Origin of the sequence: Amycolatopsis halotolerans, assembly GCF_042647905.1 — a bacterium.
Taxonomy (GTDB): Bacteria; Actinomycetota; Actinomycetes; order Mycobacteriales; family Pseudonocardiaceae; genus Amycolatopsis; species Amycolatopsis halotolerans.
Window position 1 is genome coordinate 112,307 of the sequence record NZ_JBHRWI010000020.1, and the last position, 112,817, is coordinate 225,123.

General features: G+C 68.6%; 106 protein-coding genes, 2 tRNA genes, 1 other RNA gene, 1 pseudogene and 1 riboswitch (2 of these 111 running past the window's edge). Of the genes and pseudogenes, 54 read left to right on the top strand and 56 right to left on the bottom strand.

All coding sequences use genetic code 11. The annotated features are described in order from the left end of the window. Nucleotides 1–340: the 5' portion of a type VII secretion system-associated protein gene (locus ACFORO_RS15540; RefSeq protein WP_354745999.1), read on the bottom strand. Its footprint begins 314 nt before the window's first position; only the first 340 of its 654 coding nucleotides appear in the window; its start codon is at nt 338–340; its stop codon lies off the left edge, out of view. 59 nt (nt 341–399) lie between these two features. Between ACFORO_RS15540 and ACFORO_RS15545 the strand changes: the two genes are divergently transcribed. From ACFORO_RS15545 to arfB, 7 genes are all read left to right on the top strand, one after another. After that, a complete protein-coding gene (locus ACFORO_RS15545) occupies nt 400–780 on the top strand; it encodes a sterol carrier family protein (protein ID WP_354745998.1) in 381 nt (126 codons plus the stop codon). Between the two features lie 155 nt (nt 781–935). Next, nucleotides 936–1,814 carry a helix-turn-helix domain-containing protein gene (locus ACFORO_RS15550; RefSeq protein WP_354745996.1) on the top strand — a complete coding sequence of 293 codons (879 nt, stop codon included), beginning with the start codon at nt 936–938 and terminating at the stop codon, nt 1,812–1,814. Between the two features lie 485 nt (nt 1,815–2,299). Then, nucleotides 2,300–2,539 carry a DUF397 domain-containing protein gene (locus tag ACFORO_RS15555; protein WP_020664000.1) on the top strand — a complete coding sequence of 80 codons (240 nt, stop codon included), beginning with the start codon at nt 2,300–2,302 and terminating at the stop codon, nt 2,537–2,539. After that, the gene (locus ACFORO_RS15560) at nt 2,526–2,918 is read left to right on the top strand and encodes a hypothetical protein (protein ID WP_377868008.1); all 393 of its coding nucleotides are present in this window, start codon (nt 2,526–2,528) and stop codon (nt 2,916–2,918) included. Before ACFORO_RS15555 ends, ACFORO_RS15560 begins: the two co-directional genes overlap by 14 nt. Nucleotides 2,919–3,784: 866 nt before the next feature. Continuing rightward, complete coding sequence (gene purF, locus ACFORO_RS15565) at nt 3,785–5,329, top strand: amidophosphoribosyltransferase (RefSeq protein WP_344266235.1); 1,545 nt, start codon at nt 3,785–3,787, stop codon at nt 5,327–5,329. Between the two features lie 31 nt (nt 5,330–5,360). After that, entirely contained in the window at nt 5,361–6,431 is a 1,071-nt protein-coding gene (gene purM, locus ACFORO_RS15570; RefSeq protein ID WP_354745992.1) for a phosphoribosylformylglycinamidine cyclo-ligase, read from the top strand. A gap of 33 nt (nt 6,432–6,464) precedes the next feature. Then, a complete protein-coding gene (gene arfB, locus ACFORO_RS15575; RefSeq protein ID WP_354745990.1) occupies nt 6,465–6,893 on the top strand; it encodes an alternative ribosome rescue aminoacyl-tRNA hydrolase ArfB in 429 nt (142 codons plus the stop codon). Here arfB and ACFORO_RS15580 read toward each other — a convergent pair. Both ACFORO_RS15580 and ACFORO_RS15585 read right to left on the bottom strand, forming a co-directional pair. Then, nucleotides 6,890–7,621, bottom strand: coding sequence for a GNAT family N-acetyltransferase (locus ACFORO_RS15580; protein ID WP_377868007.1), 732 nt, complete (start codon nt 7,619–7,621; stop codon nt 6,890–6,892). The two genes, arfB and ACFORO_RS15580, sit on opposite strands and share 4 nt — an antisense overlap. A 193-nt stretch (nt 7,622–7,814) precedes the next feature. Next, nucleotides 7,815–8,708, bottom strand: coding sequence for a Gfo/Idh/MocA family protein (locus tag ACFORO_RS15585; protein WP_377868006.1), 894 nt, complete (start codon nt 8,706–8,708; stop codon nt 7,815–7,817). Nucleotides 8,709–8,791: 83 nt separating this feature from the next. After that, nucleotides 8,792–8,849, top strand: a riboswitch (cobalamin riboswitch). Nucleotides 8,850–8,898: 49 nt separating this feature from the next. Here ACFORO_RS15585 and ACFORO_RS15590 point away from each other — a divergent pair. Genes ACFORO_RS15590 through ACFORO_RS15605 form a run of 4 tightly spaced genes read left to right on the top strand, consistent with a single transcriptional unit; the run spans nt 8,899 to nt 13,085 of the window. Beyond that, the gene (locus tag ACFORO_RS15590) at nt 8,899–9,582 is read left to right on the top strand and encodes a hypothetical protein (protein ID WP_354745984.1); all 684 of its coding nucleotides are present in this window, start codon (nt 8,899–8,901) and stop codon (nt 9,580–9,582) included. Then, nucleotides 9,569–10,648, top strand: a complete 1,080-nt coding sequence (locus ACFORO_RS15595; protein WP_377868005.1) for a CbiQ family ECF transporter T component — start codon at nt 9,569–9,571, stop codon at nt 10,646–10,648. Before ACFORO_RS15590 ends, ACFORO_RS15595 begins: the two co-directional genes overlap by 14 nt. Beyond that, nucleotides 10,645–12,303, top strand: a complete 1,659-nt coding sequence (locus tag ACFORO_RS15600) for an ABC transporter ATP-binding protein (RefSeq protein ID WP_377868004.1) — start codon at nt 10,645–10,647, stop codon at nt 12,301–12,303. The genes ACFORO_RS15595 and ACFORO_RS15600 overlap by 4 nt, the downstream gene beginning before the upstream one ends. Next, the gene (locus ACFORO_RS15605) at nt 12,300–13,085 is read left to right on the top strand and encodes an ECF transporter S component (protein WP_377868003.1); all 786 of its coding nucleotides are present in this window, start codon (nt 12,300–12,302) and stop codon (nt 13,083–13,085) included. Before ACFORO_RS15600 ends, ACFORO_RS15605 begins: the two co-directional genes overlap by 4 nt. Here ACFORO_RS15605 and ACFORO_RS15610 read toward each other — a convergent pair. The 3 genes from ACFORO_RS15610 to ACFORO_RS15620 all read right to left on the bottom strand — a co-directional run bounded on the left by ACFORO_RS15610 (nt 13,078) and on the right by ACFORO_RS15620 (nt 15,134). Continuing rightward, nucleotides 13,078–13,911 carry an alpha/beta fold hydrolase gene (locus ACFORO_RS15610; protein WP_377868002.1) on the bottom strand — a complete coding sequence of 278 codons (834 nt, stop codon included), beginning with the start codon at nt 13,909–13,911 and terminating at the stop codon, nt 13,078–13,080. The two genes, ACFORO_RS15605 and ACFORO_RS15610, sit on opposite strands and share 8 nt — an antisense overlap. 68 nt (nt 13,912–13,979) lie before the next feature. Beyond that, a complete protein-coding gene (locus ACFORO_RS15615) occupies nt 13,980–14,840 on the bottom strand; it encodes a 3-hydroxybutyryl-CoA dehydrogenase (protein WP_354745974.1) in 861 nt (286 codons plus the stop codon). 111 nt (nt 14,841–14,951) lie between these two features. Beyond that, on the bottom strand, nt 14,952–15,134 hold the full coding sequence (locus ACFORO_RS15620) for a DUF3073 domain-containing protein (RefSeq protein ID WP_037716129.1): 183 nt from the start codon (nt 15,132–15,134) through the stop codon (nt 14,952–14,954). A 207-nt stretch (nt 15,135–15,341) separates the two neighbouring features. Between ACFORO_RS15620 and ACFORO_RS15625 the strand changes: the two genes are divergently transcribed. After that, on the top strand, nt 15,342–16,238 hold the full coding sequence (locus ACFORO_RS15625) for a hypothetical protein (protein WP_377868001.1): 897 nt from the start codon (nt 15,342–15,344) through the stop codon (nt 16,236–16,238). On the opposite strand, the gene ACFORO_RS15630 is transcribed toward ACFORO_RS15625, so the two are convergent. Genes ACFORO_RS15630 through ygfZ form a run of 3 tightly spaced genes read right to left on the bottom strand, consistent with a single transcriptional unit; the run spans nt 16,219 to nt 18,897 of the window. Next, nucleotides 16,219–17,163, bottom strand: coding sequence for an asparaginase (locus ACFORO_RS15630; protein WP_377868000.1), 945 nt, complete (start codon nt 17,161–17,163; stop codon nt 16,219–16,221). The two genes, ACFORO_RS15625 and ACFORO_RS15630, sit on opposite strands and share 20 nt — an antisense overlap. Continuing rightward, complete coding sequence (locus ACFORO_RS15635) at nt 17,160–17,726, bottom strand: RsiG family protein (protein ID WP_354745968.1); 567 nt, start codon at nt 17,724–17,726, stop codon at nt 17,160–17,162. The genes ACFORO_RS15630 and ACFORO_RS15635 overlap by 4 nt, the downstream gene beginning before the upstream one ends. Nucleotides 17,727–17,775: 49 nt before the next feature. Then, a complete protein-coding gene (gene ygfZ / locus ACFORO_RS15640; protein WP_377867999.1) occupies nt 17,776–18,897 on the bottom strand; it encodes a CAF17-like 4Fe-4S cluster assembly/insertion protein YgfZ in 1,122 nt (373 codons plus the stop codon). A gap of 31 nt (nt 18,898–18,928) precedes the next feature. On the opposite strand from ygfZ, the gene ACFORO_RS15645 reads away from it, so the two are divergent. Continuing rightward, nucleotides 18,929–19,774, top strand: coding sequence for an aminodeoxychorismate lyase (locus ACFORO_RS15645; RefSeq protein WP_377867998.1), 846 nt, complete (start codon nt 18,929–18,931; stop codon nt 19,772–19,774). 45 nt (nt 19,775–19,819) lie between these two features. Here ACFORO_RS15645 and ACFORO_RS15650 read toward each other — a convergent pair whose 3' ends face one another. The 10 genes from ACFORO_RS15650 to ACFORO_RS15695 all read right to left on the bottom strand — a co-directional run bounded on the left by ACFORO_RS15650 (nt 19,820) and on the right by ACFORO_RS15695 (nt 27,264). Continuing rightward, nucleotides 19,820–20,221 carry a hypothetical protein gene (locus tag ACFORO_RS15650; RefSeq protein WP_377867997.1) on the bottom strand — a complete coding sequence of 134 codons (402 nt, stop codon included), beginning with the start codon at nt 20,219–20,221 and terminating at the stop codon, nt 19,820–19,822. Between the two features lie 2 nt (nt 20,222–20,223). Then, nucleotides 20,224–21,084: a 5-oxoprolinase subunit C family protein gene (locus ACFORO_RS15655; protein WP_377867996.1), complete on the bottom strand. Its 861-nt coding sequence runs from the start codon at nt 21,082–21,084 to the stop codon at nt 20,224–20,226. Continuing rightward, nucleotides 21,084–21,686 (bottom strand): 5-oxoprolinase subunit B family protein, encoded by a 603-nt coding sequence (locus ACFORO_RS15660; protein WP_377867995.1) that lies wholly within the window; start codon nt 21,684–21,686, stop codon nt 21,084–21,086. The genes ACFORO_RS15655 and ACFORO_RS15660 overlap by 1 nt, the downstream gene beginning before the upstream one ends. 16 nt (nt 21,687–21,702) lie before the next feature. Next, nucleotides 21,703–22,314, bottom strand: coding sequence for an FABP family protein (locus ACFORO_RS15665; RefSeq protein ID WP_377867994.1), 612 nt, complete (start codon nt 22,312–22,314; stop codon nt 21,703–21,705). Between the two features lie 129 nt (nt 22,315–22,443). Beyond that, nucleotides 22,444–23,778 carry an MFS transporter gene (locus tag ACFORO_RS15670; protein WP_377867993.1) on the bottom strand — a complete coding sequence of 445 codons (1,335 nt, stop codon included), beginning with the start codon at nt 23,776–23,778 and terminating at the stop codon, nt 22,444–22,446. 118 nt (nt 23,779–23,896) lie between these two features. Beyond that, nucleotides 23,897–24,202 (bottom strand): DUF1416 domain-containing protein, encoded by a 306-nt coding sequence (locus ACFORO_RS15675; protein WP_377867992.1) that lies wholly within the window; start codon nt 24,200–24,202, stop codon nt 23,897–23,899. After that, the gene (locus ACFORO_RS15680) at nt 24,202–25,038 is read right to left on the bottom strand and encodes a sulfurtransferase (protein ID WP_354745952.1); all 837 of its coding nucleotides are present in this window, start codon (nt 25,036–25,038) and stop codon (nt 24,202–24,204) included. The genes ACFORO_RS15675 and ACFORO_RS15680 overlap by 1 nt, the downstream gene beginning before the upstream one ends. 28 nt (nt 25,039–25,066) lie before the next feature. Next, a complete protein-coding gene (locus tag ACFORO_RS15685) occupies nt 25,067–25,501 on the bottom strand; it encodes a DUF4395 domain-containing protein (protein ID WP_377867991.1) in 435 nt (144 codons plus the stop codon). Between the two features lie 420 nt (nt 25,502–25,921). Next, nucleotides 25,922–26,356, bottom strand: a complete 435-nt coding sequence (locus tag ACFORO_RS15690) for a TlpA family protein disulfide reductase (protein ID WP_377867990.1) — start codon at nt 26,354–26,356, stop codon at nt 25,922–25,924. A 5-nt stretch (nt 26,357–26,361) separates the two neighbouring features. Beyond that, on the bottom strand, nt 26,362–27,264 hold the full coding sequence (locus ACFORO_RS15695; protein ID WP_377867989.1) for an LmeA family phospholipid-binding protein: 903 nt from the start codon (nt 27,262–27,264) through the stop codon (nt 26,362–26,364). A gap of 174 nt (nt 27,265–27,438) precedes the next feature. On the opposite strand from ACFORO_RS15695, the gene ACFORO_RS15700 reads away from it, so the two are divergent. From ACFORO_RS15700 to pstB, 6 genes are all read left to right on the top strand, one after another. Next, entirely contained in the window at nt 27,439–28,170 is a 732-nt protein-coding gene (locus ACFORO_RS15700) for a winged helix-turn-helix transcriptional regulator (RefSeq protein WP_354745946.1), read from the top strand. Nucleotides 28,171–28,198: 28 nt separating this feature from the next. Then, entirely contained in the window at nt 28,199–29,092 is an 894-nt protein-coding gene (gene mshD / locus ACFORO_RS15705) for a mycothiol synthase (RefSeq protein ID WP_446681577.1), read from the top strand. 239 nt (nt 29,093–29,331) lie between these two features. Further along, a complete protein-coding gene (gene pstS / locus ACFORO_RS15710) occupies nt 29,332–30,462 on the top strand; it encodes a phosphate ABC transporter substrate-binding protein PstS (protein WP_377867987.1) in 1,131 nt (376 codons plus the stop codon). 184 nt (nt 30,463–30,646) lie between these two features. Continuing rightward, nucleotides 30,647–31,567: a phosphate ABC transporter permease subunit PstC gene (gene pstC / locus ACFORO_RS15715; protein ID WP_354746068.1), complete on the top strand. Its 921-nt coding sequence runs from the start codon at nt 30,647–30,649 to the stop codon at nt 31,565–31,567. 2 nt (nt 31,568–31,569) lie between these two features. After that, nucleotides 31,570–32,484 (top strand): phosphate ABC transporter permease PstA, encoded by a 915-nt coding sequence (gene pstA, locus ACFORO_RS15720; protein WP_354745940.1) that lies wholly within the window; start codon nt 31,570–31,572, stop codon nt 32,482–32,484. 3 nt (nt 32,485–32,487) lie between these two features. Beyond that, nucleotides 32,488–33,264 (top strand): phosphate ABC transporter ATP-binding protein PstB, encoded by a 777-nt coding sequence (gene pstB / locus ACFORO_RS15725; RefSeq protein ID WP_116204524.1) that lies wholly within the window; start codon nt 32,488–32,490, stop codon nt 33,262–33,264. 114 nt (nt 33,265–33,378) lie between these two features. Here pstB and phoU read toward each other — a convergent pair whose 3' ends face one another. The 6 genes from phoU to ACFORO_RS15755 all read right to left on the bottom strand — a co-directional run bounded on the left by phoU (nt 33,379) and on the right by ACFORO_RS15755 (nt 41,059). Continuing rightward, nucleotides 33,379–34,053 (bottom strand): phosphate signaling complex protein PhoU, encoded by a 675-nt coding sequence (phoU, locus tag ACFORO_RS15730; RefSeq protein ID WP_354745938.1) that lies wholly within the window; start codon nt 34,051–34,053, stop codon nt 33,379–33,381. Between the two features lie 83 nt (nt 34,054–34,136). Continuing rightward, complete coding sequence (locus tag ACFORO_RS15735; RefSeq protein WP_377868089.1) at nt 34,137–35,525, bottom strand: LCP family protein; 1,389 nt, start codon at nt 35,523–35,525, stop codon at nt 34,137–34,139. A 1,436-nt stretch (nt 35,526–36,961) separates the two neighbouring features. After that, nucleotides 36,962–37,273, bottom strand: a complete 312-nt coding sequence (locus ACFORO_RS15740; RefSeq protein WP_377867986.1) for a hypothetical protein — start codon at nt 37,271–37,273, stop codon at nt 36,962–36,964. Between the two features lie 1,465 nt (nt 37,274–38,738). Then, entirely contained in the window at nt 38,739–39,398 is a 660-nt protein-coding gene (locus ACFORO_RS15745; protein ID WP_377867985.1) for a GGDEF domain-containing protein, read from the bottom strand. A gap of 115 nt (nt 39,399–39,513) precedes the next feature. Next, nucleotides 39,514–40,077 (bottom strand): isopentenyl-diphosphate Delta-isomerase, encoded by a 564-nt coding sequence (gene idi / locus ACFORO_RS15750; RefSeq protein ID WP_377867984.1) that lies wholly within the window; start codon nt 40,075–40,077, stop codon nt 39,514–39,516. Nucleotides 40,078–40,225: 148 nt separating this feature from the next. Next, nucleotides 40,226–41,059 carry an alpha/beta fold hydrolase gene (locus tag ACFORO_RS15755; protein ID WP_377867983.1) on the bottom strand — a complete coding sequence of 278 codons (834 nt, stop codon included), beginning with the start codon at nt 41,057–41,059 and terminating at the stop codon, nt 40,226–40,228. Nucleotides 41,060–41,223: 164 nt separating this feature from the next. Here ACFORO_RS15755 and ACFORO_RS15760 point away from each other — a divergent pair, with 164 nt between their 5' ends. Next, nucleotides 41,224–41,643: an Hsp20/alpha crystallin family protein gene (locus ACFORO_RS15760; protein WP_377867982.1), complete on the top strand. Its 420-nt coding sequence runs from the start codon at nt 41,224–41,226 to the stop codon at nt 41,641–41,643. Nucleotides 41,644–41,720: 77 nt separating this feature from the next. Here ACFORO_RS15760 and ACFORO_RS15765 read toward each other — a convergent pair whose 3' ends face one another. The 3 genes from ACFORO_RS15765 to dusB all read right to left on the bottom strand — a co-directional run bounded on the left by ACFORO_RS15765 (nt 41,721) and on the right by dusB (nt 43,883). Next, nucleotides 41,721–42,155 (bottom strand): DUF2306 domain-containing protein, encoded by a 435-nt coding sequence (locus ACFORO_RS15765; RefSeq protein WP_377868088.1) that lies wholly within the window; start codon nt 42,153–42,155, stop codon nt 41,721–41,723. A 6-nt stretch (nt 42,156–42,161) separates the two neighbouring features. Next, a complete protein-coding gene (locus ACFORO_RS15770) occupies nt 42,162–42,407 on the bottom strand; it encodes a hypothetical protein (RefSeq protein ID WP_377867981.1) in 246 nt (81 codons plus the stop codon). A 303-nt stretch (nt 42,408–42,710) separates the two neighbouring features. Next, entirely contained in the window at nt 42,711–43,883 is a 1,173-nt protein-coding gene (dusB, locus tag ACFORO_RS15775; protein WP_354745924.1) for a tRNA dihydrouridine synthase DusB, read from the bottom strand. Between the two features lie 96 nt (nt 43,884–43,979). Between dusB and ACFORO_RS15780 the strand changes: the two genes are divergently transcribed. Together ACFORO_RS15780 and ACFORO_RS15785 are read left to right on the top strand one after the other, a co-directional pair. Beyond that, entirely contained in the window at nt 43,980–46,364 is a 2,385-nt protein-coding gene (locus ACFORO_RS15780) for a DUF2339 domain-containing protein (RefSeq protein WP_377867980.1), read from the top strand. 194 nt (nt 46,365–46,558) lie between these two features. Beyond that, complete coding sequence (locus ACFORO_RS15785) at nt 46,559–46,960, top strand: TIGR03667 family PPOX class F420-dependent oxidoreductase (protein WP_377867979.1); 402 nt, start codon at nt 46,559–46,561, stop codon at nt 46,958–46,960. A gap of 13 nt (nt 46,961–46,973) precedes the next feature. Here ACFORO_RS15785 and ACFORO_RS15790 read toward each other — a convergent pair whose 3' ends face one another. After that, a complete protein-coding gene (locus ACFORO_RS15790; protein WP_377867978.1) occupies nt 46,974–47,561 on the bottom strand; it encodes a superoxide dismutase in 588 nt (195 codons plus the stop codon). A 995-nt stretch (nt 47,562–48,556) separates the two neighbouring features. On the opposite strand from ACFORO_RS15790, the pseudogene ACFORO_RS15795 reads away from it, so the two are divergent. Both ACFORO_RS15795 and ACFORO_RS15800 read left to right on the top strand, forming a co-directional pair. Further along, nucleotides 48,557–49,030, top strand: a pseudogene (locus ACFORO_RS15795) (DUF6328 family protein); the annotation flags it as partial. Between the two features lie 112 nt (nt 49,031–49,142). Beyond that, nucleotides 49,143–50,975, top strand: coding sequence for a LamG-like jellyroll fold domain-containing protein (locus tag ACFORO_RS15800; protein WP_377867977.1), 1,833 nt, complete (start codon nt 49,143–49,145; stop codon nt 50,973–50,975). 2,094 nt (nt 50,976–53,069) lie between these two features. On the opposite strand, the gene ACFORO_RS15805 is transcribed toward ACFORO_RS15800, so the two are convergent. Then, nucleotides 53,070–53,567, bottom strand: a complete 498-nt coding sequence (locus ACFORO_RS15805) for an Lrp/AsnC family transcriptional regulator (RefSeq protein WP_116202834.1) — start codon at nt 53,565–53,567, stop codon at nt 53,070–53,072. Nucleotides 53,568–53,747: 180 nt separating this feature from the next. Here ACFORO_RS15805 and ACFORO_RS15810 point away from each other — a divergent pair, with 180 nt between their 5' ends. Beyond that, nucleotides 53,748–55,274 carry an APC family permease gene (locus tag ACFORO_RS15810; RefSeq protein WP_377867976.1) on the top strand — a complete coding sequence of 509 codons (1,527 nt, stop codon included), beginning with the start codon at nt 53,748–53,750 and terminating at the stop codon, nt 55,272–55,274. On the opposite strand, the gene lysA is transcribed toward ACFORO_RS15810, so the two are convergent. Further along, nucleotides 55,271–56,605 (bottom strand): diaminopimelate decarboxylase, encoded by a 1,335-nt coding sequence (lysA, locus tag ACFORO_RS15815; RefSeq protein WP_377867975.1) that lies wholly within the window; start codon nt 56,603–56,605, stop codon nt 55,271–55,273. The two genes, ACFORO_RS15810 and lysA, sit on opposite strands and share 4 nt — an antisense overlap. 391 nt (nt 56,606–56,996) lie before the next feature. Continuing rightward, nucleotides 56,997–57,899, bottom strand: a complete 903-nt coding sequence (locus ACFORO_RS15820) for a dihydrodipicolinate synthase family protein (protein WP_377867974.1) — start codon at nt 57,897–57,899, stop codon at nt 56,997–56,999. A 171-nt stretch (nt 57,900–58,070) separates the two neighbouring features. Between ACFORO_RS15820 and ACFORO_RS15825 the strand changes: the two genes are divergently transcribed. Next, entirely contained in the window at nt 58,071–58,784 is a 714-nt protein-coding gene (locus ACFORO_RS15825; RefSeq protein ID WP_377867973.1) for a class I SAM-dependent DNA methyltransferase, read from the top strand. A gap of 33 nt (nt 58,785–58,817) precedes the next feature. Here ACFORO_RS15825 and ACFORO_RS15830 read toward each other — a convergent pair whose 3' ends face one another. Then, nucleotides 58,818–60,047, bottom strand: a complete 1,230-nt coding sequence (locus tag ACFORO_RS15830; RefSeq protein WP_377867972.1) for a M20 metallopeptidase family protein — start codon at nt 60,045–60,047, stop codon at nt 58,818–58,820. Nucleotides 60,048–60,123: 76 nt separating this feature from the next. Between ACFORO_RS15830 and ACFORO_RS15835 the strand changes: the two genes are divergently transcribed. From ACFORO_RS15835 to ACFORO_RS15855, 5 genes are all read left to right on the top strand, one after another. Continuing rightward, nucleotides 60,124–60,606: a tRNA adenosine deaminase-associated protein gene (locus ACFORO_RS15835; RefSeq protein WP_116202841.1), complete on the top strand. Its 483-nt coding sequence runs from the start codon at nt 60,124–60,126 to the stop codon at nt 60,604–60,606. Nucleotides 60,607–60,629: 23 nt separating this feature from the next. Next, nucleotides 60,630–61,070: a nucleoside deaminase gene (locus ACFORO_RS15840; protein WP_354748751.1), complete on the top strand. Its 441-nt coding sequence runs from the start codon at nt 60,630–60,632 to the stop codon at nt 61,068–61,070. Between the two features lie 43 nt (nt 61,071–61,113). Then, nucleotides 61,114–61,200 (top strand) — tRNA-Ser (locus tag ACFORO_RS15845). Between the two features lie 90 nt (nt 61,201–61,290). Then, nucleotides 61,291–61,614 carry a hypothetical protein gene (locus tag ACFORO_RS15850; RefSeq protein WP_377867971.1) on the top strand — a complete coding sequence of 108 codons (324 nt, stop codon included), beginning with the start codon at nt 61,291–61,293 and terminating at the stop codon, nt 61,612–61,614. Between the two features lie 21 nt (nt 61,615–61,635). Beyond that, nucleotides 61,636–62,430, top strand: a complete 795-nt coding sequence (locus tag ACFORO_RS15855) for an SAM-dependent methyltransferase (protein ID WP_377867970.1) — start codon at nt 61,636–61,638, stop codon at nt 62,428–62,430. Here the strand turns inward: ACFORO_RS15855 and ACFORO_RS15860 are convergent. Further along, the gene (locus ACFORO_RS15860) at nt 62,427–62,996 is read right to left on the bottom strand and encodes a hypothetical protein (RefSeq protein ID WP_354748745.1); all 570 of its coding nucleotides are present in this window, start codon (nt 62,994–62,996) and stop codon (nt 62,427–62,429) included. The two genes, ACFORO_RS15855 and ACFORO_RS15860, sit on opposite strands and share 4 nt — an antisense overlap. Continuing rightward, nucleotides 62,996–63,289: a hypothetical protein gene (locus ACFORO_RS15865; protein ID WP_354748743.1), complete on the bottom strand. Its 294-nt coding sequence runs from the start codon at nt 63,287–63,289 to the stop codon at nt 62,996–62,998. Before ACFORO_RS15865 ends, ACFORO_RS15860 begins: the two co-directional genes overlap by 1 nt. A gap of 325 nt (nt 63,290–63,614) precedes the next feature. Between ACFORO_RS15865 and ACFORO_RS15870 the strand changes: the two genes are divergently transcribed. Next, on the top strand, nt 63,615–64,535 hold the full coding sequence (locus ACFORO_RS15870) for a TauD/TfdA dioxygenase family protein (protein ID WP_377867969.1): 921 nt from the start codon (nt 63,615–63,617) through the stop codon (nt 64,533–64,535). Here the strand turns inward: ACFORO_RS15870 and ACFORO_RS15875 are convergent, their stop codons facing one another. Next, the gene (locus ACFORO_RS15875) at nt 64,536–65,102 is read right to left on the bottom strand and encodes a TetR/AcrR family transcriptional regulator (RefSeq protein ID WP_377867968.1); all 567 of its coding nucleotides are present in this window, start codon (nt 65,100–65,102) and stop codon (nt 64,536–64,538) included. It abuts the gene before it with no gap. Between the two features lie 93 nt (nt 65,103–65,195). Between ACFORO_RS15875 and ACFORO_RS15880 the strand changes: the two genes are divergently transcribed. Continuing rightward, nucleotides 65,196–65,897 carry an alpha/beta fold hydrolase gene (locus tag ACFORO_RS15880; RefSeq protein WP_377867967.1) on the top strand — a complete coding sequence of 234 codons (702 nt, stop codon included), beginning with the start codon at nt 65,196–65,198 and terminating at the stop codon, nt 65,895–65,897. A gap of 367 nt (nt 65,898–66,264) precedes the next feature. Here the strand turns inward: ACFORO_RS15880 and ACFORO_RS15885 are convergent, their stop codons facing one another. Beyond that, entirely contained in the window at nt 66,265–67,281 is a 1,017-nt protein-coding gene (locus ACFORO_RS15885) for a CapA family protein (RefSeq protein WP_354748736.1), read from the bottom strand. 125 nt (nt 67,282–67,406) lie between these two features. Between ACFORO_RS15885 and ACFORO_RS15890 the strand changes: the two genes are divergently transcribed. Next, on the top strand, nt 67,407–69,908 hold the full coding sequence (locus ACFORO_RS15890; protein WP_377867966.1) for an endonuclease/exonuclease/phosphatase family protein: 2,502 nt from the start codon (nt 67,407–67,409) through the stop codon (nt 69,906–69,908). Nucleotides 69,909–69,968: 60 nt separating this feature from the next. Here the strand turns inward: ACFORO_RS15890 and ACFORO_RS15895 are convergent, their stop codons facing one another. From ACFORO_RS15895 to ACFORO_RS15935, 9 genes are all read right to left on the bottom strand, one after another. Then, nucleotides 69,969–70,340: a hypothetical protein gene (locus ACFORO_RS15895; RefSeq protein WP_344266039.1), complete on the bottom strand. Its 372-nt coding sequence runs from the start codon at nt 70,338–70,340 to the stop codon at nt 69,969–69,971. Beyond that, a complete protein-coding gene (locus ACFORO_RS15900; RefSeq protein ID WP_377896574.1) occupies nt 70,337–73,087 on the bottom strand; it encodes an FtsK/SpoIIIE domain-containing protein in 2,751 nt (916 codons plus the stop codon). Before ACFORO_RS15900 ends, ACFORO_RS15895 begins: the two co-directional genes overlap by 4 nt. Before the next feature lie 7 nt (nt 73,088–73,094). Continuing rightward, a complete protein-coding gene (locus tag ACFORO_RS15905; RefSeq protein WP_354748730.1) occupies nt 73,095–73,343 on the bottom strand; it encodes a hypothetical protein in 249 nt (82 codons plus the stop codon). Nucleotides 73,344–73,348: 5 nt separating this feature from the next. Continuing rightward, nucleotides 73,349–73,609 carry a hypothetical protein gene (locus ACFORO_RS15910; protein WP_009084635.1) on the bottom strand — a complete coding sequence of 87 codons (261 nt, stop codon included), beginning with the start codon at nt 73,607–73,609 and terminating at the stop codon, nt 73,349–73,351. 371 nt (nt 73,610–73,980) lie between these two features. Continuing rightward, a complete protein-coding gene (locus ACFORO_RS15915) occupies nt 73,981–74,358 on the bottom strand; it encodes a YybH family protein (protein ID WP_377867964.1) in 378 nt (125 codons plus the stop codon). A gap of 47 nt (nt 74,359–74,405) precedes the next feature. Continuing rightward, nucleotides 74,406–74,975 carry an RloB family protein gene (locus ACFORO_RS15920; RefSeq protein ID WP_377867963.1) on the bottom strand — a complete coding sequence of 190 codons (570 nt, stop codon included), beginning with the start codon at nt 74,973–74,975 and terminating at the stop codon, nt 74,406–74,408. After that, nucleotides 74,972–76,222, bottom strand: coding sequence for an AAA family ATPase (locus ACFORO_RS15925; RefSeq protein WP_377867962.1), 1,251 nt, complete (start codon nt 76,220–76,222; stop codon nt 74,972–74,974). Before ACFORO_RS15925 ends, ACFORO_RS15920 begins: the two co-directional genes overlap by 4 nt. 428 nt (nt 76,223–76,650) lie before the next feature. Continuing rightward, nucleotides 76,651–76,735 (bottom strand) — tRNA-Ser (locus ACFORO_RS15930). 63 nt (nt 76,736–76,798) lie between these two features. Continuing rightward, nucleotides 76,799–77,548, bottom strand: coding sequence for a PP2C family protein-serine/threonine phosphatase (locus ACFORO_RS15935; RefSeq protein WP_354748726.1), 750 nt, complete (start codon nt 77,546–77,548; stop codon nt 76,799–76,801). Nucleotides 77,549–77,625: 77 nt separating this feature from the next. On the opposite strand from ACFORO_RS15935, the gene ACFORO_RS15940 reads away from it, so the two are divergent. Then, nucleotides 77,626–79,368, top strand: a complete 1,743-nt coding sequence (locus ACFORO_RS15940) for an HsdM family class I SAM-dependent methyltransferase (RefSeq protein ID WP_377867961.1) — start codon at nt 77,626–77,628, stop codon at nt 79,366–79,368. A 17-nt stretch (nt 79,369–79,385) separates the two neighbouring features. Then, nucleotides 79,386–80,279, top strand: coding sequence for a serine/threonine-protein kinase (locus ACFORO_RS15945; protein WP_377867960.1), 894 nt, complete (start codon nt 79,386–79,388; stop codon nt 80,277–80,279). Here the strand turns inward: ACFORO_RS15945 and ACFORO_RS15950 are convergent. After that, complete coding sequence (locus ACFORO_RS15950) at nt 80,263–80,781, bottom strand: hypothetical protein (protein WP_377867959.1); 519 nt, start codon at nt 80,779–80,781, stop codon at nt 80,263–80,265. The genes ACFORO_RS15945 and ACFORO_RS15950 overlap by 17 nt on opposite strands. A 262-nt stretch (nt 80,782–81,043) precedes the next feature. Here ACFORO_RS15950 and ACFORO_RS15955 point away from each other — a divergent pair, with 262 nt between their 5' ends. Together ACFORO_RS15955 and ACFORO_RS15960 are read left to right on the top strand one after the other, a co-directional pair. Next, complete coding sequence (locus ACFORO_RS15955; protein ID WP_377867958.1) at nt 81,044–81,676, top strand: L,D-transpeptidase; 633 nt, start codon at nt 81,044–81,046, stop codon at nt 81,674–81,676. Between the two features lie 94 nt (nt 81,677–81,770). Further along, nucleotides 81,771–84,740 (top strand): PQQ-dependent sugar dehydrogenase, encoded by a 2,970-nt coding sequence (locus tag ACFORO_RS15960; RefSeq protein ID WP_377896575.1) that lies wholly within the window; start codon nt 81,771–81,773, stop codon nt 84,738–84,740. A gap of 456 nt (nt 84,741–85,196) precedes the next feature. Here the strand turns inward: ACFORO_RS15960 and ACFORO_RS15965 are convergent, their stop codons facing one another. Together ACFORO_RS15965 and ACFORO_RS15970 are read right to left on the bottom strand one after the other, a co-directional pair. Beyond that, complete coding sequence (locus ACFORO_RS15965) at nt 85,197–86,714, bottom strand: 3-hydroxyacyl-CoA dehydrogenase (protein ID WP_377867956.1); 1,518 nt, start codon at nt 86,712–86,714, stop codon at nt 85,197–85,199. A 46-nt stretch (nt 86,715–86,760) separates the two neighbouring features. Beyond that, complete coding sequence (locus ACFORO_RS15970; RefSeq protein ID WP_377867955.1) at nt 86,761–87,441, bottom strand: TetR/AcrR family transcriptional regulator; 681 nt, start codon at nt 87,439–87,441, stop codon at nt 86,761–86,763. A 126-nt stretch (nt 87,442–87,567) separates the two neighbouring features. Here ACFORO_RS15970 and ACFORO_RS15975 point away from each other — a divergent pair, with 126 nt between their 5' ends. Beyond that, on the top strand, nt 87,568–88,014 hold the full coding sequence (locus tag ACFORO_RS15975; protein ID WP_377867954.1) for a nitroreductase family deazaflavin-dependent oxidoreductase: 447 nt from the start codon (nt 87,568–87,570) through the stop codon (nt 88,012–88,014). Nucleotide 88,015: 1 nt separating this feature from the next. Here ACFORO_RS15975 and ACFORO_RS15980 read toward each other — a convergent pair whose 3' ends face one another. Beyond that, entirely contained in the window at nt 88,016–88,210 is a 195-nt protein-coding gene (locus ACFORO_RS15980) for a hypothetical protein (RefSeq protein WP_377867953.1), read from the bottom strand. Nucleotides 88,211–88,270: 60 nt separating this feature from the next. Then, complete coding sequence (locus ACFORO_RS15985) at nt 88,271–88,846, bottom strand: hypothetical protein (protein ID WP_354748706.1); 576 nt, start codon at nt 88,844–88,846, stop codon at nt 88,271–88,273. A 170-nt stretch (nt 88,847–89,016) separates the two neighbouring features. On the opposite strand from ACFORO_RS15985, the gene ACFORO_RS15990 reads away from it, so the two are divergent. Genes ACFORO_RS15990 through ACFORO_RS16000 form a run of 3 tightly spaced genes read left to right on the top strand, consistent with a single transcriptional unit; the run spans nt 89,017 to nt 93,094 of the window. Beyond that, nucleotides 89,017–89,769 (top strand): response regulator transcription factor, encoded by a 753-nt coding sequence (locus ACFORO_RS15990; RefSeq protein WP_043834561.1) that lies wholly within the window; start codon nt 89,017–89,019, stop codon nt 89,767–89,769. Further along, nucleotides 89,744–91,231: a sensor histidine kinase gene (locus tag ACFORO_RS15995; RefSeq protein WP_377867952.1), complete on the top strand. Its 1,488-nt coding sequence runs from the start codon at nt 89,744–89,746 to the stop codon at nt 91,229–91,231. The genes ACFORO_RS15990 and ACFORO_RS15995 overlap by 26 nt, the downstream gene beginning before the upstream one ends. 45 nt (nt 91,232–91,276) lie before the next feature. After that, entirely contained in the window at nt 91,277–93,094 is a 1,818-nt protein-coding gene (locus ACFORO_RS16000; RefSeq protein ID WP_377867951.1) for a glycosyltransferase family 39 protein, read from the top strand. Here ACFORO_RS16000 and ACFORO_RS16005 read toward each other — a convergent pair. Continuing rightward, nucleotides 93,081–93,986, bottom strand: coding sequence for a serine/threonine dehydratase (locus tag ACFORO_RS16005; protein ID WP_377867950.1), 906 nt, complete (start codon nt 93,984–93,986; stop codon nt 93,081–93,083). The genes ACFORO_RS16000 and ACFORO_RS16005 overlap by 14 nt on opposite strands. Nucleotides 93,987–94,247: 261 nt before the next feature. Here ACFORO_RS16005 and ACFORO_RS16010 point away from each other — a divergent pair, with 261 nt between their 5' ends. From ACFORO_RS16010 to ffs, 4 genes are all read left to right on the top strand, one after another. Continuing rightward, nucleotides 94,248–96,602 (top strand): sensor histidine kinase, encoded by a 2,355-nt coding sequence (locus tag ACFORO_RS16010; RefSeq protein WP_377867949.1) that lies wholly within the window; start codon nt 94,248–94,250, stop codon nt 96,600–96,602. After that, entirely contained in the window at nt 96,599–97,018 is a 420-nt protein-coding gene (locus ACFORO_RS16015; protein WP_009084595.1) for a roadblock/LC7 domain-containing protein, read from the top strand. The genes ACFORO_RS16010 and ACFORO_RS16015 overlap by 4 nt, the downstream gene beginning before the upstream one ends. 3 nt (nt 97,019–97,021) lie before the next feature. Then, a complete protein-coding gene (locus tag ACFORO_RS16020) occupies nt 97,022–97,516 on the top strand; it encodes a GTP-binding protein (RefSeq protein WP_377867948.1) in 495 nt (164 codons plus the stop codon). 5 nt (nt 97,517–97,521) lie between these two features. Further along, nucleotides 97,522–97,621: signal recognition particle sRNA small type (gene ffs / locus ACFORO_RS16025), an RNA gene on the top strand. 6 nt (nt 97,622–97,627) lie between these two features. Here the strand turns inward: ffs and ACFORO_RS16030 are convergent. Then, complete coding sequence (locus ACFORO_RS16030; protein WP_446681574.1) at nt 97,628–98,500, bottom strand: spermidine synthase; 873 nt, start codon at nt 98,498–98,500, stop codon at nt 97,628–97,630. Nucleotides 98,501–98,524: 24 nt separating this feature from the next. Between ACFORO_RS16030 and ACFORO_RS16035 the strand changes: the two genes are divergently transcribed. Continuing rightward, nucleotides 98,525–100,615, top strand: a complete 2,091-nt coding sequence (locus ACFORO_RS16035) for a DNA polymerase III subunit gamma and tau (RefSeq protein WP_377867947.1) — start codon at nt 98,525–98,527, stop codon at nt 100,613–100,615. A gap of 267 nt (nt 100,616–100,882) precedes the next feature. Here ACFORO_RS16035 and ACFORO_RS16040 read toward each other — a convergent pair whose 3' ends face one another. Beyond that, entirely contained in the window at nt 100,883–103,981 is a 3,099-nt protein-coding gene (locus tag ACFORO_RS16040; protein ID WP_377867946.1) for a TIM-barrel domain-containing protein, read from the bottom strand. 105 nt (nt 103,982–104,086) lie between these two features. Beyond that, complete coding sequence (locus ACFORO_RS16045) at nt 104,087–104,908, bottom strand: N-acetylmuramoyl-L-alanine amidase (protein WP_377868086.1); 822 nt, start codon at nt 104,906–104,908, stop codon at nt 104,087–104,089. A gap of 139 nt (nt 104,909–105,047) precedes the next feature. Between ACFORO_RS16045 and ACFORO_RS16050 the strand changes: the two genes are divergently transcribed. Both ACFORO_RS16050 and recR read left to right on the top strand, forming a co-directional pair. Then, complete coding sequence (locus ACFORO_RS16050; protein WP_344265967.1) at nt 105,048–105,404, top strand: YbaB/EbfC family nucleoid-associated protein; 357 nt, start codon at nt 105,048–105,050, stop codon at nt 105,402–105,404. 3 nt (nt 105,405–105,407) lie between these two features. Then, nucleotides 105,408–106,004, top strand: a complete 597-nt coding sequence (gene recR, locus ACFORO_RS16055) for a recombination mediator RecR (protein ID WP_354747568.1) — start codon at nt 105,408–105,410, stop codon at nt 106,002–106,004. A 334-nt stretch (nt 106,005–106,338) separates the two neighbouring features. Here recR and ACFORO_RS16060 read toward each other — a convergent pair whose 3' ends face one another. Beyond that, complete coding sequence (locus ACFORO_RS16060; RefSeq protein WP_377867945.1) at nt 106,339–107,436, bottom strand: UDP-N-acetylglucosamine 2-epimerase; 1,098 nt, start codon at nt 107,434–107,436, stop codon at nt 106,339–106,341. A 112-nt stretch (nt 107,437–107,548) separates the two neighbouring features. Here ACFORO_RS16060 and ACFORO_RS16065 point away from each other — a divergent pair, with 112 nt between their 5' ends. From ACFORO_RS16065 to ACFORO_RS16085, 5 genes are all read left to right on the top strand, one after another. Beyond that, nucleotides 107,549–108,568 carry a glycosyltransferase family 2 protein gene (locus tag ACFORO_RS16065; RefSeq protein ID WP_377896576.1) on the top strand — a complete coding sequence of 340 codons (1,020 nt, stop codon included), beginning with the start codon at nt 107,549–107,551 and terminating at the stop codon, nt 108,566–108,568. Further along, entirely contained in the window at nt 108,565–109,869 is a 1,305-nt protein-coding gene (locus tag ACFORO_RS16070; RefSeq protein ID WP_354747562.1) for a hypothetical protein, read from the top strand. Before ACFORO_RS16065 ends, ACFORO_RS16070 begins: the two co-directional genes overlap by 4 nt. Nucleotides 109,870–109,952: 83 nt before the next feature. Continuing rightward, nucleotides 109,953–111,899, top strand: a complete 1,947-nt coding sequence (locus ACFORO_RS16075; RefSeq protein WP_377867943.1) for a DUF6541 family protein — start codon at nt 109,953–109,955, stop codon at nt 111,897–111,899. Nucleotides 111,900–111,905: 6 nt separating this feature from the next. Continuing rightward, nucleotides 111,906–112,664, top strand: a complete 759-nt coding sequence (locus ACFORO_RS16080) for a glycosyltransferase family 2 protein (RefSeq protein WP_354747558.1) — start codon at nt 111,906–111,908, stop codon at nt 112,662–112,664. 9 nt (nt 112,665–112,673) lie between these two features. Then, on the top strand, nt 112,674–112,817 hold the 5' end (the start) of the coding sequence (locus ACFORO_RS16085) for a DUF2304 domain-containing protein (RefSeq protein ID WP_377867942.1). It continues 294 nt past the right edge of the window; the window shows 144 of its 438 coding nt (coding positions 1–144); the start codon lies at nt 112,674–112,676; its stop codon lies off the right edge, out of view.

The following is a 112,817-nucleotide window of genomic DNA, read 5'->3' on the forward strand; positions in this document are numbered from 1 at the left end:
TCTGCAGCAGCCGCTCGAGGTCGTTGCGCGGCTCGGGAAAACCGAGCGCCTTCGGCGAGGGCCGGTACCGGTCGTTGGGGTGGAAGTCCTCGACGACCTCTCCGGTTCCGTTCACCGGGTACGCGCCGACGACCGCCCACGACGGCACCGGACCGCGAGCGTCGAAGGCCTCGTCGATGACATACAGCCAGCTGTTCGGATTCGTCCGCGCGTTGGCCCGCATCTCGGGAGTGATCTCGGGTTTTCCTTGCGGCCCGCGGCGCGGATACGCGTTCCGGCGTGCGCGTTTGCCCGCCGGGGTCCGGGAAACCATCCGATCTGCCTCGTCCCGCTGCGCCATCGCCGTCCCTCGGTGCCGGGTGCCTGAAACTCCGTTCGCGGCCACTCTACTGTTGTCGCATGGCCTCTTCGCGTTCGGTCGATCCCGCTCAGTTACGAGCGGCGGTGCTGGCCGTTTCGGACTGGTTGCGCGGCGACGGACCGGATCCGGCGCGCCCCGAACTGGCCGCCGCGGTGCGCGCGACCCTGCGGACCCTCGCTCAGGACGCACCCGGCCACACCGTCGAGGTCCGGGTCCCGCCGTACGCCGCGGTGCAGTGCGTCGAAGGCCCGCGCCACACCCGCGGCACGCCGCCGAACGTCATCGAGACCGACCCGCGGACGTGGCTCGAACTGGCCACCGGCCTCCTGGACTGGGACGACGCGCTCGGCGCCGCACGGGTGTCCGCCTCGGGCAGCCGCGCGGACCTTTCGCACTGGCTTCCGGTCGTGCGGATCTGATTTTCCGCCGGAATTGTTCCCACGGGTGTGTCTTCTGAGGCACACACTCCGTAGAATCCCCTGAACGCGGGCCTGTGCCACGCTGTCCGGGCAGTGCCATGCGTGTACTTTGGGTAGTCGGATTTCGTACGAGCGGCGATGGAAGGGCCCTGGTCATGAACGCGGTAGGCGTGTCCGCCGGCGAGCAGAGCCTCGGCCCGACAGCGCGCCGGATGATCCTCGGTTCGCAGCTTCGCCGGTTGCGCGAGGAAGCCGGGATCACGCGCCAGCAGGCCGGTTACAACATCCGCGGTTCGGAATCCAAGATCTCCCGGCTGGAACTCGGCCGCGTCGGCTTCAAGGAACGCGACGTCGCCGACCTGCTCACCATGTACGGCGTCTCCGACGACGAGGAGCGCAAAGCGTTCCTCGACATGGTCAAGCAGTCGAACGAAGCGGGCTGGTGGCGCAAGTTCGGCGAGACGGTGCCCGGATGGTTCACCGACCTCGTCGGTCTTGAGGAGGCGGCGTCCCGGATCCAGATCTGGGAGCCGCTGTTCGTGTCCGGCCTGCTGCAGATCGAGCCGTACGCGCGAGCGATCTTCAGCCACGGCCGCCCGGAAATGGCCGACGAACGCGTGGACCAGCTGGTAGCCCTGCGCATGCGGCGGCAGAAGATGCTGGCCCGCCCCGACGCGCCGCGGATCTGGGCGGTGCTCGACGAATCGGTGCTGTACCGGCCGATCGGCGGCCCCAAGGTGTTCCGGCAGCAGCTGGAATACCTGCTCGAGGTCACCACGCTGCCGCACGTGTCGGTGCAGATCCTGCCGTACTGCCGAAGCGGTCTGTCGGCCGAGCACGCGTTCTCGCTGCTGCGCTTCGCCGAGGCGGAACTGCCGAACATCGTCTACGTCGAGTACCTGACCGGCGCGCACTATCTGGACAAACGCGACGAGATCGAGAAGTACGGCCGAGCGCTGGACCTGCTGGCCGTGGACGCGGAGACCCCCGAACGCAGCCGGGCCCGCATCGCCAAGCGCAAGGCCGAGATCTAAGCGCGGTCTCTCTTCACCGCACCGGCACCACCTCCAGTGAAATTCTCCTGACGAAGAATCCCGCCCCACCATCCGGGCGAGCGGTAACCGAATAGCGAACGCCGACCCGCATTCTCATCACCGAGCGTGCATAAGTCCGGAAGTCTCTTTCCACTGACCCGGTTCCACGCCTTCCTGCTGCCGCGTCAGTCATCACGGTCAGTGTTGTTCATTCACCCGCTGCACCCAGCGGTAGCGAGTCACGAACGCGTTGCGTTATCAGACCGCCAATACCGTGACTCAAGGTAATAATTAGCCCGTTCAGGTAGTGCTCGAATCACCTGTCTGGGAACTTCTACTGAACCGTGTCGTCACACAGTGAGAAATTTGCAGAAAATTCTGCACGTGCATTTACCGCTGCATGCGCGCGTGCTAGCGTCGAAGTCGCGGGCAGATGCACATGCAGATTCCTGAGCTTTTCATCGTCCTTCCCGGAAGGTGGCATCATGGCTGAGCGGTTCGAGAACGGTATTCCGGCCGACCGTCTGACCGGCGCCCAGTGGCGCAAGGCGAGCTACAGCGGCGCGGTAGGCAACTGTGTTGAAGTGGCCCCGCTGACCTCGGGCGAGATCGCGATGCGGAACTCGCGCTTCCCGGAGGGCCCCGCGCTGGTCTACACGCGCGCGGAAATGGCAGCCTTCCTCGCCGGCGCGAAGGACGGCGAATTCGACGATGTCCTCGGCTGAGACCACCGTCGCCGGACCCGTCTTCGACGTCGAGCAGGGCCTGCAAAAGCTCATCGACCGCGGCTACCAGTTCGTCCACCCGACGGACGGAAGCGGCGAAGTGCAGGCCGTGGTCGGAGTGCGAGTCCACGACAACGTGGTGGACGTCGTCCGGCTCAATGCTGAGGACGACGTCGAGGCCACGCGCCTGCCTGGCGGCGAGCAGAACATCTTCGCCCCCGCGACCACGCTGTGGCGCTCGCGAGGCGAAGCAAGCCAGGTACTGGGCGAAGTGCTGGCCCTCCCCGAGCGCCCACCGGCCACCCTCACCGCAGCCTCCACAACCGGCTGCTGGGTCCCAGGCCGAGGCGGCCGCTCGAAGTGGCTAGCCGCTCGCTGATTCGCCCCTCTCTCCCCGCGCTTGTCCCCACCGGTGCCTCCCAGATTTCAGGCCCCGTACGAAGTGGCCCAATCCACTTCGTGCGGGGCCTGGTTCATTTCTGCCCCCGCCGCCGCGCGTGCCTGGGCCGCTGCCGTGAGGGCCACCCTCACGGCAGCCGCGGCAATGCCAGAGCCTTAGGGCTGGCGCTGCAGGTGCGGTTTGCCCAGGTCGGTCTGGGCGGGGCTAGGCGTCCGTGAGGGGAACCCTGAGGGACTCAGAGTCCCTCAGGGTTCCCCTCACGACCCGCGCAACGCAGTGAGGGACCCCTGCACGGATTCCCTCAAGGGGCCCTTCACGGCCCGCCCGCTCACCGCCGCCGCGATGCGCCCCAATGCCACATTGGGTGCGTCAGACGCACCGAACGCCACATTGGGTGCGTCGCACGCACCCAATGCCACATTGGTGCACGAGCCCCGCCCGCGACCCCAACGCGCCCACACACCCCAGCCGCGCCGCCCTAAACCGCAATCCCGCACCCCCAACTCAGTCATGCAGCCACTCCCGCCCCGCACCCCGATACGAAGCCAAAATGCGGTCTGAGGGTGCTTGTCAAGGCATCTTTCCCGCCTTGACAAGCACCCTCAGACCGTCATCACAATCGGCTTCGGGGTGCCTGCCCAGGAGAAGAAACGGCAATGTCGCCGCCAGGCGACGAGCCGAGTGCCACAACGAGCACAAACGAAAGACCCCCGCTCCAAAACCAGATCACCGCTCCGCAACTCCCTCCCCCGTAGTGGTCAGAACCACGCCGCAACCCCCTTCCCCGCCCGATCCACCCCTTACACTTGGACGTGGCCCGCCCGCGTCTTCCTGGGAGCTCCTCGGTGGTTTCCGACCCCTCCGCCAGTCCTGCTCGACCCGAAGATCAAGATCAACCCGATCCGGAACCCCGTGAGGAGTGCGGCGTCTTCGGCGTCTGGGCTCCCGGGGAAGAAGTCGCCAAGCTCACCTACTACGGCCTCTACGCCCTGCAGCACCGCGGGCAGGAGGCAGCGGGCATCTCCGTCTCGGACGGCTCGCAGATCGTCGTCTTCAAGGACCTCGGGCTCGTCAGCCAGGTCTTCGACGAGCAGGTCCTGCAGTCCTTGCAGGGGCATATCGCCGTCGGGCACTGCCGGTACTCCACGACCGGAGCCACGATCTGGGAGAACGCCCAGCCGATCTTCCGCACCACGGACACCGGCAGCGGCCTGTCCTTCGCGCACAACGGCAACCTGGTCAACACCGCCGAGCTGCGCGATCGCACCGTCGCCGCGGGGCTGAAGCCGCACGCCGGGCTCACCGGGTCCTCCAGCGACTCCGACCTCGTCTGCGGCCTGCTCGCCGCGAACGCCGCCGACAAGGGCATCGAGGCCGCCGCGCTCGAGCTGCTGCCGACCCTCAAGGGCGCGTTCTGCCTGGTCTTCGCCGACGAGAACACCCTGTACGCGGCCCGCGACCCGCACGGCGTGCACCCGCTGGTGCTCGGTCGGCTGGAGCGCGGCTGGGTCGTGGCGAGCGAGACCGCCGCGCTCGACATCTGCGGCGCGTCGTTCGTGCGCGAGGTCGAGCCGGGCGAGCTGATCGCCATCGACGCCGAGGGGCTGCGTTCCTCGCGGTTCGCGAACCCGGAGCCCAAGGGCTGCGTCTTCGAGTACGTCTACCTCGCGCGCCCGGACACGTCGATCGCCGGCCGCAGCGTGCACGCCACGCGTGTCGAGATCGGCCGGAAGCTGGCCGTCGAGCACCCGGTCGACGCCGACCTCGTGATGCCCGTGCCGGAGTCCGGCACCCCGGCCGCTATCGGGTACGCGCAGGGCTCGGGCCTTCCGTACGGCACCGGTCTGGTCAAGAACGCCTACGTCGGGCGCACGTTCATCCAGCCGTCGCAGACCATTCGGCAGCTCGGCATCCGGCTGAAGCTGAACCCGCTGCGCGACGTCATCCGCGGCAAGCGCCTGGTCGTGGTGGACGACTCGATCGTCCGCGGCAACACCCAGCGCGCGCTCGTGCGGATGCTGCGCGAGGCCGGTGCGCTCGAGGTGCACGTGCGGATCGCGTCGCCGCCGGTGCGGTGGCCGTGCTTCTACGGCATCGACTTCGCCTCGCGGGCCGAACTCGTCGCCAACGGCGTCGACCTCGACGGCATCCGCCGGTCGATCGGGGCCGATTCGCTCGGCTACATTTCGCTGGACGGCCTGGTCGCGGCGTCGGAGCAGCCGAAGTCGCGGCTGTGCACGGCCTGCTTCTCCGGCGAGTACCCGATCGCGCTGCCCGAAGACGCGCTCATCGGCAAGCACCTGCTCGAAAGCATGGACGCCGCAGGTGGCGCGGCCGCTCCCGTCAGTGCGGCCGGGTACGGTGCCGAAGACGCCGTCCGGCGTCCGTGAACCAAGCAAGTCCAGTAGGGAGTCCGCTTCCGTGAGCGAGTCCACGAGCGCCACGTACGCAGCCGCCGGGGTCAGCATCGACGCCGGCGACCAGGCCGTCGAGCTGCTCAAGCCACACGCCGAGCGGGCCACGAGGCCCGAGGTGCGCGGCGGGGTCGGCGGCTTCGCCGGGCTCTTCTCCCTCAAGCTCGACAAGTGGAAAGAGCCGATCCTCGCCTCCTCCACGGACGGCGTCGGCACCAAGATCGCGGTCGCGCAGGCGCTCGACAAGCACGACACGGTCGGCATCGACCTGGTCGCGATGGTGGTCGACGACCTCGTCGTCACCGGGGCCGAGCCGCTGTTCCTGCAGGACTACATCGCGGTCGGCAAGGTCGTGCCGGAGAAGATCGCGGCGCTGGTCGGCGGCATCGCCGAGGGCTGTGTCCAGGCCGGCTGCGCGCTGCTCGGCGGCGAGACCGCCGAGCACCCGGGCCTGATGGGCGAGCACGACTACGACCTGTCGGCCACCGGCGTCGGCGCGGTCGAGGCGTCCGCGCTGCTGTCGCCGGAGAAGGTCCGCCCCGGTGACGTCGTGATCGCGATGGGCTCGTCCGGGCTGCACTCCAACGGCTACTCGCTGGCCCGGCACGTGCTGCTGGACATCGCGCGGATGCCGCTGGACGGGCACGTCGAGGAGTTCGGCCGCACCCTCGGCGAGGAACTGCTCGAGCCCACCAAGATCTACGCGAAGGACTGCCTCGCGCTGGTCGCCGAGACCGAGGTGCGCACGTTCGCGCACATCACCGGCGGCGGCCTCGAGGCCAACCTCGCGCGCGTGATGCCGCGCGGTCTCGTCGCCAAGCTCGAACGCGGCACGTGGACGCCGGCCTCGGTGTTCGCGCTGATCGGGCAGCGCGGCAAGGTCGAGCGCGCGGAGCTGGAGAAGACGTTCAACATGGGCGTCGGCATGGTCGCGATCGTGTCGGCCGAGGACGTCGACCGGGCGCTGGCGGTGCTCACCGCGCGGCACGTGCCCGCGTGGATCCTCGGCGACGTCCAGCCCGCCGAAGACCCGGACGGCCCGCGCGCGGTGCTGTCCGGCGACCACCCGCGGTTCTGAAAGCCGCTTGCCACGTCTTGAGACACTGAAGACATGGCGGAGGACGTACGCGTCGGCGCCCGGTTCGTGATCCCGGGCGCCGAACTGCGAGAGCGGTTCTCCCGGTCCTCGGGGCCGGGCGGACAGGGCGTGAACACGACGGACTCGCGCGTCGAGCTGTCGTTCGACGTCGCGAGCTCCGCCGTGATCCCGCCCGCGCTGAAGGAACGCATCACGACCCGCTTGGGCACGCGTCTGGTCGACGGCGTGCTGACCATCGCGGCCAGCGAATACCGCTCCCAGCTGATGAACCGCGACGCGGCTCGGGAGCGGCTGGCTGACGTGTTGACGAAGGCTTCCGCGCCGCCGCCTGCCAAACGACGTCCTACGAAGCCTTCGCGGGGTTCGAAGGAGCGCCGTTTGGCGGCGAAGAAGCGCCGCAGCGATGTGAAGCGCGGTCGCGGCGGTCGGTACGACGATTAGCTCAGCGACAGGTGCACGCACTCACCGGCGACTTGATACCCGGCGCGTTGGTACACCGTCCCGATGCCGATATCGCCCGGCGTAAGGAAAGCCGTCCGTGCGCCGCGTTCGTGAGCGAGGCGCGTCAGGCGCGCGGTGATGGCCGCCGCGATGCCTTGTTTACGGTACTCAGCCGCTACGGCGATGCCGACGATTTCCGTCGCGCCGGACACGATGTCCAGCGCGATTCCGCCGCCCACAATGGTTTCGCCGTGTTCGGCCAGGACGGTCAGGTAGTTGCGGTTGCGTTCGACATCAGCATCCGACACCTCCGGCGACTCTCCGAAGGCGACGTTCTGCACGGACCTCAGGCGGCGGAAGTCGTTGTCAGTCAACGGTTCCCGCAGCTGAATGTGGTCCGGTGAAGCACAGTCGACGCGGTCCTTGGCGGTGCAGATCATCACGGGGACGCGTCGTTCCAGCGTGAAGCCTGAGGCGACGAGGGGCGCCTCGACGTCGGGAGCCGCGTCGGTGAAGAACTCCAGTCGTGGCAGGAGGTTTCGTTGCTGGTAGGCGGAAATCAAGAGAGCGATCTCGGCGGACGAGGGCTTCGCGCCGTCGTCGGGGATGGCGTAGTTCTCCATCGGATGTGAGCTGTCCCGGGCGAAAGTCGCCAGGAACGGGCCGATTCGCTCGGTGTCGCGGCCGATCGGTGCGGTCGCGCGAACGTATGCCTGAAGGGCGGACATCTCTGGTGGAAGCCTTTCGGGAAAGAGGGAATGCAGCACAAGAACCGGGCAGGGCGAACCCCACGACCGGCGCGCAGGCCGAACAGCTCAGGCCACGCGGCCGGACTGGGCCGTGGCGGAGCACATAGGCATTCCTTCGTCCGAAACGAACTTCCCGTTCATCGTCTCAGGCCGGGCAAGCGAATTAACGGGCTCAGCGAAGGGCGACGCGCGCCTGGTCCACGATCCGAGCCAGATGCACGCCCCGACGGACATCGCAGGGGTGCGTGGTCGTTCCGCACGACACCATCGCGGCGAAATCGTCCAGCAGCGCGGTGTACGCGTCGTTCGCCGTGCCGGTACGGCCGAGCGTGCGGAAGCCGTGCTCGCCGAAGACCGAGTACTCGACCACTGTCGGCTGCACCGGCAGGCGCAGGCTGAGCGTCGCGGTACTCGTGATGCCGCTTTCATGTTCGAGCAGCAGTTGCCACAGGTCCTCGGGACCGCGGTGCGCGGCGAGGACGTTGGTGATCGGGCCGAGAGCGGCGTCGAGCAGGTCGAACGCGTGCGGGCCGATATCGGCGAGCGCGCCGGCAGCTGGATCCTGCCGCCAGGCCGAGGTCGCGTACTTCCCGGCGAGCAGTGCGCCGGACAGCCACCGCACGCTGCCGCCTCGCCAACCGCCAGCAGCGGTGACGCCGTCCAGCCAATCGCGCGTCTGCTGGGCGAACCGCAGCGTCAGCATCACCAGCGACGCGACGCCAGCGGAGGCCACCGCATCGGCGAGACGCTGCGCCGAGGCGAGGTCGGGGGCGATTGGTTTCTCGAGGATCAGGTGCTTGCCCGCCTCCGCGGCCCGGGTGGCCAGTTCGGCCTGCACCGTCGGCGGCACGGCGAACGCGAGCGCGTCGACCTGCTCGAACAGCTCGTCCAGATCGCTGGTCGGCACGGCGTCGTAGGCCTGCGCGAGCGCGGCGGCGGCTTCCGGCCGCCGGCTCCACACGGCACTGAGCACGGTCCCTGGATGATCCGCGAGCCCGGGGGCGTGCACCGTGGTGGCCCACGGTCCGGTTCCTACGAGGCCGACGCGCAACTGGTCCTGTCCCACGCCCGGAAGTGTAGGTGTGGCCGCGGTCGCTTCCAGCGGGGCCTGCGGTGCGTTAACGTCGACAAGTTCTTCGCCACGAACGGGGGAAGCCGGTGAGAATCCGGCGCTGGCCCGCAACCGTGAGCGGCCCCGCGAGGGACCGCGAGCCGGATCGCCCGTCGTGGTCCGATCGATGCGAGGTACATCTGACATGCGGTTCGTGCACGCGCGGCACTGGGGGCGAGTCCTCGCCGGCTGCGCTCTTCTCGTCGCTACCGGTTTAGGCGGTGCGTCCTCCGCCTCCGCGACCACGCCCGGCAAGGGCACCGACGGCTATTGCCAGGACGACAACGGCGTCACGGTCATCGTCGATTTCCAGGGGCTTGGCGGGGAAACCCTCATCCGGTGCGCGCCCGGCAAGCAGGAAAACGGCGTTACCGCCCTGCAAAACGCGGGCTTCGAGCTCAGCGGCGCGGGCAAATACGGCCTGGCCGTGATGTGCAAGATCGAGGGCAAACCCGCCGACCAGACCTGCACCGGGATGCCGCCGGAGAAGGCGTCGTGGAGCTTCTGGACCGCCACCAACGGTGGCAAGTGGGCCTCGGCGCAGGTCGGCGCGCAGAGCTGGAAGCCGCCCGCCGGGGCGTTCGAGGGCTGGTCGTTCGCGATCGGCAAGTCCTACACCGAGTATCCGCCGCCGCGCACCGAGCCGGTGCGCAAGGCCGCCGCGCCCGCCCAGGCTCCGGCGTCCACTTCGGACAGCAGCTTCCCGTGGGGCCTCGTGATCGGGCTCGGGATCGTGGTGGTGATCGGGCTGGTCGGGGCGTTCGTCATGACGCGCCGCGACCTTGACGAGAAGTCGCCCTTCCTTCGCCGCAAACGTGGCGGGAAGTAGTTCGCGAGCGCTCCATCCCGGCGCGTGGTGGGTGTGGGCGCTCGCGCTCGCCGTCGCCGCGAGCCGGACCACGAACCCGGTTCTGCTCGCCTTGGTGATCGCGGTGGCCGGGTTCGTCGTGGTGCTCCGCCGCGGCGACGCGCCCTGGGCGCTGGCGTTCCGGATGTACGCCTGGATCGCCGGGGTGATCCTGGCGTCGCGTGTGCTGTTCCGGATCCTGATCGGCGGCGAGGACGGCGGCCACATCCTGTTCACGCTGCCGACTATCCCGCTGCCGAGCGTCGCCGCCGGTATTCAGCTCCTCGGCCCCACTTCGGCCGAGGAGCTGCTCGGCGGGCTCTACGACGGGCTCCGGCTGGCCACGATCGTGCTTTGCATCGGAGCCGCGAACGCGCTGGCGAACCCGAAACGCCTGCTCAAGGCCGTACCCGGCGCGCTGTATGAGGTGGGTACGGCGGTCACGGTCGCGTTGTCCGTGGCGCCGCAGCTGGTCGAAAGCGTGCAGCGAGTGCGCCGCGCGCGTCGGCTGCGTTCTGGAAAGACGCGCGGCCTGCGGTTCGTGAAGGGGATTTTCGTGCCGGTGCTCGCCGACGCCATGGATCGATCGCTGCAACTCGCGGCGGCCATGGATTCCCGCGGCTACGGACGGCGCGCGTATCTCTCGCCGCGCGTCCGGATGCTGATCGCGACCTGCGTGCTGGCCGGGCTGGTCGGCGTCGCGGTGGGGGTTTACGGCGTGCTCGACGGGTCCGCGTCGTGGCTCGGCGTGCCGATGCTCGTCGCCGGTCTGGTGCTGGCCGCCGCCGGATTCGTGCTGGGCGGACGGCAGATTCGGCGCACGACCTATCGGCCCGATCCGTGGCGGCTGCCGGAGACGCTGGTCGCGCTGTGCGGCGTCGCGACCGCGGTGCTCGTGCTGATCGCCGACCCGGTTTCGCTCACCACCCCGGCCAGCCCGCTGACCTGGCCGGAGCTGCCGCTGCTGCCGACTGTCGCGGTGCTGATCAGCGTGTTGCCCGCTTGGTTCGCGCCGCGTCCGGCGCTGGTGTCGGAGGTCGCCCGATGATCGAGTTTTCGCACGTCAGCGTCACGTACGACGGGGCGGACCGGCCGGTGCTGCGGGACGTCGACCTCACGATCGAGGAGGGCGAACTCTGCCTCGTCGCCGGCCGCACTGGTGTCGGTAAGTCGACATTGCTCGGCGCGATCAACGGTCTCGTCCCGCATTTCACCGGCGGCACGCTGAGCGGACGCGTCGAGGTCGCCGGGCTCGACACCGCGACGCATCCGCCGCGCGAGCTGGCGTCAGTGGTCGGCGTGGTCGGGCAGGATCCGCTGGCCGGATTCGTCACCGACACCGTCGAGGAAGAACTGGCTTACGCGATGGAGCAGCTCGCCGTCGCACCGGACGTGATGCGCAAACGCGTCGAGGAAACCCTGGACCTGCTGGGCATCGCCGAACTCCGCGACCGTCCACTTCGGACGCTCTCCGGCGGGCAGCAGCAACGCGTCGCGATCGGCGCGGTGCTCACGGCGCACCCGAGCGTGCTGGTGCTGGACGAACCGACATCGGCGCTCGACCCGACCGCGGCCGAGGAGGTACTGGCCGCGATCACCCGGCTGGTGCACGACTTGGGCACGACAGTCGTCGTCGCCGAGCACCGGATGGAACGCGTCGCGCAGTACGCCGACCGCCTGCTCTACCTGCCCGGCGACGGCACCGTGGTCTCCGGCCCACCGGCGGAGGTGTTCGCCGAGACCGACGTCGCGCCGCCGATCGTCGAACTGGGCCGACTCGCGGGTTGGTCGCCGCTGCCGCTTTCGGTCCGCGACGCCCGACGGCTCGCCCGTCCGCTGCGGGAACGCCTGGCCGAGCGTCGCCCCAATGTGGCATTGGGTGCATGCGACGCACCCAATGTGGCGTTCGGTGCATCTGACGCACCCAATGCCACATTGGGGCGTTCTGGGGAGGCGGTGCTCAAGGCGAGGGGCGTGCGGGTCCGGTACGGCGGCGTGAACGCGGTTCGCGGCGTTGACCTGCGGCTGAACCAAGGCGAGGTCGTCGCGCTGATGGGCCGGAACGGCTCGGGCAAGTCCTCGCTGCTGTGGGCGTTGCAGGGCAGCGGACCCCGCTCCGACGGCACCGTCGACGTCCTCGGCGCAGACCCGAAGACACTCCGGTCGCGCGCTGCCCGCACGCGGGTCGGGTTGGTCCCGCAGACCCCGTCTGACCTGCTGTATCTCGACTCAGTCGGCGCGGAATGCCGACAGGCCGACGTCGAATCGGACGTCCCGCCAGGCACCGCGCGGAAGCTGCTCGACCGCCTTGTGCCCGGCATCCAAGACGACACCAACCCGCGCGACCTGTCCGAAGGCCAGCGACTCGCCTTGGTCCTCGCCGTGCAACTCGCCGCCGCACCGCCTGTCGTGCTGCTGGACGAGCCGACCCGCGGCCTCGACTACCCGGCGAAACGACACTTCGCGACCATCCTCGCCGACCTGGCCGCTGAGGGGCACGCGGTGCTGCTGGCCACCCACGACGTCGAGTTCGTCGCCTCCGCCGCACACCGCGTAGTGGTCCTGGCCGAGGGCGAAGTGGTCGCCGACGGCCCGACCGCGGACGTTGTCGTAGCCTCGCCCGCCTTCGCGCCGCAGGTGGCGAAGATCCTCGCGCCGGAGCCGTGGCTGACCGTGGACGCGGTGGCGAAGGCGCTGGCGTGACCGATTTCTTAGGCCCAGCCGTCCGCATCCGGCGCCGCACGGCGCTGGTGCTGACGGCCGCCGTCGTGGTCGGGCTGGCGATGTTCTGCTGGCCGCTGCTCGCCCGCAGCACCGTCGGCACCTCCGCGCACGTGACCGACGCGCCGTTCGTTTTCCTCGTGACGCTGCCGGTGCTGATCCTGATCGTGCTGGCCGAGCTGTCCAGCGGCGGACTCGACGCGAAGGCGCTCGCGCTGCTCGGCGTGCTGTCCGCGGTGAACGCCGCGCTGCGTCCGCTCGGCGCGGGCACCGGCGGGATCGAGCTGGTGTTCTTCCTGCTCGTGCTGGCCGGGTGGGTCTTCGGACCGGGCTTCGGGTTCGTCCTCGGCTCGACGTCGCTGTTCGCGTCCGCCCTGCTCACCGGCGGTGTCGGGCCGTGGTTGCCCTTCCAGATGCTGGCGTCTGCACTGGTCGGCCTCGGCGCCGGGCTGCTGCCGCGCCGGGCGAAGGGCCGGTGGGAGATCGCGATGCTGGCGGCCTACGGCGTGGTCGCCGCCTACTTCTACGGGCTCGCGATGAGCCTGTTCACCTGGCCGTTCCTGGCGAACCACACCGCGCTGGATTTCGTCCCGGGCGGCCCGCTCGGCGAAAACCTGCACCGGTTCCTGGTCTTCACCGTGCTGACGTCCACGTTGGGCTGGGACACCGGCCGCGCGCTCACGAACCTCGTCGCGATCGTCGTGCTGGGCCCGGCGATCCTGACGGTACTGCGCCGGGCCGCGCGACGAGCGGCGTTCAGCTGACCGACTGGCCGACCTTGTCCAGCACCTCGACGAACTGGGCCATCCCGGCCGCGTTCGGGAAGTGCGAGGTGTCGATGTCGTGCACCTCGAACCGCGTGCCGGGCGTGCGCGCGTCGGCCTCGGCGATCATCCGGTCCTGCAAGGCGAGCGGCACCAGACGGTCTTGGAGATGCCGGACGTAGCATCTACGGACGCGCCCCCACCGCTCCGGCGTGCCGCGCGAGTCGGTGGCGCCGCGGCCGATGATGTCGTCCGGAGCCATCGCGTTGAGCAGGGCGTAGAACTCGCCGTCGGTGGCGTCCGCGCAGAGCGCCGCCTTCGCCGCCGTCAACGCCTCCGCGGAGGAAGAACGCCAGTTGAAACGCATCGCGCCGATCACCGCCGGGTCGGCCGCGATGAACCCGAGCATCGCCCCGACCTGCGACGACGCAGCTTCAGGCGTCGTCAGGTACTCCTCCGGCGTCGGCAGTTCGACACAGCAGAACGCGGCGTCGTAGACCAGCGCCGACACCAGCTCCGGGACCTCTTCGGCGACGAGCGTGACCAGCGCGCCGCCGATGCTCGACCCGACCAGCACGACCGGACCCAGCGCCGCCGCCCGGCGGACGACGTCCACAGTGGACGCGACCTGGTCGGCAACGGTCACGCCGGCCAGCGCCGACGGTTCCGTGGCGAACGCGCCAAGATCCTGCGGAGCCTGATACGACAGCCGAAACTGCTGCTCCGGCTGTGGCACCCCCACCCCGCGATACCCGCGCAGCACGAGTTCCGGCGGGGCGGCGGACACGCCGTTGGCACCGGCGGCGAAGACGAACGTCGAAGTCATGCCGCACAGTCAAGCGACCCGCCCGGCCCCGCACAGCGGGGAAAGGTGGATCAGGCCCGCAACTAAAGTCAGGAGTAGGAGTAGAACCCGCGGCCGGTCTTCTTGCCGAGCAGCCCGGCGTCGACCATGCGCAGCAGCAACGGCGGCGACGAGTACAGCGGCTCCTTGAACTCGGCGTACATCGAGTCCGCGATCGCCTTGATGGTGTCGAGGCCGATCAGGTCGGACAGCCGCAGCGGACCCATCGGGTGCGCCGTGCCCAGCTCCATGCCTCGGTCGATGTCCTCGGCCGAGGCGAAGCCCGATTCGATCATCCGGATCGCCGACAGCAGGTACGGCACGAGCAGCGAGTTCACGATGAACCCGGCCCGGTCCTGCGACCGGATCACCGTCTTGCCCAGCGCGCCGGTGGCGTGCTCCTCGGCGCGGCGGGCGGTGTCCTCGCTGGTCAGCAGCGACGGGACCAGCTCGACCAGCGGCAGCACCGGCACCGGGTTGAAGAAGTGGATGCCGACGACCTGCTGCGGACGGCCGGTGGCCATGCCGAGCTTCATGATCGGGATCGACGACGTGTTGGACGCGAACACCGCGTCCTCGCTCTCGACGATCTTGTCCAGTGCCCGGAACACGTCGACCTTGGCCTGTTCCTGTTCCAGGATGGCCTCGACGACGAGATCGCGGTCGGCGAACTCGGCGATGTCCGTGGTGAAGCGCAGCCGCCCGAGCGCCGCCTCGGCGTCCTCGGCGGCCAGCTTGCCGTTGCGGACGCCGCGTTGCAGCGACTTCTCGATGCGCGCCTTGCCCGCGTCCAGAGCGGGCTGGTTCACCTCGGTGACCAGCACGTCCAACCCGGACCTGGCGTGCACCTCGGCGATGCCGGAGCCCATCAGCCCTGCTCCGACCACACCTACTCGTGCGATGTCGCTCACCCGTCCAACTCCTTCGTCACCTCGCCGACAGCAAGTAAACGGGCAGCACACAACGCACGAGGGCGTCTCGGACCTCAGTCCGATTCCGCCCTCGCGTGTCGTGTGCCTGCGTCAACGGCGGTACTCGTCGTACCCGTCGTCGTACGGGTCCTCGTACCGCTTGTCGTCCTCGTGGTTGTCCGAGGAACTACTCGACAGCTCGCGCTGCAAAGCATCGAAGTCGGTTTCGTGGGAGCTGTATTTGAGCTCGCGCGCCACCTTCGTCTGCTTGGCCTTAGCCCGGCCGCGCCCCATGGCTCGACCCCCTCGCACAGGGGCGGGGCGGCCGGGGGAATCGGCGGCCCCGCATCGTCTCGACAGTTCTTTCCTGCTGACACCGTACCGTGTCCCGGGGGTTGGATGCGACGTGGCACGGTGTGCTCGTCGCGACAGTGTCCGCCGGACGCCGGTTACCGGCACGTCGATGCCGATCGGCCCTGGTCGGCGTGCCACGATGCTCGGGTGCTCCGACCCTTCGTGGCCTATCTGCGGGTGTACGAACCTCTGCGCGCGCTGGGCGATCCTCCCGCGCAACAGCTGGTCCAGGCCGTTTCCGCGGGCGGGCTCAGCCGGGTCGGAATCGGCGAACGCGAACAGTGGATGTGGCTCAAGTCACAAGCGGCCGCGCCGGTGCGGTTGCTGCCCGCGCAGCTGCGCGACGGGCGGCCCTCGCCGAGCCTCGTCAACGACGTGCTCGTGCTCGACCCGGCCGACGTCCCCGCCGGTCACTCGGCCGAGGGCCCGTTCGCGTGCCCGCTCGAACTGCGCGCCCGCTCGGCCGCCGCGCTGAGCACCTTCCTCGCCGACGCCGAGCCGGCGTTGCGGATCGCGGTCCTCGACTCCGGCGGCGTCACCGCGGAGCGCGCCCGCGCCCAGACCAAGGCCGCGATGACCGACCTCACCGCGACCGCCGCGCACACCCTCACCACCACCTGGACCGTCCCGCTGCCCTGGTTCTCGCTGATCGACCCGGACGAGCGCAAGCTCGTGCTCGGCAGCGGCCCGGCCGACCCGACGCGGGAAGCGTCTTGGCGCACCCCGATGTCCGAGGCGCTGCGGCGGGCGTCCGACGCGGGCGAGCTGATCGAGACGACCTTCGGCGACTCCGGCCCCGGCCGGGTGCTCTCGCAGACCCGCCAGTGGCTGGAGAGCTTCGACCCGGACTCGGTCGTCGAACTGGACTACGGCGGCCTCGTGCAGCTGTTCGCCGACTCGCTGCTGGACGCCGACTCCACCGCGGAGGAGGTCCACGACATCCTCGACGCGCTGCGCACCGGGAACGTCGAGGAGCTGGCCGAGCTGTTTTCGCAGCTGCGCGAGTTCTGGGGCGACCTCGCGGCTAAGGAGCACTCCAACTGACCCGCAGCTCGCCCTGGCGTTCGCTGCCGCCGAGCACCGGCGGGTGAGCCAGGTCGGCCAGCTCTTCCGGTGCCTCGATGCCCAGGCGAGCGAGGACGGCCATGGCCAGCGGCGCCAAGGCCCGCTTGTTTCCGTCCGAGATCTTGATCGCACACGCGGTGCCGTCGCCCAGCGTGAACGCCAGGACGCCCTCCGCGCCGCTCTTCGACAGCAGCCCCGGCACGGCCTGCATCAGCAGGGTGTCTTCCCGGCCGGTGCCCGCGACCAGCCACGGGTGCGCCCGCATCGCGTCGGCCACCCGGCGTTCGTCGGTGCCTGGGTCGGCCTGCGCCAGCCGTCCGAATGACCGCGCGAGGCCGGTCGGCGAGAACGCGAACAGCGGCGCGCTGCAGCCGTCGACGCCGACCGCGGCGATGGATTCGCCGGTCAGCTCCTCGACTGTCTTCGCGAGCTGGACCTGCAGCGGATGGTCCGGCAGCTGGTAGCCGTCGGTGGGCCAGCCGTTCGCGACGCAGGTGGCGAGCATCGCGGCGTGCTTGCCGGAGCAGTTCATCGTGATCTTCCGCGGCTCGTCGGCCGCGCGCCGGGCGTCCTCGCCGATCGGCAGCTCGGCCGGGCAGGCCAGCGCCGAGGGATCGAGCCCGGCTCCGGACAGCATCGCCGAGACGCGCTCGAGATGTCCGGTTTCGCCGGAATGCGAGGCGCAGCCCAGCGCCAGGTCCGCGCCGTCGTAGCCGAGCCCGGCGCGGAGCATGCCGACGCCCTGCAGCGGCTTGTTCGCCGACCGGGGGAAGAACGGGCTGGTCACGTCGCCCGCGGAGAACTGGACGGAGCCGTCCGGCGCGGTCACGACGAGACATCCGTGGTGGACGCTCTCGACGAACCCGTTCCGGACGACCTCGACGAGGATCGGCTGGTCGGTCATTCCTCGACGCGCCCCAGTTCGCTGTCCAGCAGCTGGTCCACAGTGGCCGCTCCGCTGCTGTAGCGCCCGGCGATCTCGGCGTTGAGCGTGTCCATCACGCCTTGGACCTGGCGGCGAAAGGAAGACACGGACGCTTCCTCGGCCGCGTACGTGTCCAGCGCGGCGGCGAGCTTGTCGTCGGTGAGCGAGCCGACGTCGGTGAGCCCGGTGTCGCCGATCAATGCCTCAGCGTGCCTTCGGTGCTCGCCCGCGCGGGACGGTTCGAGCTGCTGATGGCGGCCGGAACCGGCGGCCGGGCCGAGGGCGTTGTCGGCGAGGATCGACGCGAGCCGGTCGACGATGCTGGCTTCCCCGCCGGACGAGCGGCGCTCCTGTTCGGCGCGCACGATGTCGATGCGGGCGTGCAGGAGCCGGCGCAGGTAGGACAGGTCTGTCTCTTCCTGCGCGGCCTCGTCGCGCCGCTCGCGCAGCACCGGGAGCGGCAAGTCGCCTAATCCGGTGAGGTATCCCGGGCCGAGGACGCGGTCGATCCGTCGTCGCCCTCCGGGACGCACTTCGATCACGGGCACATCCTGCTCCACATTCCGCGACGACGCTACCGTCGAGTTCACTTCAGCCCCGCAGTCTCTGCGCTGCTTCCCGTCCGGGCGCCGCGTGTTCGCCCGGCACCGAGTCCGGATCGACAGTGGCCTGGACCACTCGATCCTCGTCGCCTGCCAGCAGTTCCGCCCCGCCCGGCACCGAGCGCTTGACCAGCGCCAGCGCGATCGGCCCGAGTTCGTGGTGCTGCGCGACCGTGCCGATCCGGCCGACCACGCGCTCGCCGAGCTTCACCGGGTCGCCGGTCTCCGGGGTGATCTCCGGCGAACCGTCGAGGTGCAGCAGCGCGAGATACCGCGGCGGGCGGCCGACGTTGTGCACCTTCGAGACGGTCTCCTGGCCGCGGTAACAGCCCTTCGCGACGTGCGCGGCCGAGCCGATCCAGCCGACCTCGTGCGGGATCGTCCGCTCGTCGGTGTCGACGCCGAGCCGCGGATGCCGCGATTCCACGCGCAGCGCGTCGAAAGTCCACGAGCCGGCCGGACGCGCGCCGGCGTCGGTGAGCCGTTGCCACCATTGAGCGAGCTGCGCGCGCGGGACCACGAGATCCGCGCCCGCCCGCGTCGGCCACGGCATCCGCCGGGCGAAACCGCCCTCGGGCAGCGCGGTCACCGAGTACGGCTCCGCGCCGAGTTCCACGCCGAGCACGCTGTCGGTCTCCGGGCCGAGCACCGAAAGAACGGCCAGTTCTTCCGTCGCGTCGCGAATCTCGACCTTGGACCAGAATTTCATCGCTTCGAGGTACTCGCGCAGGGTTTGCTTGCCGCCCTTGGGCAACGCGCTCGTGGCGACCGGATCGGGATCGCTGTCGAGGTACACCGTGTCGCCGGTGTGCGCGAGCACGAAATGGGTGTCGACGTGGCCTTGGCTGTCGAGCACGAGTGCCTCGGTGCCGGTGCCCTCGGCGAGTTCGGTGACATGTTGCGAGATGACCAAATGCAACCAGGACAAGCGTTCTGGTCCGGTGACGGCGAGGATTTCGCGGTGGGAGCGGTCGATCACGACCACTCCTCGGGCGGCGGTGCGCTGCTCGGCGAACGGATCGCCCCAGTGCCACGGAACTCCGGCTTCCGGGTGGCCCTCGGGCGCGGCGACCGCGCGGGGGATTTCGAGCAGCGGCGAGCTGTACGGCATAACGCTAAGGGTAAGTGAGTACCTTGTGGGGATGCGCGTTCTCGCCTTCCTAGACGGTTCACTGGCCGACCCCAAAGCCGCCCACCTCCGGGTCGACGACCTCGGCCTGCTGCGCGGGGACGGGGTGTTCGAAACGATCCTCGTGGCGGTGAAAAAGCCGCGGGAAATGCGTCCACACCTCGACCGGCTCGCCCGTTCCGCGGCGATGCTGGACCTGCCCGCGCCGGACCTCGACGGCTTCGCACGGGCCGCACAGGCGGTCGTCGACGCGTGGGAGGGCGGTCCGGAAATCGCGCTGAAACTCGTGTACACGCGGGGTGTCGACGGTGATCCGGAAGGCAAGCCGACGGCGTTCGCGATGGGCCTGGAGGTCGAGGAGAAGGTGCTGCGGGCGCGCACCGAAGGCGTCTCGGTGGTGACTCTGGAGCGCGGTTTCGGCCCCGAACTCGCCGAGCGCGCCCCGTGGCTTTTGCTCGGCGCGAAAACGGTTTCCTACGCGATGAACATGGCCGCCCTGCGCGAGGCGGCCCGTCGCGGAGCCCAAGATGTGATCTTCACCGCTACCGACGATTCGGTCCTCGAAGGACCGACGTCGACGGTCGTCCTGGCGAAGGAGCGGACGCTCTACACCCCGCCGTCCACTGTTGGCATCCTGCCAGGAACGACGCAGTACGCGTTGTTCCGCGGCGCGGAGAAGGCCGGTTGGTCGGTGAAGGTGGAGCCGCTTTCGGTGGACGACTTGCTGCGGGGGGACGGCGTTTTCCTCACGTCGTCGGTGCGGAAGGTGACCCGGGTGCACACGCTGAACGGGACGGAGCTGCCGGAGTCGTCGGCGCTGCACGGGGAGCTGGTGGCGGCTTACGAGGGCGAGTACTGAGCGGCGTTCGCTAGTGGTTATGCCGGTTCTCGCCGGCATAACCACTCACGACCCGCTGATCAGCACCACCGACGGCGTGACCCCCTCCGCCCGGTACGCGCTGATCTTGTGGTGCCCGTCCACCAGCAGCGGCCGCGTACCGGACAAAACCACCGCCACCGGACGGTGTCCGGAGCGAATCGCCGTGCGGTAATACGCGACGCGGGCATCGTCGTCGTCCGGCCAGTCGCTCGCCGGGACCAGGTCGGGACCCTCGATGCGCTGCGGGCCGCTGACCCGGTACTGGCCGTCGACGAGCAGCGTCAGCAGTTCGCGCAGGGTTTCCGCCAGCGGCAGGCGCAGCTGACCGGTCGCGAGCGCGATGCGCAGCGACTGCGGCAGCTCCGCCCGTCCTCCGGTGTTCAGCTCCAGGAAACCCGCGCCGCCGGTGATCGTTACCCGTTCCACGCTCACAAGGACGCGTGGAACCGCACCAAGGTTCCGGGGCGTGCTTGAGCGAGTGCGCCGAGTGACTCCCGTCTCACGACCGCGACCACCGGATAACCGCCCGTGGTCGGGTGATCGGCCAGGAACACCAGCGGCAATCCGTTCGGCGGGACCTGGATCGCGCCGGTCAGCACGCCTTCGCTGGGCAATTCCGAATTGGACACTGTGGACACTCGACGTAACGGCGGCCCGTCAAGGCGGACCCCCACTCGGTTGGATTCCGCGGTGACTGTCCACTGTGTGTTGAGCGCGCTCGCGGGGTCGGCGAACCAATCGTCGCGGGGGCCGAGCAGGACGGGCACTGTCAGCTGCGACGGCACGGGCGCGGCGGCGATCACGTCGGCACCAGAAGGAATACCAGTGACTGGACCGAGGGGGACTCTCGTGCCAGCTTCCAATGGCGAGGGGCCGAGTCCGGATAGGACATCAGTCGACCGGCTTCCCAGCACTGGTGGCACGGCGATGCCGCCGGACACCGTCAGGTAGCAGCGCAGTCCGGAGGAAGGCCGGCCGATCGTCAGTTTTTGGCCTGGTCGCAAGGGAATCGGCGTGTGCGAGCCGGTTTCCCGTCCGTCCACGGACACCGCGACCGGCGGTCCGGTCACCGCGGCGGTGAACGAAACCGCGGCCCGGACAGTCAGTCCGCCCAGCACGGTTTCGATCCCGGCGGCGTGCTCGGCATTGCCGACCAGCCGGTTGCCGAGCCGGAGCGCGGCGATGTCAAGAGCACCCGACGGTGGGACGCCCAGATGTGCGTAACCGGGCCGTCCGAGGTCTTGCACCAGAGCCAGCGATCCGGTCGAGACGATCTCTAGCGCGCGCATCAGACGCTCCGGAATCGCACGCGGAGACCAGGCGTGAACAACGCCGGTTGCGCGGCGGAAGGATCGAAGAGCGTGGCCTCGGTGTGTCCGATCAAGCGCCAGCCGCCAGGGGATTCTCGCGGGTAGACGCCGGTGTACTCGTCCGCGATGGCTACCGCGCCAGCAGGGACCCGGGTCCGCGGAGAGGCCAGCCTTGACTGCTGCAACTGAGCGGGAATCCCGGCGAGATAACCGAAACCGGGAGCGAAACCAGTGAACGCGACCGTGTAGACCGCGCCAGTGTGGAGCGTGACGACCTCGTCCACGCTGAGCCCAGCGTCCTCAGCGACCAGCGAGAGATCTTCGCCGGAGTAGCGCACATCCAAAACAACTTCGCGGGCATCCCCGGCAGGCGAATGGTCCAGATCGGCCGAAGCCAGCAAGGAACGCGCAGCTTCCAGGGCACCCGCGGACGCGACCACCAGCAGAGTGCGGGCCCCGGGAACGATCTCCTCGACGCCGTCGAGCGCGGCTTCGGTGAGCGTCGCCCGGGCCGCGCTCATTTCCGCGAGCGAGGCGCAGTCGAGCAGGGCGGCGTGTTCGCCGTACCGCCGCCAGCGCACGGCGTCTCCCGGAGCCTCAGCCCACCACGCGGCGCAGCAGCGCGGAAACGTGCGGCTGCATTTCCTGGCCGACCATCGCGCGTTCCTCGACGTACCCGAGGTCGCCGTTCACCAGGCCGTACAGCCGCTGCGCGCCGGTGACCTCCTTGGCCGTCGCGGTGCGGATGACGGCGTCGGTGCCGAGTTCCCAGGACGTCTGGCTGCGCGGTTTCCCGTAGTACAGCTCGACGATGCCGGAGCTGTGCGTGAGCAGCAGTTCCAGGGTGTCGTCCTCCTGCGGCCGCCAGAACCCGGTTTCGCGGGCGGCGGGCCGCAGCACGCTGCCGTCCTCGTTCAGCAGCCACGAGCGCGCCTCGTGGTACAGGAACGGGCGGCCGTCGTGGGCGACGGTCAGCTGCTGGGCGAACTTGATCGGCCCGTCGATCGTCGGGTAGTCGATCTCGCCCTCGCCGCGCCAGACGCCGACAAGCGGCAGCAGTGCGAGGCACGCGTCGTTCAGGTTCGGGCCCTCGCGCAGGTTCGCCGTGTCGTTCGGGATCGGCAGGTCGTCCCACAACGGGAGGTTGCGGTCGCGCGTGCCGACGGCCCGCTCCTCGGCTGCTGCGATGGCCTCGTCGCCACTCGTCATGCTGGTCAGCGCTGGTCGGCGTACAGCCGGTAGACGACAAAGACCGCGAACAGCACGGTGGCGATGCCCGCGATGATCAACAGGGTCGTAAACAAGGTCTCCACAGCGAGGACAATAGTCCGCCCCGGCTCATCCGGCCCTGCGCAGGGTCGTCGCGGTGAGGACGGTCACCGCGAGCAGCGCCGCTCCAGCCACCGACATCGCGGTCTGCAGGCCGGTCGTGAGCGTGCTGCCGTGGTCGAGAAGGGCGCCGAGCGCGGCGACGCCGAGTGCCATCCCGACCTGCCGCGCGGCGTTCACCGTGCCGGCCGCGGTGCCGGTGCGCTGCACCGGAAGCCCGGCGAGCCCGACGACGTTGGTCGGGGTGATGCTCAGGCCGAGACCGATGCCGGACAGCGCCAGCGGGACGCTGAGCAGCCAATACGGGCTCGTGGTGTCGACCAGCAGGAAGGCGAAACTGCCCGCCGCGGTGATGACCAGGCCGATCGGGAGCACCCGTTCCGCGGTGAAGCGGGCGGCGAGCCTTCCGGAGAAGAACGCGAGAAGGGCATTGGCGACCACGTACGGCAGCATCTGCACGCCGGTCGTCGAGGCGGTGCTGCCCCAAGCCTGCTGCAGGTACACGGCGATCAGGATGGGCAGCGGGTAGCAGGCGAAGCCGATCACGAACGACGTGAAGATCGAGGTGGCGAAGCGCGGCTTGCCGAACAGCCTGATCGGCAGCATCGGATGCGGAGCGCGCAGTTCCACCACGATGAACGCGGCCAGCCCGAGCGCGCCGAGCACCGCGACCACAGCGTTGGACGCGATCACGGCGTAGGTGAACGCGCCGATCCACAACGCGCCGAGCACCTGTCCGGGCAGGTCCAGCGCACCGTGCGCCGGATCGGACGACTCGCCGAGACCCCGGCGGCCGGCGAAGACCGCGAAGACGCCGATCGGCAGGTTGACCAGGAAGATCGCGGGCCAGCCGAACGCGTCGGTGATCGGTCCGCCGATGAGCGGCCCGATGACCAGCGCACATCCGGCCACCGCGCCCCACGCCCCCAGCATCCGCGCCCGTTCGCGCGGCTCCGGATACGCGTGCGCGAGGAGCGCGATGCCGCCCGGGATGACTGCGGCCGCCGCGACGCCTTGCGCGACGCGCGCGGCGATGAGCAGTTCGAGCGTCGGGGCGAGGCCGCACACCAGCGAGGCGAGCGTGAACACGGCGAGCCCGCCGAGATAGATCCGCTTGCGGCCGTAGCGGTCGCCGAGAGTGCCGCCGGTGAGGATCACCGCGGAGAGCGCGACGGTGTATCCGTCGACAATCCATTGCAGGTCAGTGAATTCGGCATGCAGTTCGCGCTGGATGGTCGGCAGCGCGACGCTCACCACGCTCGCGTCGAGCAACGCCATGAAGCTGCCGACAAACACGGCGATGGCCAGAAGTGGGCTCCGCGCAACGATTTTCGTTTGGGACACTCCGCAACCCTGTGTCCTCAAGCCGACTTGAGGTCAAGCGTCCGGAAAGCCGTGAAGGGCCCCTTGAAGGAATCAGATTCCTTCAAGGGGCCCTTCACGGACCGTTGATCAGGTGTTGTCAGGCAACCGAAATGGCCAGCTGGTGCAGGCCTGGGCCTTCCGCGGTGACGTTGGCTTCGCCGTTGCCGGTGCGGTGCAGCGCGCGCACCGTCCAGGAACCCTCGGCCGCGTAGAAACGGAAGTCGCCCTCAGCCGAGGAAACGACCTCGCCCGCGAAGTCGCCGCCGCCGTCGAGCAGCCGGACGAACGCGCCGCCGACCGGACCCTCGGTGCCGGTGACCTTGCCCGCCAGCACGACCTGGCCGTTGGTGTCGAAGTCCGCCGGGGTCGCTTCCTGCACAGGTGCGCTGCAGCCGTCTGCCATTACTTAGCTCCCAACTCGACCGGAACGCCGACCAGCGAACCGTATTCCGTCCACGAACCGTCGTAGTTCTTCACGTCCGCCTGGCCGAGCAGCTCGTGCAGGGCGAACCAGGCGATCGAGGAACGCTCGCCGATGCGGCAGTACGCGATGGTCGCCTTGCCCTCGTCGTAGCCGGCCTCGGCGTAGAGGTCCTTGATCTCCTGCTCGGACTTGAAGGTGCCGTCCTCGTTGGCGACCTTCGCCCACGGCACGTTCAGCGCGCCCGGGATGTGACCCGGAACCTGCGACTGCTCCTGCGGCAGGTGCGCCGGGGCGAGCAGCTTGCCGGAGAACTCGTCCGGCGAGCGCACGTCGATGTAGTTCTTCGCGCCGATCTCCTTGACGACCTCGTCGCGGAAGGCGCGCAGCGAAAGGTCCTGGTCCTTGGCCTTGTAGGTGGTGGCCTCGCGCTTGACCTCGTCGGAGTTCAGCTCGCGGCCGTCGAGCTCCCACTTCTTGCGGCCGCCGTCGAGCAACTGCACGTTCTCGTGGCCGTAGAGCTTGAAGTACCAGTACGCGTAGGCGGCGAACCAGTTGTTGTTGCCGCCGTAGAGGACCACGCGGTCGTCGTTCGAGATGCCCTTCTCCGACAGGAGCTTCTCGAAGCCCTCCTTGTTGACGAAGTCGCGGCGGACGCCGTCCTGGAGGTCGTTGCGCCAGTCGAGCTTCACCGCGCCGCGGATGTGCCCGTTGTCGTAGGCGGTCGTGTCCTCGTCGACCTCGGCGAACACCACGCCCGGGGTGTCCAGGTTTTCCTCGGCCCACTGGGTGGTGACCAGGACGTCTTCTCGGCTCATGGAAGCTGGCTCTCTTTCTTGGTTGGGTTTACGAGGACGCCCGCGCGGGGCTGAAACGCTTGATCAGCAGGTACACCTGGCACCCGAGGCAAAAGTTGAACGCCGCGTTGAGGAACGCGGCGAAGAGCGCGAACGCGGTCGCGACGACGCCGAGCGGCGGCACGCCGGTCGCGAAGCCGATCGTGCCGACGAGCGCGAACACGAACCCGACCGCCTGCGCGAACCGCAGCGGAGCGGCGTCCTCGCGCTCGGTCGGCGGCCCGAGCCGCGGCGCGACGACGAGCCGGTACAGCACCGAGTACGGCGCGGGCTTGAGCCCGACGAACGCACCGATCGCGAAGACCACGGTCTGCAGTGCGAGCAACGGCCACCACTGCGTGACGAGCACGACGGCGAGCACCACCGTGGTCACGATCGCGGCGAACCTGGGACCTCGCGGGTCTACGGCCGGTCCGGCGGACATGGGTTCCTCCTGCTCAGTGCGAGGGGAAGGGCGTGCGGGCAGCACGCGGCGAAGACGGGTACAGCGGAACGGCGCGAGACGTGCTTCAGCGCCGGCCGGACGAAGGCAGACACAAGCTGCTGCGCACGCGGCAGAAATCGACCGCGCGGCGCTGCGTCAGAAGGGTGATGGGCAGCTCGTCCACAGGGGGGAGGGTACCCAGGCTCGCTCGCTCCCGGAACCATGTTCATTCCTTGGGACGAGGTCCGGATCCTGAGAATCAACCGCCGCGGACGCCCGGCTGGGCACTGCCCCAATGTGGCATTGGGTGCGTGGGACGCACCGAACGCCACATTGGGTGCGTGGGACGCACCCAATGCCACATTGGGGAGCTTTAACGGGGCCGGGCGTGAGGGGGCAGCTGGAGCCGGGCGGCGAGAGTCAGCGCGGTGCCGTGGCGAGGTGCGGGCGGAGCGCCTCGAGCAGCTCCGGGCCCTTGGGCACGCCGCCCACGCGCAGCAGTTCCCGGCCTTCCGGGTCCAGCGCGAGCGTGGTCGGCGTGCTGAGCACCGACAGCGCCTGCGCGACCTCGGGACGTTCGGTGACGTCCAGGTCGACGTGGTGCAGGCCGTCGGTCTTCTCCGCGAGCGACGACAGAATCGCCCGCGTGTGCCGGCACGGGGTGCAGAACGTGGTGGAGATCTGCACCAGGGTGACGGCGGATCGCGGATCAAGGGCCTCGGCGACCGGAGCGGGGAGGGTGCGGGTCGCGGCGGCCGGTTTGGCCGCGCGGATCCGGCCGTTGCGGGCGCGCAGGACGAGGCCCGCGGCCGTCGCCACGACCAGCGTCGCCAGCAGCACCCACACTCCGGTCACCGGGATCAGCCTCCGTGGTTGGTGGACAGGTCGGAGAAGTTCACGTCGTGCGCTTCGCCCTTGAGCGTCACCGAACCGCTGTCCACGCGGACCGCGGTCGGCGTGACCGACATCGGCAGCCGGGCGGTGTTGATAGTCGCCCGGAAGTTCGGCAACAGAGCTTTCTGCACAGCTTCCGGAACGATCGTGGTGCTCTGGTCATTCCCGAACTGCAACCGGTAAGGCACGATCGAGATCGACTTCGCCTTGAGCTGGATCAGCGCGAAGCAGAAGATCTCGACCTTCTGCCCGGCCACCTGGACGTCGCCGGAGATCCGCAGTCCGGCGCTGGTGCCGTCGGCCGGTTCGCCGTCGGCGTTGGTCGGCGTCGGGTCCGGCTGCTTGCCCTGGTCGGTGTCGCCGTACTTCACATACGCCTGGGTCGACTGCTCGATCTTCAGGTTCTGGATCTTGTTCAGCGGCGAGACGCGCGCGAGGTCGGCCGCCTTGATCGTCACCGCGCCGGTGAGCTTGCCGATCTTCACCGCCTTGGTGTTGCCGGACGTGAGGTCCGACAGCGGCGCGATGACGTCCTCGAGTTCGGCGCTCACGCGCAGGTCGCGAAGTTCGCTGCCGACCGGGACGCCGTCCGCGGAAACCGTGATGTGACTGTAGTCACCGGAGAGCGCCTGCACGGTGAACGGGAAGCCGTGGATGGTGACCGACGGATCGTCGCTCAGCCCGAGCTGTGCGCGGGCTTTTTGCGAGATCGTGTGCTCGGCGAAGGCCGCCGCTCCGAAATCCGCACCGACCAGCAGGAGCACCAGCACTCCCAGCACGATGAGCCACCGCCGCACGCGCCTGCCGCGGCGGCCGCCGCCGGGGTTCGGGGCCGGTCGGTCGTCCCGGGTCACGGGCCTGCTCGCCATCGCCTCGGTTCTCCTGTTCGGGTGGATTTCGTCGTGGTGCGGGTCACGCCCGGCGCGTTAGACCAGGTGTGATCGATCCAGCACGAGCTAGGTGCCAGGGTGTTCACCCGCTATTCTCACTTAGCACCGACCGACGCCACGTTCGAGGCGACGAATCTGAAGGCGGTGCGGATCATGAGCTTGGACCTGCTGGTGCTGACGGGGGAACTCGACGCTACCTCCGTACTACCCGCGCTGGACCTGCTGCCGCACACCGTACGCGTACGCGAGCCGGAAGTGACGGCCCTGCTCGACGCGGGCCACCGGGACGTCATCCTGCTCGACGCGCGCAGCGACCTCGCGTCCGCGAAAAGCCTGTGCCGCCTGCTCAAAGGCGCGGAGGACGAATCGGGCACGCCGGTCATCGCGGTCGTCGGCGAAGGCGGTCTGGTCGCGGTCAACGCCGAATGGCGGACTGACGACATTCTTCTGCCCACCGCGGGTCCCGCCGAAGTGGACGCGCGGCTGCGGCTCGCCACCACGCGCGACGGCATCGGCCTGCAGGCAGACGCCGAGCTGCGGGTAGGCGACCTTGTCATTGACGAAGCGACGTACACGGCGAAGCTGCGCCGTCGCACGCTTGAGTTGACGTACAAGGAATTCGAGCTCCTCAAGTACCTCGCCCAGCACGCCGGCCGGGTGTTCACCCGCGCGCAGCTGCTGCAGGAAGTGTGGGGTTACGACTTCTTCGGCGGCACGCGCACGGTCGACGTCCACGTACGGCGGCTTCGCGCGAAGCTTGGTCCCGAGCACGAGCAGATGATCGGCACTGTGCGAAACGTCGGCTACAAGTTCGAGCGGCCGGCGAAGGGCGCGAAGCCGGTGGTCGCCGTTCCGTCCGACGCTTCGGAGCTGACCTCCCGCTGACTTTCGCCGGTAGGGTCGGTTTGTGGCTATCGACCTTGGCGACTGGACGACCGAACCCGACGACGCGGTGCGCGAAGTGCTGCTCGCGGCCAAAGCGACTGACGGACGTCCGGAGGTCGACGCGACGGGGCCGTTGCCGCGCGACTTCGAGGGCGGGCTGCATCTCCTCGCCCGCCTCGACGGCGCGCCCGCCGGGTACGTCCACCTTGATACCGAAGGCGATTCCCACGGCCATCAGGTCGCGGAGCTTTTCGTGCACCCGGATTTCCGGCGTCGCGGCGTCGGTACCGCGCTCGCGCAGGCGTTGGTCGAACGCGCCGACACGGGATTTCGGGCGTGGGCACACGGCGATCACCCCGGTGCGGCAGCGATCGCGGCGAAACTCGGCCTTGGCCGTCAGCGCGAAATGCTGGTCCTGCACGTCGATGTCGCCGGCGCGGACTGGCCGGAACCGGTGCTGCACAACGGTTTCCGGTTGCGCACCTTCGCGCCCGGACAGGACGAGGACGCGATGGTCGCGGTCAACGCGCGCGCGTTCGACTGGCATCCGGAACAGGGCGCGCTGACCGCCGCCGAGGTGCGCGCCGAAGAACGGCAGGCCTGGTTCGACCCCGCGGGATTCTTCCTCGCGGAGAATGAGAGCGGCGAGGTCGTCGGCTTCCACTGGACGAAGGTGCACGACCCGGTGCCCGGCCGGTTCGACGGAGACCCGGTCGGGGAGGTCTACGTGGTCGGGGTCGATCCTGCTACTCAGGGTAGTGGCCTCGGCAAGGCGCTGACCTTGGCCGGACTCCGCTACCTGCGCTCCCGCGGGCTACCGAGGGTGATCCTCTACGTCGAGGGCGACAACGCCGCGGCCTTGGCTGTGTACAACAAGCTGGGGTTCCAACGTTTCGAGACCGACGTCCAGTACGGTGAGTGATCACGGTCGACGCGTCCGGTGACTCGTGTTACTTTCTGCGTACTGGCAGGTCACGACCAGGCCACGGCACCCATTCGGGGTAGTAGTCCTGCTCACAAACGGTGACTTGTTCACCTTCCGTTCATGCAACCAAGGAAGACCGTCCACCGAGGCTGCCTAGTGTCCGGTTCCGGTGCGGCTCAGATGCCGCCAATCCCGACCGGATTCAAAAAGGCACATCTCCGAGTGGAGGAAATGCAGTGAAGATCATGCGGCCCCTGGGTGCCGTCGGCATCGTGGCGAGCGCCGCGCTCGTCCTCGCCGCTTGTGGCTCCGACCCTTCGGCGTCGAACAGCGGCTCGGGCTCGAACTCCGCCGCTCCCGCCGCCACCGGAACCGCCCAGGTCGACTGCGGGGGCAAGAGCCCGCTTTCCGCTGAGGGCTCGACGGCCCAGAAGAACGCCATCGAGGTGTTCAACCAGGCCTACAACAAGAAGTGCTCCGGCCAGAAGGTGAACTACAACGGCACCGGTTCCGGCGCCGGCGTCAAGCAGTTCAACGCCAACCAGGTCGACTTCGGCGGTTCGGACTCGCCGATCAAGGACGCCGACCTCGAGGCCGCCACCAAGCGCTGCGCCTCGCCCGCGCTGAACATCCCGCTGGTCGTCGGCCCGATCGCGGTCGGCTACCACCTGTCCGGGGTGGACAGTCTGACGCTGACCCCGCAGGTCATCGCCAAGATCTTCAACGGCGGCATCAAGAACTGGAACGACCCGGCCATCAAGGCGGTCAAGGGCAACGAGAGCCTGAACCTGCCGGACAAGCCGATCCAGGTCGTCTCCCGCTCCGAGGAGTCGGGCACCACCGACAACTTCCAGAAGTACCTCGGCGCGGCCGCGAAGGATGTCTGGACCCAGGGCGCGGGCAAGAAGTTCGCCGGCGGCGTTGGCAACGGCGCGCAGGGCTCGAACGGTGTCGCGAGCACCGTCAAGGGCGCCGACGGCTCGATCACCTACGTGGAGAGCGCGTTCGCCAAGGACGGCGTCACCCCGGCCAAGATCGACAGCGGCTCCGGCGGCGTCGAGCTGAGCGCGGAGAACGTGGCCAAGTCGCTGGACGCCGCCAAGTTCGCCCACCCGGGCACCAACGACCTGGCGATGGACCTCAACGGCATCTACTCCAGCAACGTGCCGGGCGCCTACCCGCTGCTGCTGACCACGTACGAGATCGTGTGCTCGAAGTACTCGAACCCGGACGTCGCGAAGGCCGTCAAGGCGTTCCTGACGGTGGCCGCCACCGAAGGCCAGCAGCCGCTGTCGGCCAAGGGCTACGTGCCGATCCCGCAGAGCCTGCAGGACAAGGTGCTGAAGGCCGTCAAGGAAATTTCCTGAACCGCCTAACTGGTACGAAGGCTGACAGAGACTGTCGATGAGCGACCAATCCTCGACGCGAACGCCCACCGGCGACCCCGGTGGGCGTTCGTCGTCCGCCCGAGCGTTCCCGGAGGATCCGATTTCGGACAAGCCACCCGCGCCGGCGCCGGAAGCGCCGCCCGCGCGGAAGAAGCCGACGAAGGTGCGAGCCGGTGACCGCATCTTCCAGAACTTGACCACCGGGGCCGGGATCTTCGTCGTCGCCCTGATCGCCTTGATCGGGATTTTCCTGGTCGTGCAGGCGATTCCGGCGTTGAAGGCGGACAAGGTCAACTTCCTGTTCAACCACGGGTGGTCGACCAACGACCCGACGAACATGGCGTTCGGGATCGCCGACCTCGCCGAGGTCACCGTGGCGACCTCGCTGGTGGCGCTGATCATCGCGATGCCGATCTCGCTGGGCATCGCGCTTTTCCTCACCCAGTACGCGCCCGCGAAACTGGCCCGGCCGTTCGCCTACGTCGTGGATCTGCTCGCCGCGGTGCCGTCGATCATTTTCGGCCTGTGGGGCATTCTCGTGTTCGCGCCCGCGATCGAGCCGTTTTCGGAATGGGTCAACAGCACCTTCTCGTGGATTCCGATTTTCGCGCCGGGCAACATCGCGCCGAACGTGCGCGGCACCATTTTCACCGCCGGGATCGTGCTCGCGGTGATGATCCTGCCGATCATCACGTCGCTTACTCGCGAGGTTTTCGAGCGCACGCCGACCGCGCAGGTCGAGGGCGCGCTCGCGCTCGGAGCCACGCGCTGGGAGGTCATCCGCACCACGGTGCTGCCGTTCGGCAAGGCGGGTTTCGTCGGCGCGTCGATGCTCGGCCTCGGCCGCGCACTCGGTGAAACCATTGCGCTGGCAGTGATTCTGCTGATCCCGCAGGGCCGCAACTTCGACTGGAGCCTCTTCGACGGCGGCGCGACGTTCGCCTCGAAGATCGCCCAGAACTACAGCGAGTTCAACAACCCGACCTCGGCCGGCGCCTACATCGCGGCCGGCCTGGTGCTGTTCGTGCTGACGTTCCTGGTCAACTTCGCCGCCCGCTCGATCGTCGGCAAGAAGGGGGAGTGACCATGTCGACCACCCTCGAACGGCCCGCGACGACACCGGCTTTCCAGCAGGTGAGCGCGGCCCGCAAGGTCAAAAACGGCCTCGCCACGGTGCTCGTGTGGCTGTCCTTCCTGATCGCCGTGGTCCCGCTGGTGTGGGTGCTGTACACGGTGATCGCCAACGGGGTCAAGCGGATCCCGTACAGCAACTGGTGGGGCCAGGACTTCGGTTCGGTGCTCGGCGACGAGGTCGGCGGCGGCGTGCTGCACGCGATCATCGGCACCCTGTTGCAGGGCCTGGTGTGCGCGGTCATCTCGGTGCCGATCGGCCTGCTGGTCGCGATTTACCTGGTCGAGTACGGCCGCGGCAAGCTGGCCAAGGCCACCACGTTCATGGTGGACATCCTGTCCGGTGTTCCGTCCATTGTGGCCGCACTGTTCATCTACGCGCTGTGGGTCACCACGCTCGGCCTGCCGCGCAGCGGGTTCGCGGTGTCGCTCGCCTTGGTGCTGCTGATGATTCCGGTGGTTGTCCGGTCCGCGGAGGAAATGCTGCGGATCGTGCCGGACGACCTGCGCGAAGCGTCGTACGCGCTGGGCGTGCCGAAGTGGAAGACGATCATGAAGATCGTGCTTCCGACGGCGTTGTCGGGCATCCTCGGCGGCATCATGATGGCGCTCGCCCGCGTGATGGGCGAAACCGCGCCGCTGCTGGTGCTCGTGGGCTACACGTCGTACGTCAACTGGAACATCTTCAGCGGGGAGCAGGCGTCGCTGCCGTTGGTGATGAACAACGAACGCGCCACCAACTCGATGGACCCCGGCAGCGTCGGCTTCGACCGGATCTGGGGAGCCGCGCTCACCCTGGTGCTCATCATCGCCGTGATCAACCTGCTCGCCACGGTCCTTTCCCGCATCGTCGCCCCGAAGAAGAAGTGAGTCATGGCCAAGCGAATCGACGTCAAAGACCTGGACATCTACTACGGCAAGTTCCACGCCGTGGACAGCGTCACGCTGAACGTCCCGCCGCGGAACGTGACCGCGTTCATCGGGCCGTCGGGTTGTGGCAAGTCGACGGTGCTGCGCACGCTGAACCGCATGCACGAGGTCATTCCCGGCGCGCGGGTCGACGGCCAGGTGCTGCTCGACGGCGAGGACATCTACGCCTCGGCGGTGGACCCGGTGCAGGTGCGCCGCACCATCGGCATGGTGTTCCAGCGGCCGAACCCGTTCCCCACGATGTCCATTAAGGACAACGTGGTGGCCGGGCTTCGCTTGGGCGGCACCAAGAACCGCAAGCAGCTCGACGAGATCGCCGAGCGGGCGCTGCGCGGCGCGAACCTGTGGAACGAGGTCAAGGACCGGCTGAACAAGCCGGGCGGCGGCCTCTCCGGCGGGCAGCAGCAGCGGCTCTGCATCGCGCGGGCGATCGCGGTGCAGCCGGACGTGCTGCTGATGGACGAGCCGTGTTCGGCGCTGGACCCGATCTCGACGCTCGCGATCGAGGACCTGATCGGCGAGCTGAAGAAGGAATACACGATCGTCATCGTGACGCACAACATGCAGCAAGCGGCGCGGGTTTCGGACCAGACCGCGTTCTTCAACCTGGCGGGCGTCGGTCAGCCCGGTCGCTTGATCGAGCTGAACGACACGGAGAAGATCTTCTCCAACCCGGACGAGAAGGCCACCGAGGACTACATCTCGGGCCGCTTCGGCTGATTCCACTGTGGACGGCCGCCCCGGTTTTCCTTGCCAGGGCGGCCGTTTTCGTTTCCGGGCACTAAAAAACCGCCACCCGCGCTTGGCCCGGACGGCGGTTTTCGTTGTGGTGTCTCAGATGGTCAGGTCTTCGTCGTCGGTGCCGTAGCCCGGCATCCGGCCGGTGACCACGAAAATCATCCGCTTGGCGACGGACACCGCGTGGTCGGCGTAGCGCTCGTAGAAGCGGCCGAGCAGCGTGACGTCGACGGCGGAAGCGACGCCGTGCGGCCATTCGCGGTCCATCAGCACGGTGAACAGGTGCCGGTGCAGGTCGTCGACCTGGTCGTCCTCGGCCTCGAGGTCCTTGGCGGCGGACACGTCCTTGGTCCGGATGACCGCCTCGACCTGGCGGGCGAGCCCGACGGCGGCGCGGCCCATCTCGGAGAAGTACGGCTTGACCGCTTCCGGCAGCACCGGGTCCGGGTGGCGGCGGCGGGCGGCCTTGGCGACGTGTAGGGCGAGATCTCCCATCCGCTCCAGGCTTTCCGCCGCGTGGATGGCGGCGAGCACGGTGCGCAGATCCGTCGCGACCGGCGCCTGCAGCGCGAGCAGCGCGTACGCCTGCTCCTCGCATTCGGCGCGAGCGTCGTCGACCTTCGCGTCGTCGCTGATCACCTGCTCGGCGAGGCCGAGGTCGACCTCCAGCAGTGCTTTGGTGGCCCGCTCCATGGCGTCGGCTACCTGGACCGACATCGCGGCCAGGTTTTCGGCGAGCTGATCGAGTTCCACATGGTAGGCCTCACGCATGAGCACACCCTACGACGTGGACTGTCCGAATACCGCATCGCTGGGTGAACCGCATGTGAACCCCGCCTAACGAATCCGAATGATCAACCCGTGTTGGTGCTCTTGCGCGAATCGGCGTTGGCGGGTGGCGCGCTGGCCGCGGTTCCGGCGGGCTGGTTGCCCGGAAGCGGCGTGTTGTCGCGCAACGCGTCGAAGAGGCTCTTGGTTTTTTCCTGGACGAGTACTTCGTTGCCGCGCTTGTTCGGCAGGCCGACGGTGGGCACGGTGAGGAAGTTGATGTTGGCCGGGTTCAGCCCGCGCATCGACTGCGCGAGCGTCATCATCTGCTGCACACCGAGGTTGTCGCCGAACGTGGCGTGCGCGAACGCGGTGATGAAGCCGGACAGTTTTCCCGGATCCAGCACGACATCCGAGGACATGACCTTCTTGAGCAGTGCCCCGATGAACGCCTGCTGGCGCTTGATCCGGCCGTAGTCGGAGGTGGGGTCGCCGATGACGTGCCGGGCGCGCACGTAGCTCAGCGCCTGGTCGCCGGAAATGGTCACGTCGCCGGTTTCCGCGAGCACCTTGCCGAGCGTGGTGTCGTCGATCGGTTTCTCGTTGTGCACGGTCACGCCGTGCACCGCGTCGACCATTTCCTTGAACCCGTTGAAGTCGATGCCGATGAAGTGGTTGATCCGCAGGCCGGTGATCTTCTGGATCACTTTCGTCATGCACTGCGGCCCGCCGACCGCGTAGGCCGTGTTGAGCTTCGCGATCTTCTGCTCGCGCACGATCTCGTCGGTATTCTGCGATTTGGCCGGATCCCACCGGTTGCAGTCCGGGCGGTCGATTTCGAGGTCCCGGGGGAACGAAACGACGACGACCCGCTTCCGGTCCGCGGGAACGTGCGCCACCATCACCGTGTCCGACCGCGCGCCGGGGATATTCGCCGCGTCCCCGACATTTTCCTCGGACGACGCCCCGTCCCGGGAATCGGAGCCGACCATGAGGAAGTTCTCGTCGTTGGCCTGCGCGTCGGCGTTCTGGATGTCGGAAGAGTTCTCGTCCAGCGCGGAAACCTCGGTGAACTTGGCGTCGAACCAAGTGACCGCGCCCCAAGCGACCCCCGTGCCGATGAAAATAAGCACGGCGATCACGATCAACGCAATCCGCCCGATCCGGATATTGCGCGCGATGTGCCGCTGCTTTTTCTCCTGCAGCCGGGTCCGCTCAGATTGTTCGGCCGGTTTCTCTTCTTCTTCGTCCTCTTTGTCCAGCAGAACGACCCGCTGCAACGCGGTCCGGGTCTGCTCGAACAACGCCATCGACCGGGTAGTGAGCCGCTCCCGCCGTTCCCGGCGCTTCGCCTCTTCAGCCGCCGCGTCGTCATGCGCGGCCGAGAACCGGGCGAGACTGTGATCGATCTTGCGGCGGTATTGCGTCGCCTCGTCGATCGCCTCCATCTCGTCGGTCATGGTGAGCGGATCCATCTCAGCCCGCGCCGCCGCGGCCGACTTCACCGGCGTACGCCGCGGCCGCTTGCCGTTCGGCCCCTCGACCGCCGGACTCAGCTGCGTGCGCTCAGGATCGGCTTTGACGGCCGGGCTGAGCTGAGTCCGCTCCGGATCAACGTCGGTTTTGACCGCCGGGCTGAGCTGAGTCCGCTCGGAGTGTTCCGGCTCTTGGCTGAGATTGAGCCCCTTGACCGGCGTGAACTGCGTCCGGTCGGCTGCCTTCCCGTCGAGCGCTGGGCCGAGCTGGGTACGTTCAGGATCCTGCGCCGCGCCCGGCCCGCGCCTCGGCCGTTGCGGACTGGCGCTGTCCGTCTCGGAACCACCGTCGAGCACCGGACTGAGGTCAAGCCCCGGAACTCGCCCCGGCCCCCGGCTGGAACCACCACGCGGCCCCGGAGCCTGCCCATTCCGCTCCCGCTTGCCCCGCCCCTGATCCGGCTCGAGCGCCGGACTGAGCTGAGTCCGCTCAAGTTCGTCCCCCGCTTCCGCTGGGACTCCGTCGCCGCCGCCCGGCCCAGTGGGCCGCCGCCCAGGACCGCCTGCCCGCCGACCTGGCGCGTTGGGCCCGGGCACCCGGTGCCCGCCGGAGTCCAGTCCAGCCGCGCGTTGCCCGTCGGGCATGGGCATCGCTGCCGACTCGGGACCACCCGTCGGCAGCCCAGCAGACTCGGGCCCTGCCGCTCGTCGCCTTGGCGGGCCGGGCGTCCGCTGCCCGTCGAGGTCGGGCGCGCCGGGCGTCGCTGCGGATTCGGGACTGCCCGTCGGTTGCCCAGCGGAGTCGGAACCGGGCGCTCGTCGCCTCGGGGGTGTTCGAGGTCCGTCGGGATCGGGCGCGCCTGGCATCGCTGCGGATTCGGGGCCACCCACCGAATGCCCAGCGGAGTCGGAACCGGGCGCTCGTCGCCTCGGGGGCATTCGCTGCCCGCCGGCTTCCGGACCAGGCACCCGGTGCCCGCCAGAGTCTTGACCAGGAGCCCGTTGTCCCACGGAGTCGGGGCTGGCCATCCGATGCTCGTCGGGCAGCGCCGCCGAGTCAGCTGTCCGTTGCTCGGCAGGTCCGCCAGGCATCCGTGGCGCGCCCGAGCCGGAACCGGCCATCGGCTGCCCACCGACCCCCGGTCCCGCCGCCCGCGGCCCGTCGAATTCCGGACCCGGGAGCCGATGCCCGCCAGAGTCCGGACCGGGCATCCGCTGCCCAGAAGTGTTCTCCGCACCGTGCGGCCGCCGAGGCCCCGGCGGATCCGGCGAAGCCGGAACCCCGCCACCCTGTCGAGGCCGAGGCGGAAGCCCATCCGCTCGCCGACGCTGCGGTTCCCCCGGCCGCCCACCGGCTCGCCCGGCTACCTCGCCAGGCCCAGCCTCGTCGGGACGTTCCCCGACACCTGCTTCGCCAGGCCCCGCGGGCTGCTGGTTCACATCCCTGCGACGACCACCAGGCCCGCCTGCTTCACCAGGCTCAGCCCGATAAGTTCCCGTCTCCCGACGTCGAGCACCCCCACCAGGCCGAACATCTCCACCGACACCGTCCCCAGGCGTCTCGGCAGCATCCGGAACACCGTGGCGATTGCCGTCAGGCACCGGACCGCCGAGAAGCGCCCGTCCGCCCACTCGCGGAGCATTCCCGCCGTCGACGTCCGAAACGCCACCGCGACGCTCCCCGTTTGCCCGACGGCCACCGGAAAGCCCATCGTCATCGCCCGAAGCCCCGCCGCGCCGATTGCCACCCCCGTTGACCTGTCCGTTCGCAGGGCTCCCCAGCGCGGGGACGTCTTCTAATGGCCCGCCGGTTCCGTTCCCGAACTCGGAACCGTCAGCAACCTCTCGACTGTGCCGATTGCCGACGCCATTGGCCCACCCGTTCGCCCCGCCAGCGCTCGAGGCCGCGTCGTCTTCCGCAGCCCCGCCGTGCCGGTTGCCACGCCCGCTTGCTCGCGCGCCGGTTGAGTCGTCGATTCCGGCTGCTTCGCCGTGTCGCCCGCCGACCCCGTTCGCTGGTGGGATGTCGTCTACCGCAGGCTCGCCATGCCGACTGCCGAACCCGTTTGCCCGTTTGCCGGTGTCTCCTCCGGCCGGTTCACCGTGTCGGCTGCCGATTCCGTTGACGTGCCCGTTCGCCGGTCCACCCGCTAGTGAGGCGTCGTGTGCCGCAGGCCCGCCGTGCCGACTGCCGGTTCCGTTAACGCGCCCATTCGCCGGTCCAGCAGCTAGCGCGGCATCGGTTGCCGAAGGCCCGCTGTGCCGACTGTCGACTCCATTGACGTGGCCGTTCTGCCGCCCGCCCGCAGCGTCGTCTGCCGTGGGCTCGCCGTGTCGGCCAACCCCGTTGACGTGCCCGTTCGCCGGTCCGCCACTTGAGGCGAGGTCGTCTTCCACGGGTTCGCTGTGGCGACGACCGCGCCCGTTAGCCCGTCTGCCCGACGTGTCGGTGCTGCCTCCGGCCAGCTCGTCGCCAGCTCCGTTGACGCGCGCGCCCCGTGGTGCGGCGTCGTCTTCTGCCGACCCGCCGTGCCGACCGCCGACCCCGTTGACCTGCCCATTGGCCCGATCGCCGCCCAGACCTGAGGCGTCGCCCGGCTCAGCGTGCCGACTTCCAACCCCATTTGCCCGCCGTCGGCCCGGTTCGGCGGGCACCCCGGCGAAACCGTTCGCCCCCGAATAACCAGCGTCCGGCTCTGCCCGCCGTCGCCCCGGCTCGGGTCGCTCGGCATCCGCCCGGCGACGGCCTGGCTCGGCGCGGCGGGCACCAGGTTCCGCGAGCCGGCTCACCGGCTCCGAGAGCTGCGTGCCGGGATCGTCGGCGAAGGCGGGTCGTTCCCCGGTGTGCCGTGCGACCACGTCGGACACGCTGATGCCGCCGTGAGTGTCCATCGAACGGCGGCGTCCGCCGCGCGGGCGCGCCGTGGTGTCGGAATGGCGACCGGTGCCGGGGGTGTTGCGCTCGTCGGGCACTCGGTCTCCTCTCGCACGTCAGGCACCAGGCTGGGGCGGCTTACCTTTGAACACCCGGCGGCTTCGCCGGGTCTCCCAGGACTCGTCGTACCGGGGGAGCTTTTCGTTATCGTACGGATACCCGCCGTTCGTGACGACACCCTCCCGCGAATTTCTTCACCATGAGTCGCCCTAAGGCGCACTGAAGCGGACGAACAGGTGAAGTTCGGGTTCCGTGAATGGGGTAATCGCAGACGCGCGTTACTCAGAGTGCGTAATTACCTGCGCGGTCTCGCGGTCATGGAAAGCGACCTTGTTGCGGCCGGCGCGCTTCGCGGCGTATAGGAGATTGTCGGCCCGATGGAGCTGACGCGGCCCGGACCCGGTGCCGTGCGCGAGGCCGACGCTGATCGTAACCCGCAGGCCTGGCTGCAGTTCTGACCAGGGGTGACGGGCGACCCGCAGGCGCGCGGCGTCGGCGACCCGGACGGCTCCCCGGTGATCGATTCCCGGCAGGACGAGAGCGAATTCCTCGCCGCCGTACCGTGCGCAGAACGCATCGGCCGGCAGCCCCTCCTGCAGGAGATCGGCGACCCGGCAGAGGACGCGGTCGCCGAGAAGGTGACCGTACGTGTCGTTCACCGACTTGAACCGGTCCAGGTCGACCAGGGCTACGGCCACCGCGGCCGGCAGTTCGGGCAGCCGCTGGTCGAGGTAACGACGGTTGTAGCTCGAGGTGAGCGGGTCGCGCAGGCTGCCCGCTCGCGCGATGTCAAGTGCCGAGCGCAGGTGCCGGTAGGCCCGCCGCCAGTCGCCGCGCGTCGCGAACAGGTCCGCGATGGACTCGTGCAACGTGAGCAAGTCTGGTGCGGTATCCCCCGTTCCGAACTCGTCGTCCGTCGCCACTCTGACCTCCGCCACTCCATCGTTTTCGTCGTAAAGGAGCGGTGGCTTGAGTGATCGGTACGCACGAAGGTGAATTTCGCTCAAGTGGACGACGGAGTTCCGCTGTTGTCACGCAGCGGAGTTCTTCGCCTCAGAGCGCGGAGAAGGGCTTTTTGTCCTTGAGCTGCGCGAATTGATCACGGGCCCAGTAACTCGCGTCAGTCATCGGATCTGTGATCCACTGTGTGTAATCGGCCCAGGAAATCCATCGCCAGCCGCCCACTTCTTCGGGATTCGGCCGCGGGTCGACGTCCGTCCACGCGGCGAATACCGGACAGAACTCGTTCTCCACGATCCCCTGGAAGGGCGGCGTGCGGTAGCGGTACGTGGGCAGCACGGACTCGAGGTCCTCGAGCTCGGGCAGGCCGAGCTCGTACGCAGCCCGCCGGCGCACGGCGGTCTCCAACGCTTCGGCGGGCGCGGGATGACCGCACACGCTGTTGGTCCACACCCCCGGCCACACCTTCTTGTGCGGCGCGCGCTGGGTGATCAGCAGGGCGTTGTCCGAACGGCGCAGGACGTAGCAGGAGAACGCGAGGTGCAGCCGTGTCTCGGCGTGATGGCTGGCGAGCTTCGGCCCGGTCTCCCCGGTGGGCACGCCGTCCTCGGTCACGAAGACGACGCGTTCGGTTTCGGCTTCAGTGCTGGTGTCCACTCCGGATACTGAACACCACGCACCTACCGGCCGATACCGCGAGCCGGGTGGCCGTTTCGCCCGATTCGAGTGTCGGGCCTTCACGCAACGCTCGAATCTCCAGCCCGCCGGACACCCGACCGAACGACGGCGCGGGCGAGACCAGGTCTCACCGGCTGCCGAGATGCTCGACGATCAACGAGGTCAAGGCCTCCGGCGCTTCCTCCGCTACCCAGTGCGACACCTCCTCCAGCATCTCGAACCGGTACGGCCCGGTGCACCAATTCGCCGTGTCGAGCGCGGCGGCGGAACCGAAGGCGACGTCCTCTGTGGACCACACGTACATCGCGGGCACCGAAATCTTGCCGATCTTCCCGCCTGGACGACCGGCTCGGTACCAGTTCAGCGCGGCGGTGAGCGCGCCTGGTTCGGACAGCCGCTGCACGTACTCGTCGATCTTGCTCGGCGGGATACGCCGGTCGAAGATGTCGCGCAGCGCCTGGGCGTTGTCGGCCAGCATGCGCCGTTCGGTCGCGGGCGTCTGCCGCCACTCCGTCATATAGGCCGACCGCAGGTGCTGGTCCTCGTCCGTCCGCAGCGCTTCGGCGAGCGCTCCGGGATGCGGCGTGGACACCACGGTGAGGCTGCGCAGCCGGTCGGGATGCTCGTCGGCCGTCCACCACGCGACCGCGCCGCCCCAGTCGTGGCCGACCAGGTCGAACTTGCTCCAGCCGAGCGTGTCCGCCATCGCCACGACGTCGGACACCAGCGTCGCGATGCCGTATTCGGCGGGGCGCTCTGGCCGCACGTCCGGCGAATAACCGCGCTGGTCCGGCGCGATCGCGCGGTATCCGAGCACGCCGAGCGTCGCCACCTGGTGCTCCCACTCCACGGCGGCCTGGGGAAAGCCGTGCAGGAGCAGCACCGGGCGGCCGTCTTCGGGGCCGGCGGCGATTGCGTCGAAGGATCCCGCGTCGGTCGGGATCGTCAGCTGGTCGATCACGAGACGCACTCTACGGACAGGCACCGACAGTTTCGGGCGGTCTCTCACCGTCACTGTGATCTGAGCTACAGGGGAACAAATAAGTTGAGTCGTCCGTTGGCAACTTTGCAAGGCTTGGTCAGCACCCCAGCAGCTGGCCGCAGTTGTCCGAAAGGGGATTCGACATGCTGATCCGCACCGACCCGTTCGCCCAGTTCGACCGCCTGACCCAGCAGTTCTTCGGCGCTCAGGGCACCGCGGCGCGCTCCGTCCCGATGGACGCCTACCGCGCCGGCGACGAGTACGTCATCCAGTTCGACCTCCCGGGGATCGCCCGCGATTCCATCGACGTGAGCGTCGAGCGCAACGTGCTCACCGTCCGCGCCGAGCGCACCCCGGCCGCGGTCGAGGACGCGCAGGTGCAGGTGTCCGAGCGGCCGCGCGGCAAGTTCTCGCGCCAGCTGTTCCTCGGCGACACGCTCGACACCACGCGCATCGCCGCGGACTACGTCGACGGCGTGCTGACGCTGCGCATTCCGGTCTCCGAGAAGGCCCAGCCCCGCAAGATCACCGTCGGCGGCGCGTCGCAGGAGATCGACGCCTGAGGCCGTGAACCCAAGTTGTCCCCAGGTTGTCCACAGTGGGTTGTGGATAACCTGGGGACAATTGCTGTCTGTGCAGGTCAGTTGGGGATATCGGCCCGCTCGGCCGGGTGCCGCTTGCGCACCAGTGGCGCGATCGTGCGATTGAGGACGAAGTACTCCGCGACGATCACGCAGATCGCGATCGAACCCCACGCGCTCGTCGTGTAGATGTCGGCGAAGCTCAGCGTCGGGAAGAGGCCCTTCATCGCCGCGCCGATGCCGAGGAATCCGCGGAGCACGACCGCCGCGAAGCTCAGCGCGTAGTTGCGGATCATCCAGATGCGGTGGAGCTGGATCTGGCCCTGCCGGATGAACGTGTAGCCGCGGTAAAGCGTGTAGAGCCACGCGACGGACAGCAGGTAGAAGGCGATTTGCGACGAGATGCCGTCGACTGAGAACGTCGCCGCCACGACTGCGGCGACCGCGGCGAAGATCATGCTCACGACGTAGATCCGCCCGAGCACGCGATGCAGTTTCGGTCACCGGACGCGCAGTTTCGCGGCGAACTGGAATGGCCCGATCAGCAGCACCAGGCTCGCGGGCAGGGCGTGCAGCACGATCGTCAAGTAGTGCGAGGCGATCGCCGGGTTGAGCGGGATCCGGCTCAGCGTCGGGTCGCCGGTCAAGTAGGTCGCGGCGGAGAACAGCGCGACGCCGACGGCGGACACCGCGACCGCGGCCCAGGCGATCCGTCGACGGCTGCGGCGGGAAACGGCGAAAGTCATCACGAAACTCCTGCTCGGACTGGGTCTGTGCAGTGAGCGTCTCGTGGTGGCCGGGATGGCCGCGTCGGTGAGAATTGCGTAGGTCGGGCGGTGCGCAACGAGTTCGCGGTCGCTGCCGGTTCGGCGAGATGCCGAGTTCGCGGTCGCTGTTGCGCTCCGACTTTTGCGGGGTTCGGCGTCGTCGGTGGACCGTGTCGCTAGCTCTGCCGCGTACCTACCGGCAGAGCTGGTATTCCCGCTGCTGCGAGCCGCCCTGTTCGCGCTGGTTCCGCGCGATCAGGTCTGATTGCGGAGCTGTGCTGGTCAGCCGCCGGAGTGCATGTCTTCGGCCTCGGGGACGCAGTCGTCGTCCGGGTCGTCCAGCCAGCCGTGCGGGAGCGTCACCTTGCCCGGCGAGCCCTGGCGTCCGCGGGGGCCGGTGGCGGCTTCGGGGAAGGGGGCGTCGTGGTCGAGCTGGGCGATCAGGTCGTCGAGCTGGTCCATCGACGAGAGCATCGCGAAGCCGCGCCGCAGCTCGGACCCGACTGGGAAGCCCATCAGGTACCAGGCCATGTGCTTGCGGATGTCACGCATCGCCTTGTCGTGGCCGTCGTGCTCTATGAGCAGTTCGGTGTGGCGGCGCAGGACACGCGCGACTTCGCCGAGGTTCGGGCCCGCCGGAATCTCACGCCCCTGGAAGGCGGCTTCCAGTTCGCCGAACAGCCACGGCCGACCGAGGCAGCCGCGCCCGACGACGACGCCGTCGCAGCCGGTCTCGGCGACCATGCGGAGCGCGTCGTCCGCGCTGAAGATGTCGCCGTTGCCCAGCACCGGGATGCTGGTGACGGCCTCCTTGAGAGCAGCGATCTTCGACCAGTCGGCCTGACCCGAGTAGCGCTGCGCGGCCGTGCGCGCGTGCAGACTGACGGCAGCCGCGCCCTCGGCTTCGGCGATGCGTCCGGCGTCGAGGAATGTCTGATGGTCGTCGTCGATGCCGACCCGGAACTTCACGGTGAACGGAACACCGCCCTCAGCCGCCGCCTTCGCCGACTCGCGCACGATGTCCGCGAACAGCCGCCGCTTGAACGGCAGCGCCGCGCCGCCGCCCTTCCGCGTAACTTTCGCGACAGGGCACCCGAAGTTCGAGTCGACGTGGTCCGCGAGCCCCTCGCCGACGATGATGCGCACTGCCTCGGCCATCGTCTTCGGGTCCACCCCGTAGAGCTGCATGGACCTGGGCTTTTCGTTCTCGCCGAAGGTCATCATGTGCATCGTGCCGGGGTGCCGCTCGACGACCGCGCGGGCGGTGATCATCTCGCACACATAGATGCCCGCGCCGTACTCCTGGCAGAGCTGCCGGAACGCCACGTTGGTGATGCCCGCCATCGGAGCGAGCACGACGGGAGGATCGACCTGGTAGGGGCCGATCTTCAACGTGGGCGCGCTCAACGTGGCAGTCACGCTTCCATTGTCGCCGGTGACGTAAGGCACACGCATCCGGGCGGCTCCGGTGGTGACGAGACCATCTCGTGTCCAGCCTTTGAGTAGTGCTACGGATCCGATCATCGCGCCGTTTCGACCACGCTGTCCGGTATGACCACGGAAGCTGCAACGCTCCACCGCCTGGCCGGCGAACTGGACGACCTCGGCCGCCGCCTGTCCCACGTAGGCGCCGAACTCCGCGCAGTGCACGTCCAGCCCGAGTCGGCCACCGACCAGCCCGCCGAAGCACCCGCTCCGGGCGCCGCAGCGGCCTCCTGGCCGACGCTAGGCCAGCCAGGCGGCCACGCCGAACCAGCAGCGTCGACTGGGGAGGCAGCGCAGTCGGCCTCCCCGCCCGACGTCACTCAGCCGGTCAGCTCCGACTCGGCCGCGGAGGGCTCTGCCGACGTGGCAGGCGCTTCCGCTGCGCCGGAGCAGGCTGCCGCGCCGGGCGAGCCGTTCGAGTCAGACCGCCTTGCCGAGCAGGGCCGCCCCGCGGGACAGGGCCAGGCTGTCGCGCCGGATCAGGCTGCCGCGCCGGGCGAGCCGTCCCAGCCAGGCCGCCCCGCCGAACAGGGCCGGGCTGCCGAACAAGGCCAAGCTGCCGAGCCAGGCCGCTCCGCTGGGCCAGCCCAGCCTCCTGCGCCTGGTCACCCTGCCGCGCAGGGCTACCCGGCTGTTCCAGGCCACTCGCCCGCCCCGGGCTACCCAGCTGCGCAGGGCGGTCCGTACCTGTACCCGGCCTACTCGGCCGCGCACGGTGTGCCGTACCACCCCCACCCGGGCTACTACTCACACAACCCTTACGCAGCTTCGTATTCCGCCCAGCCCACGGCCGGCACGCCCCACCTGTCAACACCGCAACCCGGCACCGAACAGCAGGCCCCGAACGATCTCGCAGCCGGACAGTCAGCCCAAGAACACCCGCAGGCAACCGCCCAGCAGGCGCCGTATGGCCAGACGCTCTTCGCTGAGCCGCCTTTCGGCTATCACCGCTACACCCCATCTCCGACGCTCCGTGAGCGACTCGGCCGCGAAGGTGCCGGTTCGCGACTGCTGGCATGGATCGGCGGTGCGGTGACACTGCTTGGTGTCGTGCTGCTGTTGATCCTGGCCATCCAGCGCGGCTGGCTCGCCCCGCTGCCGCGGGTGGCGGTTGGCGCTGCGTTCGGCGGGATCCTTGTCGGCGCGGGTGCTTGGCTGCACCGCAAACCGGCTGCGCGCACCGGTGCGTTCGCCCTTGTCGCCACTGGGATCGCGACGCTCTACCTCGACACTGTCGCTGCCACCTCCTTGTACGATTTCCTGCCGGTTCCCGCCGGTCTCGCGGTCGGCTTGGCGATCGCGGTGGGCGGGCTTTTGCTTGCGGTCAAATGGGATTCCTCTCTCCTGGCAATCGCCGTGGTGGGAGGATGCGGAGTGTGTGCGCCCCTGATCACCTGGGGCTTCACCTACGAACTCGTGACGTTCCTTCTCATGATCCAGATCGCGACCGTCCCTGTCCAGCTTCGACGGTCATGGTCGCCCCTTTCGTTTACTGCGGCCATTCCGCCCTTGACAACGGCGCTGATCGGTATCGGACTGCGCACCTTGCCGGCGTGGGTAGTGATTGCCGCCGGTGTCGTCAGTGCGGCGGCGGCGCTGATCACGTTGCGACGTAACGACAATGAGCCCTACTCGCTGTCGGTGCTCGCTGTTGCTCCGCTGCCTGTCCTCGTCGCCGCGCTGTTGCTGCACAGGCCGGAATCCGTGCTTCTGGCGGGCGGGACGGCGGTCGTGCTCCTCGCGACCTGGCCCATCGTGCGAGGGAATTCCGGTACTGTCGCGGGAATCGCTGGTCTGGTAGCCGCGATGCAAGCGACTGTCACGCAGTTCGATGGCGGAGCGGTCCTGCTTGGCGAAGCGATCGTGCTCGCGTTCGCGGCGAAGTTCACTCGAAACCGGTTCGCGCTAGGCGGTTCTCTCGTCTTCGCGGTGATCGGCGGGCTGTCTGTGCTCGGCACGGAGCTGACGCCGGCGCTGCTGATTTTCCCGCACTGGCATCCGCGGGACCTTCTTTTCGCCGCGTTGGTCTCGGCGGTGCTTCTCCTCGGCGCCGCGATCGCGTTGCCGTGGGCGGCAATTCGGCTCAACGTCGTGAAATCGGCCAGTCTTGCGCCTTTGCTGCCCGCGGGATGGTTCGCGCTCTACGGCGCTGCCGGGCTGGTGCTCGCCGCGTCCATGCTCGTGGCTCCCGGGCGCGTCGGATTCCTGGTCGGGCACACGCTCGTCACGGTTTCCTGGACGGTTGTGGCGTTCGTCCTGCTCCTGCGCGGGATCGAGGTGGTCGCGCTGCGGATCGCCGGGCTGGTGCTGGTGGCCGCCGCGGTGGCGAAGCTCGTATTGTTCGACCTTGCCACGCTGGACGGGTTGGCGCGCGTGGGCGCGTTCCTCGGCGCTGGGGTGATCCTGCTCGTGGCGGGGGCGCGGTACGCGCGGGTCGTCGCGTCGCGCTGAACTTGCGAGAAGTCCCCCGATCCGGGGAATCAAGAATGATCTCGGATCGGGGGATTTCCCTGTTGCAGCAAGAAAAATTGGCTTCTTGGGCAGTAGCTGAAGTCGGGGTCGGGACGTCCTTGGTGCGGGCTGATGGCACGGAACTGTCGGTGGCTCGTGGTTACCTGGGAAACCTACCGAGGAGGTATCCGACCATGACCTACACCCACGACCCGAAACTCATTGAACGCGCGGGCGAATCCGTCGCATGGCTCACCACCGTGACTCCGAGCGGCCGCCCCGCGCCAAGGCCGGTCTGGTTTGTCCTGGACGGCGAAGACATTGTGGTCTTCAGCCGGCCTGGTACGGCCAAACTCCGGCATCTCGCCGCGAATCCGGAGGTGAGTTTCCACCTCAACAGCGACGACCACGGCGGGAGCATCATCGTCGTCAACGGGCGTGCGCACACCGACGAGGCCAAACCCTCTGAAGCGCCCGGCTACCTGGCGAAGTACCAGCGGCATTACTCGGGTATCGGGTTCGCCGATCCGGCTGCCTTCGACGCCGACTACTCGGTTCGGATCCGGATCGTGCCGGAGAAGTCCTGGGGATTCTGAGGCCGTGCCGGATTCAGAAGCCGACGTCCAGGCAGGCCAGCCGCCCACCCGCGGTTCCTGCGTGCCCGGGGTTGGTGTGGGTGTGCGTTTCGTGGATCACCACGGACTTCGCCCGCCGTCCGTCGAATGTCCAGTCCACAATGGAGGTTGCATGACCGATGCCTGAGCGGTCGGTGGTGAAGTCGAGCCAGATCTCGTTGCGCGGGTTGGCGTAGGCCGGATCCACCGAAGGCTTCACCGGGTCTGGCACGTGCTGGAAGTGTCCGCCCGCGGCGTCACCGGTGGCGCCGCAGGAGTTCACATGCGCGTGTGCACCGTATTCGTGCTGCGGCAGGAGGCCGCTGATCACCAGCACGGTGGTGGTGCCGACGCGACTGGCGGACAGGGCGGAGACGTGCGCCCTGGCTCCGACGGGCACGAGATCCGGTCGGTAGGTGACAGCTTGGCCGCCGGGTGCGTATGCCGCGAAGGTGCCGTGGGCGGCGGTGAAGTGCAGTGCTGAGGTCGCAGCCGGAGTCGCTGCGGCGGAAGTGGCCGAGAGGCTCGTGACGGAGAGACCGGCGGCGAGGGCCGCGGGAAGGAGCTTAGGGAGGAAACGCATGAAACTTCTCTAACCAGTCGGCGCGTGCCGTGCCATGTTCTCCACTCGAACGTGTGGAGGTCTCCCGGGTGTCGGGACGGCTTTCCGTGCGGGCGGGGGCTGGGGTATCGGACGGTGACGGCGTCGGGAACCGCCAGGTTCAAACGTGGGCCATGCCGTGCCGGTAGGCAGGTCAGGCGGGGCCAGGCTCGGGTGCGAGCGTGGGTCCTGTCCGGACACAGGGTGTGGGGCCACGCCTGCTGGTAATGGCACTGGTGCTGGTCGTGGAGTGGCGACGGAGCCCGGGTGCGTTCCGGAGCGTGCTCTGCGTACGGGAGCGGGTGACGGGCCGGAAACGGCTCGGGCGACTGCGGCGGAGGTGAAGGTCGCGCGACTGGCCTGGGCGAGTTTTCGGGCGTTGACGCGTTGGGTACTTGGCAGCGTGGCAGCGTCGGACTTGCCCGGCGATGCTTCGGCCAGCACCGGTGGAGCCTGACATGCCTGACGACCCGAACAGCGCCATGGGGTTTGACGGCCGTCGTGAGGACGCCCACGGGCCGGCAGGTGCCAGCGGACCGCTTGAGGACGGTGGGCCGCCGGAGGGTGGTGAATCGGCGGATACCGGCGGACGGGCCAGCAGCGGTGGATTGACCGCAGGTGGGCTGGCGGACTCGACCGGTCCGGCGCAATCAACTGGGTCGGCGCAGGCCAGCGGAACGGCTGAATCTGGCGGGTCGCCGCGCGGCACCTTGCCGGTGCAGGCAAGCGGACTGGCGGACACCAGCGGGTCGTCGCAGGTTCGCGGACCGGCGCAATCCACCGGGAGCGGAGCGGCTCAATCCGGCGGGTCGTCGCAGGTACCCGTGCCGGCGCAATCCGCCGTACCAGCGGCAGCCGTAGGGACGGCGCGAAGCAGCGGGTCGGCGCAGCGCGCTGGATCGTCGGAGGGCAGCGGGTTCGCTGAGGTCGGCGGGTCGGAGCAGGGCGCTGGATCGGCGGAGGTTGGCGACGACGTCGAGCACACTGGCGAGACGCGGAACCAGATGCTGCAGCGGAACGTCGGCGAGCTGTTGCAGGAGCTGCGAGTCGCGCAGGCGGGCGTGCAGATCCTGTTCGGGTTCCTGCTGTCGGTGGTCTTCACGGGGCGGTTCCACGACGCCAGCGGGTTCGAGAAGACGCTGCATCTGCTCGCGGTGCTGCTCACCGTCGCGGCGACTGCGTTGCTGATCGCGCCTGCGGCTTGGCACCGCATGCTGTTCCGGACTGGGCGGCGGGAGGAGATCCTGCGGGTCGGCAACCGGGTCGTGCTTGTTGGCTTCGGGTGTCTTGCCGCGGCGATCACGGTCACCGTCGCGTTGATCGCGAAGGTCTCCTTCGGACCGGTTGCGATGGGGCTCGTCGGAGGGATGGCGGTGTTGCTGTTCGGGCTGCTGTGGTTTGCGGTGCCGGGCATGCTTGTCGGCGACCAAAGGCGACGCGACGGTCACTGAGCGGCGTCGGTGCGCGGCGGTTTTGTCCCGCACGGGACAGAAACGGAGCTGTTCATCGAGCCGTCGGCAATTGTTGCCGTAGCGGTTGGGGCTGGCCCGTAGCTTCCTGCTCGTGACTGACTCTTCACGGCGGAACTTCCTGCGCGGTGCCGGAATCCTCGGTGCCGGCGCGGCGGTGTCCGCGCTTCCTGGTCTGAACGGGATCGCCGCGGCTGATCCCAGCGTCGCTCGTCGGCCGGACGGTGACAGTCCGCGGTTCACGATCGCGGTCATGCCGGACACCCAGTACCTGTTCGACGAGGACCGGGGCGACTCGACGCCGGTGGACGCGTCGTTGTCGTACGTGCTGCGCCACGCGCACGACGACAACGTTGTCTTCCTCGCGCACCTCGGCGACTTGACGCAGAACGGGCAGGCGCGGGAGTTCGCTGGCATCAGCCGGTCGTTCCAGGTGCTCGACCGGTTCCGCTTCCCGTACAGCACGCTCGCGGGCAACCACGACATCAATGGCTCCACCGACGACCAGCGCGGCCGCACGCCGTACCTCGAGGCGTTCGGGCCGCAGCGGCAGCGCAACTCGCCGACGTTCCGCGGCTCCTCGAAGGACGGCTACAACACCTACCACGTGTTCCGGGCCGCCGGTCGGGAATGGCTCGTGCTCGCGATGGATTGGCGTCCGTCGGCGGGCGGCTTCGCGTGGGCGAAGCAGGTTCTCGCGCAGCACCCGCGGATGCCGGCCATCCTCACGATCCACGAGCTGGTCAACTCCGACGAGCAGGGCAAGGCGTTCCTGTCGGACTTCGGCCAGCAGGTCTGGGACGAGTTCGTCAACGAAAGCGACCAGATCTTCCTGACCCTCAACGGCCACTACTGGCCGCCGAGCCGTCTGGTGAAGCGCAACGCCGCCGGCCACGACGTGCACCTGCACCTCACGAACTACCAGGATCGCTACTACGGCGGCAGCGGCATGATCCGGCTGTACCAGTTCGACGTCGCCCGCGGCGTGATCGACGTCCGCACCTTCTCGCCGTGGCTCGACGGCCGACGCGATCTCACGGAGCTTGAACGCATCGAGGCCGAGCGCAGCACCGACGTCGACTACTTCAGCATCGACATCGACTTCGACAAGCGGTTCGCCGGTTTCGCGCCCGTTCCGGTGCCGCCGGCCCGCCCGGTGAAGCCGCAGCTCGTGCCGGGCACCGTCGCGTACTGGCGCTTCGAGGGCGGTCGCGCGGGTGTACCGGTGCCGGACAATGCTGTGATCAAGGACCTCACCGGCCGCGGTAACGACCTGCGCCGCATGACCGTGCCGGGCAGTGGGCCGACGGCGTTGACTTACTCGGCGGATTTCGCGCCTCGGCAACCGTCGCGGGCGAGCCTTCGCTTCGACGGTGCGCGCAATCCCGGTCGTGGCGCGTACCTCCAGACCGTCGACAGCGCGCCGATGAACAGCCTCACCTTCCAGCGCGGTTACACCGTCGAAGCGTTTGTCCGCCTGCCCGAAGACTTCCGCGACGGCACCCACGGCTGGTGCGGCATCTTCGCGCGCCTCGGCAACGGCGGCGCGGCCGGGAAATCCGGCGACGACCCGAACGAATCGGCAGCGACGTTCAGTGTCTCGGACGGAGCGGAGCTGCAGTGGGCGGTGTTTCCGTTGAACCAGAACGGGATCTCGACCAACTGGGGGCACGAGCTGCCGCTGGCGAAATGGTGGCACGTCGCGGTCGTCAACGACGGGTGGCGCAGCACGCTGTACGTCGACGGCTGCCCGCTGCTGCGCAACCCCAAGACACCGGCGATCGGCCTGGCCAATCCGGGCGGCGGCTGGCTGGTCGGCGCGTCGTCGTACCGGGGCAAGGTGGAGCGCAGCTTCTACGGCGAGATCGGCGAGGCCCGGGTGGTCGACCGGGCGCTGGCTCCGCGGGAATTTCTGCTGGGCGGATAGGCCGCACCGATTGGCTGCTCGGCAATTGCGGCTGGCGACCGCGGTTCGCGGCCGCGGTGACTGAGGGATTGCTGGAGGCGGCCGCGCTGGCAAGGGACTGCGGAAGACAGGCACGGTGGCTCTCAGGGATTGCTGGAGGTGGCCGCAGTGGATGGGGACTGCGGAAGACGAGCACAGTGGCTCAGGGATTGCGGGAGGCGGCCGCAGTGGCTGGGGACTGGGGAAGGCGGCTGCGGTGGTTGGGGACTGTGGACGGCGAGCGCGGTCGCTGAGGGATTGCGGGAGGCGGCCACGGTGGTCGGGTCCTGTGGAAGGCGGTCGCGGTGGCTGAGGGATTGCCGGAGGCGGACGTCTGGCTGGGGCTGCGGGAGGCGGCCGCGGCGACTCAGGGATTGCGGAAGACGGGCATGGCGACTGGGGATTGTGGAACCGACTTGTTGGCCGAAGGTCGATACGGAATCCGGGGCGCTATTCCGATTGCGCAGTAGGCAAATTCGAGTCGTGCGGCCGTTCGGGGGCATTAGCGAAACTGATGGCTTCGGCCAGTCGGTCTAATCGGGGAAGGGAGCGTAATAGGCACCGGCTTGGAGCTTCGGAGTGGCTGGTCGCGAATTCGGTCGGGGTGAGCGCTGGTCTCGGAGCCGTTTTTTCGGGGCCAGTGACGTCCCGGTGAGTGGGACAAGGCTTGCCGTGCGGAAGGCTCGCGGAAATCGGCGAGCGTTCCCGTGCCGGGGGCTGGGGCAGGGAACGTCGGTGTGCGACCGAAGGCGGGCCAGCGTCGATGCTGGGGCGGGATTCCGGGGCCGTTGGTGGAACCGGTGCTGGGGCCGGAGTCCCGTGCCTGGTCGGCACGGATGCCGGTGGCTCGGGCTGACGCCCGTTGCCGGGGCCGACGTCTCCGTCTTCGACGGGCGACGTCGGATGGTGGGTGGTGCCGGGACCGGCGTCGTTGCCGGAAATGGGGCTAAACCTGCTACGTCGCCGGTTCGGCCTCGTTGCTGGAACTAGCGGCCAAGCCTGCTACGTCGTTGGTTCGGCCTCGTTGCTGGAACCGGCGGCTAAGCATGCTTCGTTGCTGGGGCCAGTGGCCAGGCTGGAGCTGGGTTCTTGCACGCGGAGCGTGGAGCGTGCGTCGCGCCAGCGTCGTTGCTGGAAACGGTCGTCGGGTGGGGAACCCGTGCTGGCCAGCGTCGTTGCTGGGCCAGCAGTGGGGCTGGGATCCGTGCTGGAACTCGCGTTTGAGCCGGAGCCCGTTGCCGGGACCAGCGCTCGTGCCCGGCTCCCGAAGCCGCGACCAGCGCTGATGCTGGAACTGGAACTCCGAAGCCAGTGCCGGACTCCCGAAGTCCGGACCTGTGCCTGAACCGATCGCCTGCCTGAACTCGGCCGATCCAGCCAATGGAGACCGACTGGGATCGGCAGTCCGAGGAACCGTGCCTTGTTCCGGCTCGTAGGCCAGTCAAGGCAGGCCAGGAGTGCCAGCCGCGGCGGTTGTCCAAGGGCCGTGCCTGCGGAGCTCGGTGGTCCAGTCCAGTTCAGGAGCCAGCCGAGCCAGCTCCGGGGACCGGCCCGATCCAGTCCGCGAAGCCAAGCCGACGAAGCCGGGGGTACCGGCCCGATCAGGACCGACAGCTCGAGCACGCCAGCCCGAGCGCATCGCCCGATGTCCCAAGCCGAGTACTCCAGTCCGGGAACTAAGGCCGGAAGCCCAGCCCGAGCCGAGTGTTCAGCCCGGGAACCAAGGCCGAAAGCCCGGCGTGAGCCGAGTGCTTCAGTCCGGGGACTAGGGACCGAAACCTGAACCGCGTGCTCTGGCCCGGGGACTAGGGACCGAAAGCCCATCCAAACCGAGTGCTCCAACCCAAGGACCAAGACCAAAAGCCCAGCTCAGGAACCCAGCCAGGTATCCGCCCAGCCGAAGAAACCCAGCCGAACAACCGGTCCGTCCGCGCCAGGTGGAGAACCCGGCTAGCCGCGCACCTCAGACCGAGAACCCCACCGAGAACCCAGTCTGAGCACGCCAGCTCATGCACTCAGCCGCAAAACCAGCCATAGACCCAGGCCATGGACCCAGCCGCGAAACCGACCCGCGGATCAGGCAGTCAGCCGTCCCCACGAGTAGTCCTGTTTCGCGAGCTTCAGGTACACGAACAGCTCCGTCGCGACGACTCCCGCGATCGGCCGTACCTCGTCGCCGAGTACGGACAGCAGGTGGTCGTCGTCGCGGCACAGCAGTTCCGCCAGCAGGTCGAAGCGGCCCGAGCAGAGTGCCACCTGGTGTACGTCGGCGACCTTGGCCAGTTGCTGGGCCACTTCGCGGGCGTCTCCGTCCACCGTGATGCCGACCATGGCCCTTCGGGTCAGGTCGACGTGTTCCGGCGAGGTCACGGCGACTATCTGCACCATTTCCTCTCGCAGCAGTCGCTGTACTCGCTGCCGCACCGCGCCTTCCGAAAGACCCACCGCCTTGGCCAGCGCGGTGAACGACGCCCTGCCGTCTTCCTGTAACAGCGTGATGAGCGTCCGGTCGGTCCCGTCTAGCGCTCTCGGAGCACGCGGTTCCTCGATTTTCGTACGGTTTTCGTCACCCATGCCGTCCCTCCCTGTGTTTCGGCATGTGATTCGTCAGACGCGCAGCGTATCGGCAGGAGCCGGAGAGCAGGAGACCCTTTCCCGTTTTCTTCTCCAGATGGCGGACATGCGGCCGCCGTTCTGGCTCGGGCAAACGCCGGGTACGGTCGCGGACCGCCGATCTCGAGGAGGAATATTCCAATGACCGAAGCCGTCGCCGCGCCTGTGGTGCCGGCCAAGGGGCTCCGCTCGAACGCGCTGGGCATGGTGTCTTCGACGGTGATCGGAATGTCGTCGACCGCCCCGGCCTATTCGATCGCGGCGACGCTCGGGTTCATCGTGCTCGCCGGAACGGGGTTCAAGGCCGCCGCGTTCGTGTTGCTGTCGTTCGTTCCGGTGTTGTTCGTCGCTTTTGCCTTCAGGGAACTCAATGCGGCCGAACCCGATTGCGGCACCAACTTCACGTGGGCCACCCGCGCGTTCGGCAGTCGCGTCGGCTGGATGACCGGCTGGGTCGTCCTCGTGGAACAGCTGCTGGTGATGAGCAGCCAGTCGGCGCTGACCGGCCGGTACACGCTGCTGCTGTTTGGTCTAGACGACCTCGCGAACAACCGCGCGGTGACGACGGCGATCGGGTGCGCGTGGCTGCTCGCGTTGTGCTGGCTGTGCTACCGCGGCATCGAGGTGTCCGCGCGGGCGCAGTGGGTCCTCCTCGGCATCGAACTGGCCGTCCTGGCGATCTTCTCCGTCGTAGCGCTTTCGCGCGTCTACAGCGGCACTGCGGGCCCGCAGGCGACGACGCCGCGATGGGACTGGCTGTGGCCGAACGGGGTCAGCGTCGGGACGGCGGTGTCGGCGGTGCTGCTCGCGGTCTTCATCTACTGGGGCTGGGAGAGTTCGCTTTCGGTGAACGAGGAATCGGCTGATCCGCGGCACGCGCCGGGCCGGGCGGCGATTCTGTCGACTGTGCTGCTGGTGCTCAACTACCTGCTGGTGACCGTCGCGGCGCTGGCCTTCGCGGGCGTTGGCGAGCACGGGATCGGGCTGGCCAACGAGGCGAACGCCGAGGACGTGCTCGCCGGGTTGGGCGGCGCGGTGTTCGGAACGTCCGGTTTCGGGAAGGTCATGGGGGTGCTGCTGATCGTGTCGGTGCTGACCAGCGGCGCGGCCACGAGCCAGGCGACGATCATGCCCGCGGCGCGCACGACGTTGTCGATGGCCAGCCACGGCGCGCTGCCGAAGGTGTTCGGCCGGGTGCATCCGAAGTATCAGACGCCTTCCGTGACCACCTGGGCGTTCGGGTTGGTGTCGCTCGCTTTGTACGTGCTGCTGGCGTTGTGGAGCCGGAACGTGCTCGCGGATTCGGTCGACGCGGTCGGGCTCACGATCGCGATCGAGTTCACGGTGACGGCGCTCGCTTGCGTGTGGGTGTTTCGCCGGACGCTGTTGTCGAGCGTGCGCAATTTCCTGCTTCGCGGCTTACTGCCCTTCGTAGGCGCCGTGTTCTTCCTGGCGGTACTGGTGCTCGCGGCGATCGCGTACGCGAAGCCTGACGCCGGAGAGACCACTGTGTTCGGCGTCGGCGGCGTCGCGGTGATTGGCGTCGTAGCGATCCTCGTGGGCTTCCCGTTGATGTTTGCCGTGCAACGCGCCTGCCGTGACTTCTTCGCGGGGCGACGTCTGACGCGCGGCGCCGTTGCCCGCGACGGTCAGACCATCGAGAGCTAGCAGCGGCGAAGCAGGTCTTCTTCGGTTTCGCGGCGTACGAGGAGCGTCGCGTGCCCGTCGCGGACGCCGACCAGCGGTGGGCGGCCGACGAGGTTGTAGTTCGACGCGAGCGAGTGGTGGTACGCGCCGGTGCACGGTACGGCCAGCAGATCGCCGACGTGGATGTCGTCGGGCAGGCAGACGTCCGCCAGTACGTCGCCGGACTCGCAGTGCCGTCCGACAACCGTCATCGGCGTACGCGCGGCCTTCGTGCGACGGCCGACGAGACGCGCGGTGTAGCGCGCGCCGTACAGTGCGGGGCGCGGGTTGTCGCTCATGCCGCCGTCGACAGCGACGAAGGTGCGCGCGCCGCGTTTCACGGCGCACACGCGGTAAACGGTGATCCCGGCCGGTCCGACGATCGCGCGGCCAGGCTCGATTGTCAGTCGTGGCAAGGGGAAGTCTTGTGACGAGCACTCGTATCCTAGTGCGACGCGGAGGCGGCGTGCGTACCCGTCGAGGTCGAAGGACGCTTCACGGTCGGCGTACGGCACTGCATGGCCGCCGCCGAGATCCAAGTCTCGCAACGTGATTCCGTATTGGTCGCGGATGCGGACGAGCACTTCGACCATCTTTCGCGCGGCTTCTTCGTAACGGTCCACACGGGACACTTGCGAACCGATGTGGCAGTGCAGTCCGGTCAGTTGCAGGCTCGGCTGCGAAAGTACTGCTGCGACAGCGCGGTCGACGTTGTCGCGTACGTCGGGGCGTAGCGAGAAGCCGAACTTCTGTCCTTCGGTGCCTGTCGTGATGGCAGCGTGCGTGTCGCCGCTGACGCCGGGCGTAACGCGGATGAGGACGCGTTGCGCGCCATGCGCGAGGGCGCCGAGTTGCTCGACTTCGTCGAGAGAGTCGAGGACGATGCGGCCGACGCCATACTGCAGCGCGGCTTTCAGGTCTTCGGGCGTCTTCGCGTTGCCGTGCAACAGAATGCGCTCCGCGGGAAACCCGACAGCGCGCGCGACGGCGATCTCACCGGCGGAGCACGTGTCGAGCGACAGTCCTTCTTCGGCGACCCAACGCAACACTGCTCGCGTACAGAGCGCCTTGCTCGCGAAGGCGACGTCGGCCTCCGGCAGTGCGCGCCGGTACGCGCGGGCCGTGTTGCGCACCTGTTCCTCGTCGAGGAGGTAGGCGGGCGTGCCGAAGCGCGCGGCCAGGTGGCTGACCGGCGCGCCGGCGAAGAGCAGCTCACCGCCTTCGCCGAGCCTCGTGCCTTGCGGCCAGAGTCCCGGTTCTAGATGGTCGGCGGCCTCGCAGCCGAGACTCGGGAGCAGCTCGCTGAGCGTCACGGTTACCTCCGGTCGATGTCGATCGCGGCGAACATCGCCAGCACACTGCGCCGACCCCGGCCCGGAACGTCCCGGAAACGGGCCCCTGACGGTCCGGGCGGTCGTGCTGACGTGTTTTTAACGCGCGAGTAACCTCCGCCACACCCCGGTTGAGCTGGGCTTTGCTGAGTTTTCCGGTGATCGGCCGTCCTGCCGGACATGGTTGAACAGATGACAGACTTCGCGAGCGAGACCGAGACTCTGCTGCGCGCGTGGCACGGCCGTTCGACGTACGCGGGCCGAACTGAAAGAGCACGTCGCGAAGTATGTGAAGGCGCTCGTAGAGCACGACGAAGCGGCCTTCGCTGAACTGCTGCGCGAAGACGTGCGTTGCAGTCACGCGCCTGACGCGTTACGAAAGCCCCCACGAGGACAGGATTTCGAACAGCTGGTCCCGTTCGGCGGCCGTCAGCAGCCTGCTCGGCGGCCGCACGTCGGGGCGGCACAGGCCGAGTTGGGAGAGCGCGTCCTTGACCACGCTGACGTTGTTGGCGTTGCCCTCCGCGGCGCGCATCTGCTCGAACGGGCGGATGCGGTCCCAGATCTCCATCGCTCCGGCGAAGTCGTGGTTGCGCAGGTGGCGGAACAGGTCGAGCGAGATCTGCGGCGCGACGTTCACCAGGCCGGAAGTGAAGCCCGTCGCGCCGACTGCGAAGTACCCAGGGGCGGACAGTTCGGCGAGGCCCGCGATCCACACGAAGCGCTCGTACCCCGCGTCGCGCGCGACAGTGCGGAAGCGCACTGGGTCCGGCACGGCGTACTTCACGCCGAGCACGTTTGGCGCGGCCTCGGCGAGCTGTGCCAGGTCTGAACCTTCGATGGCGGGGTTGCGCACGTACAGGACAACCCCGAGCTCGGGCACTTCGTTCGCGATCGCGCGGTGGTAGTCGATCCAGCCCGCGCGCGAGACGTACGGGTGCACGGGCTGATGGATCATCACCATGTCCGCTCCAGAAGCGCGCGCGTGCTTCGCGGCCCTCGCGGCTGTACGCACGTCATGGCCGACGCCAGCAAGCACGCTCGCCTCGCGCGCGGCCTTCGTGGTGACTTCGAGGCACTGTCGCGTTTCTTGCTCGTCGAGCGCGTAGAACTCGCCGGTGTTGCCGTTCGGCGTGACGACCTCGACGCCGCTCAGCACGAGCCGTTCGACTAACCGCTCGTACGTTTCGGCGTCCACGTCTCCGGCCGCGGTGAACGGGGTCACCGGGATCGCCACCACACCGGCGAGTCGCTGTCGCTGTTTCTCGAACGCCACGAGCAGATCCGATCTGATATATGATGTCTCGTCAAAACGGAGGGTAACACGAGGACGTCCGGGACAATTGTCCTGATCTTTGGGATAGCTGTCCCAGAAGAAGGGCAAACTACGGTCGGACCTGGGGAAAACCGGGTGGCCGAAGGGGCGGCTTTGGGTACCGTGACGCGGGTGCCCGATGCGATATTCGCTGATCCCCGCCTCGCGCCGATCTATGACACCTTCGACGGCGACCGGGTTGATCTGCCCGCGTACGTCCGCATCGCCGACGAGTTGAACGCTCGCCGGGTGCTGGACGTCGGCTGCGGAACGGGCTGCCTGGCGGTCTTGCTCGCCGAAACCGGGCGCACGGTCGTCGGCGTCGATCCGGCCGAGGCGTCGCTCGACATCGCGCGGGCGAAGGGCAGCCGGGTCGATTGGCGGCACGGAGACGCGACAACCCTGCCCGCGCTCGACGCGGATCTCGCGGTGATGACCGGGAACGTCGCGCAGGTCTTCCTGACCGACGACGACTGGGCCGCGACCCTCCGCGGGATCCGGACGGCGCTACGACCCGGCGGGCATCTGGTGTTCGAGACCCGGCGGCCGGAGTACCGCGCTTGGGAGACCTGGGACGTGCCGCCGCACACCCGCGAAGTGCCGGGGATCGGAGCGGTGCAGCAGCGAGTCGAGGTCACCGAAATCCGGCTGCCGCTTGTCTCGTTCCGCATGACCTACACGTTCCTGGCCGACGGCCTCGTCCTCACCTCGGAGTCGACCCTGAGGTTCCGCAGCCGGGACGAGGTGGCGACGAGCCTGCGAGAGCAGGGCTACCGCGTCGCCGACCTCCGGCAGGCACCCGACCGGCCGGACCGCGAATTCGTCTTTCTCGCACAAGCCGAGTGAACCGGCCCGCCCCAGTCAAGGGCGGGCCGGAGCTCAGCGCAGGGCGTCCAGTGCGAACGCGGTGTACATCGCGACCCCGGCGGCCATCGCTGGTTCGTGGAACTTCACCCGGTTCGAGTGGTTGTCCTCCGTGGTCGCCGGATCCGCTCCCGGCTCCCGCGCCCCGATGAACGCGAACGCGCCCGGAACCCGTTGCAGCACATACGAGAAGTCCTCCGCGCCCATGATCGGCGTGGTCAGCTCCTCGACGTTCTCCGCGCCCAGCACCTCGGCGCCCAGCGACAACACCTCAGCCGCGACCCGCGGGTCGTTGACGGTCGTCGGGTAACCCGGGTCCACTCCGGCCGACACGCGGCATCCGTGGGCCGCGCCGACCGCCTCGCACACCTTCGGCAGTTCCTCGCGAACGAAGGAACGCGTCGTCTCCGACAGGGTGCGAATGGTCCCCTCGAGCACCGCTGTCTCGGGGATGATGTTCGTCGTCGTTCCGGCCACGATGCGGGTCACCGAAACCACCGCCGGGTCGAAGACGCTGATCCGCCGCGTGACCATCGTCTGCAGCGCGCCGACCATCGCGGCCGCGGCCGGGACCGGGTCGATGGCGTCGTGCGGAGCCGAACCGTGGCCGCCGCGGCCGGTGACCTCGACACTGAACGTGTCGGCTGAGGCCATCATCGGCCCGCCGCGCACCTGCAGGACGCCGCTCGGGCTGTTGGCGATCGTGTGCAGGCCGAAAGCTCGCGTGACGCGCGTGCCGGCCGCGTCCAGCACGCCCTCGTGGATCATGTGCCGCGCGCCGTGGAGGCCTTCCTCGCCCGGCTGGAACATGAACACCACCGAACCGGCCAGGTCGTCGACGCGCTCGGACAGCAGCCGCGCCGCCGAAGCGAGCATCGCGACGTGCGTGTCGTGTCCGCAGGCGTGCATCGAGCCGTCGATCTCGGACGAGAACTCCAGGCCGGTGTCCTCGGTCAGCGGCAACGCGTCCATGTCGGCCCGCAGCAGGATGGCCGGTCCGGGACGGGCCCCGCGCAGCACGCCGGTGAGCGACGTCGTGGAGCGGCCGTCGGTGAGTTCGATCGGCAGGTCGGCCAGTGCGGCGCGGATCGCCGCCTGGGTGTGCGGCAGCTGCAAGCCCTGTTCGGGGTGCCGGTGCACAGCGCGGCGGAGCTCGACAGTGCGGTCCTGCAGCTGCCGTGCGGCGTCGAGCAGCCCGGCGTGCCGGTTGCCGGGAAGGGTGGGGAGGTCGGTGGGTCCGGTCATGGCTCGATAGTGGCACCTCGCACGCTTCGGGCGCACCGTGCGTGCGTTCGCCAGCGAGGCGGAATACGGTGTGCGCATGGCGGTGCAAGAGCCGGTCACGGGCTTCGCGATAGCTGTGGTCCGTGAAGACGGTCGGTGGCGGTGCAGTGCGCTCGATTCCTCGGCGCTCACAGAACTGGATGCGGCGATCACCGAGCTGAGCAAGCTCCGGTCGACCGGGGCGGCGTTCGGCCTGCTGGCCGTCGACGACGAGTTCTTCGTGATCGTCCGGCCGAGCCCGAGGGGACCGTCGCTGCTGCTGTCGGACGCCGCCGCGGCGCTCGACTACGACATCGCGGCGGACGTCCTCGACGTGCTGCGCGTCGACCCGCCTGACGAGGACGACGACGCCGTGTGGCCCGAGGGCGACCTCGAGATCCTGGCCGACCTCGGCCTTCCCGGCGGCGAGCTGGAGGTGATCGTCGGCGAGGTCGACCTCTACCCCGACGAGCAGCTCCAGATGATCGCCCAGCGGTGCGGGTTCGAGGCCGAGTTCTCGAAACTGCTGGACCAGCTCTGAGACGGCCGGACGACATCGAGGCCGTGCGGGCCGCGCTGGACGCGGCCCGCGCTCCTGGTGCCGACGTGCCCATCGGCGCGGTCGTCTTCGACCCCGACGGGCGCCCGCTGGCCGCAGCCCGCAACGCGCGCGTCGAGCTGGCTGACCCCACCGCGCACGCGGAGGTCCTCGCACTGCGCGCGGCGGCTCGCAAATTCGGCGACGGCTGGCGGCTCGAAGGCTGCACGCTCGCGGTCACGCTGGAGCCCTGCACGATGTGCGCCGGCGCGCTCGTGCTCGCCCGTGTCTCGCGGCTGGTGTTCGGGGCCTGGGAGCCCAAGACGGGCGCGGTGTCGTCGCTGTGGGACGTCGTGCGCGACCGCCGCCTCAACCACCGGCCGGAAGTCCTCGGCGGAGTGCTCGAAAACGACTGTGCCGCCCTGCTCGAGGCGTACTTCGCGGACCGTCGCGCCGGGGCCGAGTAACCCCCGCCGCACCCCGCGACGGAGGTCCGGTATTGTTCTCGGCGGTGGCGTGTCCGAGCGGCCGAAGGAGCACGACTCGAAATCGTGTGACGGTTAATCCCGTCCGTGGGTTCAAATCCCACCGCCACCGCTCTTCACGAACGAACCCCGACCGGGCACTCCGGCCGGGGTTCGTTCGTTTGACCTTCCGGTAGCTGGTCCCCGTACCGGAGGTGGCGCGTTGTACATCTATGCCCGGCGTCGGTCGCTCACGTTCAGCGGCAAGCAGGTGACGATCAAGGCCGCGATCAAAGACGGCCTGTTCGGTGCGGACAAGACGCACAGTTTCAGGGTCAGCAGGATCAGCGGGGTCAGCAACACCGAACCCCGCGCGTTCAGCCCGGGGTGTCTCAAGTTCAAGGTGACCGGGGCGTCGACGGCGGTGATCGAGAACCCGGCCTCTGGTGGCGACAAGACTGATCTGTGCACCTTTTACTACAGTTCGTCCGACAAAAAGAAGGTGCGCCAGCTGGTCGAGGAGATCAAAGCCCTGATGCCGAAGTAGCTTCGTCCGTACGCTGGGCTCATGAGCGAAGAGCTTCCGCCGGTCGGGAAGACCGCGGTTGGGGTGGCTGGGCTTCGTGCGTTGGAGAGCGGGCGGCCGGACCGGCTGTTCGAGGACCCGTACGCGGGCGCGTTCTTCCATGCCGGGCGCGCGATCTTCGACGGCAAGGAGCGGGATTCCCGGCTCGGGATGGTGTTCGCGCAGCAGGTCGCGATCCGCACCCGGTTCTTCGACGACTTCGTTTCCGGCGGGACGCAGACGGTGCTTCTCGCGGCCGGTCTCGACGCCCGTGCGTTCCGGCTCGACTGGCCGGACGGCGCGCGGGTGTTCGAGGTCGACCTGCCGGATGTGCTCGCGTTCAAGGAAGCGGTGCTGGCTGAACAAGGCGCGCGACCCAAGTGCGAGCGCACGGCCGTCCCGGTGGATCTGCGGGATAACTGGTCCGCTGCCTTGAAAAACGCGGGATTCGACCCGGGACAGCCGACCGTCTGGCTCGCCGAAGGCCTGCTCATCTACCTCAGCCGGGACGAGGCGGAGCGGCTGCTGACGGCCGTCACCGAGTTGTCCGCGCCAGGCAGCCGGATTTCGTTCGAGCACCGGCCGGACGGCGAGCGGGACGGGCTGCTGGATCATGCTCGCAACGTCGGCGGCGAGGTCACGTCACTCTGGCTCGGCGGTCTGGCCGGAGACGCTCCGGAGTGGCTCGCCGAGCACGGCTGGCGGCCGGAAACCGTTACTGTCGCGGAACTTGCCGTCCAATACGGACGCGAGCCGTTGGACAGCACGCGCGGCGGATTCGTGACCGCGACCCGCTAATTTTCTTCCTGCAGCACCGGTGTTCCGAAGGCGTCGAGGAAAGTCGTTGCCTCTCCTATGGTCGCGACGCCGCGAGCGACCGCTTCGGCGATGGTCCCGCACGCCTCTCGGACCGCCGGTTCCGCGGATCGGTCTCCCGCCAGCAGTGCGACGGCCGCCGGGGACACGCCTTCCGCGATCAGCATGACTCGCGCCGCGGTCTGATCTGCCAGCCGGTCAAGGAGATCCGCCAGATCCAAGCCGACCGACGCGGTGCGGGCGGCGGCTTCGGCGGCCTGGCGGTAGTGCGCGTCCAGTTCGTCGGCGCTGCCCCGGAATTGTGCGGCCGGTTCGCCGCCCCATTTGCGTTCCGCGCTGTGCGCCCCGCGTTCGAATTCCAGGCGGGCCATGACCAAAACGTCGCGGCCGCCCGACAGGGTGCGCGCCGATTCGCGGATCGTCTGCGGGGAACAGTCGATCTGCCTGAGCGCGGTGACCGGGTCCGGTGCGCCGATCGCGGCGGCCGCGGCGCCCAATGAAGCAAGCCCGGCGGCCGCGTTGTCCAGCGCCGGGTGGAGGAACGGCATCAACTCAGCAGCGCCGTCGCGATCGTCGGACGGTGGTGGTGGCCGCGCGCGGCCATCCGCAGTTGGCCGGCGAGATCGGACGTCGCGTCGCCGAGGATGCGCGCGTCGACGTCCCGCGCGGCGAGCGCGGCCTCCCACCGGGCGGCGATTTCCCGTGCGGGCTCGGAAATCCCCCACGGAGTCGATTCGAGACGGGCTTCGGAGAACCGGCCCGCCGCGCGGTCCGCGTCGGCAGCCGCTCGATCGAGCGCGTCCGCGGCGGCGTTGAGCCGCTCGCTCGTCGAACCTGCCATCGGGACCTCCGCTTCCAGGAGAGTGCGAACCGCGGTCCGCCACCCTCTGGAGAGATCTAACCCCATCGAGGCGGTCCGGGTCACTCGGCCGGGCGTGCGACGATTCCACATCGTGGGGATCCTTGACCGGGAGTTCCCCGCACCGCCAGAATTGGAGTCATGCCAGAGAACCGGGAAGTGCCGCTAGCCGGCCGTGCCCCGGCGCGGTCGGACGGAGAGGGCGTCGCCGCCCTCCTGAGGCGTCGCGGTCGTCTCGGCTCTCCTCCCGCGTAGGCGATTTTCCGCTGCTGCAGCCGAATTCACCTATTCTTCCGGGAGTACCGCCATGTCTGTAGACCTGCCTGCCCGCCTGCGCTCGTCCGTGACGCCGGACGACGGAATCCTCGAAGGCCCGCGCGTGCTGCGCCGGCTTTCCGGCGCCGAAACTCCGTACGAGCTGTTCACCCTGCGCCCGCTCGGACGGGTGATCGGCGCTGAAATATCCGGAGTGGACCTCGGCGCGCCGGTGCCGCCGCCGTTGCGCGCCGAGCTGAACCGCGCGCTGCTGGAGTGGAAGGTGCTGTTCTTCCGCGACCAGCACATCACCTCTGAACAGCAGCGCGCGTTCGCCGCGAACTGGGGCGAGCTGGAAACGAACCCGTTCATCCCGCGGGGAGATTCCGATCAGGTCGTGCGGTTCACCCGCACCGCCGGGATGCCCGGGTACGAAAACATCTGGCACACCGACGTCACCTGGCGGCCGAATCCGGCGCTCGGTTCGGTGCTGCGGCTGGTCGAGGTCCCGCCGATCGGCGGAGACACGATGTGGGCCGACATGGCCGCCGCCTACGACAACCTGCCCGCCGACGTCCGCGAGCGGATCGACGGCCTGACCGCGGTACACGACTTCATCCCCGGTTTCGACCGGTTCACCGACCCGGATCTGCTGGCCCAGTGGCAGGACGCGTACCCGCCGGTCGAACACCCGGTGGTGCGGACCCATCCGGAGACCGGACGGCGGACGTTGTTCGTGAACCAGGCGTTCACCACGCACATCGTCGGCCTCGACCGCGCCGAAAGCGACCGGCTGCTGCGGTATTTGTTCCTGCAAGCGCACACGCCGGAGTTCCAGGTGCGGTTCCGCTGGGAGCCGGATTCGGTGGCGTTCTGGGACAACCGCGCGACCCAGCACTACGCGGTCAACGACTACCACCCGCACGTCCGGATCGCGGAGCGCGTCGCGATCGTCGGGGATCGGCCGTACTGATCAGCGGATGACTCCGGTGAGGACGGTGTCGACAAGTCGTTCGAAGTAGGCGTCGTCGGCGGATTTCGCTCGGATCAGAGTGTGGAACCACAGGTTTCCGCCGAGCAGATCCATGATCATCTCCGCATCCGCGGCGTCGGCTAGTTCGCCTCGGTCTCGGGCGCGGTCGAAGACGGCCTGCTCGCGGTCGAGGCGATCGGCGAAAAAGCGTCCGGCTGCCTCGGCGGTGGCGGGACGGTCGGGCAGCGCGGAGACGACGGCCGTGATGACGCGCCGGTTCGCGGGATCGGACAGCAGGCAGTGGATCTGCTTCGCCAGTGCGAGGAGGTCGCCGCGCAGGGAGCCGGTGTCGGGGATGGCGAAGGCCAGTTCCGGGGCCTGGACCAGGGCATCGGCGAGGACCTCGTCCTTGGTCGCCCACGTGCGGTAGATCGTCGTTTTGTGCACTCCGGCCTGCGCTGCGACCGCTTCGATCGTCAGTGCGTCGTAACCGCGTTCGGCCAGCAGCGAGAGGGTCGCGGAGAAGATGGCGTCCGCCTTGCGCGGACGGGAGGCAGTCCGGTCCATGGCCCGATCCTAGCTCGGTTTGCAACGGTGCGTTGCATTCGGTAGACCAGTGGTATGCAACGCTCCGTTGCAAACTGGGCGAAGGGTGGAGACATGAGCGAAGTACTGCCGGTGGTTTTCGTGCACGGCATCCGGCTGTCCGGGGCGTGCTGGCAGCAGCAAAAACGCCTGGCGCGCGGTCGAGTGGCCGCGCCGGACCTGCCGGGGCACGGGATGCGGCGCGGGGAAAAGTTCACGCTCGACGGCGCGGTCGTCGCGGTCGTCGACGCCATCGATGAGGTGGGCGGACGGGCGGTCCTGGTCGGGCATTCGCTCGGCGGCTACGTTTCGATCGCGACCGCGGCCCGGCATCCGGAGCGGGTCGCTTCCCTGGTGGGAGCTGGATGTTCGCTCGTGCCGAGTTCGGTGCTGCGCGGCAGTTTCCGGTTCGCCCGGCGTAGCTTGGCGACGACTGCTGACGACGGTGCGTCCTTCAGCGCGTGGCTGCTCCGCCGCGTTCTCCCCGAGGAAGTCGCTGAGCCGGTCGTCGCTGCGGGAATCGCTTCCGAAGTCATCCCCGACGTGATGGCGGCTGGGATGGATCCGCTGGCCGACCTCGCGCGGTACCCGGGGCGGGTACTTCTGCTCAACGGCCGCCACGACCACTTCCGCCTTGGCGAACGCCGATTCTTGGCTGCCTGCCAGGACGGAGCGCTGCAGATCGTGCCGGGGGCCGGTCATTACCTGCCGCTCACCCACGGAGAAACGTGTGCGCGCGTGGTGGACGGCGTCGCGTCGGCTCTCGTCAGCGGATAGTGCTCACGAGTGGCGAGGCAGGCCGCCTTCCTCCCCCTCCCGCGCTCCCCCGCGCGGTCAAGGCGGCGCCTCGCCACTCGCGAGGCTTCCCCGGGGCAAATCCGTGGAGCCGCGGTCGCGGGCGAAGCGGAAAGTCCCGCGCCCGCGGCTGTTTTCCCGGGTGGTGGCACCCGCGCACTCGACGACGGTCAACCCCCACGTGACCGTGTCGCCTCCCCCTGCGAGGTGCTACCCGTGAGCTCGAAAGTGGTCCAGGCCACAGTTTCCGTGCTCATCGGTAAGGTACTCCCGCCCGGTACCGGTCGACCCCGGGCTTGACCTGCATTTAAGGCAGATGCGCCGTCCGGGTGACGGCGGGATGGGCGGTCTAGCCGCGAAGTCCTTCGACGGTCGCGAAGCCATCACTGACCGTCACGTTCGTGCCGCGCCGCGCGGAGAGGTCTACCAGCCGCCGCAGCGCGTCGTCGGCGTCCGTTCCCGTCAACGGTACGCATTCGTTGTCTTCGTCGCGGCGGATCGGCACCAATTCGACCCGCATCTGCTCGCCGACGACGCAACCGGCGAGCAGGCCGTCGCGGTGCCGGTCGCGCATGGCGGGCCAGTCGAAGACGAGGTTGCCCAGGCTGTAGAGGATCGGGCAGCCGCGGTAGACCTCGACCGGCTGCACGGTGTGCGGTCCGTGTCCGACGACCAGGTCGGCGCCGGCGTCGATGATCGCGTGCGCGTAGGTCACCTGGTACTCGGTCAGTTCTTCGCCGGGGATGCCCCAATGCATCGACACCACGACGTGGTCGGCCTCGGCGCGGGCGCGGCGGATGTCGGCGAGCAGCAGCTCCAGGTCGCGGCGGACCGGCGTGGTGTGCACGATCGGCGGGCGGCCGGGAACGTCCAGGACGCGCGGATCCGGTTGGTACGACGTGTAAGCGCCCGCCGCGGCGACGCCCGGCGAGTCTTCCGTCGCTTCCTGTCCGACCGGCCAGCACAGCGAGGTGTAGGCGAGGAACGCGATCCGGCCGCCGGGCCGTTCGAGGATCGCCGGCGCGTGCGCTTCGGCGAGGTTCGCGCCCGCGCCGCAATGCGCGATTCCGGCGCGGTCCAGCACGGTGAGGCTCGCCATCGCCGCGGCAGGCGGGTAAGTGACGTTGTTGGCCACCGACACGACGTCGATCTCGGCGGCGGTCAGCGCGGCGACCATCTCCGGCGGCGAGTGCCGCCAGTTCGGCTTGTGCGGGATGTCCATGCCGGTCGAGCCGGACAGCGGTCCCTCGAGATTCACGAACCGCACATCGGCACCGGTGAGCAGCGAGGTCAACGGGTGGAACGCCGTTTCCGGGTTCGCGCGGCCCTGCAGGTTGACGTCTCCGCCGAGTACGAGCGTGATCATTGCGTCAACCCGTCCAAAGGAGGAATTCCCTCCAGCTCGTTACGAATCGTTGCCCTTTCGTCTTCCTCTGCTTCGCTTGTTCGGGGGACGATGCCTCGACCGTTGACATGCAGAGGGGACTCAGGGTGACCATATCCCGTCGTCCCGCCGGGGGCCGCAGCGCCGGTGGGGCAAGACTGACCAGAGGCGCGGTTGCCGTCTCCGCCGCTGCTCTCGTGCTCGGCGGGCTGGCTGCGCCCGCTTCGGCGACCCCCAGCGCGGACGCCCTGATCGCCGAGGTCTACGGCGGCGGCGGCAATTCCGGCGCCACGCTGACCAACGACTTCATCGAGCTGGCCAACCACGGCGGTGCGCCGGTCGCGCTCGATGGCTACAGCGTCCAGTACCTGCCCGGTTCGGCGAGCGCGTCGAGCAAGTGGCAGGTCACGCCGCTCGCCGGGTCCGTCGCGCCGAAGGGCCGCTACCTCGTCGCGGAGGGGAAGGGCAACGGTGGCACGGTCGCCCTGCCGACGCCCGACGCGACCGGGGCCATCGCGATGTCCGCGACCGCCGGGACCGTCGCGCTCGTGTCCGACAGCGCGCCGCTGACCTGCAAGACCGCCGCCGACTGCGCGGCGGACAGCCGGGTCAAGGACCTCGTCGGCTTCGGCGATGCCGTTGTCCGCGAAGGGGATCCGGCTGCCGCGCCGTCCAACACGACCTCGGTCGCGCGCGCGGCGACGCTCGCTGACACCGACAACAACAGCGCGGACTTCACTGTCGGCGACCCGACGCCCACCAACACCAAGGGCGAGACCACCGGCACGCAGCCGGGCGAGCCGGGTGTTCCGGCGAAGATCCACGACATCCAGGGCACCACGCGGATTTCGCCGTTCAAGGACAAGCAGGTCGAGGACGTCACCGGCGTCGTCACCGCGGTGCGCAGCTTCGGCTCGGCGCGCGGGTTCTGGATGACCGACCCGCACCCGGACAGCGATCCGCGCACCAGCGAGGGCCTGTTCGTGTTCACCGGATCGACCACGCCGGACGTGGCGGTCGGCGACGCGATCACCGCGCAGGGCAAGGTCAAGGAGTACTACCCGGACGCGCCCGCGACCTCGAACTACCAGTCGCTGACCGAGCTGACCAGTGCACAGTGGACAGTCGACTCTTCGGGCAACCCGCTGCCCGCCCCGACCGTGCTGACTCCGGACCAGGTGCCGGATGTGCTGGCCCCCAACGCGGGCGGCAACATCGAATCGCTGCCGCTCGAGCCGTCGAAGTACGCGCTGGACTTCTGGGAATCGCACGAAAGCGAGATCGTCCAGGTTTCTGACGCACGGGTGGTGGGCCCGAGCAACAAGTACGGCGAGCTGTACGTGACCACGAAGCCGCAGCAGAACCCGACGCCGCGCGGCGGGACGGTGTACCTCGGGTACGACAAGATCAACACCGGTGTGCTGAAGGTCCAGTCGATCATTCCGTCCTCACAGCAGGCGGCTCCGAAGGTCAACACTGGCGACGTGCTCACCGGCGTCACCTCCGGTCCGGTGGAGTACAGCAACTTCGGCGGCTATACGCTGTTCGCGTCGAAGCTGGGTGCGGCGAAGGACAACAAGCTGCAGCGGGAAACCACGCGCAAGCAGCGTCCGGGCGAGCTTTCGGTGGCGACGTACAACGTCGAGAACCTCGCACCGTCCGATTCGGACACCAAGTACGCGCAGCTCGCACACGGCATCGTCGACAACCTCGCGACGCCGGACATCGTTACGCTGGAGGAAATCCAGGACAACAGCGGCGCGACCGACGACGGCACGGTCGATGCGGACGAGACGCTGAAGAAGTTCACCGACGCGATCGTCGCCGCCGGCGGCCCGCAGTACCAGTGGCGGCAGATCAACCCGGTGAACGACCAGGACGGCGGACAACCGGGCGGCAACATCCGGGTCGGCTTCCTGTTCAACCCGTCGCGAGTGTCCTTTGTGGATCGCCCCGGTGGCAGCCCGACTTCTTCGGTGGGCGTGGTTTCCGACCACGGCAAGGCACACCTGACGCAGTCGCCGGGCCGGGTCGACCCTGGCAACGAGGCGTGGGAGGACAGCCGCAAGCCGCTGGCAGGCGAGTTCGTGTTCCGCGGCCGGACGGTTTTCGTGCTGGCCAACCACTTCAACTCCAAGGGCGGCGACCAGCCGACGCATGGCCGCTACCAGCCGCCGACGCGCGGTTCCGAGGTGCAGCGGCAGAAGCAGGCGACGGTTCTGCAGGGTTTCGTGGCGCAGCTGCTCGGCGCGGACCCGCGGGCGAACGTCGTGGTGGCTGGTGACTTGAACGACTATCAGTTCTCGCCCGCGCTGGCGAAGCTGACCTCGGGCGGGTTGTTGAAGGACCTGATCGCGACGCTGCCTCCGGCGGAGCGGTACAGCTATGTGTTCGAGGGGCAGTCGCAGGTGTTGGACCACATCCTGGCTTCTGCTGCTCCGCGTGGTGTCGATTACGACGTGGTGCATGTGAATGCTGAGTTCGCGGATCAGGCCAGTGACCATGATCCGCAGGTGGTCCGGTTCCGGCCTTCGGCGGGGAATCCGTTCGCGGACTTCGCGAATGACGTGCTCGACCAGCTAGACCGCTTCCTGCACCGTACGGCGTAACTAGTTGTCCGTGAGGGGAACCCCAAGGGACTCTGATTCCCTCAGGGTTCCCCTCACGGCTTAACGCTTCGCGCGCCAGCCGAGCCCCAGCACCGCCTGGACCAGCTCCTGGTAGCTCGGCTTGACCTCTTCCAAATACCGGTCCAAATACTGCGGCCGAGCCGTAGTAACCGGCTGCGGATCGTCCAGTGCCTCAACGAAATTCAGCCGCGAAACATTGTGCAGCGCCATCTTCCACCACCGGCTCGCGCGCTCGCGGGTCTTCTCTTCCCGATCCTGCGCGGCGACCACTGCGGCTTGGGCGTCGGACAGCTGGCGTTCGATTTCATCCGCCCGCGCCAGTTCCCACGCGCGCAGGCTGTCCGCCGAACCGCGGGCCAAGCCGACGATTTCCTTGTACCGCATGGCGGGGCTGGTGGTTCCCTCGGTCACGGCGTGCCTCCCGCGGTCGGCTCGGTTTCCGGGCGCTGAAACGGGATGATGACTTCCGGCGCCCCGTGCGTGGTGCGGTCGAAGAACAAGGCCCGGCCCGGTCGCGGCGACCAATGCACAACCTGGCCCGCGGCGAACGGCGACAGATCGTTGCCCTGGACGTCCAGCGCGGCCCAGGTCCCGATGTCGTCCGTGCCGCCGAAGCCGAGGGTGTCCTTGAGCCGCGCGATGCTGCGCCACCAGCCGATGGTGTGGACGCCGTGCGCGGGGCCGTTCTTGAGCAGCAAACGCAGGTGGTCGAGGCCGCTCTTCAGCTGGCCGACGGCCTTTGCCTCCAAAGAAGGCAACGCGGCGTCCACTCCGTACAGCAGCAGGACGCGCGGCGTCGTCGTGGAAAGCGATGCGACGATCGATTCCAGCTCGGTGGAGAGGTCTTCGGTGAGCGTCGCGAGGTGACCCTCGGCCTCCAGCCGGCTCTTCAGATCCAAGACCGCTGGCGAACTGGCCACGATCGGGCAGTGGAGCAGGAATTCGACCTGCCCGAGTTCCAGTTGCCGGGAAAGCGATCGGGCGGCGGAGTCCATAATGGACAGCGCCTCCGCGGTCGCGCCGCCGAGCACCGCGATGTTTCGGCCGGGTACTCGAGGCAGTTCGACACCGCACGCGGCCTCGGTGACGTCGATCGACTGACCCAGGATCGCCCTCGGCTGAGGACTTGGCTTGAGCTCCACGAACGTCGGGAACTGTTCCAGCACCGGCGAATGCGCACCGTCGAACAGGCGTGGCCGGGAGAAGCGGCCAGCATAGAGTTCCCACAGTTTTTGCTGAAGGTTCACGAAAACGTTGCGAGTGCTTGAATCCGGCACGTGCGCGAGCTGGTTCCCGTGCGCGACACCGGAATCGTGGTTGATCACCGCGTGCCACTTGGGTGCGGAAACAGCCGCGTTGTTCGTCTCCGCGAGCACCCGGCGCGCCTTCGGCATGGCGATGCGCAGCGTGCACTGTTCGAACACCGCGGGTTTGCCCCAGAAGGCTTCGATGCCTGCGACGTCTTGGCTGGCCAGCACCAGGTGAATGCCCTGCGAACGTCCGCGTCGGGCGATGTCTTCCAGTAACTGCGTGGCTTGCGCGGTGACCTGGTCACGTCCGGCGAAGAGGTACTGGAATTCGTCGATCACCGCGACGATCCGCGGCCAGTGTCCGCTCGGATCCTGTTCGCGCAGGTCAGCCAGGTTGGTGACCTCATGCTCCTTGGCGGCGGCAGAGCGGCGACGGAGTTCGTCGGCGAGGAAACGCAGCAGTGCCAACCCGAATTCGCGGTCGGTGTTGACGTTGACGCCGACCAGTTTCGCGTGGGGCAGCCAGCTGGAGTCCTTGCGACCGGGCGCGAGACCGGCGAACGAGACGCCTTCCTTGAAGTCCAGCAGGTACAACGCCAGCTCGTCGGGCGTGTAGCGCGCGGCGAGACTTCCCAGCAGCGCGTACAGGAAGTTCGTTTTCCCCGAACCGCTCGGGCCGCCGATGAGCGCGTGCGGACTCGCGTCGCCGATCACCACCTCGACGGCTTCGCCCTCGTGGAACCCGATCGGCGCGCGCAGTTCCCGCGCGGAACTTTCCTTGCCGATCTCGGTCGGCATCAGGTCGGCGAACGACCTGGGCCCGCCTTGTCGAGAGATCAGTGCTTCGGCGATGCGGTTCGCCGCGCGGATGACCTGCCCGGACGGCATCGGCGGATCCAGGTCCACGACCAGGTCGCTGCCGGTCATGCTGCTGACCGCGCGGCGTTCGTCCAGCAGGCTGAGCGTTTCGATCGACGCGCTCACCGCGGTGGGCACGTCCACCAGGATCAGGCAGATCCCGGCCGCGAGCGCGCCGCTGGCCACGCGTTTGAGGTCGCGCGCGCGCTCCGCGTCGAGGGTTTCGCCGTTGCCGTACAGCACCGCGATCCGGTACGGCTCCAATCGCTGGTTGGTGGCTTTTCGCAGTTCCCGCAACGAGGTGTGGCCCGCTTGCATGCCGGTGGCGTGGATCCGGCGGATGTGCCCGGCGAGTTCGTCGAGCAGATCCTCCAGCCGCGTCGGGTCGTACAGCGACAGCGCGCTCGTGCGGCTGAGCGGGTACAGGTCCGGGAGGATCGCGGTGAGCTGGCCGACGTCCCACAGGTGGATTTTCACCGCGCCGGGCTCGAACGCCGACAGCACGCGCATCAGCAGGCCCTGCACGATTCCGTCCACCACCGGCCGGGTTTTCGGCGCGGACGTGATGGCCAGGTGCGATTCGTCCAGCAGCGGCACGGCGACGTCGAAGGTGCGCGAGATGTCGCGCCCGGCCGCGGTGGCCGAACCGACCCGCCACAACCCCGGCGCGGTGACGCCGGAATTCGTGCCGACGCGGCCGAGCCATTCGCTCGGCGGCCGCCCGGCCGGGCCCGGCGCGTGCGCGGCGACGAGGTCGCGCAGTTCGCCGGGACCGGCGCTCCAGTCGGTGTAGAAGGCGGTGCGGGTGCCGCCGAGCGCGGCGAACACCTCGTGCGCGGCCGGATGCCGCGCCCACTCCGTCTGCTGGGCCGGATCGGCGTGGTCCATGCCGACCCGGACGATCTCCTGTTCCAGCGTCAGCCGCGCCACCTCGGCCTCGGCCATTTCGCGCGCGCCGACCGCGGCCCCGAGCACGAGCCCGATCTGGTGCCGGACCCGGTCGAGAGCGGTTTGCACACGGTTGCGTTGCTCGGCTGACTTGCTGGCCATCTCATCCCTACAGGCGTGACTGGTATCCGCCCACTAAATCGTCGGCGGCGGCTAAACGGGTGAGGAGGTGTTCGAGCGCCTCGTCGGCCTGCGCCAATTGGCCCGGCAGCCACGGATCTGCCTTGGCCTGCGCGTCGACGAGTGCGCGCCGGGCGTCGCCGAGCAGAGCCTTCGCCCGCTCGGCATGCGCCCGTCCGTCGCCGACCCCCGCTCGCGCGGCGGTGAGCAACTGGTGGATTTCGGCGAGCCCCGACATCGGCGTTAAAGCCGCGCCGAGTAGGAATCGGCCGACGAGATGCCGGCCTGGATGGTGCTCTGCATGCCGGTGATGCCTTGCAGCGCTTCGGCGAGCAGGCCGTGCGCCTGGTTCACCTCGTGCTGGCTGCTGCCCTGGGTGGCTTGGGACAGCGACAGCTGTGCTTCTTCGAGTGCCTGCGCTGCCTGCTGCAGCGCGGCGATGCTCGCGGACGCCTTCTCGTTCGCGAGCGCGATACCAGCGCGGATCTCTTCCACTCCGGCCATGGGGGCGGGCTCCTCGGTGCGTCGTGGGCTGAAACGACCACATACAAACTTAGCGTGATCAGGTGTCTTCGGTAAGTAAGTGGGAACGGGAGAATCGACAAAGCCCCGGACGCGGTCGGCAGTCCGGGGCCAGTCGGGCGTCGGCTTCTCGAGTGCGCACGCGGGGCCCGAAACCCGCGTTTCAGCCTTCTGACCTGCGGGTTCTCGGTGTGTGTGCGACGGCCAACGCCCAGGTCAAAACGGTATTCGTGACACCGGGAAACCTCTCCGGACGGCTGCGATGAAGTCTGCGGCGAAGCCTAGCGGGTAGGACCGTTCGGCCGATCCCAGCCCCTGCCCCGATTGCGGACAGCGACGGCCCGTTCCCCGGTTCAGCGAGCCCCGGCCGGATTCGGGTCGTCGCCGAGGTAAGTGCCGTAACCGTCGACGACGAGCGGACCGTCGAAGACCAGGACCTCGTTGACCAGTCCGCCCTTCTGGTTGCGGTAGTTGATGACGAGCGCGCCGAGCCCGACGTAGACGCCGACGACCTCGAAGCGGAGATCGGGAATCCGGCGCAGCCCTTCGGCCCAGTACGCGCGCAGCGCCGCCTTGCCGCGGATCACGCCGTCGCCGCCGATCACCTGGACCGCGACCGGGGACCGGAACGTCACGTCGTCGGCGAAGTGGGCCATCAGTGCGTCGAGATCGTGGGCGTTCCAAGCCTGTGCCCAGCGGTCGGCGAACTCTTGAGCTGCGCTGTGGTTCATGAACGAATTCTGCCAGCGTCCGAGGGGTGGGATTGTGCGGAGCTTCCTCATCGCATGGCCTCCACGATCGGCCACACGCTCGTGGAGGGAGTGCGCTCATGCGGATGGCTGTCCGCTGGGCAGCCGGACTTGGCCCGGGCGACTGCGGACTCGACCCCCACGGCGTAGTCGTCGAACCGCACTCCGTCCTTGCGGTAGGTCGGCACGTGCTTCTTCAGCTTTCGCTCCACCTCCTGGTAGCGGGTCATCGGCGTTTGGCAGTCTTCAAAGTGCAGCAGCAGCCAGTATTCGAAACAAGGGTTAGAAACCGCGAGTTTGACCCCCAGCTTCTTTGCGCTTGCTACGGCCCCTGGAAGCGGGAAATGATCGACGTCGACCACGCACCAAACCTCGTCGTAATCGTTCTCGCTGCGCACTCTCGCAGCGTACCGGACAAGGGTTTCCGGATCGCCTTTCTTTCCCTTGACGACTACTTTCACTGCCGGGTTGCGAAACCATCTGCGCATCCCGTTGAAGTAGCTCGGCTCAGTTTCTTCACCGCCGCAGACGAGTAAGATCAGGGATCTTTGTTGTCGGTGTGGAGTCTTCCGCTGACGAGAATTAAGTCTGTTCGTCATCTGTTGCGCACCGCGTCCGTGAAGCTTGCTGAATCGAGGACGGGGACCGCTCCGTAGCTGCCGCCGAGGTAGCGCCGTTCAGTGTTTTGACCGTCTCGCGGCTTGAAATCGGTGAGCGGGAAGAGGGCGCTTGCTCCACTTGTGTCTTTTTCCACAAACCAGATCGAATCGCGCGGAAGTATCTCTTCGCCGGTCGTTCGTCCTAATAGGCTGGAATCATGCGTGGTGAAGATCAGCTGGGCGTCGTGCTGGTTTGTGTCCGGGTTCCGGAACAGCTTGATCAGTTCTGCGGTCAGCAAGGGGTGCAGGCTGGTGTCGATTTCGTCCACGGCAACGACGCACCCCTCTTCTAGTGCATCGAGCACTATCGGGAGCAGGGTGAGCCAAGACCGCGTTCCGGCGGATTCTTCGTCAAGTTCAAGCTCTGTGCTCTCCGTTCCATGAAGGAACTTGAGATCCTGGCTGCTTTCGGATGCGCGGTGGATAGCAGCACCCAGTTGAATCTCCGCATGTTGCAAAGCAAGCTGCAATCGTTTCCGGCTTGCGTTTGAATTTCTTTTATTCAACTGCACGATCAGGTGCTCTTTTTCTGCCCTGGCTTGACTGACTTGTTCGGCCAGTAGTAAGTCGTCGGGCTCGGAGATTGTAAGCCCGGTGATGCCCACGTCGGCGGCGGCAAGGAGGGAAAGAAATTTATCCAGCATTGTTGGATTGCGAGTGCGGAGCCGAAGTACTTGTTCGGCGAGTTTGCGCTTGCTGGCGAGGCTTCCCAGCGTCATTCGCATTCGAAGCTGAGAGCGGAACCACTGGTAAACCGGTATCCATTCGGCAATTCGAACTTGAGCACAGGCGCTGAGGAACAGCGAGTTTGACCGGGTGATTTCTTCCAGGAGTTCCAGCCTGGATTTGAGATCGCGCGCCAGAGTGGTGCCGAACTTGATTTCCGAGCGATCGCGTTCGAAGAGCACCCTTCGGCGCTTCTCCGGAAATGAGTACAGCCACTCTTCCTGGATCTCGTCGTCGTTCACCGAGAAGCCGTAGGCATAAGGGATTCCTTCGACGACGATCTCTGCGGAGAAGAGGGTCGGCTCAGCGCTGGCGTCTGCGCGAAGCCGGAAAGGCTTCCGCGGAACACCTCCCTCGGCATCCCAGGTCGCGAAAGACTGAATCACGGCCTGCTGCATGAAGCTGAGCCCGTCCAGGAGGCTCGATTTTCCGGAGGCGTTCGCCCCGTAGACCGCGGTCACCGGCACAACTGGACGTGCGTCACCCGGCTTGGCTGGCATCAGCAGGAGTTCTTGCTCGCGGTCGAAGGACCGATGGTTGGCTAGGCGAAAGCTCCGTAGCACCGCTAGCCTCCTCTCCATGGCAGCTTCAGGGGAATATCAGCCATTTAACCGTACAAACTAAGCTGAAGCAGTGGTGTGGTGAAGTCTGGTGATCGCACCGGTCTTATGGGCGGACCTGCGGAGAGGCAGCCTCGGGGGTTAGCCGGCAGAGGCGCTGGCCGACGTCGGGTCTCCGTGGAGCATTTGGTGGCTCTTAACCGTGCTGCGGCTGGTGAGTGGGACCTGAGCCGGACTCGTCTACGGATTCCTTCCGGGACGCCGGGAGCGAGCATGGAAACGACGAAGGTCCCAGCCTCTGCGAAGCCGGGACCTTCGTGGTGTTGCAGCGGAGGATACAGGATTCGAACCTGCGAGGGCGTGAACCCAACACGCTTTCCAAGCGTGCGCCTTAGGCCGCTCGGCCAATCCTCCGTGGGGAAGAATACCGGATGGCCCTCTCGCCTTCCGCAGGTGGTCCGACCTGCGCGAACCGGTTCAGGCCGGGACGACGTCGGCGACCACGATGGTGATGTTGTCCGGGCCGCCGCCCTCGTTGGCGAGTGCGATGAGGCGCGGGACGATTTCCTCCGGGGTGCCGTCGGCGAGGACGTCCAGGATGGCCGGTTCGCTGGCGCCCGCGGTGAGGCCGTCGGAGCAGAGCAGGTAGCGGTCGCCGGCTTGCGGGGTGAATTCCCAGACGTCCGGTTCGGCCGAGCCGGTGCTCAGGAGTGCCTTCATCAGCATCGAGCCGCGCGGGTGGTGGTCGGCGTCGGCGGCGCTGATGGTGCCGTCTTCGACCAGGGCCTGTGCCAGGGTGTGGTCGCGCGTGATGCGCTGCAGTTCGCCGTCGCGCAGGAGGTAGCCGCGGGAGTCGCCGACGTGGGCCGCGGCGAAGTGGGTGCCGTCGAACAGCAGGGTGGTGAGGGTGGTGCCCATGCCTTGGGTGGCGGGGGTTTCCTCGGCCACCTGGGCGAGCTGTCCGGCGATCCGGTGGACGCCGTCGGAGAGCAGGTTCGACAGGTTGTGCGCGGTGAGGTCCAGCGTGCGCAGTTCCGCGTCGAGCGAGGCCAGCACGCTGACCGCGGTCGAGCTCGCCACTTCGCCGTGCGGCTGGCCGCCGATGCCGTCGGCCACCACGAGCATCCGCCCGCTGGCGTACACGGAGTCCTCGTTGTTGGTGCGTCGTCGCCCTTGGTCCGATCCCGCGGAGTAGCGCAGGGTGAACCGGGTCTGCTCGGTGGCCATGCCCCCATGAAACCATTGGTTGACTGAGTTAACAAGCAAAACGATGGAAACCGCTGTCGTCGGCTATCGTGCTCGTCATGGCAGACGACGCGGCGGTGAGTGCGGCCGACATCGCGCGCCTGGCGGGCGTGCGCCGGGCGGCGGTGAGCAACTGGCGGCGGCGCCACGACGATTTTCCCAAACCCGTAGGCGGCACGGCGTCCAGCCCGCTGTTTTCGCTGCCGGAGGTCCAGGCGTGGCTGCGCGGGCGCGGCCGTCCGTTCGAGCTCGCGCCGATTGACGAGGCGTGGCAACGGCTGCGCGCGCTCGGAGACGACCTCGACCTCGGCGCGCGGCTGGCGGCGGTCGGCGAGTATCTCGCGGACGATGCCGAAGGACCCGATGATGCGGAGTTGCTGGCGCTGACCTCCCAGCTCGCCTCGAGCGAAGGCGCGGCGGAGACGTTCGAGCAGCTCTGCGATCGCTTCTTCGAGGCTCACGCCCGTCGGCTCTCCACCACACCGACCGCGTACGCCGACCTGATGGTGCGGCTGACCGGCGCGAAGGGGGCCACGGTGCTCGACCCGGCGTGCGGGTTCGGGTCGTTGTTGCTGGCCGCCGCGGCGACCCGGGCGCGGGGGCAGGACGTCGACCCGGACACCGCGCGGATCGCTGGCATCCGGTTGCGGCTGCACGGTGCGGACACCGAGGTGCACGCCGCGGACGCGTTGCGCGCGGACGCTTTCGCCGATCGGCTGGCTGACGTCGTCCTGTGCGATCCGCCGTTCAACGAGCGCGGCTGGGGGCATGAGGAACTCGTCGGCGACGCGCGCTGGGAGTACGGCTTGCCGCCGCGCGGCGAGTCGGAGCTGGCGTGGGTGCAGCACTGCCTGGCGCACGTGAAGCCTGGCGGCGCGGTCGCGGTGCTGATGCCGGGGGCGGCGGCCGGGCGGCGGAGCGGGAAGCGCATCCGGGCGAATCTGCTGCGCGCCGGCGCGTTGCGTGCGGTGTGCACGCTCGCGGCCGGCACGGATCTTTGGCTGCTCACGCGGCCGGAGCCGGAACAGCGCGCGCCGGCGACCGTGCTGATCGCCGACACCACCGCGGAGAACGTCGAGCAGGTGTGGCTGGACTTTCTGGCTGATCCGGATACCGGCGAACGCATCATCGACGTGCTCGACGACGACGTCGACCTCACGCCGTCGGGTCGCCCGGGAGAGAGTGACTCGGGCGAGGCTTTCCTTGCCGCGCAACGGCTTTTCGGGCAGATCGGGATCGAGCTGCCCAAGCTGGAACCGGCTTCCGGCGAACCGGCGCACACGACCGTCGGCGAGCTGGTGAAGGCCGGCGCGCTGCGGATCACGCACGCGCCGCCGCGGACCGCCGACGGCGACGAACCCGTGCTGACCACCGACGACGTCCTCCTCGGCGGCCCGCCGACCGGGCACGCCGCGCCCGATCCGGCGGCGGTTTTCGCCCACGAAGGCGATGTGGTCGCGTCGGTCACCGGCGCGGTGATCGTCCACAGTGGAGCTCCGGTGCGGCTCGGGCCCGCGCTTTCCCGTTATCGCGTGGATCCGGAGCTGCTCGACGCGCAGTTCCTCGCCGGCTGCCTGCGCGCCGCGGACTTCCCGGTGCACAGCGCGTCGACCCGGATCGACGCGCGCCGGTTGAAGGTGCCGCGGCATCCGCTCGAAACGCAGCGTGCGTACGGCGTCGCTTTCCGCGCGCTCGCGGACTTCGACCGGGCGCTGCGGCAAACCGCGGAAATCGGCCGCGACCTGGTGCGGCTAGGCTTTGCCGCACTCGCCGAAGGACGGCTGAAGCCCGGTGGCGGGTGAGCGCTGTGAGGGGGCCCATGCTGATCGCGGACCGCTACGAGGTCGACGATCTGCCGCTCGGGCGGGGCGGCATGGGTTCGGTGCACCGCGGGCTCGACCGGCGGCTGGGCCGGCACGTCGCGATCAAGCTGCTGCGGCTGCCCGGCGGCGACGAAGAGCTGGAAGAACGCTTCGCGCGCGAAGCGCGGATCCTCGCGACGCTCGACCATCCCGGCGCGCCCACGCTGTACGACTTCGGCGCGCATGACGACCGGCTGTTCCAGGTCATGCAGTTCGTCGAAGGCGTGACGCTGGACGATCTGCTCGCCGAACACGGCCCGCTGCCGGTGTCGTGGGCAGCGGCGATCGCGGCGCAAGCGGCCGCAGTGCTGTCGGCGGCGCACGCGCGCGCGGTCTGTCACCGTGACCTCAAGCCAGCCAACCTGATGCTCTGTCCGGACGGCAGTGTGAAGGTGATGGACTTCGGGCTCGCTGTGTTGCGCGAAGCCGACACCGCTCGCTTCACGCGCGCGGGACAGCTGCTGGGTACGCCGTCGTACATGGCTCCGGAGCAGATCCAACGTGGGCACGCGGAGCCGCGAAGCGACCTGTACGCGCTCGGTTGCGTGCTGCACGAGATGCTGACTGGCCGTCCGGTCTTCACCGGGCCCACGGCGTACGCGGTGTTCGACAAGCAGGTGAAGGAAACAGCGCCGGTCGTTCCTGGCGTACCGCGGGAGTTGAACGCGCTTCTCGCCGCGACGCTCGCGAAGGATCCTTCGGTGCGACCGTCTGGGGCGGAAGTGCTGTACGCGCATCTCGTGCCTTTCGCGCGGGACTTGCCACCGTTGCCGGGATTCCTGCACCCGGCAACGGTGCTGAGCCCTTCGCGGATGTACGCGCGCATGGTGGGGCTTAGCGGCCAGAGTTGATGCCCGTGGGCGTCTGGTCCGAGAGCGGCAGACCGAGCTTCTGGATGCGCTGGTAGGTAAAGGCGTTCTGTACGGCGATGCTGACGCCTAACGTGAGCATGATCGTCGAAGATGACACGGTGGTGCTGACGCCGAGCGCGGCTCCGATGAAGGAGAAGCCGACGCGTACGCCGATGGTGGTGAGCCAGAGCACCAGCGTGAGCGGAGTGCCCTTCACGAACGTCGTGCCTTCGCGAGCACTGAGCGTCGTAGTGGCGCTTCGCAGCGCGCCCAGTACCGCAAGGAGCAAGATGTCGACGCCCAGCAGCAAGAGTTCCTTTGTGGTCACGTTGTGCACGGCGGTGTTGGCGGTGTACACGCCGACCACCATCAGGATGACCGGCATGACCAGCAGCCGCTTACGGGTGAGCAGCGTGCCTCGCAGCTGGCGGTAGACGACGCGGTACAGAACGAGCGCGACGATCACGACATAAATGACAATGGTGAGCGGGTCGAAGTGCACGGTGGTCCCTCGCGGACGTGGTCGGCTTCGCCCGGCCGGCGGCGGGTGCCGGGAGGCTGCCCGGCGTGCTTCCAGCCTCGCCGGGATAGGTGCGGTTTTCGTCGGCGTACGGGCTGGTGCCGGGTGGATCCGCGCCTCAACCCGGGGGTGGAGACGCCGGATCGTGACCATTGCCGAGCAACCACGTGGGGGTGATGGTCGTCTATTCGGGTGATACGGGTCCTACCGAATGTGACCCGACCGAACGCGGGGGTACCGGATCGTGAAAAGGGTTCTGGTGGGGATGGCGGCGCTGGCCGCGGCTTTCGGGCTCGTGGCGTGCTCCGGCGGCACGGCCGGGTCGGCTTCCGGCGGCGGGGCGGTTCCCGCGGCGGCGAGCGTGCCCACCTCGTCGGCTAGCGCGCCGGCCAGCAGTTCCGCCCCGGCGAGCAGCAGCAGCCCGGCGAGCACCAGCGCGACTCCGACGCCGAAGCCGACTCCGAAGCCCGCGCCCAAGCCGCAGCCGAAGGCCGACCCGGAGCCGAGCGCCGACGTTCCGTGTGCGGCGGCCGCCGCCGCTTCCGGCACCAGCGCCTGTGTCGACATTTCCGGGCACCGCGCCTGGCTGCTGCAGGACGGCAAGGTCATCTACGGCCCCGTCTCGATGCTGCCCGGGCGCAAGGGCCACGCGACCCCGACCGGCACGTTCCACGTGCTGTCCAAGGAAAAGCTGCACCTGAGCAAGCAGTTCGACAACGCGCCGATGCCGAACTCGGTCTTCTTCTACCCGGGCGACGCGTTCCACACCGGCAGCCTGAAGGTGTACTCGCACGGCTGCATCCACCTGTCGGCGACCTCGTCGCTGCGGTTCTTCAACACCCTGCACGTCGGCGACGTGGTCCAGGTTGTGCCCTGACCCAGAGCGTCACGGTCGGATAAATATCACCCGATAGAGGCAACTTCATCCCCCTTCTGAGCGATTACCGAAACGCTCAGAAAGGGGGCCATGGATGGCCTGGCGCAAGCTCCGTTCCCTGCTCGTGGCCGCACTCGCGGCGGTAGCGGTTCCGATCGCGGTCGCCCCGGCGGCAGCTGCCGACACTCCGGCGCTGCCGCCGGGGTTCGTCTTGCGGGACCTGCCCACCGGGCTCGGACAGTACGAGTTCACCGACTTCGCCTGGCTGCCCGACGACAGCGTGCTGGCGCTCGGCAAGTCCGGCGTCGTCAACTGGGTCCCGGCCGCGGGTGCCGGCGCGCCGCAGCGCATCGCGACCTTCCCGGTCGAGACACAGGGCGACATGGGCCTCACGAGCATCGCGCTCGCGCCGGACTACGCCACTTCGCACCAGATCTACCTGAACCGCTCGGTGTCGCTGGGCAACGGTCAGTACACGCTGCGCGCCGCCAAGTTCACTGTGCAGGTCGACGGCGACGGCCATCCCTCCGGACTGACCGGCGAGCAGGTGATTTTCGACCTGCCCGGCAGCCCGTATTACATCCACGGCCTCGACACCGTTTACCCCGCGCCGGACGGCACGCTCTGGTATTCCGTCGGCGACAACGGCGACGCGGGCAAGACCAACCCGGTCGCGTTCGCCGCGCAGGACCTCGATTCGCCGTTCGGCAAGATCCTGCACCTCACCGCGGACGGCAAGGGCGTGCCGAGCAACCCGTACTACAACGCTGCCGCGCCGGATTCCGCTCGCAGCAAGGTGTTCGCGAGCGGTTTCCGCAATCCGTTCCGGTTCAGCCTCGACCCGAAGAGCGGTCTGCCGGTGGTCGGCGACGTCGGCTGGTACACCTGGGAAGAGCTGGACGTCGTGCAGCCTGGCGCGAATCTCGCTTGGCCTTGCTACGAGGGGAACCATCCCACGCCGGGTTATTCGACTGACGCGCGTTGTGCTTCGGTCGTGAACACTCCGCCGTTGTGGGACTACCAGCATGGCACCGGTCCCGCGCAGGGCAACAGTGTCACTGGCGGGATTGTGTATGGGGGCACTACTTATCCGGCTGCTTACCAGGGTGCGTACTTCTTCGGGGACTACGCGGGGCAGAAGATCTGGACGCTGCGGTACGACGCTCAGGGCAAGCTCACGCAGGCTCCCGCGAGTCCGGCTCCGTTCCAGAATGTCGGTGGGGTTACTCGGATTTCCGCCGCGCCTAACGGGGATATCGTCTTCAGCGACCTGAACTCCGGGGTGCTTCGGCGGTTGAGCTACTCGACGAACAACGCTCCGCCGGTGGCTAAGGCCACTTCTTCGACGGATCCGGATACTCGTACGGTTTCCTTTGACGCCAGCGGTTCTACTGATGCTGACGGGGATCCGCTCACTTATGCCTGGGACTTCGGCGACGGCAGTACTGGTGCTGGGGTTCAGGTCAGTCATCAGTACGGTGATGGTGCTTCGTTCACTGCGACCTTGACGGTGTCGGATCCGCTTGGCGGGGTTGGGACGGCGAAGATTGCTGTCGCGCCTGGTAATCACTCGCCGGTGTTGACTTTGACCGGGCCGGACAAGACTTTTGCGGTGGGTGAGCCGGTTTCGTTGTCTGCCGCGGCTACGGACGTTGAGGATGGGGCGCTTCCGGTTACGTGGACGTCGTTGATTCGGCAGTGTCCAGACCTTGGTGCCTGCCACGTACATCCCGGTGATGGGGCGACTGGGCCTACGTTGACGGTGCCGTTTACTGATCACACCGACTCTCGGATGGAGTTCACCGCGACTGTTACCGATAGCGCGGGCGTGCAGGCCAGCAAGACGTATGTCGCTTACCCGCGCCAGCATCGGTTGACGTTGGTGGGGACGCAGCCTGCCGCGTTGAGTATTCCGAGTGAGGGCGGCGTCAGCAGTGCGATGGTCACAGAGGGTGCGACGTTTGATGTGACCGCGGCGTTGGTCGGCACTGACGGGGTCTCCAAGTTCACTGGTTGGCAGGGCGGTCCGGCTACCTCTTCGTGGTCGATCACCGTTGGGCCTGGTGATATGACGCTTACCGCCAACTATGTGACGGCGATTGATCAGCGGTATGCGGCTGAGCCTGGGTTGCGGAGTTTGCTTGGCGCGCCAACGGGTCCTGAGGTTGTTGATGGGCCGGTGCGGTATCGGGTTTACGCGAATGGCCGGTTGTACTGGTCCGCGGCTACCGGGGTGCATGAGATAGGCGGGCAGATTCTGGCTCGGTACCTCGCGATCGGCGGGCATCAGGTTTACGGGCCGCCGGTTACTGATGAGACTCGTACCCCGGATGGGGTTGGGCGGTATAACCATTTGATTGGCACGCCTGGTAGTCAGGCTGCTTCTATTTACTGGACGGCTTCTACTGGTGCGCATTCAATCCAGGGGCAGATTCGGGCCAAGTGGGCTGCGCTTGGGTGGGAGCGTGGGGTTGGGTATCCGACCACCGATGAGTCTGGGACTCCCGACGGGATTGGGCGGTATAACCACTTCACCGGTGGGTCGGTCTATTGGACGCCTTCCGGTGGGGCGCATCAGATTGGCGGGGCGATCCGGGACAAGTGGGCTTCGCTGGGGTGGGAGCGGGGGCTTGGTTACCCGACTACAGATGAGTCCGGGACGCCGGATGGTGTGGGGCGGTATAACCACTTCACTGGTGGGTCTATCTACTGGACGCCGTCTACTGGGGCGCATCAGATCGGTGGGCCTATTCGGGACAAGTGGGCCTCGCTCGGCTGGGAGCGCGGGATGGGGTATCCGACTACCGATGAAACCGGTACTCCTAACGGGATCGCACGGTACAACCACTTCACCGGCGGTGGCTCGATTTACTGGAGTGCGGGGACCGGGGCGCACATGGTGCAGGGGGAGATCCGCAAGCGGTGGGCCGCGCTTGGGTGGGAGAATGGGTATTTGAGGTTGCCTACTTCGGACGAGTATCCGATTAGCGGCGGTGCTCGCAGTGATTTCCAGGGTGGTTATGTTGTTTACCGGAACGGGGCTGCGGTGGATTATCGGTGGTGAGTTCCGGTCGTCTTCGGTTTAGGGGCCGTGGTTGCGTGGGGGCACCCCGAAGCTGATTGTGACTACGCGCGGCGGGGGCTTGTCAAGGCGGGAAAGATGCCTTGACAAGTCCCCGCCGCACGTGTTTTTGGCTTCGTATCGGGGTGCGGGGGGGCGGCTGCTGTGATGGTGGCTGGGTTCGTTGGCTGCGGTGGGGTGGGTGGTTGGGGCTGGTTCGGTTGAGCGCAGGCCGTCGTGGGCCCCGTGCCCGGGAACGGAAGCGGGACCACAAGACGCGGCCGCATGGCGACAAATCGGGTATTTCGGCACCGTTTTCGTCCTTTGTGGACGGTCGACAGACGTGGGCTGCGCGGCTTAAGGCCCTTGCGTTGGAATCCGCGTCCGTGAGGGGACCCCTGAGGGAATCAGAGTCCGTGAAGGTTCCCCTCACGGACTGCGGCGGGCGTGAGGGAAAACTCAGGCCAGATCAGCGGGGCGGATACCAGTGGAGGCTAGCGGCAGGCCCAGCGCCACTCGTTCGGTCAGCCAACTGCTCGGGCGGTAACGAGGATCGCCGGTGGCGCGCAGGAGACCATTCAGGATTCGGAGGACCTTCTCCGGGCCAACCAGATCGCCCCATTCCAGCGGGCCTCGGGGATAGCCCAGGCCAAGGCGTACGGCGGTGTCGATGTCCGCGGGTGCCGCCAGGCCCTGGTCGGCGATGTAGCAGGCCGTGTTGATGATCGAAGCCAGAAGGCGTTGGGCGATGGGAGCGGCGGCGTCGCGGACCACCGTTACCGGGGTGCCGGTCGCGGCCAGCGCTCCCCAGGCGGCGCGGCCGTAGTGGGGGTCCAGTCCAGGATGGACAGACATGGTGAAGCGCGATTCGTAGCCAAGGGCGTCGATTCCGCAGACGCGTGGGGCGGGCAGTTCCAACTGCCGGGCAGCCTCCACAGTGGACTCTCCGCGCAGGGTCACCAGGAGAACCGTGTCGGGGTAGGCGTCTGGGACGACGTCGACGCCTGCTGCGGACAGGAGGCGGCCGAGGCGTTCGTCGGCGGCGTAGACCGGCATGGTCGGCGCGGGCGGGGCGGTGGCCTCCGCGGGGAGTTCTTGTTTTCCGTCGGTGTAGCGGTAGAAGCCTTCGCCGGTTTTGCGGCCGAAGAGTCCGGCGGCGACGCGCGGGCGGGTGAGCCACGACGGGCGCAGGCGGGGTTCTGCGTGGAAGCCGCTCCAGATGCTTTCCAGTACTGCGTGCGAGACGTCCAGGCCAGTCAGGTCCAGCAGTTCGAACGGGCCCAGCTTGAGGCCGAGGACGTCGCGCGCGATGCGGTCGATCTCGGCGGGGGAAGCGAGAGACTCCGAAAGAATCTGCAGGGCTTCGGTGTTCAGGCCGCGGCCCGCGTGGTTGACGAGGAAGCCGGGGGCGTCCTTCGCCAGTACGGGTTCGTGGCCCCAGCCGCGGACCAGTTCGAGTGCTTCGCCGGGCAGCCAGTCGGCGGTGCGGGCACCGGGGATGACCTCGACCAGGCGCATCAGCGGGACTGGGTTGAAAAAGTGCAGACCGATCATGCGCGCGGGGTCAGTGATCCCGGCGGCGATTTCGGTGACGGACAGCGAGCTGGTGTTGGTCGCGAAGATGGTGTCCGGGCCACAGACCTTCTCGAGACCGGCGAAGAGGGTTTGCTTCGTTTCCAGGTCTTCGCGGACGGCTTCGATCACCAAATCCACACCCTCGGCGGGCGCGAGCGGGCCGTCGACCGGGACCAGGCGGTCCTTCGCCGCGCGGCCGGCGTCCTCGGCCAGTTTGCCCTTGGCTACCAGCCGGTCGACCATCGCGCTGACGTGCTCGATCGCCGCGTTCACCGCGTCCGGTGCCACGTCCGCGAGTTCCACGGTGGCTCCGCCGGTCGCGGCGAGCTGGACGATGCCTCGTCCCATCACGCCGGTGCCGATCACCCGGATCCTGCCGGCCCGTCCGGCCCATCCCGTCACGTCGAACCCGCCTTTCGCTCTTGCGCCACGGCGAACTTACCCCGGACTACAGACCGACGAAGTCCGCCATCTGCCCGATGAGGTGCTCGAAGTACGCGTCGGCGGGGTCGACACTGCCGACGTACTGGCCGAACAGCTCGAAGTTGAGCGCGCCGAACAACTGCGTCCAGGCGCCGATGGCACGCATGACGACCTCGGCGGGCGCGTCGATCTCCAGGATTTGGGTGAGCTGATCGGCCTGCGCGCGCAGCTCTTCCGACATCGGCGCGGTGACCGCGGGTTCGTGCGGATGTGCGTCGCGCAGCACGGCGACCAGTGCGAACGCCACTCGTCCGGCGGGGCCGACGGTGTCCTGGGGAGCTTGGTAGCCGGGGATCGGCGAGCCGTAGATGAGCGCGTACTCGTGCGGGTTCGCGCGGGCCCAATCGCGGGTCGCGCGCCAGATGGCCCGCCAGCGCGTGCGCGGGTCGCCGGCGTGCGGATCGGCCTGTTCGGCGGCCTCGCCGACGGCGTTGTACGCGTCGACGATCAGTGCGGTGAGCAGGTGATCTCGGCTCGGGAAGTACCGGTACAGCGCTGAGGAGACCATCCCGAGCTCACGGGCGACCGCGCGCAGGGAAAGTCCGAGCGCGCCGACCTCGGCCAGCTGGCGGCGGGCCTCGTCCTTGATCTCGCGGGTCAGCTCGGCGCGGACCCGTTCGCGGGCGGTCCGTGGTGCGGCAGTCATGCGATCAGTGTGCCTCGGCTGAGAGCGCTGTGCAAAATCGAGAGCACTGCTCTTGACAGGCGGCAGTCCGGCGGTGTTCACTGTTCACAACAGAGAGCACCGCTCTCGCAAACCGAGGAGGACCCCATGACCAGCACCCGCTACCTCGAACCGAGCAAGACGATGGCGACGTTCAACGGCATGGTCCGCGGGCTCACCAAACTCGGCCTCAGCGTGTGGGGCAGCCGGGTGCTGGGCGTCCGCGGCCGCAAGTCCGGCGAACTGCGCGAGGTGCCGGTGAACCTGCTGCCGTTCGAGGGCAAGCAGTACCTGGTGGCCGCGCGCGGCGAAACGCAGTGGGTGCGGAACCTCCGCGCCGCGGGCGAGGGCCAGCTGACCGTCGGGCGCCGCACCGAGACCTTCACCTACCGCGAGCTGGCCGACGAGGAGAAGCCCGTCATCCTGCGCTCGTACCTCAAGCGCTGGGCGTTCGAGGTCGGCGCGTTCTTCGACGGCGTGAACGCGAAGGCTCCGGAAGAGAAGCTGCGGGAGATCGCGCCGGGCTACCCGGTGTTCGAGATCTTCACCCGGTGAGTCAGTGCGTGCGTTTCTGGAACGTGGTGGCCGCGACGAGGACCACGCCGACCAGGAACGCGACCAGCCCGATCAGGAACCACAGCTTCTGGCCGGTCATGAAGCTGCCGGTCAGCACGCCGACGCCCTGCAGCACCCACACCGCGCCGACGAGCACCAGCACCACACCGCACGCCAGCGTGATCCACCGCTTCACGACAGCCTCCTCGCTCGGAAGGGAACCTCGAGGAAGTCTCTCAAGGTTCCCTTCGAGCGACTAACCGCGGCGGCGAGGCTGCCCGTTGCCGAACTGCTGGGCTTCGCCGAGCGAGGTCGCGGTGGCCGTGGCGCCTTGGACCTTCGCGACCACCGTGACGTTGTCGCCGGACTTGGGCGAACCGGTTTTGCTGGTCGACGAATCGAGCGTGTAGCTCTGCTTGTAGCCGTCCTTGCTCGTCAAGGTCACCGAGGTGGCGCTGAGTTCGGTGATCGTCCCGGTCTGCAGGCGTTCGGTCACGTACCCGCCAGCGGGATCGGCCACCACGAAGTCGCCGTGCAGCGCGTCCCGCAGCGCGGCCATTCCGCCCATGCCTCCGCGACCGGCGAAACCGCCCTGTCCGCCGGGTCCTCCCGGGCCGCCGAAGCCGCCGGGACCCTGACCCTGCTGTGCGGTCGCGTTGGTGCCGCTGGTGCCCGCCCAGATCGCCAGTCCGCCGCCCACCGCGATCACTACCGCGACGCCCGCCGCGATCGCGGTCTTCCGGCCCGACCACGCTTTCCCCGGGCCGCTGCCGCCGGATGCGGGAGCAGGCTGCTCTCCCCAGGTCGCGCCCTGTGCTGGATCGGTCGTCATGGTCTCCTCCGGAACGTTCGAGCTGGTTCTTCCCGAGCGTCGGGGCGGCCGCTGTGCGGAAGCTGTGCCGGACGTGGGGGACACCTGTGCACCCATGCGGGGGAACACCGCACAGGAAACGCACAGCCGGGGCACAGCCCGACCTGAAGACTGGCCCCGAAGATGGCACCATGAGCAGTGTGAACGCCGCATCTGCCGGCCGGGGCAAGGCCGAACTGCGCCGCGCGGACGGCAGCCCGGTCCGCGTGCTGGTCGTCGACGACGAATCGACGCTGGCCGAACTCGTGTCGATGGCCCTGCGGATGGAGGGCTGGGAGGTGCGCAGCGCGGGCACCGGGGCCGAGGCGGTGCGCGTCGGCCGCGATTTCCGGCCGGACGCCGTGGTGCTCGACGTGATGCTGCCCGATTTCGACGGGCTCGAGGTGCTGCGCCGGATGCGCGCCGAAACGCCTTATCTGCCCGTTCTTTTCCTTACCGCGAAAGACGCGGTGGAGGATCGGATCGCCGGGCTCACCGCGGGCGGCGACGACTACGTGACCAAGCCGTTCAGCCTCGAAGAGGTGGCGTTGCGGCTGCGCGCGCTGCTGCGCCGGGCGGGCGGCGTTTCCGGGTCGACCGGGTCGCAGCTCGTGGTCGGCGATTTGACGCTGGACGAGGACAGCCGCGAGGTGCACCGCGGCGGCGACCTGGTGCCGCTCACCGCGACCGAGTTCGAATTGCTGCGCTACCTGATGCGCAACCCGCGCCGGGTGCTGTCGAAGGCGCAGATCCTCGACCGCGTGTGGAGCTACGATTTCGGCGGCCAGGCCAATATCGTCGAGCTGTACATTTCCTACCTCCGCAAGAAAATCGACGCCGATCGGGAACCGATGATCCACACCATGCGCGGCGCCGGGTATGTCCTCAAACCCGCCGCGGGCTGAGCGCCGCCGTCCGTGGTCGTTGCGCCGCCGGCTGATCATGCAGCTGGCGGCGCTGCTCGCGCTGGTCTGCGTCGTGGTCGGCGTGGTCACCGAACTCGCGTTGAACAGTTTTCTCGTCGGGCAGCTCGACGTGCAGCTGGCGGCGGCGAGCGATCGCGGGTTCCGGCACGGCGTGCCGCGGCCGCCCATCAACGGCACCGGCAAGGTGCCGCCGGATCCGCTGCGCGTGCTCGGCCAGCCCGAGGGGACGCTCAGCCTGACCGTGCACGACGGAAACGTGAACGGGCAGGTGATCGGCCCGCTCGGTCTCGTTCAGCTGACGACGGAGCAGGAACGGGTTTTGCTCGTGCTCGCGCCGAACGGCCAGCGCCGTACGGTCGAGCTTCCCGGGAATCTCGGGAAGTACCGCGTGGTCTCGACGTATTCGCCGCGCGGCGAGTTCACCGTGATCGGGTTGCCGATGACTCGGGTCACGGAAACGTTGTGGCGGTTGGGGTTCATCTTCGGCGGCGTCGCGCTCGGCGGCATTCTCGTCGCCGGGTTCGCCGGCGCGGTCACGATCCGGCGCACGATGGCTCCGCTGGACCGGCTCGCCGCCACCGCTTCCCGGGTTTCCGAACTGCCGCTGGACCGCGGCGAGGTCGCGCTGTCCGAGCGAGTGCCCGAAGTGGACACTGACCCGCGAACCGAGGTCGGCAAGGTCGGTTCGGCGATCAACCGGATGCTGGGTCATATCGCCGAGGCGCTCGCCGCCCGCCAAGCCAGCGAAAGCCGGGTGCGGCAGTTCGTCGCGGACGCGAGCCACGAATTGCGCACGCCGCTCGCCGCGATTCGCGGGTACGCGGAATTGACCCGGCGCAGCGGCGAACAGGTGCCGCCGGACATCGCGTTCGCGATGAGCCGGGTGGAATCCGAATCGGCGCGGATGACGACGCTCGTGGAAGATCTGCTGCTGCTCGCCCGGCTCGACTCCGGACGTCCGGTGGTGCACCAGCCGGTCGATTTGTCCCGCCTGGTCGCGGACGCGGTCGCCGATTCGCACGTCGCCGGACCGGAACACAAGTGGCTGCTGGAACTCCCCGGCGAACCTATCGCGGTGCTGGGCGATTCCGGGCAACTGCACCAGGTGGTGCTGAACCTCCTCGGCAATGCCCGTACGCACACGCCCGCGGGCACCACGGTGACGACCGCACTGTCCACACGAGACGGATGGGTCACTTTGTCCGTTGTGGACGATGGGCCGGGAATTCCGCCGGACATCCTGCCCGAGGTATTCGAGCGGTTCGCCCGCGGCGACAATTCCCGTTCGCGCGCTGCCGGGAGTACCGGGCTGGGCCTGGCGATTGTCGCCGCGGTCGTGGCCGCGCATTCCGGGCGGGTGATGGTCACCAGCGGACCGGGACGGACCGAATTCGTCGCTTCGTTCCCGCAATTGCGTGACGGTGGCAACACTCCCTCGTGAGTGATTCACAGCCCGCGCACAGCCCGGACCGTGAGAATCGCGGGCATGACGACTGTCGACGCGCCCGCCATGGTGGGCACGCCACGCTGGGTTCGCCCCGCGGTCGCGGTGTTGCTGCTCGGCACTGCCGCGCTGTACCTCACCAATGTCGCGATTTCCGGCTGGGGCAACGATTTCTACGCGATGGCCGTGCAAGCGGGCACGTGGGACTGGAAAGCGTGGTTCTTCGGCTCGCTTGATCCGGGCAACGTGGTCACCGTCGACAAACCGCCGCTTTCCCTGTGGATGATGGGATTGTCCGGGCGGATCTTCGGATTCTCCAGCTGGAGCATGCTGGTGCCGGACGCGCTGGCGGGCGTGGGCTCGGTGGGCCTGCTGTATCTGGCGGTGCGGCGGCTTTCCGGTCCGGTGGCGGGGCTGCTGGCCGGGTCGTTGCTCGCGCTCACTCCGGTGGCCGCCTTGATGTTCCGGTTCAACAATCCGGACGCGTTCCTCGTGCTGCTCCTCATCGCTGGTGGGTATTTCCTGGTGCGGGCGCTGGAAAAGGCGAGCACGAAGTGGTTGCTGCTGGCGGGCGTCGCGATTGGGTTCGGATTCCTCGACAAGATGCTTCAGGCGTTCCTGGTGTTGCCCGCCTTCGTGCTCGCGTACGCGGTGGCTGCGCCGACGTCGCTGGGACGGCGGGTGTGGCAACTGCTCGCCGCTGCCGGTGCGGTGGTGGTTTCCGCGGGCTGGTGGGTGCTCGCGGTGGCGTTGTGGCCGGTGGCCGATCGGCCGTACATCAGCGGCTCGACGAACAACAGCGTGCTGGAATTGGCCTTCGGGTACAACGGACTCGGCCGGATTTTCGGACAGTCGCACGGCGGGGACGCGAAACCGAAATTGCCGGAGTTTCCCGGCGCTGAGCATGGTTTTGGCGGCCAAGCGGGCTTGACTCGCTTGTTCACTCAGCAATTCGGCGGTGAGGCGTCCTGGCTGTTGCCCGCGGCGTTGATCGGTCTGATGGCCGGGTTGTGGTTCACCCGGCGAGCGCCACGCACTGATCGCACGCGAGCGGCGTTGCTGCTGTGGGGTGCCTGGACGGTGATCAGCACGCTCGTGTTCAGCTACATGAGCGGGATCATCCACCCGTATTACACGGTCGCACTCGCACCGGGAATCGCCGCCACCGTGGCGATTTCCGCGACTGAGCTGTGGCGCGGTCGCGCTTACCTGGCACCGCGGGTGGTGCTTGCGGTGATGCTGGCGGCGACCGTCGCGTGGAGTTTCGTGCTGCTGCACCGGACGCCGAACTGGCAGCCGTGGGTGCGGTACACCGTGCTGGTGCTCGGCGTCCTAGGCGTGCTTGCGTTGTTGATCGGAACTGCGCGCCGAGTCGTCGCAGGGCTGGCGGTCGTGGCTGCGTTGCTGGGGATGGCGTCTTTCACCGTGGCCACCGCGTCGACTGCGCACACCGGCGGAAGTCCGGCGTCCGGACCGCAAAGCCAGCACAAGGGCCGCACCGGTTTCGGCGGACCGCAACAGTCCAATGTGGAGCTGAATCGGCTGCTGGAGACCACGACGACGAAGTGGGCCGCCGCGGAAACCGGTGCGATGCAGGCCGCCGGGCTGGCGTTGAACAGCGGCAAACCGGTGCTCGCGGTCGGCGGCTTCAGCGGCAGCGACCCCGCGCCGACGCTCGCGCAATTCCAGCAGTATGTGGCGAGCGGCGACATCCACTACTTCGTCGTCTCCGCGCGGGGCGGCCGCGGCGGCCCTGGCGGCAGCCGCGGCACCTCGGGGAAGATCACGAGCTGGGTCGAGCAGCATTTCCGCGCCACCTCGGTCGGCGGCGCGAAGGTGTACGACCTCACTCAAAGCTGACCGAAATATTGGCTCCGCACAAGACAAAACACGGCAGCTCGGCCGGGATGCGCCCGGCGAGCCAGGCGGCCAGCGGAGCCGCGGCGGCGGGTTCGACGACGAGCCGGAAGTCGCGCCACAGCAGGTCGCGCGCGGCGAGGATCTCGGCGTCGGACACCAGCACGGACGTGACGGACGGCGAGTCGAGGATGCCGAACGCCAACTCGCCGACGCGAGTCGCGCCGAGCGCGGAGGCGGCGACTGAGTCGATGGTGACGTCCACCGGCTCGCCCGCGGCAAGGGCGGCGTGCAGTGCCTGGCAGTGCTCCGGCTCCACCGCGAACACCTGACGGCCGCCGGACGCCAGCGTCGCACCGGACGCCAGCCCGCCGCCGCCCACTGCGACGGCGATGGCGTCGACGTCCGGAGCGTCGGCCACGATCTCCGCGGTCGCGGTTCCTTGGCCAGCGATCACGTCGGCGTCGTCGTACGCGTGCAGGTAGCGGGTGCCGGGTTCCTCGGCGACCGCCAGCGCGGCTGCCGCGGCTTCGGCGTAGGCCGTGCCATGCCGGATGAGCTTCGCGCCCGCCGCTTCGATGCCGGCGGCCTTCGCGTCGGGCACGGACTCCGGCACGTAGACGACGGCGGGAATGCCCAGCGCCTGCGCGGCGGTGGCGACGCCGAGGCCGTGGTTGCCGCCCGACGCCGTGACCACTCGCTTCGGCTTAGGACCGCTGAGCAGGGCGTTCACCGCGCCGCGGAGCTTGAACGAACCGGACCGCTGGAGGTGCTCGAGCTTGAGGACGAGCGGACGACCGTCGATTTCGGTGCGTAACAGCGGCGTCCACCGGACGTGTGGTCGGAGGCGGAGGTGGGCTGCGGCGACGTCGGCGGCGACAGGTGCGGTGCGCATCTTGGCCATTCTCCTCTCGCGCATGCTCCCGTGCGTGCCGCTCGCCGGGAAAACCCCAGCGTGTCAGGGCGCGACACGGTACAAGAGGGCATTGTCTAGATCTTGCGGATCTCGCTAAGCTCTGCGCAGACGTGGGGTGTCCGACCATGTGCGTACCGCGACGAGTACTACTGAGAGTAGTAGCTTCCTGCGGGTGTCCCCGTTCGGTGCACTCCACGCCTCGGTCTCGTCGGGACTCCTCGGGAACGGAAGGTGACGTGGATGCGCGACGGCTCGGCCCGGTCGCACGAATCCGCTGCGCGGCTCCTCGACCGCCTCGGACTCCGCACTGTGCAAGCGCGAGTGACCGTGGTGGTCGTAGCGCCGCTGGTCCTGGTCGTAGCGGCGGCGGTTCCGCTCGTCTTTGCCCAGGTCACCGCCGCGTCGACGGCCGCGACCACTTCGGACGCCGCGGCCCGGGCACAGCGGGCGGGCGGCCTGATCGGACAGTTGCAGCGGGAAAGCCTGCTCACGGCCGCTTTTGTCGCTGACCCGTCGGCCACCGATACGGCGCTCGTCCGGCAGCGGCAGGCGGTGGACGGCGCTGCGCACGGCGTCGCGGAAAGCCTGGTCAGCCCGGGCGGAGCGCTGTCGAAACTGCGGCAGAACGTGCTCAATCGGCATGTTTCCGTAGCTGATGTGGCGTCTGGCTACGATTCCATGTCCGTCGGCGTGATCGACGCGCTGGGACTGGCCACTTCGGACGGTACCGGCGCCCGGCGGCTCAACGCCCTCGACGCACTCCTGCGCGCGGACGAGCAGCGAGCGGCCCGGGCGACCGCGCTGATCGCGTCCGCTGGAGCTGATCGCGCAGGTCAGCGCGCTGCCGTCTACGGAGAACAGTTCGCCCGGCTGGCCGGGAGCCAGGACGCGGCGCAGCTCGCCGCGGTCGAGACCGGGGCGACGGCTCAACAGTTCGACCGGCTGGCCGCCGCGCCGAGGCAAGACCGGCAGTTTGTGTCCGATGTGGTCACTGCCGGTACTCAACTCGCCGATCAGCGCGGCGCGGTCGAAGCCCGGCTTTCCGGGGCGATCGCCGACGCGGCCGCCGCGGAGTCGTCCAGCGCGACCCGGACGGCGTTCCTCGTCGGCGGCGCCGCGATTGTCCTTTTCGGACTCGTTGCCGCATTGTCCGTGCTGGCCGCGCGATCCGTCGCCCGGCCGCTGCGCCGGCTGAGCGGCCAAGCCCGCTCGACCGCCGATCTCGCCGCCGCTGAATTGGTTCAGGTCGCCGAGCCGGGATCGGGTCCGCCGCAACCGTTGCTGCCCGCTCTCGAAGCCGGCACCGGCGGCGAATTGGCCGAGTTGGCCGCCGCGTTCAACCGGCTCCGCGGTTCCGCGGCGGACGCGGTCACCGAGCAGGCGAACGCGCGCCGCGCCGGGGTCCAGCTGCTCGTCGGAGCGGCCAAGCGCACGCAGAACCTGGTCGCGGGCCAGCGCACGGTGGTCGAGGAATTGACGCGCAGCGCCGACGATCCGGTGTTGCTCGCCGGGCTGCATCGCGTGGAACACGCCGCGCTCCGGCTGCGCCGCACCGCCGACGATCTGCTTGTGGTGACCGGCAATCGCGACGAAACCCGGGTCGGCGGTCCGATCGAACTGGCCACCGCGCTGCGTTCGGCCGCCGCGGAAATCGACGACGAGTCCCGGATCCGGCTCGACGAACTGGCGGAGGCGCTGCTCGCGCCGTCGCTGGGGATCGACCTGGTGCTGCTGTTCGCCGAGTTGCTGGAAAACGCCGCCGCGTTCTCGCCGCCGGAATCCGCGGTCGAGATCTCGACCGAGTTCCAGCCGTCCGGCGATCTGCTGGTGCGCATCGCCGATCACGGCGTCGGACTGTCCGCGGAACGGCTGGCGCAGGAGAACCGGCGGCTCGCCGAACCGGTCGACGCGGCGTCCGGACAGCAGCTCGGTCTGGCCGTGGTCGGGCGGCTCGCCCAGCGGCATTCGCTGCGCGTCGAACTGGAGTCCACTTCGGACGGTGGCGTGACGGCCCGGGTCTCGGTGCCGCAGGCGCTGTTCACCCGCGACGTCGATTTCCGTCGCGGGCCAGGGCTTTTCGAGCCGGGGCAGGTCCCCGACCCGCGGCCGGTGCTGCTGCCCGCGCCCGCGATCGCCGCGCTGTCCGCGCCGACTCCGGCCGGGTTCCGGTGGTTCATCGACCCACCGGAACCTGAAACCGAAGAGCCTGAGAAGGCCGAGACACCGGAATGGCCGGAGGCTGAGCCGGAATTCGCCTCGCGCGCTGGAACGCTGGAAATCCCCGAAGAGACCGAAGAGCCCGAAGAAACTGAAGAGTCCGAAAAGGACACTTCGGAAGCGAAGGACGGCACGGACCCGTCCCCGACGCACCAGTTCACCGTGGTGGCACCGGAATCCCGCGACGGCGTCTACCGCCGCGTCCCCGGAGCCCAGCTGGCCCCCGGGCTCAAACTGCCGCAGATCGTCCGCACCCCGTTGCCGCGTCGCGAATTGCGCGATCCCGCCGCCGAGCGGGCCACCTTCGACTCGTTTTCCGACGGCGTCGCCAAAGCACAGCAAGTCACCGCTCAGCAGGCCGATCAAGGAGGATCATGACCGTTCCCGCCGCCGCGCAGAACTTCAACTGGCTGGTCAACCGCTTCGCGCTGCACACCGCGGGCGCGATCGCAGCGCTCGCCGTGTCTGCGGACGGGCTGCTGATCGCCGCGTCGCAGGACCTCGACCGCGCGGACGCCGACCGGCTCGCGGCGACCTGCTCGGCGATGCTCGCGCTGGCCCAGAGCGTGTCCGAAAGCCATCCGCTCGGCGATCCGGACAAGGTCGTGGTCGAGCTGGAACGCGGCTACCTGGTGGTCTGCACCATCAGCATCGGCTGCTCGCTCGGCGTGCTGGCCAACAAGCAGGCCAGCCTCGGCACGATCGCCTACGAGATGGCGATGTTCGCCAACCGCGCGTCCGAAGTCCTTACCCCCGCGCTGGTCGAGGAGTTGAAGAACACCGCGTTCGCCTGACCCGTGAAGATTCTCGTGCTTGGCCCGGCCGGAGCCGGGAAAACGACGGCGGTGCACGCCGTTTCGGAGATCGCGCCGGTGCGCACCGACGCCGGCGAGACCACCGCGGCGCTCGACTTCGGCAGGCTCGGCGAGGGCGAGCGGCGGCGGTACCTGTTCGGCGCGCCCGGGCAGGCCCGGTTCTCGTTCCGCTGGCCGGACCTCGTGCGGGGCGCGGACGCCGTGCTCGTGGTGGTCGATCCGCGCCGGATCGCCGACGCCTACCCGGTGCTCGACGCGGTCGAAGGGCTGCGGCTGCCGTTCGTGGTCGGGGTGAACTGCTTCGACGGCCTGCTCACCCGGCCGCTGCACGACGTGCGCTGGGCGCTGACCGTGCGCGACGGCGTCCCGGTGCATCCGTTCGACGCCCGCGACCCGGCGTCGGTGCGCGAGGTGCTCGACCTCGTCGGGGCCGGGGTGGCGCGGGGGTCGGAGGCGCCGCAACCGAGTCCGCTATAGTCGTCTGCGGGGACCCCCCGTGGCGTCCACCCTGTGAACTTCCCCAGGGCCGGAAGGCAGCAAGGATAAGCGGGCTCTGGCGGGTACGGGGGGAACCCGCTTTTTTTATGCCTAGAACAGGCCGAGGACGTCGTCTGGTGGCGTCGGCGAGGGCAACTCTTCCGCGTCGGACACCGATGCGGCCTTCCCCTGAAGCTGACGCAGCTCATCGCCGTGCACCACTCGCGCCGGATACGGCGAGGACGCCGCACGCCGGGTCAGCTCCGCCGTCGGCAGTTCGAGCCGCGAGGCCGCCAGCACGAGATTGCCGAACCGCCGCCCGCGCAGCACGCTCGGTTCGGCGAGCAGGACGACGTGCGGAAACACCTCCGCCAGCGTCGCGATGAACCGGCGCGCGAACCGCAACCCAGGCCCGTCGGAGATGTTCGCCAGCATCGTGGCGCCCGGCCGCAGCACGCGGGCGACGTCCGTCACGAATTCGACGGTCGCTAAACCGCCAGCCAGCGTCGCGCGTTCGAAGGCATCGATCACGATCAAGTCCGCCGTCGCGTCGTGCCTGCTGCGCACGCCCGCGCGGCCGTCCTCGATCCGCACCCGCAGCTTCGGGACGCTGCGCAGCTCGAGTTGTTCGCGGACCAAGTCGATCAGCGGCTCGTCGGCGTCGAACACCAGCTGCCGCGAACCCGGTCGCGTCGCGGCGACGTAGCGCGGCAGGGAACAGCCCGCGCCGCCGACGTGCAGCGCGTCGAGCGGGCCGGGAGGAAGGAAGTCGACCAGATCGCCGAGCCGGCGCACGTAGTCGAACTCCAGGTTCGTCGGGTCGTCCAGATCGACGTAGGACTGCGCCACCCCGTCCACCGAAAGCATCCACGCGTTGGGCCGATCGGCGTCGCGCAGCAGCTCGGCGGTCCCGAACCGCACCGGGTAAGTGCCCGGTCGCGGGCCGCTCGGCGCACGGCCGCGACCGGAACGGGAGGGGCTCACCGTGCTCACTGTAGTCTCGGGCACGTGGCTCTCGCGCTGTACCGGAAGTACCGTCCGGCGACCTTCGCCGAGGTCGTCGGCCAGGAGCATGTGACCGAACCGCTGCGCACGGCGCTGGCCGCCGGGCGCATCAACCACGCGTACCTGTTCTCCGGGCCGCGCGGCTGCGGCAAGACGTCGAGCGCGCGGATCATGGCCCGCTCGCTCAACTGCGTCCAAGGCCCGACCCCGGATCCGTGCGGCGAGTGCAACTCGTGCCGCGCGCTCGCGCCGGAAGGCCCCGGCAGCGTCGACGTCACCGAACTCGACGCGGCCAGCCACGGCGGGGTGGACGACGCCCGCGAACTGCGGGACAAGGCGTTCTACGCGCCCGCCGAATCGCGCTACCGCGTGTTCATCATCGACGAGGCGCACATGGTCACGACGCAGGGCTTCAACGCCCTGCTGAAGATCGTCGAAGAACCGCCAGAGCACCTCATCTTCATCTTCGCGACCACCGAGCCGGACAAGGTGCTCACCACCATCCGCTCGCGGACGCACCATTATCCGTTCCGGCTGATCCCGCCGAGTTCGATGCGGGAACTGCTGGAGCGCAACGTCGCCGCCGAGGGCGCGACGGTCGAACCGGCGGTGTACCCGCTGGTGATCCGCGCCGGCGGCGGTTCCGCGCGCGACACCCAGTCGGTGCTGGACCAGCTGCTCGCCGGGGCCGGCCCGGAAGGCGTCACGTACCCGCGAGCGGTGTCGCTGCTGGGCGTCACGGACACCGCGCTGATCGACGCGGTGGTCGACGGGCTCGCGAACGACAACCCGTCCGAAGTGTTCGGCACCGTCGAGAAACTCGCCGACGCCGGACACGACCCGCGCCGCTTCGCCACCGACCTGCTCGACCGGCTGCGCGACCTGCTGCTGATGCGCGCGGTCCCGGAGGCGGCCGAACGCGGCCTGGTCGCCGCGCCGGACGACGAGCTGAAGCGGATGACCGAGCAGGCCGAGAAGCTCGGCCCGGCCACGCTGTCCCGCTACGCCGACATTGTCCACAGTGGACTTCTCGAGATGCGCGGCGCGACGTCGCCGCGGCTCGTGCTTGAACTGCTCTGCGCGCGGATGCTGCTGCCGTCGGTCACCGAGGCGGAGAAAGCCTTGCTGGCGCGGATCGAACGGCTCGAGCGACGTCCGGCTGGTGCGCCCGCTCCGGCTGGCCCTGCTGTCGCCCCCGGTCCTGCTCCCGCGCCTAACGCCGGTCCCGCGTCCGCCCCGGCCGCTTCCGCTGCTCCGGCGGAGGCTCCGGCGCGGTTCCAGCGGCCTTCGCAGCGTCCGGCTCAGGAAGCTCCCGCCGCGCCTCCGGCTGCGGAGGTTCCGGCTCGTCCGGCCGCGGAGGAACCCGCGCGTCCGGCTCGGCCGGAGGTCAGCCGTCCGGCCGCTCCCGTTGAAACGCCTGCTCCGGCGGCTGCCGCGCCTGCTCCCGAAGCTCCCGCTCCGGCTGCCCCTGAGGAAGCCCCGGCGGCGGGCGGGATCGACGCGGCCAAGGTGCGCGAGAAGTGGCCGCAACTGCTGGCGTCGCTGCGGAAATTCACCGGCGGTCGCGCGCTCGAAGCCATGCTCACGCAGGCCGCGGTCGCCGAGGTCGACGGTTCCGCGGTCACGCTGACGCACAAGTCCGAACCGCTCGCCCGGCGGCTGAGCGACCAGGGCAACGCGAGCAAGATCGCGGCCGGGCTGAGCGAGGTGCTCGGCGGCGACTGGCAGGTCCGCTGCGTGCACGGCGCGGCCCCGGCCGCCGCTCCGGCTCGGCAGGCTCCCCGGCAGCAAGCGGCGGCACCGGCGCCGGAACGGTCGTTCACGCGTCCGTCCGCATCGGCGCAGGCTCCGGCGCCCGCTGCCGCGCCTCCGGCACCGCCGAAGCCCGCGGCGGAAGCGCCGAGCCGCCCCCGCGTCACGACGAGCGAGCCGGACATCCCGCTCCCGCCCGAACCCTCGGACGAGGACGACGACATCTACTCCGAGGACTCCAGCCCGGTCCCGCCGCCTCCGCCGCCGCCCGCGGAGGAGGACCCGGAGCAGATCGCGCGCAAGCTGCTCTCGGACCACCTCGGCGCGCGTCCGCTGGACTAGCGTTCTCGTGGGTGTTTATGCCGGTTAGAACCGGCTGTTAGAACCGGCATCGCCACTCACGAGGCCGTGCTGCGAGGGGCCCTCTCTCGAACTTGGCTTCCAAAGCCGGGCACCTGGGGCGGCAGCGCCATGCGTGGCGGAGTCGCGTGGCCTTGGCCGCCGCAGCTCTTGCCGCGGGCGGATTTGCCGTCCGTGAGGGGAACCCTGAGGGAATCAGAGTCCCTCAGGGTTCCCCTCACGGACCTCGCCCGGGGCGTCGTCGGTCAGTTACCGCACGAGCCGCACGTTCAACGGATGCTGTGTGGGCGGTGCCTGCACGGTTACCGTCCGGGTCGCGGCGTCCCAGGTCCAGGCTCCGCTGCGACGACCGTCCACGTACACCGCGGACGGCGCGGTCGCGTTGGTGAACCGGACGGTCCAGGCCCGCTGCGCGGCGCCGATCGCGAGCGTTGCCGAGTGGGCGTTTTCGGTGTAGCGCAGGGAAGTCGTGGTGCCCGCCTCGTGGAGAGTGAACGCGCCGTCGTGGCCGCCAGCCACTGTGGCGGTCGCGGCGGTAAGCGGTTCGTCGCCGGGAACGTTGCCGCTGCGGGTGACCATGATTCCGCCGGAGCGCAGGAACACCGGCATCGTGTCCAAACCGGTGGTGATCTGCGCGGTGGTGCCGCCCCGGTAGGTCTTGCCGGTGAAGTAGTCGGTCCAGTCGTTGCCCGGCGGGAACCAGACGCTTGTGGTCGCCGTGGCGCCCGGACTGGTCGCGGGAGCCACCAGGACATCCGGGCCGTACAGGTACTCGCCGCCAGCTTGGGCGTAAGCCTCTTGCTGATCCGGGTATTGCAGGTACAGCGGGCGCACGATCGGCATCCCGGTCGCGGTGGCCTGCTGGGCGAGCGTGTACGTGTACGGCACGAGATTTTCGCGCAGGTTAAGGAATTTCGTCGCTGACGCGTCCGCCACGGTTCCGTACTGCCAAGGCAACCGGTCGCTGTGGTTGGAGTGCAGGCGGTCGATCGGCTGGAACGTGCCGAGCTGCACCCAGCGCGCGTACAGATCGTCCGGCAGCTTCGTGCTGCCCGGTTCCGTGCCCGGCTGCTGCAAACCGCCGGTGTGGCCGCCGATGTCGTGGCTTATCGAAGCGAGGCCGGTCGCCGCGGATTCTCCCGGCGTGTAGCCGACTTCGAAGGCCAGCGTGGCCCAGTCGGAAATGGTGTCTCCAGTGAAGTGCAGCGTGGTGCGTTTGTCGGCCCAGGGTCCGGTCGGCACGGCTGTCGGCGAGCTGTATCCACCGGCTTGCAGCGAGCCGTACGCGCGGGAGAACGCGAAGCCGCTGCGCTGTGCGTACTGCTGGTTGATCCACGCGTCTGGAGTTACGCCAGCAAGACTGGATTTCGAGGCGTCACAACACCAATCGAGCCACCAGACGTCGTTGCCCTGCTGCTCCATCGGCCGGTGCAGGTCGAAGTAGGCCCGTAGCTGGTCGGGGTCGCCGAAGTCGAAGACATAGCAGTCTTTTCCGCAGCTGGGCTGCAGTTTGCCTTTCGCGGTCGCTTGCGCTGCCGGGAACTGCGGGTCGTCGCCGCGGATGCTGGGGTGGATGTTCAGCGACGTGTGCAGGCCCTGGTCGTGTGCCCACTGGAAGAATGCCTTCGGATCGGGGAAGCGGGTCGGATCGATTTCCCAGCCGTTCCACCGGTCCGGCGATTTGAAGTCGGTGTCGACGACGAGCATGTCGAGGGGCACGTGCTGTTCGCGGAACTTGGGCACGATCGTCTGCTGGAAGTCAGCGGCCGTGCGGTCGTAGTACTCGGAGTACCAAACGCCGTAGGCCCAGCGGGGAAGCAGCAGGGACGGTCCGGTCAGCTGGGCCAGTTCCTGCAGCGCGCGGCCGTAGTTCTGGCCGTAGGCGAAGACGTATCCGTCCTGGTAGCTCTCGCTGCTCGGTCGCTGGGTGACGACTTTGGTGCGCGGGTCGTACAACGCCGATGCGGTGTCGTCGAGGAGGGACCAGCCGTCCTGGTAAAGGATTCCGGGCGCGGAGACTGCGCTGCCGTCCACGCCGTCGAGACCGCGCCGGTAACCGCCGAGCGGCGCGTGCGGGGCGAGCAGTGCCGAATGCGCTCCGGTGATAGCGACGGTGTCGAGGTTGACGTGACAGCTCGCGTCCGGGCAGGACAGCGTGACGGTGTTGGTTCCAGCCTTGAGCTGGACCGGGATTGTGGTGGTACGCCACGAATTCCAGCTGCTGGTCGACGGCAGGGTCAGGTTGGTCGAGGTGCCGTTGGCTTGGAGCGTCAACGAGGTCGGCTGGGTTTGACCGGAAACGGCGGTCGCGTCGGCGTAGCGGAGTTGCAGATCGTAGGAACCGCCGCTGGGGACGCCGGTGATCGTCAGCGCGTCGGACGCACCGGCTCGTTCCATGCCTGCGAGGAAGGCTTTGCCGGAGTGGCCGTCGTGGTCGCTGGCCGGGTGCGCGCCGCCGGACAGCGCGCCTTGAATGGCCTCGCAGAGAACGCCGAAGGCGCACGGCGTCGGCGCGGGTGGCACGGGCTGGGGGTACTCGGCGCCGGTGTTGACCACGGCAAGGCTGTCGATGTTGACGTTGCCCGAGTCGGCGGTGCCGCGCTTGACGGTCACCTGGTGCTGTCCTGCGGGCAAGGTGATTGGCGCGGTCGCGAGGGCCCAGGTGTCCCAGTCAGCGGTGGCCGGGAGCGTGATGGTGTGGGCGTCGGTGCCGTCTACGAGGACGGTGAGCGTGCGGGTGGTGTGCTGACCGTCGCCGCCGGTTCCGTTGGCGTAGCGCAGATCCAGCTGGTGGTCACCGGCAGCGGTGACGCGGAAAGACAGGCTGTCGCCGGGGTTGGTGAAGCCCGCCGCGAAGCCGTCGCCGGTGTAGCCGCGGTGGTCGTTAGCCGCGCCTGGCCCGTTGAGCTGCAGTTGTTCGGCTTCGCAGAGGGTGCCGAACGCGCAGACCGGAGTCAGCTTGCCCGCCCACGGCCGTGCGGTGACGTCCTGGCTGCCGGTCCGCAGTTGGACGGTCAGGTTGTCGTCGGAAAACGCGCCTGAGTCGAGCTTGTAGCGCAGCTTGACCGCACTGGTCTGGATGGTGAGCCAGCCGTCGCGTTTTGTTGCCGTGTAAGGGGTTTTGCTGAAACCGCTGCGACCGATCGCGTTGAACGTACCGGCGTCGACGAACTTGGCGTCGCCCGCGTACTCGGTCCGGATGAGCGTCGGCGACAGGACTTCGAACCGCGCTTGCCCGGCGGTCACCGCCTGTGGAGCGGCCTCGGCGACTCCCGTTGACACGAGAGTGCCCGCCATGGCTGTCACGGCCAGCAGCCGCACCAGCCGTCCTCGGAGTGATGTTGCCACCGGCGCCTCCTCGAGAAGTCCCCAGCGACGGTAAGTCGGGACCGATCAAGAAAGAAGGCGGTGTCCGGTGTTCTGTCCGCTCAGTAGCCCTTTCGGCTCTCTGTGTCAGGCACCGGCCAGGTACGCCTCGATCGCCTTCGCGATGGCCTGCGCGTAGTGCGCCCGGCCCGCTGCCGACGACATCTGCCCGGCCTCGTCGGCGTTGCGCATGTTGCCGCACTCCACGAGCACGGACGGGCGGGTCGACAGGTTGAGCCCGGCCAGATCGTTTCGTGGCGAAAGGCCCGCCGAACCGATGTAAGTGGACGTGGCGAAGCCGTCGTCGCGGATTCCGTCGCGCATGGTGCGCGCCAGCTTCAGCGACGGTTCGCCCTGCGCCGCGTTCAACGGCGGCGCCGAGTACGCGACGTGGAAGCCGTGCGCGGTCGGCGAAGTTGAGCCGTCGGCGTGGATCGAGACCACCGCGTCGGCGTTCGCGCTGTTGCCGATCTGCGCGCGCTCGTCGACGCACGGGCCGACGCCGGAGTCGTTCTGCCGCGTGTAGACGACCTTGATTCCCTTGGCCGCCAACGCATTCCCGACCTCCTGCGCGACGGCGAAGGTGAAGGCGTGCTCCGGGTACCCGGCGTTGGTCGCCGTGCCGGTGGTGTTGCACGGCTTGGTCTGCCCGCGTCCGGCGGGCACCTTCCGGTTGATGTCGCCGGGGTGCGAGGCGTTGCCGCCGTTGTGTCCGGGATCGAGCACCACGACCTTGCCCGAGCCGACCGGCGGCACCGCGGACGTCGAGGGCGGGCTCGAAGACGACGACACCGGCGGCGGGCTCGACGACGGGCTGGGGCTCGGGGTCGCCGAACCAGCCGCGGACGTCGGCGCAGCGGCAGGTGAGGCAGGCGTCTCGCCGCCGCCGGAACACGCCGTGAGCAGCATCAGGCCGGTCAGCAGCGGGAGTGTCTTCGCTCGCACGCGACCACGGTGCCACAGCACACGCGTGCCGCCAGGACGGACGCGCCGGGCGCGCGGCTACGCTGGGGAGGAACACCCAAACGCGGAAGGACCGAGTGCGATCATGGTGCAACCCGGCGGCGGCGGCTTCGACCTGTCGCAGATCATGCAGCAGGCCCAGCAGATGCAGCAGAAGCTGGTGGAGGCCCAGGAGGAACTCGCCAACACCGAGGTCACCGGCACCGCGGGCGGCGGTCTGGTCACCGCGACGGTGTCCGGCGACAGCCAGCTGAAGAGCCTCGTCATCGACCCGAAGGTCGTCGACCCGGAAGACGTCGAAACCCTGGCCGACCTGGTGGTCGCCGCGGTGCGCGACGCGTCGGCGAGCGCGCAGAAGCTCACCGAGCAGAAACTGGGCCCGCTGGCGGGCGGCCTCGGCGGCGGCATGCCGGACCTCGGCAGCCTCGGCTTCGGCGGCTGACACTTGTACGAAGGTGTCGTCCAAGACCTGATCGACGAACTGGGCCGCTTGCCCGGCGTCGGTCCGAAGAGCGCCCAGCGCATCGCGTTCCACCTGCTGGCCGCCGACCCCGCGGACATCGCGCGGCTGCAGGACGTGCTGGGCAAGGTCAAGGAAGGCGTGCAGTTCTGCGAGATCTGCGGCAACGTCTCGGAACAGGAAACGTGCCGGATCTGCCGCGACGAACGCCGCGACCTCACGGTGATCTGCGTGGTCGAGGAGCCGAAGGACGTGCTGGCGGTCGAGCGGACCCGCGAGTTCAAGGGCCGCTACCACGTCCTCGGCGGCGCGTTGGATCCGTTGTCCGGGATCGGGCCGGAGCAGTTGCGGATGCGGGAGTTGCTGAAGCGCATCGGTGAGGCGGACGTCAAGGAGATCATCATCGCGACGGATCCCAATACCGAGGGCGAGGCCACGGCTACGTACCTGGTGCGGATGCTGCGCGATTTCCCCGGGCTGTCGGTGACGCGGCTGGCGTCGGGGTTGCCGATGGGCGGGGATCTTGAGTTCGCGGACGAGCTGACTTTGGGACGTGCGTTGTCTGGGCGGCGAGTGCTCTAAGCTTTTCTCAGCAGGGAAGGACGCGGCACTAGTGCCGCGTCCTTTTTTGTCCGCTGGGCGGCTGGGATACTCGGGTGATGAAACCGGTGGGTAAGTCCGGTCGTTCTTCTTCTCGAGCACCTGTGGGTCGGAATGGCTGCGCTCTAGTTTTGGTTTTAGGTCGGCAACTGTGTTTTTGGCGTCGGCTTCGCCGCCGCGGGCGGGATCGCCTTTAAGTCGGCGTCTGACGGAGCTGCGTACCCGGCCCGAGGGGGCCGTGCACGCAGCTCCGTCAGACGCCGACGCGATCCCGCGTTGTGGGCGCGTTGGTTATTGGTGGCTGGTGGTGGCTGGGTTAGCAGTAGCCTAGTTGTGCGAGTGAGTTCACTACGATGTCGGACGGGTGGTATTTGTCCATCCAGGAATCGCCGCGGCGATTTTGGTACGTGTCCAGGAAATCTTGCAGTTTGTCGCCGCGCATTTCGGTCAGGATCACGTTTTCGCCGATTCCCACGTGCCGTTCGGTGCGGGCTCGGTGGACCGCGCACGGCAGGCCCAGGTAGCCGCATTCCTCCTGCAGGCCGCCGGAGTCTGTTACTACGTACTCGGCTCGTGCGACTAGTGGCAGGAACTTCAGGTACCGCATCTTCGGCTGGGCGATGAACTTGTCGTCGAACAGATTGTCCAAGCCCAGGGCCCGGATCTTCTCCCGTTCCGGCGCTCCGGCCATGTACAGGATCGGCATCTCGCGGCTCTGCGCGCGCAGGATTTCCAAGACCTCACGGTACTTGTCCGCGCGCGAAACCAGTTCGAACCGGTGCAACGTCGCCAAGCCGAACTTCTCCGGCAAGCCAGGGACATCCAGCGGCTGGTTGACGACCTGGCGCATCGAGTCGATCGCCGTGTTCGCTTCGGTGTTCACCACGACGCCGCGGGCGTTGCGCAGGTTCTGCACCTCGCGCTCGCTGGGGGAGAAGTGGATGTCCACCAGCTTCCCGGCGATTTTGCGGTTCAGTTCCTCCGGCAGCGGCGACAGGATGCTGCCCGACCGCGTGCCCGCCTCGATGTGGCCGACGCGTGCCTTCAGGACCTTCTTGCCGATCAACGCGCCGTACGGCGTCGTGAACGTGTCGCCGTGCACCAGCACCAGCGGCGGGCGGCCGTCGGACGACAACCGTGCGCGCAGTTCGGCGCGGCGGCTCCACGCGGTGCGCATGACCTGTGCCGCCCAGCCGGGGACCTGCGCCGGGGACTCGAGATTGTGCGCCTGCGAACGCGGCACGAACCACAGCGCGGGTTCCGGCAGTTTCAAATCCGAGAGCACGTCCGCGACCTCGTCCACGTGCTGTGCGGTGAACCAGATTTCCGGTTTCGCTCCGCGCTCGGCGATGCGATGGAACACCGGCGCGATTTTGATCAGTTCCGCGGTGGTGCCGACAACGAACGAAATCACCGGTGGATTACCCAATCTCCGGGCCGGCCACAGCCGGGTGAACAGCAGGTCAACGCCGCGGGCCAGGATGCTGTGCGCTCCGCCCCGCCCGGTACAGGGTAGCCTCGCCGGGGTGAGTGCGAATCCGCCCCTCCCGTCGCTCAGCGTCGTGATTCCGGTCTACAACGAACAAGACTGGATCGACCGCAGCGTCGGCGCGCTGATCGCCTCGGCCGAGGCGGCGCGGTGGCCGGTGGAAATCCTTGTCGTGGACGACGGGAGCACCGACGGCACGCCCGCCCGGCTCGCCCGGCTGCGCGACCAGTACGGCATCACCGTGCTGAGCCAGTCCAACAGCGGCCGGTTCGAGGCCCGCCGGGCCGGAATGGCGAAGGCGTCCGGCGAATGGCTGCTGCTGCTGGACAGTCGCGTGCTCGTGGACACCGGCAGCCTCGGGTTTCTGCGCGACCAGTTGACCGGCCACCCCGAGCGCGCGGCCTGGAACGGCCACATCAACGTCGCGTCCGAACACAATCCTTACGCCGGTTTCATGGCCGGGCTCGTCGCATTCTCGTGGCGCGAGTACTTCGCGGATCCGAAGCTGACGTCGTTCGGCATCGCGGAATTCGACCGGTACCCGAAGGGCACCGGATTTTTCTGCGCCCGCCGCGATCTGCTTGAGGGCTCCGCCGCCGCTTTCGAATCGCTGTTCGACGACGTCCGGCTGGCCAGCGACGACACCCGCATGCTGCGCTGGATCGCCGAACGCGCGCGCATTCACCTTGCCCCGCAGTTCTCCGGGACCTACCACGGCCGCGATTCGCTCAAGAAGTTCTGGGCGCAGTCGTTCTTCCGCGGCACCACGTACGTGGATTCCTACCTCGGTTCGCCCGGTCCGGCGCGCACCGCGCTGTTCGGCGCGCTCGCGGTGGGCGCGGTCGGAGCCGGGCTGGCCGTGAAGAAGCCGAAAACGACTGCCGCGCTCGGGATCGCCGGGTCGGCCGCGGCCGCCGCCGCGGTCAAGAAGTGCGGGGCCAGCACCGCCGAGGCGCGTGCGGTCGGCACCTTGCTGCCGGTGTTCGCGGCCGGGTTCGGTTCGGGCGTGTTCCGCGGGTTGTTCCTCGCCTTGCGCGCCCGGCTGCGGCGCCGATGAGCGTGGCGGACACCGGAGCGGCGGCCAACGGGGTCGTCCGGGACACCCATCGCACCGCGGGCAAGCTCGGCGGGTCGCTGATCGCGGCGATCATCCTCGGCTACGTCCTCACCGTCGCCTGCGCGCGGCTGCTGCCGCCGGACCAGTACGCCACCTTCCTCACCTTCTGGGGCCTCCTGATGGGCCTCGGCAGTGCGTTGTCCCCGCTGGAGCAGGAGCTCTCCCGGCAGTCCGCGACGGCGGCGCTGACCGGTGGCGTCGCCGGCCGCGGAGCGCTGCGCGCGGTGGCCGTCTCGGCGGCGGCCGCGGGGGCGTTCGGGCTGGCGCTGCTCATCCCGCCGATCAACGACCGGCTGTTCCACGGAGCCTGGGAACTCGCTCTGGTGGTGGTGGCCGGCGGGGTCGCGTTCGCCTGCCAGTTCGGCGTGCGCGGCCTGCTGATCGGCCAGCACCAGGTCAAGCACTTCGCCGGGCTGATCGTCGCCGAACCCGCGGTCCGCGCGCTGGTGCTGGGCCTGCTCGTGATCGCCACCGCGTACCGGCTGGTGCCGCTGGCACTGGCGGTCGCGGCCGGATCGTTCGCGTGGCTGCTGTTCATCCGCAAGGCGTGGCGGCTGCTGGACGTCCGCGCGGACGGCGACGGCTGGGCGGTCACGAGCCGCCGGATGCTCATGCTGCTGCTCGGCGCGGCTCTCACCGCGACGGTCATCACCGGTTACCCCGCGCTGGTCGGCCTGCTCGCCCCCGGCGGCGACCGGGACCGGATCGGCGCGGTGTTCGCCGCGCTGGTCATCGCCCGGCTGCCGCTGACGCTGGTCGCCCCGGTGCAGTCGCTCGCTGTGCCGTTCGTGGTGCGGCTGTCGGCCACCGAGGACGGCCGGAGCAGGCTGCGCCGGGTGCTGCTGCTGGGCACCTTCGCCGCGCTCGCGCTGGCCGCGCTCGGTGCGCTGGTCGGCATGCTGATCGGGCCGTGGGCGGTCGAACTCGTCTACGGAGCCGCCTACCAGGTGGACGGCTGGGCGGTCGCCGGGCTCGTGTGGTCCTCGGTGTTGCTGGTGCCGATGCAGTTGCTCACCGCCGTGCTGGTGGCGCGCGCCCAGGCCAACCGCGTGTTGATCACCTGGGCAGTGGTCGCGGTCACCGCGGCGGCGTTGCTGCTCGCCATTCCGGGCGACACCGTGCTGCGCGCCGTCGTTTCGCTCGCCGTCGCGCCGATGGCCGGGCTCGTCGTCGTGCTGGTGTTCGTACTCACCAATTCGTCCGCGGAAGCAACGTCTGACACGGGTGAAGCGTGTTCTTAGCGTCGCAGTAGTGTGAGTTCCGAGCCGCCGGTTCCCGGCGCGCGTCGGATGGCGAAAGCCAATCAGGTTTGGATTCGAATTCGATGAACGTTCTTCTGGTGCTGCTTGCATTCTGGGTGCCCGGGCTCGTCTTCGGAGCGGCCATCCGGTTGCGCGGGTGGACGCTCGCCGCCGCGGCGCCGCTGCTGACGTTCGGGGTCATCGCGCTCGGCGTGCCGGTGCTGGGCGGCCTCGGCATCCGCTGGTCGCTGCTCAACGTCGTGCTGTGGACGCTGGTCCTCGCGGTCGTCGGCTTCGGGCTCGCGTTCGGGGCGCAGCGGCTGCGTGCCCGCAGGCACCCGGACTGGGCGGGCGAGGAGCTGGCGAAGCTGCCGCTGCGCGACCACCTCGTGATGGCGACGGGCGTCGTCGTCGCACTGGGCGTGGGCGCGGTCACTTTCTTGCGCGGCACCAACGGGATCAACACCGTCCAGCAGGGCTGGGACGCGCCGTTCCACGGCAACCTGATCCGCTGGATCGCCGAACACGGCGACGCCCGGCCGTCCACTGTGGGCACCATCGCGAACCTGCCGAACCAGGGCAACTACTTCTACCCGGACACGTATCACGCCTTGCTCGCGCTGGTTTTCGGCAAGGGCGGGCTGACCATGATGCCCACGCTGAACCTGGCCGCGCTGGCGGTGATTTTCACCGTGCCGTTCGGGATCGCCGCGCTGTGCCGGGTCTGGGGCATGCCCGCGCTCGGCACCGCCGCGGCCGCCGCGGTCAGCACGTGGTTCAGCGCCTTCCCGTACGACTCGTTGTGGCGCGGTCCGTTGTGGCCCTACGTCGCCGGGGTCGCGTTGATTCCGGCGATGCTGGCGCTCGGCCGCTATTTGCTGAAGCCCAACGGCATCGCCGGTCCGGTCGCGATCGGGGTCGGCGTGGCCGGGTTGTGCGGTCTGCACACCAGTGTCGTGTTCGTGGTCGTTGTTTATTTCCTGCTTATTCTTGTCGCCGTTCTCTGCCGTTTCGAGAAGATCGAATGGCGGCGCAGCCTGCCCTCGCTGATCGCGACCGGCGGCTTGGCGATCGTGCTCGGCGTGCCGCTGGTGCTGCCCTCGCTGTACAACGCGGGCGGGGTCACGAGCGCGTACTGGGCGCCGGAGACCACGCTCGCCGGCGGTTTGGGCCAGACGATCACGTTCTCCCCGATGTCGGACTTCCCGCAGTGGTGGGTCGGCGTGCCCGCGTTCATCGGGCTCGTCCTGCTAGTGCGGCACCGGCGGATGCTGTGGCTGGTCGCCGCGTACGTCGTGTTCGGCGGCCTCTTCATGCTCACGGTGTCGGTCAACTCGCCGATCATGCAGAAGCTGACCAGCCTCTTCTACAACGACCACTGGCGGATCGCCGCGCTGGTGCCATTGGTGGGCGCGGTCGCGTTCGGAGAGTTCGCGCACACCGCCGCCGCCTGGTTCACGCGGAAGGCGCAGCCGCGGGTCAACCTCAAGCCGGCCATGCTCGGCGTGGTCGGGGTCGTCCTGCTGCTGGTGGTGTGCGGCGGCCTGAGCAAGGGCGGCTACGTCGGCCGCAACGCGAGCCGGCTGGCCGTCACCTACCAGGACGGGCCGACCGTGTCCAAGGCGGAGGAAGCCGCCTTCACCTGGCTGGGCCAGCACACCGTGCCGGGCGAGCGGGTGATGAACAACCGGTCCGACGGTTCCGCGTGGATGTACGCGCTGGCCGGAGTTCAGCCGGTCGAGTGGACCTTCTACGGCGCCGAGGCGAACACCAAGGCCGCGTACCTGAGCGCGTGGGTCAACGACATCGACAAGTACCAGCAGGTCCGCGCCGACCTCACCGACCTGCGGGTGCGCTATCTGATCCAGGCCAAGGGGAAGGCCGCGGAAAACGCGGTCGAGTCCGTCGGCGTGGCGCGGGTCCGGCCCGGCCCGCAGTTCCGCGTGGTGTTCCGCAACGAGGGCGCGACGATCTACGAGATCGCCGGACAGTCCGGCGTGACCGCCCCTACCACGGCGAACGGTCAGTAAGCGGTTATGGTGGCTGCCGTGTCCAGCACATCCGTGAGCACTCGTCGCGTGCTCATCGTGATGCCCGCGCTCAATGAGCAAGACAGCGTTGTTTCGGTGCTCGCTCAGGTCAAGCAGTCGCTGCCGGGTGCGGACGTGCTGGTGGTCGACGACGGTTCGACCGACCGCACCGCCGAACTCGCCCGCGCCTGCGGCGTCCGGGTGGCCCGGCTGTCGGTGAACCTCGGCGTGGGCGGCGCGATGCGCACCGGTTTCCGTTACGCCGCCGCGCGCGGCTACGACGCCGTCGTCCAGGTCGACGCCGACGGCCAGCACGACCCGGACGAGGTCGGTGCCTTGCTGCGGCTCCTCGACGAGGGCGCCGACATCGCGATCGGCTCCCGGTTCGCCGGCAAGGGCGCCTACCGCGCGGTCGGGCCGCGCAAGTACGCGATGGTCGCGCTGTCGCTGGTGTTCAGTCGGCTGTCCGGCAGCAAGCTCACCGACGTCACCTCCGGATTCAAGGCGATGGGCCCGCGTGCGATCCGCCTGTTCGCCGGCTACTACCCGGCCGAGTACCTCGGCGACACGGTCGAAGCGCTGGTGATGGCGATCCGGGCGAAACTGTCCATTCGAGAGACCCCGGTGGTCATGCGCGAACGCGCGGGCGGCAAGCCGAGCCATTCGCCGGTGAAGTCCGCGGTGTACCTGGGCCGCGCGGGCCTCGCCCTGCTGCTCGCGCTCGTGCGCCGTCGTCCGTCCGTCGACTCGTCCGTCGCGGCGTAGGGAGGCTCCATGGCAGGCTGGCAGGTACTGAGCATCGTCATCGCGGCTCTGGTGCTGCTCGTCGTCGTCGAGATGATGCGGCGGCGCAAGCTGCGCGAGAAGTACGCCGGCATCTGGCTCGTGGTGGCGCTCGGCGTAGTGGTGCTCGCGGTG

What these genes read in the sequence shown, in the direction of transcription:
- ACFORO_RS15545 (WP_354745998.1), top strand. Translation starts at nt 400, where the DNA reads ATGGCCTCTTCGCGTTCGGTCGATCCCGCTCAGTTACGAGCGGCGGTG.
- ACFORO_RS15550 (WP_354745996.1), top strand. Translation starts at nt 936, where the DNA reads ATGAACGCGGTAGGCGTGTCCGCCGGCGAGCAGAGCCTCGGCCCGACA.
- ACFORO_RS15555 (WP_020664000.1), top strand. Translation starts at nt 2,300, where the DNA reads ATGGCTGAGCGGTTCGAGAACGGTATTCCGGCCGACCGTCTGACCGGC.
- ACFORO_RS15560 (WP_377868008.1), top strand. Translation starts at nt 2,526, where the DNA reads ATGTCCTCGGCTGAGACCACCGTCGCCGGACCCGTCTTCGACGTCGAG.
- arfB (WP_354745990.1), top strand. Translation starts at nt 6,465, where the DNA reads ATGGCGGAGGACGTACGCGTCGGCGCCCGGTTCGTGATCCCGGGCGCC.
- ACFORO_RS15580 (WP_377868007.1), bottom strand. Translation starts at nt 7,621, where the DNA reads ATGTCCGCCCTTCAGGCATACGTTCGCGCGACCGCACCGATCGGCCGC.
- ACFORO_RS15590 (WP_354745984.1), top strand. Translation starts at nt 8,899, where the DNA reads ATGCGGTTCGTGCACGCGCGGCACTGGGGGCGAGTCCTCGCCGGCTGC.
- ACFORO_RS15600 (WP_377868004.1), top strand. Translation starts at nt 10,645, where the DNA reads ATGATCGAGTTTTCGCACGTCAGCGTCACGTACGACGGGGCGGACCGG.
- ACFORO_RS15610 (WP_377868002.1), bottom strand. Translation starts at nt 13,911, where the DNA reads ATGACTTCGACGTTCGTCTTCGCCGCCGGTGCCAACGGCGTGTCCGCC.
- ACFORO_RS15620 (WP_037716129.1), bottom strand. Translation starts at nt 15,134, where the DNA reads ATGGGGCGCGGCCGGGCTAAGGCCAAGCAGACGAAGGTGGCGCGCGAG.
- ACFORO_RS15630 (WP_377868000.1), bottom strand. Translation starts at nt 17,163, where the DNA reads ATGACCGACCAGCCGATCCTCGTCGAGGTCGTCCGGAACGGGTTCGTC.
- ygfZ (WP_377867999.1), bottom strand. Translation starts at nt 18,897, where the DNA reads ATGCCGTACAGCTCGCCGCTGCTCGAAATCCCCCGCGCGGTCGCCGCG.
- ACFORO_RS15645 (WP_377867998.1), top strand. Translation starts at nt 18,929, where the DNA reads ATGCGCGTTCTCGCCTTCCTAGACGGTTCACTGGCCGACCCCAAAGCC.
- ACFORO_RS15655 (WP_377867996.1), bottom strand. Translation starts at nt 21,084, where the DNA reads ATGCGCGCGCTAGAGATCGTCTCGACCGGATCGCTGGCTCTGGTGCAA.
- ACFORO_RS15665 (WP_377867994.1), bottom strand. Translation starts at nt 22,314, where the DNA reads ATGACGAGTGGCGACGAGGCCATCGCAGCAGCCGAGGAGCGGGCCGTC.
- ACFORO_RS15675 (WP_377867992.1), bottom strand. Translation starts at nt 24,202, where the DNA reads ATGGCAGACGGCTGCAGCGCACCTGTGCAGGAAGCGACCCCGGCGGAC.
- ACFORO_RS15680 (WP_354745952.1), bottom strand. Translation starts at nt 25,038, where the DNA reads ATGAGCCGAGAAGACGTCCTGGTCACCACCCAGTGGGCCGAGGAAAAC.
- ACFORO_RS15685 (WP_377867991.1), bottom strand. Translation starts at nt 25,501, where the DNA reads ATGTCCGCCGGACCGGCCGTAGACCCGCGAGGTCCCAGGTTCGCCGCG.
- ACFORO_RS15695 (WP_377867989.1), bottom strand. Translation starts at nt 27,264, where the DNA reads ATGGCGAGCAGGCCCGTGACCCGGGACGACCGACCGGCCCCGAACCCC.
- ACFORO_RS15700 (WP_354745946.1), top strand. Translation starts at nt 27,439, where the DNA reads ATGAGCTTGGACCTGCTGGTGCTGACGGGGGAACTCGACGCTACCTCC.
- pstA (WP_354745940.1), top strand. Translation starts at nt 31,570, where the DNA reads ATGTCGACCACCCTCGAACGGCCCGCGACGACACCGGCTTTCCAGCAG.
- pstB (WP_116204524.1), top strand. Translation starts at nt 32,488, where the DNA reads ATGGCCAAGCGAATCGACGTCAAAGACCTGGACATCTACTACGGCAAG.
- phoU (WP_354745938.1), bottom strand. Translation starts at nt 34,053, where the DNA reads ATGCGTGAGGCCTACCATGTGGAACTCGATCAGCTCGCCGAAAACCTG.
- ACFORO_RS15735 (WP_377868089.1), bottom strand. Translation starts at nt 35,525, where the DNA reads ATGGATCCGCTCACCATGACCGACGAGATGGAGGCGATCGACGAGGCG.
- ACFORO_RS15760 (WP_377867982.1), top strand. Translation starts at nt 41,224, where the DNA reads ATGCTGATCCGCACCGACCCGTTCGCCCAGTTCGACCGCCTGACCCAG.
- ACFORO_RS15770 (WP_377867981.1), bottom strand. Translation starts at nt 42,407, where the DNA reads ATGACTTTCGCCGTTTCCCGCCGCAGCCGTCGACGGATCGCCTGGGCC.
- dusB (WP_354745924.1), bottom strand. Translation starts at nt 43,883, where the DNA reads ATGCGTGTGCCTTACGTCACCGGCGACAATGGAAGCGTGACTGCCACG.
- ACFORO_RS15780 (WP_377867980.1), top strand. Translation starts at nt 43,980, where the DNA reads ATGACCACGGAAGCTGCAACGCTCCACCGCCTGGCCGGCGAACTGGAC.
- ACFORO_RS15785 (WP_377867979.1), top strand. Translation starts at nt 46,559, where the DNA reads ATGACCTACACCCACGACCCGAAACTCATTGAACGCGCGGGCGAATCC.
- ACFORO_RS15790 (WP_377867978.1), bottom strand. Translation starts at nt 47,561, where the DNA reads ATGCGTTTCCTCCCTAAGCTCCTTCCCGCGGCCCTCGCCGCCGGTCTC.
- ACFORO_RS15805 (WP_116202834.1), bottom strand. Translation starts at nt 53,567, where the DNA reads ATGGGTGACGAAAACCGTACGAAAATCGAGGAACCGCGTGCTCCGAGA.
- ACFORO_RS15810 (WP_377867976.1), top strand. Translation starts at nt 53,748, where the DNA reads ATGACCGAAGCCGTCGCCGCGCCTGTGGTGCCGGCCAAGGGGCTCCGC.
- ACFORO_RS15830 (WP_377867972.1), bottom strand. Translation starts at nt 60,047, where the DNA reads ATGACCGGACCCACCGACCTCCCCACCCTTCCCGGCAACCGGCACGCC.
- ACFORO_RS15835 (WP_116202841.1), top strand. Translation starts at nt 60,124, where the DNA reads ATGGCGGTGCAAGAGCCGGTCACGGGCTTCGCGATAGCTGTGGTCCGT.
- ACFORO_RS15855 (WP_377867970.1), top strand. Translation starts at nt 61,636, where the DNA reads ATGAGCGAAGAGCTTCCGCCGGTCGGGAAGACCGCGGTTGGGGTGGCT.
- ACFORO_RS15860 (WP_354748745.1), bottom strand. Translation starts at nt 62,996, where the DNA reads ATGCCGTTCCTCCACCCGGCGCTGGACAACGCGGCCGCCGGGCTTGCT.
- ACFORO_RS15865 (WP_354748743.1), bottom strand. Translation starts at nt 63,289, where the DNA reads ATGGCAGGTTCGACGAGCGAGCGGCTCAACGCCGCCGCGGACGCGCTC.
- ACFORO_RS15870 (WP_377867969.1), top strand. Translation starts at nt 63,615, where the DNA reads ATGTCTGTAGACCTGCCTGCCCGCCTGCGCTCGTCCGTGACGCCGGAC.
- ACFORO_RS15875 (WP_377867968.1), bottom strand. Translation starts at nt 65,102, where the DNA reads ATGGACCGGACTGCCTCCCGTCCGCGCAAGGCGGACGCCATCTTCTCC.
- ACFORO_RS15880 (WP_377867967.1), top strand. Translation starts at nt 65,196, where the DNA reads ATGAGCGAAGTACTGCCGGTGGTTTTCGTGCACGGCATCCGGCTGTCC.
- ACFORO_RS15885 (WP_354748736.1), bottom strand. Translation starts at nt 67,281, where the DNA reads ATGATCACGCTCGTACTCGGCGGAGACGTCAACCTGCAGGGCCGCGCG.
- ACFORO_RS15900 (WP_377896574.1), bottom strand. Translation starts at nt 73,087, where the DNA reads ATGGCCAGCAAGTCAGCCGAGCAACGCAACCGTGTGCAAACCGCTCTC.
- ACFORO_RS15905 (WP_354748730.1), bottom strand. Translation starts at nt 73,343, where the DNA reads ATGTCGGGGCTCGCCGAAATCCACCAGTTGCTCACCGCCGCGCGAGCG.
- ACFORO_RS15910 (WP_009084635.1), bottom strand. Translation starts at nt 73,609, where the DNA reads ATGGCCGGAGTGGAAGAGATCCGCGCTGGTATCGCGCTCGCGAACGAG.
- ACFORO_RS15915 (WP_377867964.1), bottom strand. Translation starts at nt 74,358, where the DNA reads ATGAACCACAGCGCAGCTCAAGAGTTCGCCGACCGCTGGGCACAGGCT.
- ACFORO_RS15920 (WP_377867963.1), bottom strand. Translation starts at nt 74,975, where the DNA reads ATGACGAACAGACTTAATTCTCGTCAGCGGAAGACTCCACACCGACAA.
- ACFORO_RS15935 (WP_354748726.1), bottom strand. Translation starts at nt 77,548, where the DNA reads ATGGCCACCGAGCAGACCCGGTTCACCCTGCGCTACTCCGCGGGATCG.
- ACFORO_RS15940 (WP_377867961.1), top strand. Translation starts at nt 77,626, where the DNA reads ATGGCAGACGACGCGGCGGTGAGTGCGGCCGACATCGCGCGCCTGGCG.
- ACFORO_RS15945 (WP_377867960.1), top strand. Translation starts at nt 79,386, where the DNA reads ATGCTGATCGCGGACCGCTACGAGGTCGACGATCTGCCGCTCGGGCGG.
- ACFORO_RS15960 (WP_377896575.1), top strand. Translation starts at nt 81,771, where the DNA reads ATGGCCTGGCGCAAGCTCCGTTCCCTGCTCGTGGCCGCACTCGCGGCG.
- ACFORO_RS15970 (WP_377867955.1), bottom strand. Translation starts at nt 87,441, where the DNA reads ATGACTGCCGCACCACGGACCGCCCGCGAACGGGTCCGCGCCGAGCTG.
- ACFORO_RS15975 (WP_377867954.1), top strand. Translation starts at nt 87,568, where the DNA reads ATGACCAGCACCCGCTACCTCGAACCGAGCAAGACGATGGCGACGTTC.
- ACFORO_RS15985 (WP_354748706.1), bottom strand. Translation starts at nt 88,846, where the DNA reads ATGACGACCGATCCAGCACAGGGCGCGACCTGGGGAGAGCAGCCTGCT.
- ACFORO_RS15990 (WP_043834561.1), top strand. Translation starts at nt 89,017, where the DNA reads ATGAGCAGTGTGAACGCCGCATCTGCCGGCCGGGGCAAGGCCGAACTG.
- ACFORO_RS15995 (WP_377867952.1), top strand. Translation starts at nt 89,744, where the DNA reads ATGTCCTCAAACCCGCCGCGGGCTGAGCGCCGCCGTCCGTGGTCGTTG.
- ACFORO_RS16000 (WP_377867951.1), top strand. Translation starts at nt 91,277, where the DNA reads ATGACGACTGTCGACGCGCCCGCCATGGTGGGCACGCCACGCTGGGTT.
- ACFORO_RS16005 (WP_377867950.1), bottom strand. Translation starts at nt 93,986, where the DNA reads ATGCGCACCGCACCTGTCGCCGCCGACGTCGCCGCAGCCCACCTCCGC.
- ACFORO_RS16010 (WP_377867949.1), top strand. Translation starts at nt 94,248, where the DNA reads ATGCGCGACGGCTCGGCCCGGTCGCACGAATCCGCTGCGCGGCTCCTC.
- ACFORO_RS16015 (WP_009084595.1), top strand. Translation starts at nt 96,599, where the DNA reads ATGACCGTTCCCGCCGCCGCGCAGAACTTCAACTGGCTGGTCAACCGC.
- ACFORO_RS16045 (WP_377868086.1), bottom strand. Translation starts at nt 104,908, where the DNA reads ATGCTGCTCACGGCGTGTTCCGGCGGCGGCGAGACGCCTGCCTCACCT.
- ACFORO_RS16050 (WP_344265967.1), top strand. Translation starts at nt 105,048, where the DNA reads ATGGTGCAACCCGGCGGCGGCGGCTTCGACCTGTCGCAGATCATGCAG.
- ACFORO_RS16070 (WP_354747562.1), top strand. Translation starts at nt 108,565, where the DNA reads ATGAGCGTGGCGGACACCGGAGCGGCGGCCAACGGGGTCGTCCGGGAC.
- ACFORO_RS16075 (WP_377867943.1), top strand. Translation starts at nt 109,953, where the DNA reads ATGAACGTTCTTCTGGTGCTGCTTGCATTCTGGGTGCCCGGGCTCGTC.
- ACFORO_RS16080 (WP_354747558.1), top strand. Translation starts at nt 111,906, where the DNA reads ATGGTGGCTGCCGTGTCCAGCACATCCGTGAGCACTCGTCGCGTGCTC.